The 98,114-nt window shown below is 63.9% G+C and carries 90 protein-coding genes, 3 tRNA genes and 1 riboswitch; of the genes, 47 read left to right on the top strand and 46 right to left on the bottom strand.

What is annotated here, in order from left to right; genetic code table 11:
* Positions 1 to 417 precede the first annotated feature (417 nt).
* From ASD07_RS08460 to ASD07_RS08545, 18 genes are all read right to left on the bottom strand, one after another.
* A complete protein-coding gene (locus tag ASD07_RS08460) occupies positions 418 to 915 on the bottom strand; it encodes a hypothetical protein (protein ID WP_055928007.1) in 498 nt (165 codons plus the stop codon).
* A 20-nt stretch (positions 916 to 935) separates the two neighbouring features.
* Positions 936 to 2,300 carry an integrase family protein gene (locus ASD07_RS08465; RefSeq protein WP_055928010.1) on the bottom strand — a complete coding sequence of 455 codons (1,365 nt, stop codon included), beginning with the start codon at positions 2,298 to 2,300 and terminating at the stop codon, positions 936 to 938.
* A gap of 315 nt (positions 2,301 to 2,615) precedes the next feature.
* Positions 2,616 to 3,107: a DoxX family protein gene (locus ASD07_RS08470; RefSeq protein ID WP_082507218.1), complete on the bottom strand. Its 492-nt coding sequence runs from the start codon at positions 3,105 to 3,107 to the stop codon at positions 2,616 to 2,618.
* A gap of 24 nt (positions 3,108 to 3,131) precedes the next feature.
* On the bottom strand, positions 3,132 to 3,698 hold the full coding sequence (locus tag ASD07_RS08475; protein WP_055928015.1) for an alpha/beta fold hydrolase: 567 nt from the start codon (positions 3,696 to 3,698) through the stop codon (positions 3,132 to 3,134).
* Positions 3,691 to 4,431, bottom strand: coding sequence for a putative DNA-binding domain-containing protein (locus tag ASD07_RS08480; RefSeq protein ID WP_055928018.1), 741 nt, complete (start codon positions 4,429 to 4,431; stop codon positions 3,691 to 3,693). Before ASD07_RS08480 ends, ASD07_RS08475 begins: the two co-directional genes overlap by 8 nt.
* Positions 4,428 to 5,246, bottom strand: a complete 819-nt coding sequence (locus tag ASD07_RS08485) for a DUF692 domain-containing protein (protein WP_055928021.1) — start codon at positions 5,244 to 5,246, stop codon at positions 4,428 to 4,430. Before ASD07_RS08485 ends, ASD07_RS08480 begins: the two co-directional genes overlap by 4 nt.
* 19 nt (positions 5,247 to 5,265) lie before the next feature.
* On the bottom strand, positions 5,266 to 5,535 hold the full coding sequence (locus ASD07_RS08490) for a hypothetical protein (RefSeq protein WP_055928024.1): 270 nt from the start codon (positions 5,533 to 5,535) through the stop codon (positions 5,266 to 5,268).
* 28 nt (positions 5,536 to 5,563) lie between these two features.
* Complete coding sequence (locus ASD07_RS08495; RefSeq protein ID WP_055928027.1) at positions 5,564 to 6,325, bottom strand: alpha/beta fold hydrolase; 762 nt, start codon at positions 6,323 to 6,325, stop codon at positions 5,564 to 5,566.
* On the bottom strand, positions 6,325 to 6,591 hold the full coding sequence (locus tag ASD07_RS08500; protein WP_055928030.1) for a DUF2282 domain-containing protein: 267 nt from the start codon (positions 6,589 to 6,591) through the stop codon (positions 6,325 to 6,327). The genes ASD07_RS08495 and ASD07_RS08500 overlap by 1 nt, the downstream gene beginning before the upstream one ends.
* A 131-nt stretch (positions 6,592 to 6,722) precedes the next feature.
* Positions 6,723 to 7,973: a DUF3472 domain-containing protein gene (locus ASD07_RS08505; RefSeq protein WP_082507219.1), complete on the bottom strand. Its 1,251-nt coding sequence runs from the start codon at positions 7,971 to 7,973 to the stop codon at positions 6,723 to 6,725.
* 85 nt (positions 7,974 to 8,058) lie between these two features.
* Positions 8,059 to 8,823 (bottom strand): hypothetical protein, encoded by a 765-nt coding sequence (locus tag ASD07_RS08510; protein WP_055928033.1) that lies wholly within the window; start codon positions 8,821 to 8,823, stop codon positions 8,059 to 8,061.
* Positions 8,820 to 9,011 (bottom strand): hypothetical protein, encoded by a 192-nt coding sequence (locus ASD07_RS08515; protein ID WP_055928036.1) that lies wholly within the window; start codon positions 9,009 to 9,011, stop codon positions 8,820 to 8,822. The genes ASD07_RS08510 and ASD07_RS08515 overlap by 4 nt, the downstream gene beginning before the upstream one ends.
* A gap of 108 nt (positions 9,012 to 9,119) precedes the next feature.
* Entirely contained in the window at positions 9,120 to 10,388 is a 1,269-nt protein-coding gene (locus ASD07_RS08520; RefSeq protein ID WP_055928038.1) for an FAD-dependent oxidoreductase, read from the bottom strand.
* A 12-nt stretch (positions 10,389 to 10,400) separates the two neighbouring features.
* A complete protein-coding gene (locus ASD07_RS08525) occupies positions 10,401 to 10,919 on the bottom strand; it encodes a thioesterase family protein (RefSeq protein ID WP_055928042.1) in 519 nt (172 codons plus the stop codon).
* Positions 10,916 to 11,689: an enoyl-CoA hydratase/isomerase family protein gene (locus tag ASD07_RS08530; RefSeq protein WP_055928045.1), complete on the bottom strand. Its 774-nt coding sequence runs from the start codon at positions 11,687 to 11,689 to the stop codon at positions 10,916 to 10,918. The genes ASD07_RS08525 and ASD07_RS08530 overlap by 4 nt, the downstream gene beginning before the upstream one ends.
* Positions 11,690 to 11,775: 86 nt before the next feature.
* Positions 11,776 to 12,705: a diiron oxygenase gene (locus ASD07_RS08535; protein WP_055928048.1), complete on the bottom strand. Its 930-nt coding sequence runs from the start codon at positions 12,703 to 12,705 to the stop codon at positions 11,776 to 11,778.
* 55 nt (positions 12,706 to 12,760) lie between these two features.
* Positions 12,761 to 14,449 carry a long-chain-fatty-acid--CoA ligase gene (locus tag ASD07_RS08540; protein WP_055928051.1) on the bottom strand — a complete coding sequence of 563 codons (1,689 nt, stop codon included), beginning with the start codon at positions 14,447 to 14,449 and terminating at the stop codon, positions 12,761 to 12,763.
* Complete coding sequence (locus ASD07_RS08545) at positions 14,446 to 14,946, bottom strand: helix-turn-helix domain-containing protein (RefSeq protein WP_055928053.1); 501 nt, start codon at positions 14,944 to 14,946, stop codon at positions 14,446 to 14,448. Before ASD07_RS08545 ends, ASD07_RS08540 begins: the two co-directional genes overlap by 4 nt.
* 182 nt (positions 14,947 to 15,128) lie before the next feature.
* On the opposite strand from ASD07_RS08545, the gene aqpZ reads away from it, so the two are divergent.
* Together aqpZ and ASD07_RS08555 are read left to right on the top strand one after the other, a co-directional pair.
* Positions 15,129 to 15,818 carry an aquaporin Z gene (aqpZ, locus tag ASD07_RS08550; protein WP_055928056.1) on the top strand — a complete coding sequence of 230 codons (690 nt, stop codon included), beginning with the start codon at positions 15,129 to 15,131 and terminating at the stop codon, positions 15,816 to 15,818.
* Positions 15,819 to 15,865: 47 nt separating this feature from the next.
* Positions 15,866 to 16,198 carry a cupin domain-containing protein gene (locus tag ASD07_RS08555; protein ID WP_055928059.1) on the top strand — a complete coding sequence of 111 codons (333 nt, stop codon included), beginning with the start codon at positions 15,866 to 15,868 and terminating at the stop codon, positions 16,196 to 16,198.
* On the opposite strand, the gene ASD07_RS08560 is transcribed toward ASD07_RS08555, so the two are convergent.
* From ASD07_RS08560 to ASD07_RS08580, 5 genes are all read right to left on the bottom strand, one after another.
* Positions 16,179 to 17,207 carry an NAD(P)H-dependent glycerol-3-phosphate dehydrogenase gene (locus tag ASD07_RS08560; RefSeq protein ID WP_055928063.1) on the bottom strand — a complete coding sequence of 343 codons (1,029 nt, stop codon included), beginning with the start codon at positions 17,205 to 17,207 and terminating at the stop codon, positions 16,179 to 16,181. The genes ASD07_RS08555 and ASD07_RS08560 overlap by 20 nt on opposite strands.
* A 5-nt stretch (positions 17,208 to 17,212) precedes the next feature.
* On the bottom strand, positions 17,213 to 17,659 hold the full coding sequence (locus ASD07_RS08565) for an SH3 domain-containing protein (protein ID WP_055928066.1): 447 nt from the start codon (positions 17,657 to 17,659) through the stop codon (positions 17,213 to 17,215).
* A gap of 85 nt (positions 17,660 to 17,744) precedes the next feature.
* Positions 17,745 to 18,236: a protein-export chaperone SecB gene (gene secB, locus ASD07_RS08570; protein ID WP_055928071.1), complete on the bottom strand. Its 492-nt coding sequence runs from the start codon at positions 18,234 to 18,236 to the stop codon at positions 17,745 to 17,747.
* 139 nt (positions 18,237 to 18,375) lie between these two features.
* Complete coding sequence (grxC, locus tag ASD07_RS08575; protein WP_028103160.1) at positions 18,376 to 18,636, bottom strand: glutaredoxin 3; 261 nt, start codon at positions 18,634 to 18,636, stop codon at positions 18,376 to 18,378.
* A 10-nt stretch (positions 18,637 to 18,646) separates the two neighbouring features.
* Complete coding sequence (locus tag ASD07_RS08580; protein ID WP_055928261.1) at positions 18,647 to 19,045, bottom strand: rhodanese-like domain-containing protein; 399 nt, start codon at positions 19,043 to 19,045, stop codon at positions 18,647 to 18,649.
* Between the two features lie 103 nt (positions 19,046 to 19,148).
* Here ASD07_RS08580 and gpmA point away from each other — a divergent pair, with 103 nt between their 5' ends.
* From gpmA to ASD07_RS08675, 19 genes are all read left to right on the top strand, one after another.
* Positions 19,149 to 19,895 (top strand): 2,3-diphosphoglycerate-dependent phosphoglycerate mutase, encoded by a 747-nt coding sequence (gene gpmA / locus ASD07_RS08585; protein ID WP_055928075.1) that lies wholly within the window; start codon positions 19,149 to 19,151, stop codon positions 19,893 to 19,895.
* An 11-nt stretch (positions 19,896 to 19,906) separates the two neighbouring features.
* Positions 19,907 to 21,370, top strand: a complete 1,464-nt coding sequence (locus tag ASD07_RS08590; protein WP_373922076.1) for a murein hydrolase activator EnvC — start codon at positions 19,907 to 19,909, stop codon at positions 21,368 to 21,370.
* A 16-nt stretch (positions 21,371 to 21,386) separates the two neighbouring features.
* Positions 21,387 to 22,796, top strand: coding sequence for a S41 family peptidase (locus ASD07_RS08595; RefSeq protein WP_055928079.1), 1,410 nt, complete (start codon positions 21,387 to 21,389; stop codon positions 22,794 to 22,796).
* Positions 22,797 to 23,549, top strand: coding sequence for a molybdopterin-synthase adenylyltransferase MoeB (locus tag ASD07_RS08600; protein ID WP_055928082.1), 753 nt, complete (start codon positions 22,797 to 22,799; stop codon positions 23,547 to 23,549).
* A 16-nt stretch (positions 23,550 to 23,565) separates the two neighbouring features.
* The gene (locus ASD07_RS08605; protein ID WP_055928086.1) at positions 23,566 to 25,692 is read left to right on the top strand and encodes an amidohydrolase family protein; all 2,127 of its coding nucleotides are present in this window, start codon (positions 23,566 to 23,568) and stop codon (positions 25,690 to 25,692) included.
* A gap of 37 nt (positions 25,693 to 25,729) precedes the next feature.
* The gene (gene gspG, locus ASD07_RS08610; RefSeq protein ID WP_055928089.1) at positions 25,730 to 26,164 is read left to right on the top strand and encodes a type II secretion system major pseudopilin GspG; all 435 of its coding nucleotides are present in this window, start codon (positions 25,730 to 25,732) and stop codon (positions 26,162 to 26,164) included.
* Complete coding sequence (locus tag ASD07_RS08615) at positions 26,136 to 26,642, top strand: GspH/FimT family pseudopilin (protein ID WP_055928099.1); 507 nt, start codon at positions 26,136 to 26,138, stop codon at positions 26,640 to 26,642. Before gspG ends, ASD07_RS08615 begins: the two co-directional genes overlap by 29 nt.
* Positions 26,643 to 26,645: 3 nt before the next feature.
* Entirely contained in the window at positions 26,646 to 27,008 is a 363-nt protein-coding gene (gene gspI / locus ASD07_RS08620; RefSeq protein ID WP_055928102.1) for a type II secretion system minor pseudopilin GspI, read from the top strand.
* On the top strand, positions 27,005 to 27,682 hold the full coding sequence (locus tag ASD07_RS08625; RefSeq protein ID WP_055928105.1) for a type II secretion system protein J: 678 nt from the start codon (positions 27,005 to 27,007) through the stop codon (positions 27,680 to 27,682). Before gspI ends, ASD07_RS08625 begins: the two co-directional genes overlap by 4 nt.
* The gene (gspK, locus tag ASD07_RS08630; RefSeq protein ID WP_055928108.1) at positions 27,679 to 28,659 is read left to right on the top strand and encodes a type II secretion system minor pseudopilin GspK; all 981 of its coding nucleotides are present in this window, start codon (positions 27,679 to 27,681) and stop codon (positions 28,657 to 28,659) included. The genes ASD07_RS08625 and gspK overlap by 4 nt, the downstream gene beginning before the upstream one ends.
* A 19-nt stretch (positions 28,660 to 28,678) precedes the next feature.
* Positions 28,679 to 29,911: a type II secretion system protein GspL gene (gspL, locus tag ASD07_RS08635; RefSeq protein ID WP_055928111.1), complete on the top strand. Its 1,233-nt coding sequence runs from the start codon at positions 28,679 to 28,681 to the stop codon at positions 29,909 to 29,911.
* The gene (gene gspM, locus ASD07_RS08640; protein ID WP_055928115.1) at positions 29,911 to 30,429 is read left to right on the top strand and encodes a type II secretion system protein GspM; all 519 of its coding nucleotides are present in this window, start codon (positions 29,911 to 29,913) and stop codon (positions 30,427 to 30,429) included. Before gspL ends, gspM begins: the two co-directional genes overlap by 1 nt.
* The gene (gene gspN / locus ASD07_RS08645) at positions 30,426 to 31,199 is read left to right on the top strand and encodes a type II secretion system protein N (RefSeq protein ID WP_055928118.1); all 774 of its coding nucleotides are present in this window, start codon (positions 30,426 to 30,428) and stop codon (positions 31,197 to 31,199) included. Before gspM ends, gspN begins: the two co-directional genes overlap by 4 nt.
* Positions 31,199 to 33,406 carry a type II secretion system secretin GspD gene (gene gspD / locus ASD07_RS08650; RefSeq protein WP_055928121.1) on the top strand — a complete coding sequence of 736 codons (2,208 nt, stop codon included), beginning with the start codon at positions 31,199 to 31,201 and terminating at the stop codon, positions 33,404 to 33,406. The genes gspN and gspD overlap by 1 nt, the downstream gene beginning before the upstream one ends.
* On the top strand, positions 33,403 to 34,827 hold the full coding sequence (gspE, locus tag ASD07_RS08655) for a type II secretion system ATPase GspE (RefSeq protein ID WP_055928124.1): 1,425 nt from the start codon (positions 33,403 to 33,405) through the stop codon (positions 34,825 to 34,827). Before gspD ends, gspE begins: the two co-directional genes overlap by 4 nt.
* A 3-nt stretch (positions 34,828 to 34,830) precedes the next feature.
* Positions 34,831 to 36,051, top strand: coding sequence for a type II secretion system inner membrane protein GspF (gspF, locus tag ASD07_RS08660; protein ID WP_055928126.1), 1,221 nt, complete (start codon positions 34,831 to 34,833; stop codon positions 36,049 to 36,051).
* Positions 36,052 to 36,066: 15 nt separating this feature from the next.
* Complete coding sequence (locus tag ASD07_RS08665; protein ID WP_055928129.1) at positions 36,067 to 36,642, top strand: type II secretion system protein N; 576 nt, start codon at positions 36,067 to 36,069, stop codon at positions 36,640 to 36,642.
* Complete coding sequence (locus ASD07_RS08670) at positions 36,639 to 38,888, top strand: patatin-like phospholipase family protein (RefSeq protein ID WP_055928132.1); 2,250 nt, start codon at positions 36,639 to 36,641, stop codon at positions 38,886 to 38,888. The genes ASD07_RS08665 and ASD07_RS08670 overlap by 4 nt, the downstream gene beginning before the upstream one ends.
* Positions 38,889 to 38,983: 95 nt before the next feature.
* On the top strand, positions 38,984 to 39,613 hold the full coding sequence (locus tag ASD07_RS08675; RefSeq protein ID WP_055928136.1) for a YceI family protein: 630 nt from the start codon (positions 38,984 to 38,986) through the stop codon (positions 39,611 to 39,613).
* Here ASD07_RS08675 and ASD07_RS08680 read toward each other — a convergent pair.
* The 10 genes from ASD07_RS08680 to ASD07_RS08725 form a co-directional block, all read right to left on the bottom strand.
* Positions 39,607 to 40,536: a winged helix-turn-helix domain-containing protein gene (locus tag ASD07_RS08680; RefSeq protein WP_055928139.1), complete on the bottom strand. Its 930-nt coding sequence runs from the start codon at positions 40,534 to 40,536 to the stop codon at positions 39,607 to 39,609. The two genes, ASD07_RS08675 and ASD07_RS08680, sit on opposite strands and share 7 nt — an antisense overlap.
* On the bottom strand, positions 40,526 to 40,729 hold the full coding sequence (locus ASD07_RS08685) for a hypothetical protein (protein ID WP_055928141.1): 204 nt from the start codon (positions 40,727 to 40,729) through the stop codon (positions 40,526 to 40,528). The genes ASD07_RS08680 and ASD07_RS08685 overlap by 11 nt, the downstream gene beginning before the upstream one ends.
* Positions 40,729 to 42,063 (bottom strand): ATP-dependent protease ATPase subunit HslU, encoded by a 1,335-nt coding sequence (gene hslU / locus ASD07_RS08690; RefSeq protein ID WP_055928143.1) that lies wholly within the window; start codon positions 42,061 to 42,063, stop codon positions 40,729 to 40,731. Before hslU ends, ASD07_RS08685 begins: the two co-directional genes overlap by 1 nt.
* Positions 42,060 to 42,602 (bottom strand): ATP-dependent protease subunit HslV, encoded by a 543-nt coding sequence (gene hslV / locus ASD07_RS08695; protein ID WP_055928147.1) that lies wholly within the window; start codon positions 42,600 to 42,602, stop codon positions 42,060 to 42,062. Before hslV ends, hslU begins: the two co-directional genes overlap by 4 nt.
* 63 nt (positions 42,603 to 42,665) lie before the next feature.
* Complete coding sequence (locus tag ASD07_RS08700) at positions 42,666 to 43,997, bottom strand: STAS domain-containing protein (RefSeq protein ID WP_055928149.1); 1,332 nt, start codon at positions 43,995 to 43,997, stop codon at positions 42,666 to 42,668.
* 104 nt (positions 43,998 to 44,101) lie between these two features.
* Complete coding sequence (gene dksA, locus ASD07_RS08705) at positions 44,102 to 44,545, bottom strand: RNA polymerase-binding protein DksA (protein ID WP_055928267.1); 444 nt, start codon at positions 44,543 to 44,545, stop codon at positions 44,102 to 44,104.
* 72 nt (positions 44,546 to 44,617) lie between these two features.
* Entirely contained in the window at positions 44,618 to 45,679 is a 1,062-nt protein-coding gene (locus tag ASD07_RS08710) for a GTP-binding protein (protein WP_055928152.1), read from the bottom strand.
* A gap of 92 nt (positions 45,680 to 45,771) precedes the next feature.
* Positions 45,772 to 46,716 (bottom strand): tyrosine recombinase XerC, encoded by a 945-nt coding sequence (xerC, locus tag ASD07_RS08715; RefSeq protein ID WP_055928155.1) that lies wholly within the window; start codon positions 46,714 to 46,716, stop codon positions 45,772 to 45,774.
* A 4-nt stretch (positions 46,717 to 46,720) separates the two neighbouring features.
* Complete coding sequence (locus ASD07_RS08720; protein WP_055928157.1) at positions 46,721 to 47,392, bottom strand: DUF484 family protein; 672 nt, start codon at positions 47,390 to 47,392, stop codon at positions 46,721 to 46,723.
* Between the two features lie 100 nt (positions 47,393 to 47,492).
* The gene (locus ASD07_RS08725; RefSeq protein WP_055928161.1) at positions 47,493 to 48,599 is read right to left on the bottom strand and encodes a porin; all 1,107 of its coding nucleotides are present in this window, start codon (positions 48,597 to 48,599) and stop codon (positions 47,493 to 47,495) included.
* Between the two features lie 298 nt (positions 48,600 to 48,897).
* On the opposite strand from ASD07_RS08725, the gene ASD07_RS08730 reads away from it, so the two are divergent.
* Positions 48,898 to 50,145 (top strand): SEL1-like repeat protein, encoded by a 1,248-nt coding sequence (locus ASD07_RS08730; protein ID WP_055928164.1) that lies wholly within the window; start codon positions 48,898 to 48,900, stop codon positions 50,143 to 50,145.
* A gap of 39 nt (positions 50,146 to 50,184) precedes the next feature.
* Here the strand turns inward: ASD07_RS08730 and dapF are convergent, their stop codons facing one another.
* From dapF to ASD07_RS08745, 3 genes are read right to left on the bottom strand one after another with little or no spacing between them, the layout of a single operon-like run.
* Complete coding sequence (gene dapF / locus ASD07_RS08735; RefSeq protein ID WP_055928167.1) at positions 50,185 to 51,048, bottom strand: diaminopimelate epimerase; 864 nt, start codon at positions 51,046 to 51,048, stop codon at positions 50,185 to 50,187.
* Positions 51,045 to 51,941, bottom strand: a complete 897-nt coding sequence (locus ASD07_RS08740) for a lipid A biosynthesis acyltransferase (protein WP_055928170.1) — start codon at positions 51,939 to 51,941, stop codon at positions 51,045 to 51,047. Before ASD07_RS08740 ends, dapF begins: the two co-directional genes overlap by 4 nt.
* Positions 51,938 to 52,798 carry a lysophospholipid acyltransferase family protein gene (locus ASD07_RS08745; protein ID WP_055928174.1) on the bottom strand — a complete coding sequence of 287 codons (861 nt, stop codon included), beginning with the start codon at positions 52,796 to 52,798 and terminating at the stop codon, positions 51,938 to 51,940. Before ASD07_RS08745 ends, ASD07_RS08740 begins: the two co-directional genes overlap by 4 nt.
* A 188-nt stretch (positions 52,799 to 52,986) precedes the next feature.
* On the opposite strand from ASD07_RS08745, the gene metK reads away from it, so the two are divergent.
* The 4 genes from metK (at position 52,987) to metF (ending at position 57,000) form a co-directional block, all read left to right on the top strand.
* Positions 52,987 to 54,150: a methionine adenosyltransferase gene (gene metK, locus ASD07_RS08750; protein ID WP_055928177.1), complete on the top strand. Its 1,164-nt coding sequence runs from the start codon at positions 52,987 to 52,989 to the stop codon at positions 54,148 to 54,150.
* A gap of 97 nt (positions 54,151 to 54,247) precedes the next feature.
* Positions 54,248 to 54,311, top strand: a riboswitch (S-adenosyl-L-homocysteine riboswitch).
* 31 nt (positions 54,312 to 54,342) lie between these two features.
* A complete protein-coding gene (ahcY, locus tag ASD07_RS08755; protein ID WP_055928180.1) occupies positions 54,343 to 55,758 on the top strand; it encodes an adenosylhomocysteinase in 1,416 nt (471 codons plus the stop codon).
* 62 nt (positions 55,759 to 55,820) lie between these two features.
* Positions 55,821 to 56,171: a phage holin family protein gene (locus tag ASD07_RS08760; RefSeq protein ID WP_055928182.1), complete on the top strand. Its 351-nt coding sequence runs from the start codon at positions 55,821 to 55,823 to the stop codon at positions 56,169 to 56,171.
* A complete protein-coding gene (gene metF, locus ASD07_RS08765) occupies positions 56,164 to 57,000 on the top strand; it encodes a methylenetetrahydrofolate reductase [NAD(P)H] (protein WP_055928269.1) in 837 nt (278 codons plus the stop codon). Before ASD07_RS08760 ends, metF begins: the two co-directional genes overlap by 8 nt.
* On the opposite strand, the gene ASD07_RS08770 is transcribed toward metF, so the two are convergent.
* Positions 56,987 to 57,571 carry a 5-formyltetrahydrofolate cyclo-ligase gene (locus ASD07_RS08770; RefSeq protein ID WP_082507221.1) on the bottom strand — a complete coding sequence of 195 codons (585 nt, stop codon included), beginning with the start codon at positions 57,569 to 57,571 and terminating at the stop codon, positions 56,987 to 56,989. The genes metF and ASD07_RS08770 overlap by 14 nt on opposite strands.
* A 63-nt stretch (positions 57,572 to 57,634) precedes the next feature.
* Between ASD07_RS08770 and ASD07_RS08775 the strand changes: the two genes are divergently transcribed.
* The 5 genes from ASD07_RS08775 to ASD07_RS08795 are packed head-to-tail and all read left to right on the top strand — an operon-like array spanning position 57,635 to position 62,910.
* Entirely contained in the window at positions 57,635 to 59,575 is a 1,941-nt protein-coding gene (locus tag ASD07_RS08775; RefSeq protein WP_229207101.1) for a lytic transglycosylase domain-containing protein, read from the top strand.
* A 27-nt stretch (positions 59,576 to 59,602) separates the two neighbouring features.
* A complete protein-coding gene (locus ASD07_RS08780; RefSeq protein WP_055928189.1) occupies positions 59,603 to 60,322 on the top strand; it encodes a glutathione S-transferase family protein in 720 nt (239 codons plus the stop codon).
* A 5-nt stretch (positions 60,323 to 60,327) separates the two neighbouring features.
* Positions 60,328 to 61,443: a CCA tRNA nucleotidyltransferase gene (locus tag ASD07_RS08785; RefSeq protein ID WP_055928274.1), complete on the top strand. Its 1,116-nt coding sequence runs from the start codon at positions 60,328 to 60,330 to the stop codon at positions 61,441 to 61,443.
* Positions 61,430 to 62,110: a GNAT family N-acetyltransferase gene (locus ASD07_RS08790; protein WP_055928192.1), complete on the top strand. Its 681-nt coding sequence runs from the start codon at positions 61,430 to 61,432 to the stop codon at positions 62,108 to 62,110. Before ASD07_RS08785 ends, ASD07_RS08790 begins: the two co-directional genes overlap by 14 nt.
* Before the next feature lie 11 nt (positions 62,111 to 62,121).
* Positions 62,122 to 62,910 carry an ABC transporter substrate-binding protein gene (locus tag ASD07_RS08795; protein WP_055928194.1) on the top strand — a complete coding sequence of 263 codons (789 nt, stop codon included), beginning with the start codon at positions 62,122 to 62,124 and terminating at the stop codon, positions 62,908 to 62,910.
* On the opposite strand, the gene ASD07_RS08800 is transcribed toward ASD07_RS08795, so the two are convergent.
* The 3 genes from ASD07_RS08800 to ASD07_RS08810 form a co-directional block, all read right to left on the bottom strand.
* Complete coding sequence (locus tag ASD07_RS08800; RefSeq protein WP_055928196.1) at positions 62,852 to 63,763, bottom strand: bile acid:sodium symporter family protein; 912 nt, start codon at positions 63,761 to 63,763, stop codon at positions 62,852 to 62,854. The two genes, ASD07_RS08795 and ASD07_RS08800, sit on opposite strands and share 59 nt — an antisense overlap.
* A gap of 78 nt (positions 63,764 to 63,841) precedes the next feature.
* The gene (locus ASD07_RS08805; protein ID WP_055928197.1) at positions 63,842 to 64,168 is read right to left on the bottom strand and encodes a hypothetical protein; all 327 of its coding nucleotides are present in this window, start codon (positions 64,166 to 64,168) and stop codon (positions 63,842 to 63,844) included.
* Between the two features lie 3 nt (positions 64,169 to 64,171).
* A complete protein-coding gene (locus ASD07_RS08810; RefSeq protein WP_055928200.1) occupies positions 64,172 to 64,693 on the bottom strand; it encodes an Lrp/AsnC family transcriptional regulator in 522 nt (173 codons plus the stop codon).
* Positions 64,694 to 64,820: 127 nt separating this feature from the next.
* Between ASD07_RS08810 and hppD the strand changes: the two genes are divergently transcribed.
* The 7 genes from hppD (at position 64,821) to ASD07_RS08845 (ending at position 82,764) form a co-directional block, all read left to right on the top strand.
* Positions 64,821 to 65,948, top strand: a complete 1,128-nt coding sequence (gene hppD, locus ASD07_RS08815; RefSeq protein WP_055928203.1) for a 4-hydroxyphenylpyruvate dioxygenase — start codon at positions 64,821 to 64,823, stop codon at positions 65,946 to 65,948.
* A 91-nt stretch (positions 65,949 to 66,039) separates the two neighbouring features.
* A complete protein-coding gene (locus tag ASD07_RS08820) occupies positions 66,040 to 69,588 on the top strand; it encodes an indolepyruvate ferredoxin oxidoreductase family protein (RefSeq protein WP_055928206.1) in 3,549 nt (1,182 codons plus the stop codon).
* 127 nt (positions 69,589 to 69,715) lie between these two features.
* Complete coding sequence (locus tag ASD07_RS08825) at positions 69,716 to 72,391, top strand: TonB-dependent siderophore receptor (RefSeq protein WP_082507222.1); 2,676 nt, start codon at positions 69,716 to 69,718, stop codon at positions 72,389 to 72,391.
* A 72-nt stretch (positions 72,392 to 72,463) separates the two neighbouring features.
* Complete coding sequence (locus tag ASD07_RS08830; RefSeq protein WP_055928212.1) at positions 72,464 to 76,231, top strand: M48 family metalloprotease; 3,768 nt, start codon at positions 72,464 to 72,466, stop codon at positions 76,229 to 76,231.
* A 49-nt stretch (positions 76,232 to 76,280) separates the two neighbouring features.
* Positions 76,281 to 78,035, top strand: coding sequence for a M14 family metallopeptidase (locus ASD07_RS08835; RefSeq protein WP_055928216.1), 1,755 nt, complete (start codon positions 76,281 to 76,283; stop codon positions 78,033 to 78,035).
* Positions 78,036 to 78,124: 89 nt separating this feature from the next.
* Positions 78,125 to 80,452 (top strand): GH92 family glycosyl hydrolase, encoded by a 2,328-nt coding sequence (locus ASD07_RS08840; RefSeq protein ID WP_055928219.1) that lies wholly within the window; start codon positions 78,125 to 78,127, stop codon positions 80,450 to 80,452.
* Positions 80,449 to 82,764: a GH92 family glycosyl hydrolase gene (locus ASD07_RS08845; protein ID WP_055928221.1), complete on the top strand. Its 2,316-nt coding sequence runs from the start codon at positions 80,449 to 80,451 to the stop codon at positions 82,762 to 82,764. The genes ASD07_RS08840 and ASD07_RS08845 overlap by 4 nt, the downstream gene beginning before the upstream one ends.
* Here ASD07_RS08845 and ASD07_RS08850 read toward each other — a convergent pair.
* From ASD07_RS08850 to ASD07_RS08865, 4 genes are read right to left on the bottom strand one after another with little or no spacing between them, the layout of a single operon-like run.
* On the bottom strand, positions 82,745 to 83,929 hold the full coding sequence (locus ASD07_RS08850; protein ID WP_055928224.1) for a hypothetical protein: 1,185 nt from the start codon (positions 83,927 to 83,929) through the stop codon (positions 82,745 to 82,747). The genes ASD07_RS08845 and ASD07_RS08850 overlap by 20 nt on opposite strands.
* 56 nt (positions 83,930 to 83,985) lie before the next feature.
* Positions 83,986 to 84,888 (bottom strand): tRNA 2-thiocytidine(32) synthetase TtcA, encoded by a 903-nt coding sequence (gene ttcA, locus ASD07_RS08855; RefSeq protein ID WP_055928226.1) that lies wholly within the window; start codon positions 84,886 to 84,888, stop codon positions 83,986 to 83,988.
* Entirely contained in the window at positions 84,885 to 85,283 is a 399-nt protein-coding gene (locus ASD07_RS08860; protein ID WP_055928229.1) for a dihydroneopterin aldolase, read from the bottom strand. Before ASD07_RS08860 ends, ttcA begins: the two co-directional genes overlap by 4 nt.
* Before the next feature lie 29 nt (positions 85,284 to 85,312).
* Positions 85,313 to 86,098 (bottom strand): SDR family oxidoreductase, encoded by a 786-nt coding sequence (locus ASD07_RS08865; RefSeq protein ID WP_055928232.1) that lies wholly within the window; start codon positions 86,096 to 86,098, stop codon positions 85,313 to 85,315.
* Between the two features lie 53 nt (positions 86,099 to 86,151).
* On the opposite strand from ASD07_RS08865, the gene ASD07_RS08870 reads away from it, so the two are divergent.
* Entirely contained in the window at positions 86,152 to 87,300 is a 1,149-nt protein-coding gene (locus ASD07_RS08870; RefSeq protein WP_055928235.1) for a class I SAM-dependent methyltransferase, read from the top strand.
* 12 nt (positions 87,301 to 87,312) lie between these two features.
* Positions 87,313 to 88,263, top strand: coding sequence for a J domain-containing protein (locus ASD07_RS08875; protein ID WP_055928237.1), 951 nt, complete (start codon positions 87,313 to 87,315; stop codon positions 88,261 to 88,263).
* On the opposite strand, the gene ASD07_RS08880 is transcribed toward ASD07_RS08875, so the two are convergent.
* On the bottom strand, positions 88,260 to 88,751 hold the full coding sequence (locus ASD07_RS08880; RefSeq protein WP_055928240.1) for a chemotaxis protein CheW: 492 nt from the start codon (positions 88,749 to 88,751) through the stop codon (positions 88,260 to 88,262). The genes ASD07_RS08875 and ASD07_RS08880 overlap by 4 nt on opposite strands.
* 144 nt (positions 88,752 to 88,895) lie before the next feature.
* On the opposite strand from ASD07_RS08880, the gene ASD07_RS08885 reads away from it, so the two are divergent.
* The 3 genes from ASD07_RS08885 to ASD07_RS08895 all read left to right on the top strand — a co-directional run bounded on the left by ASD07_RS08885 (position 88,896) and on the right by ASD07_RS08895 (position 93,824).
* Positions 88,896 to 90,476, top strand: a complete 1,581-nt coding sequence (locus ASD07_RS08885) for a DUF3369 domain-containing protein (RefSeq protein WP_055928243.1) — start codon at positions 88,896 to 88,898, stop codon at positions 90,474 to 90,476.
* 114 nt (positions 90,477 to 90,590) lie between these two features.
* Positions 90,591 to 92,243, top strand: a complete 1,653-nt coding sequence (locus tag ASD07_RS08890) for a tetratricopeptide repeat-containing response regulator (RefSeq protein WP_055928246.1) — start codon at positions 90,591 to 90,593, stop codon at positions 92,241 to 92,243.
* Positions 92,244 to 92,267: 24 nt separating this feature from the next.
* Complete coding sequence (locus ASD07_RS08895) at positions 92,268 to 93,824, top strand: HDOD domain-containing protein (RefSeq protein WP_055928250.1); 1,557 nt, start codon at positions 92,268 to 92,270, stop codon at positions 93,822 to 93,824.
* Between the two features lie 141 nt (positions 93,825 to 93,965).
* Here ASD07_RS08895 and ASD07_RS08900 read toward each other — a convergent pair whose 3' ends face one another.
* A complete protein-coding gene (locus ASD07_RS08900; RefSeq protein ID WP_055928253.1) occupies positions 93,966 to 97,223 on the bottom strand; it encodes an EAL domain-containing protein in 3,258 nt (1,085 codons plus the stop codon).
* A gap of 198 nt (positions 97,224 to 97,421) precedes the next feature.
* Here ASD07_RS08900 and ASD07_RS08905 point away from each other — a divergent pair.
* The 4 genes from ASD07_RS08905 to ASD07_RS08920 all read left to right on the top strand — a co-directional run.
* Positions 97,422 to 97,507 (top strand) — tRNA-Tyr (locus ASD07_RS08905).
* Positions 97,508 to 97,557: 50 nt separating this feature from the next.
* A tRNA-Gly gene (locus ASD07_RS08910) sits at positions 97,558 to 97,631 on the top strand.
* 22 nt (positions 97,632 to 97,653) lie between these two features.
* A tRNA-Thr gene (locus ASD07_RS08915) sits at positions 97,654 to 97,728 on the top strand.
* 69 nt (positions 97,729 to 97,797) lie between these two features.
* Positions 97,798 to 98,114: GTP-binding protein (locus ASD07_RS08920; protein WP_227811199.1), on the top strand; the 317-nt coding region annotated here is incomplete at its 3' end.

The raw sequence follows: 98,114 nt of genomic DNA on the forward strand, positions 1-98,114 counted from the left end.
AAATTCTCCGGCGTTTAAACTCCGCTTCCCAGCGGTGTTGGGAACATCATCGGTTAAAGCAGCGTGGCGCTCAAGACGGCGCTGCTTTGACGCTTACGTTTTCCGGTTCGAACGGCAGGTTATATTGGCGGGAGTCCATTACACGCCCCCGCACAGGATGCGCTTGAGGTCCTCAACGCGCCATGCCAAGCGGCCATGGATGCGAACGGGGCGAATAGGTCCGGCTTCGTAGCATGCCCACTTCAGCAGTGTTTGGGGGCGCCGGCCCAGGTGGTAGGCGGCTTCCTTAGTGCTTAGCACTGCGCGGTTCTCATTGGAGAGTGCGGTAAAACTGGTGTTCATCGTCTTCCTTTCTATGGATATAAGACGATGAAAGAGTATGTTTTTGGGCAGGTTAAAGCTTTATAGATTTGGTTTCTAATTTTTAGAATCAGAATTTAGAAACCACTCAAAGGCATTCCGTCGGGAGTACCATGCTGCCCGCGCGGTTTCATACGAGACGTTGTGATTTGAAGCTACCCTTGAGATTGTCGTGGTGACTTTCGCACCTTCTTCAGCTTTAAGAATTTTCGCAACGTCGCATGCGATTTGCATGGCTAGTTCCTCCGCGCGGGTCAGCACGTTTGTTTGTTCTGTCCAAGGAAGCGGAAACGCATCCACCCACGGCTTTCCATACAAGACGTTTGAAAATTCGCTGGCAATGAAATTCAGAACCCAGTCAGGTGGCTTTCGTTGGGCGAAGATGTCGCGGCAGAACATCCCTAAAATTCTTGCACAGAACTCTTCGCGTTCAATCTCAGTCAAACTGCCGCTGCGGAAGCGGTCGAAGTACCCTTCGAAATCAAATTCCAAATCGTCCAAGCGGTACGAGGGGCTACTGTCCTCGGATTGATTTTTTGCGTCTACGAACTTCATGAAAGGCGGAGTTCCTATGTTTATCCAATTGCGTGCAATCGCACTGGCTCTTCGTTCACGCACGGTTCAATGTCGGCCTGTTCGAGCATCCAAGTTTCAATCTTTGAGTGCCACATGCGGAGTAGGTCCAGGGGGCGGCGAATGTAATTCTGCTCCCGTACGCCTTGCGGAGCATGCCCTTGAATCTGCGCTGAAATCCCACTTGGGGTTTCGATCCATTCGCAGAGGCTAGCAAACGAACGGCGCAAGCCATGTAATGTTAGGTGGGGAAGCCCAGCAATCACTAGCGCCTCGTTATGGGCTATGCGCGGTTCGGCGATGCGGCCGGACTCGGATGCAGGGCTAGAAAAGACCCACTCATTCCGCCGGGGCAGGCTTGCAATGAGCCTCATCACGTACGGGGTCAGTGGGACCATTCGGAAGTCCTCAATCTTGTCTGCCAATTTCAGGCTCTTCCAGCGCATGTCCACGTCTTCCCATTTCAGCGAGGCCAGTTCTTCACGGCGAGCCCCTGTCAGAAGAAGGCATTGCAGATACGCGGCGATGACAGGATTTTTAATTTTCCTTACGGCCGCAAACCAGGATTCCAACTGTTCTCGCTGCAGGACATCGTTTCGCAGCTTCGGCTTGCCCAATACCTCACGTACCTTGCCGCTTTTTGCGGCATTTGTCGCGACGACACTGGAAAAGGTAGGGTGCTGTGCGCACCAGTTAAGGCACGCTTTAAGTAGGCGAATTGCCAATCGTGCGCTTGAGGGGCGAGCGATTGCTTCTTTCTTCGCCCATTCTTCGACACGTTCCATCGTCAAGTCACACATGCGTACGTCCGCTAGCGCAGCTAGAGGGCCAGCGACAGTAAGTTCCGAGCCGCGCTTCCGTTTGTTACCGCCAAGTTGCATGATTTTGCGGTGCGCGACGATATGATGGTTGGACCAAAGGGGAGTGCGGTCTTCCACGTATGCGTGCCATACCTTTGCCAAAGTGATGGATTCGCGTTGTTGTTTGGCCTGTTCCTCTCGTGCCAAATTCTCTCTGGCTTCTCGAACGGCGCGCTCTTCCGCGAGTAGGTCTTGTTTTACCTGGCGTGGGTCTTTGCCATCATCAATGAGCGTTTTCAGGCGACGCGCCTCTTGCCTGGCACCTTTTCCAACAGGGTTACCTTTGCCGTCGGTCGGCGCATCAATGGGCCAAGTATCAGGGTCTCCGATTGTGATGCGGATGGCTTCGCCGCGCAGCTTGGCTTGGAACATGTATGAGCGTGCGCCCTTCGCCGTCACGCGCAAGCCTAAGCCGGGGGCACCACTGTCCCACAGAAAGGACTGACTTTTGCCTGGCTCGCATTGGAAGTTTGCTACTCGGCCTGCTGTGAAATTCACTTTCGCCATTACTCTGTCGTCGTTAGATTTGCTCGTGTAACCACCATGTAACCCGTCGCGGAGTATAACGGGCAAGATTGGTCAATGCAAATCAATCAACGATAATTTCTAAGTCTTTGATTTGACTTGAGTTGTGAGTTTCAGGGAAGCAGAATCAATGAAGCGGATTTGCGACTTTCCATGATTTGTAATCATCAGGTGGCGGGTTCGAGTCCTGCAGCCGGCACCAGCATCCCAAAAGCCCAGCCTTCACCGGCTGGGCTTTTTCATTTGGGCCCTGTCTGCCGCACCACTGCGCCAGGAAGACTCTGGTGTCCTCCAGCGTCATGACAGTTGGCGCCTGCACAGATAGTCCAGCGAGTACTTGCCCGGGCCCTGGGCAATCAGGGGGAGCAGCAGGGCGGCCCAGCTCAGGTGGGTGGGCCAGGCTTGCGGGTAGACGAAGATTTCGATGACGGCGGTCATGACCAACAGGCCAAAGGCGGCGAAGCGGGTGAACAGGCCGGCGACCAGCAGCAGCGGCAGCGCGTGTTCGGCAAATGTCGCGAGCGGGGCGGCGATCTCGGGCGGGACCAGGGGCAACATGTACTCGTAGCGGAACAGGTCGACCGTCGAATCCTTGAGCGTGAACCAGCCTTCGACCTTGGTGCGGCCCGAGAGGAAGAAGATGGCGGCGACGCCAAGGCGTGCGACGAGCAACTGCACGGATACGGGCAGCAGGCGTGCCGCGAGGGCGTGGAGTGCTGCGATGCGGCCTGAGAACGTACCTGCGGTGGCACTTGCAACTCGTGGCGATTGGGCGAAGTTGGGGTTCATGGTGGTCTCCGTGTTTGTCTGGTGTCAGGTGCGCCATTTGGCTTGGCGCGCAAGCGTGATGGCTGCGTCGGCAATTTGTTGCGGGGTAGCGCCAGTGGCGAGGCCGATTGTCGCGCCAGCTGTGGGTGCAGCCCCGCCGTCTGCCAGCACGAGGCCGATGAAGCGGGTGCGGCGATGGCTTGCCGCGGCGCGTACCGCCTGGGCGCCTTGGCCGGTGCCGATAAAGACTGCTTCCGGAATATGCAGGCTGTCGATGAAGGCAAGCAGGTCTTGGCCGAGCGTGGCGGCATCCGATTCGCGCAGGTTGGGCAGCAGAACCTGGTAGCCTTGCGCGGCCAGCAGCGATGCCGTTTCGATGTGGCCTTCGGTGCTGTCGCCGCGACTACGGACAAGCACGATGGGACGGCCGTCGTCGGGACCGGCGGCGTGGTAGCTGAGCGCTGGCTGTGCGGCAGCGACGGCGCGCAGGACCTCGGTGGCGCTGCGGATTGGCAGGGCTGCGCCGGCGAGCGCCGGGGCGAAGGCGAGGCTGGCGGTGCCTGCCAGGCCGGCGAGGGCGGACAGCAGGAACAGGCGGCGGGTTTCATTCATGATCAACTCCGGTAATGAGTTCGCTACCAAGCCAGTCGGCCAGCATGGCGCCGGCACTGGCGATGCCCTGCTCTTCGCCGATGCGCTCTACCAGCAGGGCGCACAAGCCGACAAAGCTGCCGTCGCGCTGAAGCTGCGTCAAGGCGGCAAATTCAATTGCATCGAGTGCGCGCAGGCAGGAGACAAAGCCGCGCCGCCATACCAGCAACCCGCCGGGAGCGGGCAGCATTTCGCCTTCTGCCGTGCTGCTGCCGTCGCGCAGGGCGAACCACAGGTCGGCGGCGTTGGTGCTGGCGGTGCGCAGGTGCAGCGTTGGCGTGAGCTTCAGGTGCGCGTGGTCCCAGTCGACGGCCGACAGTGCACCGGCGGCGACGGGAGCTGCATCAGGGCCAATGAACGATTGGCCCAGCGCATGTTCGATCCAGGCCAGTTCGTGCAGGTCCGGGTTTTCGGGGAACAGGGCTTGCAGCGTATCGCAGAAATCGTCGGCGTAGGCGTCCAGTGTCCAGGCATGGGGCGGGCGGCGCTTGATGTGCGCTGCGGCGGCGTGCAGGAAGGCCTCTTCGCCGATGAAGGCGCGCAGTTGCGGGTAGCTCTCTTCAAGGCAGCCCACGAGTTGCGCGCGGTAGTTGTTCTGGTACACGGCGCGGCCTGGGCCGGCCGGCACGCCTATGCCAGGCGCGGATGCGGCCAGCATGGCGTGGAAGTCGCCCTGCAGATCGGCCAGGTTCATGCTGCCTCCCTGTGCGCGGCGAGGCGGCGCGCGGTATCGAGTTCTGCCAGCAGGTCGGCCAGCGGCGGAATATCGCCATCGCGTTCGATCATGGTGGCGACCGGGCCGCAGCGTGCAATCGCCTGCCGGTACAGCGCCCACACGGCGTCGTTGACGGCGCTGTCGTGGGTATCGATCAGCAGGCCGTCGCCCTGGCTGTGGCCGGCCAGGTGGATCTGGCAAACGCGGTTCATCGGCACGCCGCGCAGGAAATCGAGCGGATCGAAACCGTGGTTGCTGGCGCTGACAAAGACATTGTTCACGTCCAGCAGCAAGCCGCAGCCGGTGCGTTTGGCCATGGCGGCAATGAACTCCCATTCCGTCATGGTCGATTCGGCGTACGCCAGGTAGCTCGATGGATTTTCGACCAGCATGGTGCGCCCCAGCGCTTCCTGCGCCTGGTCGATGTTGTTGCAGATGATGTTGAGCGCCTCCTGCGTGTAAGGCAAAGGCAGCAGGTCGTGCGAGTTGAAGCGGCCGATGCGCGACCAGCTCAGGTGGTCGGAGACGAACATCGGCTCGATCTCCGCCACCAGGGCGCACAGGCGGGCCAGGTAGTCCGGCCGCAAACCGTCGGCGGAACCGAGCGACATCGACACACCATGCAGCACCACTGGATGCTTCTCCCTCACGCGGCGCAGGATGTCGCGCGGCTGGCCGCCGGCGACCATGAAGTTCTCCGAGATCACTTCGACGAAATCCACCTCGATGTCGCCGTCGAGGAAATCGCGGTAGTGTTCGCGGCGCAGGCCGAGGCCAAAGCGATGGGCGTGCATGGCGTGCCTCCGTCGGATGTTACTTGGCTTCGGTCAGGGAACCGCCCAGTGCCTTGCACTCGGTCGGGGTTTTCACCAGTACGCCGGTGCCCTTGCACTGGTTCAGGCCTTTGCAGTCGTTCTTGGCGGTGGCGCACAGGCTGGTGCCCTTGCAGGTGTTGATGCCGTAGCAGCGGCCCGGTTCTTCCTTCACTTTTTCAGCGGCGAACGATGGTGCAGACAGGGAAGCCAGTGCGATCAGGGCGGCGGCGCCGGCCAGGCCAGTGCGGGTTTTGGTAGCGATGCTCATGATGTATCTCCTTTGGTTGAGGTGGGACTTACAGGACGCTGAGGGCAGCGTCTTCGATGACTTTCGCGACCGCTTCCGGCTGCGAAACTTGTACTGCGTGGCTTGCTGCAATTTCAGTAACCTTGGCGCCGGCGCGCTGGTACATCCAGCGCTGCAGTTCCGGGTTCACCAGGCGGTCTTGCGTGGCGACGATGCCGAAGCTCGGCTTCTGGTGCCATGTGGCGAACCAGCTTGGTGTTCCCATCAGCACGTTGCTGACCGGGACCTGCGAGGCCGCCATGAAGTTGACGCGGTTCGGCGTCAGGTCGGCTGCCAGGTCGGCGTGGAAGCGCGCGGCGTCGTAGAACTGGAAGCCCGCGCGGTCCGGCTTCACGCCTTCGCCGGCGCCGGGCATCGACGACAGCAGCTGCTGCGCGGTTTCGCCGACTTCAGGCATCAGGGCAGCGACATACACCAGTGCTTTCACCTTCTCTCCGGTGGCTACGTTCGACATCACCGCGCCGCCGATCCCGTTGCCGACCACGATCACATTGCCGAACTGCTGGAAGATCGCCTTGCGGGCGATGGCAATGTCGTCGTCGAGCGAGGTGTGGGGCAACTGGGCGACGGTGACGTTGAAGCCCTTCAGGCGCAGCGTGTCGTGCACCACGCGCCAGCTGGATGCGTCAATGAATGCGCCGGGCACGATCACAATGTTCTTCGCGGCCGGCTGGGCGGCCGGGGCGGCGGCATGTGCCGCGCCAGCAAGGCCTGCGGCCAGCGCGATCGCGGATGCAATGGCGCGCTGCATCACTTGGCCTTCAGCGAGCCGAAGCCCTTAGGGGTTTTGATCGAGGTGCAGGTGCCTTTTTCGACCAGTACCCAGGCGTCGCCCTGGTAGTCGATCTTGGAGGTTGCGGCGCACGAGGTGCCCGGCCCTGCGGCGCAGTCGTTATGGCCGGCCTTCGACACGCCGTAGCACTTCTCCATTTCTTTCTTGGGTTCCGCGGCGTGTGCGGCGGAGGTGCACAGTGCGATTGCGAGGGTGGCTGCCAGTCCTGCGTAAGTGGTTTTCATAATCTTGGTCTCCTTGGTTAAGGTGTGACCAGATTAAGGGGGCAGTGTGTATCGCTTGTGTCGGTGGCGTGGGGTGTTTTCGCAAGTTGTGTATCTGGCATGGCGCCAGATACACTGGGATACAAAAATGTCTACGGCAGGGTGCCGATATCCACTGTTGGCGCCTGTCCCGTTGCCGGGCGGGTGAAGTTCTGGTTGATCGGCACGTTCGGGCTGAAGAAGCCGCCATTGCGCAAGTAGAACCTGCCGTTCTGCAAGCCACCCGCGTAATCCATGCGCTGGGCGTTGGCGGCGGTGGCGTCGCCGGTGAAATGTGCCGTCAGCACTTCGCTCCAGTTGCCGCCGGTGCTGCGCGCCCATTGCTGATTGAACTGGACGCTGCGGCCCAGGTAGCCCTGGCTGTCGAGGAAGTTCTCCAGGAAGGAGTAGACGCCCGCGTGGTAGGTCGTGGTGGCAGGGCGCTTCCAGGTGGCGATGAAGCGCCAGGCATTGGTTTCGGGGGCATGGAACCAGGCCGAGAAGTCGGTGCCGCCCGCGCCGTCCGGCAGGATACGGGTGATGAAGCGGTAGGTATTGCCGGCTACCCAGTTGTACAGCAGGTAGGACTGGCCGCCGGTGCCTTCGCCGCCGAACGTGTTGTCGACCACGTTCGGCCCCTTGCGCACCAGCGTGGTCCTGGCGCCGCTGTCGGCATCCCAGATCGAGAACAGCACGCGGCGCTCGGTCGGCGAATTCACCTGGATGCCGAAATACCCGCCGTCGAAACCGTTTGCCATGAAGTAGGAACCGATCTTGTCTTCACCGGCGGGTACCGTCATTTCGTTGTAGAAGTACTCGGTGTTGGCCGGTACCGTGTAGCCCATGTGGACGGATGGACCGCGGCGCGACCAGTAGTAGTTGGCGGCGTCATCGGCGTAGTTCAGCGCCGTGCCGGTATTGACGCGTAGCGCCGATACTTCGCCGAAGTAGGTGCCGGATTTGCTGATGCCCTGCAGGTCAACCCGCACATAGCCGGCGGCCGGTACGTTGATGGTACCGACGGCGTAAGTCTTGCTCCGGCCCTTGGTCAACGTGATGTCGAACGGCGTGCCGTTGGCGGTGACGCGGATTTTGCTGGTTTTGCTGCCGCCCAGGCTCGCATCGAGCGACAGCGTGGCATTGCCTGCGGCCGCCATGCGGAACCAGATGCTGGTGACGGCGTTGGCGCTGGTCCAGTTGGATAAGCCGCTACTGTTAATGACTTCCGTCGAACCGGAATCGGTGCGGGTGACAAAGCCATTGCCGGCCAGGGCGACGACGGCGTCGCCGCTTGCGGCCGGCTGGCCCGCCAGTGCCGTGATGGCGGAAAACGCAAGGATTAACAGCGAAATTCTTCGTTTCATCTTCGTATACTTTCAAATTATTTGCAATGCGAAAGGTAAACTACGATGTATCGAAAGTTAACGCAATATAATTCGCAGGCCTCACTTAAGCGCGCAGGGCGGCAATGGCTTGCTGCACGCGCACGCTATCGATGCGCCTGGCCAGCTTGCGGCCCTGCTCGCGCATGCGGTCGAAGGCTTCATCGAGTTCCGCCGCGCTGGGCTGCAGCGGCGCCAGTGAACGGGCCAGCTTGGGCAGGATGTCGCGCCGCAGGAAGCGCTCTCCCATCTGGCTCAATTGCCAGGCGACGGCGCCGAGGCTGAGGAAGAAGGCGATGATGAAGCCGGTGTCCATATTTTCCGGCGCCTGCTGGCGCAGGGACGCCAGCACCAGGGTGCAAAACGCGAATGCGCCGCCGATGGTCCACCATACTTCGCGGTCGAGGCGGGTGGTCGCTTCGAACGCGTCGAGTGCATCGGCCTGCAGGCGCAGGGCGGCATCGAGCTGGCGGCGGCGCTCCGACTCATCGAGCAGCAGCGGCGCTTCGCGCAGGCGCGCAGCAGCGGCCAGCGCAGCGGCGTGCCGGATCGACAAATGGGGATTGGTGGTTTGCTCCAGCTGCGCCAGCGGAAGCTGCTCGGCGCTCAGCTGGGTGTAGTGCCCGACTTCCATGGGCAGCGCCATGCCGCAATCGCAGCAAGTGTGCTGGTATCCGGCCAGCTCGCCTTTGGAAACGGTGACGTAGTACACATGCCAGGCCATGCCGATGCGTTGTACGGAAAACGCACGGCTTGCCCGGCATACGGGGCAAAAATCGGCGACGTAGCCGGCGTGGGTGTAGACCGCCTTCCTGCCCCAGACGAAAATCATGCGTGCTTGTGGTGGGTGCTTGCCTTCGCGGTCTTATGATGCGCGGAGGTTTTTTTCTTGGCCACGTGGTGCTTGGAGGTGGTCGACGCGGTTTTGTGATGGGTGGCGGAGGCCTTGGCGTGGGTGGTGCCTGCAAATGCAGGCACGGTCAGCGCGAGGGCCAGGCTGGCAACGATCAGGTGTTTCATGCGGTATCTCCGAGGGCGGCAATGGCGTGCCGGTTCGCGCAGCCATTATAGGCTCCGCCCTCGTCGTTTTTCCATAGGCACAAACCGTAAGGGATGCCCTTTGTGCGCTCAGCCGAAATGGCGGCGCATCAGGGCCCGTGCCTGGCGCGCGCTGTGTTCGACTGTCTCGAAGTTCAGGGCGCCGCCCGCGTAATAGACGCGGCCCTGGCCCTGCAGGGCGTCGATGCGTTCGAAATAGCCGGCGTCCAGGGCCGCGCCGTCGACATGGGGGAAGTAGTCCCACTCCTGCTGCATGACTACGCGCGCCAGCGTTCCGCCCTGGGCGGCAATGTCGCCTGCCAGCAGTTCGCGCAGCTCGCCGGTGCTGGCTGCGTCGCCGGCCAATTGCCAGCCCAGGTACATGGGCTGGGCAGGATTGCGGTTGGCCCAGGCATTCATATGGCCGATGCGTTCGGGGCGCTCGTTCTGGTGCAGGAACAGGAATTCCCCGCCTGGCAGCCCGCTGGCGGCAAAGGCGCTGACCAGGTAGCGGTTGCTGCGCAATTGCGCGAACATCGCTGTGGCTTCGCTGCCGGCCGGCAGGAAACTGCCCGCCGTGTGCAGCGGCGTCGCCACCACGACTGCATCGAAGCTGTGCTGGTCGCGGCCATTGACGGTGAGCTGCAGCGGGCGTCCCTGCTGGCTGTCGAGTGCCGTCACGGCGGCGCCGAGACGCACATCGAGTTCACGCGCCAGTGCTTCCCACAAGCCCTGGAAGCCCCGCGGGAAGACGTGGAACCTGCCCGGCGCGAGGCCGCCCTGGCCGTCGGGCCGGAACAGCCACGGGATCAGTTTCATGAAATACAGTGCCGGCACGGTTTCGTAATAGCCGTAGCCGAAGCCCACCAGTGCGCCGCGCGCCAGTTCGGCCACCGGCGTGAAGCCGTGGCTGGCGGCGAAGCGATCGAACGTTTCATGCAGTGCGCGCGGCATGCCGGCCAGGGTGTCGTAGCGCACCATGGCATAGCGCTCCAGCGCGGCGCCATAGTTGACGATGGCTTGCCGGATTTCATCCGCGCTGTAGCGGCCGGCCAGGAAGGACGCGGCATCGTGCCGTACGCCTTGCTCATCGAGGAAACGCTGCTCCACCGGGTACGGTGCGAGCGGCACGTCCAGGCGCTGCGCCAGTCCCAGTACCAGTTCGCATTCGGCGGAGGCGATGACGGCGCCCAGCTCCACCGGCCCGGCGGGCGTCTGCGCGGTGCACACCTTGCCGCCCACGCGCGTACCCTGTTCGAACACGGTGACTTTCTTGTAGCCCAGCTGGCGCAGGGTGTCGGCGGCGGTCAGCCCCGCCGGTCCGGCGCCGATGACGGCGATCGATTGTATGGCTTGCATTGGTTCTCCAGTTCAGGCCCGCATCAGGCGGTCGGCTTCGATCCAGGCCGTGACCGAGCGCGGGAACACCGGCGAAGCCGGATCCACGCCCAGTACTGCGCACATTTCATTGCTGCCCACCACGCCGAATGGGCCGACAATGCCGCCCTTGGTGTGGCCGACCGCCATCACCTCCCCGTCGCGCACGAATTCGAAGCGGATATAAGTCCAGCGCTCGTCCCAGCACAGGGCGCAGAAACGCAGGGTATAGCGGCGGAACGGCTTGAGCCCGCGGCGGAAGGCGATCATCGAGCCGCCCAGCATCGGGCGCCAGCCGCGCTTCAGGGCCGGCCGCATGAAGCCGGCGCGGGTCATATATTCGACCAGCGCCAGGTCGATGATGGTCATGTAGCGGCCATTGTTCATATGGCCGTTCAAGTCCAGGTCATTGGGCAGCACGGTGAGCTGCATCTCGATCATGTCGCCGACCTGGATGGCGGGCTTGAAGCAGGCCCGCAGCCAGACCAGCAAGAGGCGGAAATACAGGTTCATCGTGCAGCGGTGGCAGCGGGCTGGCGCATGCGGCTGGCGACGTGGCGCAGCGCCTGCTGGGTTTCCGGCTGCAGGAAGGCGTCGACGAATTCATCGACCGGCAGCGCATCGACGTCGGCAAACACGTCGCGCAGGTCGCGGCGGGCGATGGCGCGCGTGCTGACCAGGGCCTGCGGCGGCACCGACAGCAGCTCCTGCAGGCGCTCGCGCGTGCGCGCCACCACTTGCGCCGGTTCGGCCAGTTCGTCCACCAGGTTCACATCCAGCGCCTGCTGCGGCGACAGCATACGGCCGAACACCAGCAGCCGTTCCGCCTGCAGGGCGCCCACCACGCGGCGCAGCGCAACCTGGAAGCAGTCCGGCAGCGCCACGCCGACCCGTACTTCGTTCAGGCCGACCTGCCAGGGGCCTTGCGCCATCACGCGGTAGTCGCAGAACACGGCCAGCAGGGCGCCGGCCGCCATGCAGTGGCCGGTGATGGCGGCAAAGATCGGTTGGCGCGACAGGGCCATTTCGGACGCCAGCAGGAACACCTGCTGCCAGTATTCGCGCACCGCGTCACGGTCGCCGCCGACCAGCGCGGCCACGTCCACGCCGGAGGAAAATACGCCCGGCGCACCGGACAGGATGATGCCGCGCTGGCCGGCGCCGTCGGCCTGGGCCAGCGCATGGCGCAGGGATTTCAGCACGCCCACGTCGATCAGGTTGACCGGGGGCCGGGCGATGCGCAATTCCGTGATGCCGGAATCGTGGGGAATGATATCGATCATGCTTGCTCCAGATTCTTCGTGAAACGGCGACAGCCGTCCCTGGCGCGCGCTGCGCCATGGAAGCTGCCGTCCAGGGATGAAGGGGCTTACTGCTTGATGATGTTGTGCTTCAGGCACCACTCGCGCACGTCGCGGAAGCGGGCTTCATTCAGGCGCTGGTTGTTCGGCGAGTTGCGCACTTCGCGGATCTTGTCGGTGTCGCCCGGCTTGATCGGGAAGTCGAAGGATGCATGCAGGGCGATTTCCGGCATGTAGGTGTATTCGTCCAGCAGGAAGCCGTAGCCCTTCTGGAAGAACTCGCACATCTCGGCCATTTCTTCCTTCGGCGCAGCTTCGAAGTAGTTTTCGCAAATGGTCTTGGCGAAGGCGATGTGGCGCACTTCCTCCAGGTGGTGTTCCTTGAACATCTTGCGCGTCAGCGGGTCGATGCCGTCGGTCTGGGTCTGGAAGATCGAGTTCAGTTCCGCGAACCATTCGATCAGCAGGTTCCAGCAGATGCCGTACACCGGATGCTTGCCGGCCAGCTGGCGCTCGAACAGGGAGTAGTTGGGAATGTTCTCCGGATGGCTCCACAGGCGCAGGTTGGCCTTGTCCAGGTAGCGGCGGAACATCAGCGTGTGGACGATCTCCTCGCGCGAGAACACCATCAGGTATTCGCGCACGTCGTCGCTCAGCACGCCGTGGTATTGGTTGACGTAGCCGACATACAGCTCGGGCAGGGTCTGCTCCAGCCAGATGAAGTAGGACACGTCGCGGCCGGTCTCCAGCCATAGCACTTCGTTGCGCTGCGCTTCGGTCAGCGCGTCCCAGTAGGGCGTGCCGTAGATCCAGCTCGATTCGGCCACCTTGGGCGGCTTGGAAAAGTCGATACCGGTTTCCCAGTCGACCACCTGGTCGAGGAACAGCAGCTTGCGGTGCGAGGCGTTGATCAGGGTGCGCACGGTCTTCTGGCGCTTCTCATCGAGCACGATAGGGTTGGTTTTAGGTTGGCTTACTGCGGCAATACTGGCTTCCATACTTAACTCCTGTTATTGAGATGTTCGGGGGCAGTACAGGGAATGCAGCAAAAACTTACGCCGCGACCTTTTCGTCGCGCAGCTCACGGCGCAGGATCTTGCCCACATTGGTCTTGGGCAGGGCGTCGCGGAACTCGATGTATTTCGGTTTCTTATAGGCGGTCAACTGCTGTTTGCAGTAGTCCATCAGCTGCTCGCTGGTGAGCGATTGGTGTTTGCGCACCACGAACAGCTTGACGGCTTCGCCCGAACCGGCGTCGGGTACGCCGATGCAGGCGCATTCGAGCACCAGCGGGTGGGCAGCCACCACGCCTTCCACTTCATTGGGGTAAACGTTGAATCCGGAGACCAGGATCATGTCCTTCTTGCGGTCGACAATGCGGACATAACCCTGTTCATCCATGATGCCGATATCGCCCGACTTGAAGTAGCCGGACGGCGTCATGACCTTGGCGGTTTCGTCCGGCCGCTGCCAGTAGCCGGCCATCACCTGCGGGCCGCGGATGGCGATTTCGCCGGCCTGGCCGAAGGGCAGGGGATTGCCGTCGTCGTCGACGATCGCCACTTCGGTCGAGGGCACCGGCAGGCCGATGGTGCCGCTGAAGCCGTTCTGGTCGGGGCGGCACAGGGTCGCCGTCGGCGAGGTTTCCGACAGGCCGTAGCCCTCCAGGATCGGGCTGCCGGTCGCGGCCAGCCAGCGCTCGCTGACCACCTGCTGCACCGCCATGCCGCCGCCCAGCGTGATGCGCAGGCCGGAGAAGTCGACCTGCGCCAGGCCGGGCTGGTTGAGCAAGGCGTTGAACAGCGTGTTCACGCCGGGGAAGAAGTTGACGCGGTACTTGGCCAGCTCCTTGACGAAGCCGGCCATATCGCGCGGATTGGGCACCAGCAGGTTCATCGCGCCCCAGCGCGCGCCCATCAGCATGCAGGCGTTCAGCGCCAGGATGTGGTACAGCGGCAGCGCGCAGACCGTCACCACCTGCTGGTCTTTGGCTGCATTGAGCAGGGCCGGCCCGGCCCACGCATCGTTCTGCAGCATATTGGCAATCACGTTGCGGTGGCTCAGGGTGGCGCCTTTGGACAGGCCTGTGGTGCCGCCCGTGTATTGCAGGAAGGCGATGTCGTCGTGGCCAAGCTGCATCGGGCGCAGGCTCTGGCGGGCGCCCTGGCGCAAGGCTTCGCGGAATGGCACGGCGCCCGGCAGGCTGAAAGGCGGCACCATCTTCTTCACCGTGCGCACCACGAAGTTGACCAGCATGCCCTTGGCGAAACCCAGCAAATCGCCCATGCTGGCCACCACCACGTGCTTCACGCTGGTACGCGGCAGCACTTTTTCCAGCGTGGTGGCGAAGTTCTCGAGGATGAAGATGGCTTCGGCGCCGGAATCGGTCAGCTGGTGCTCCAGTTCGCGCGCGGTGTACAGCGGGTTGACGTTGACCACGGTGCAGCCGGCGCGCAGGATGGCCGCCACCGCGACCGGGTATTGCAGCACATTGGGCATCATCACCGCCACCCGGGCGCCTTTGGCCAGCCCGTGCTGCTGCAGCCAGGCGGCCAGGTGGCGCGAGTGCTCTTCCCACTCGCGGTAGCTCATGGCACTGTCCATGCAGGCATAGGCCTTGCGCGCGGCGAATTTGGCGAAGGATTCTTCCAGCAGGTGCGGCAGGGAGCGGTACTGGCCGGGATCGATGGTGGCCGGAATGCCATCGGGATAGGACTTGAGCCAGACTTTATCGGTATTCATTTTTTGCTTGTCTCCTCTCTCATGCGCATCAAAGCGTGCGTCTTGTCATCGGCGCCGGGGCCGGCCACCGTATCGATCTGCGCCGGCGCCAGGTCGCGCCCATCGGCAGCGCGGATGCCGACCCCGGCCACGGGCAGCCCGGTGGCACGTTCCACCAGCGTCATGCGCGGTCCGTCCGGATGCGGCACCCATTGCTCGCCCCACACCGTCATCGCGGCCAGGATGGGATACAGCGAATGGCCCTTGGGCGTCAGGCGGTAGTGGACGATGCGGGCATCCTCGCTGCATGGCTGGCGCAGCAGGATGCCGTTTTCCACCAGCTTGCCCAGGCGGCGGGCCAGGATATTGGTGCTGATGCCGAGGTGGCGCTGGAAGTCCTGGAAGCGGCTCATGCCGCAGAAGGCGTTGCGCAGGATGACAAAGGTCCACCATTCGCCGACCTGTTCCAGGGTCTGGGCGATGGGGCAATTCATCCCGGCAAACGAACCTTTGCTCATTGGCTTCCGTTTTGGTAGTAAATATATAACATTTACTCTATTGAAATCGCTTGCGTAAAACAAGCGAATTTTCTAGAACGGTCGCTCTATTTTTCTGCGATGCAACACATCACACCGTTGTCATTTGCTCCATTTATAGTTAGTCTGTTTGCACAATTACTAACTCTCAATGGAGCCTGACAATGCAAAAACTGGGTGCGGAATTCTTCGGTACTTTCTGGCTGGTCCTGGGCGGCTGCGGCAGCGCGGTGCTGGCGGCGGCATTCCCCGGCGTGGGGATCGGCTTGCATGGCGTATCGCTGGCCTTCGGCCTGACGGTGCTGACCATGGCCTTCGCCATCGGCCATATTTCAGGCTGCCATTTGAACCCGGCGGTGTCGGTCGGCTTGTGGCTGGGCGGCCGTTTCCCGGCCAAGGATTTGCCGGGCTATATCATGGCGCAGGTGCTGGGCGGCATCGCCGCCGGCGGCGTGCTGTACCTGATCGCCAGCGGCAAGGCCGGCTTTGACGTTGCGGCCGGCTTCGCTTCCAACGGCTACGGCGAGCATTCGCCGGGCGGCTACAGCCTGGTGGCGGCCCTGGTGACCGAAATCGTGATGACGGCCTTCTTCCTGCTGGTGATCCTGGGCGCTACCGACAAGCGCGCGCCGGCCGGCTTCGCCCCGATCGCCATCGGCCTGTGCCTGACCCTGATCCACCTGGTCTCAATCCCGGTCACCAATACCTCGGTCAATCCGGCGCGCAGCACCGGCGTGGCGCTGTACGTGGGCGGCTGGGCCGTAGCGCAGCTGTGGCTGTTCTGGGTGGCGCCGCTGATCGGCGCCGGCGTCGGGGCCGGCATCTACCGCTTTATCGGCGGCGAACAGAAATAAGCGCGGCGGCGCCTGCTGCTATCATTGGGATTCTCCAGGGAGGGTATATGGCGCTACCACATGCATCATCCGGGCAAGTGATCCGGATCAGCCGCGAGACCGGGGAAAGCCTGTCGCAATTTTCTTCCATTGCGCTGGCCAAGACGGAGCAGCTCGAATTGATCCGCATGACCGTGCCCGCCGGCCGGGCCTTGCCGGAACACGCGGTGCGCGGCCAGATCACGCTGCAATGCCTGGAAGGGGAAGTGTCGTTCGACGCCCACGGCCGCAGCACCATCCTGCGTGCGGGCGAGCTGCTGTGCCTGGAAGGCGGCGCGCCCCATGCATTGCAGGCGAACGCCGACTCCCTGTTGCTGCTGACTATTTTGCTGCCGGGTTAAAGCTTTCGTAGCGCGGGTCGCGCGCCAGCAGGCCCTGCACCAGGTCGGCCGGCTGCAGGCCGTCGAACAGCACGCTGGCGACGGCATTCGTGATCGGCATGTCGACCCCGAGCCGGCGCGCCAGTTCGCGCACCGCTTTGGCGCAAGGCACGCCTTCGGCCACATGGCCCAGTTCGTTGACCACGGTGTCCAGCGATTTGCCTTGCGCCAGGCCCAGGCCGACGCGGCGGTTGCGCGACAGGTCGCCGGTGCAGGTCAGGATCAGGTCGCCCATCCCGGTCAGGCCCATGAAAGTCTCGACCTGCCCGCCCAGCGCGCTGCCAAGGCGGGTGATCTCGGCCAGGCCGCGCGTGATCAGCGCGGCGCGCGCGTTCAGGCCCAGGCCCATGCCGTCGGCCACGCCGGTGGCAATGGCCAGCACGTTCTTCACCGCGCCGCCCACTTCGACGCCGACCATGTCTTCGCTGGAATAGACGCGCATGGTGCCGCCGTGTACCGCGCCCACCACCAGTTCGCACAGGGCGGCGTTGCTGGAGGCGATGGTCAGTGCGCAAGGCAGGCCCTTGGCCACCTCCTGCGCGAACGAAGGGCCGGACAGGGCGCCAGAGGGCACGCCTTCACCCAGTACTTCGCGCGCGATCTGGTGCGGCAGCATACCGGTGTCATATTCGAAGCCCTTGCACAGCCAGACGATATTCGGGATCTGCCTGTCCTTCAGCGCATGCAGCAGCGGGCGCAGGCCGGCCACCGGGCAGGCGGCGATCAGCAAACCGTCCTGGCCCACATGGGCCACGGCAGCGTCAAAGTCGGAAGCCACCTGCAGCGCAGGCGGGAAAGGGTAGCCTTTCAGGTAATGCGTATTGTCGCGGGCGGCATCCATTTCAGCCATCGCGGCGGCATTGCGGCCCCACAGCACCACGTCGTGGCGCGCGGCGACCGCGATCGCAACGGCGGTGCCCCAGGCGCCGGCGCCCAGCACGCTGATCTTGCGTTTATGTCCTTGCGGCATCTTGCTTAGTTACCCCAGATGTCATTGCTGCGCACGTAGCCCACCAGGCCATCGCGGTGCTTTACCTTGGTCCAGCCATTGGCCGCAGGTTCCGTCAGCTCCAGCAGCACGCCCTTGTCGGCGACGAACACCACCGGCGAGCTTTCGTCGGCCGCGCCGCGCACCTTGGTATTGGCAGTACGCACGATGACGTTGCGCAGTTTGCTGCTCAAGCCCTTGGCTTCAGTCCAGGCCAGGTCGCCGGCCATATCGCGTACCTTGACCCATTCGCCGTAAGTCAGCACGATTTCCAGCGGGGCGCCGGAAGGGATGATGAAGCGCCTGGCAGCCATGGTCGACGGGGCGCCGTACAGCACGGCAGGATTGGCGCCTACCGACCGGTAGTCGATAGCCTGGGCGCTGGCGCAGGCCAGCAGCGTTGCGGCGATGGCGACAATGCGGCGTAAATTCATCGATTAAGACCTTAAAAATGCGCAAAGGCCCACTGGGGCCTTTGCATGCGGGGGAACCGTGGTTCCCCATGATATCGCAGAAGTATTACTGTACGGTTGCCGAGCCTTCGACCGGGGTCGCACCAGCGTCAGCAGCTTGCTGCTGGGCGATGGCTGCCAGGCGCTGCTGGTAGAACACTTCGAAGTTGATTTCGGCCAGGTGGATCGGCGGGAAACCGGCGCGGGTGATCATGTCGGCGATGTTGGAACGCAGGTATGGGTACACAATGTTCGGGCAGCCGATGCCCAGCAGCGGGTCCAGCTGTTCGGCTGGAATATTGCGGGCTTCGAAGATACCGGCTTGCTTGCCTTCAACCAGGAAAGCGACCTTGTCCTTGATCTTGGCCGTCACGGTCACGGTCACGGTGGACTCGAAGATGCCTTCGGACAGCGGCTCAGCGCCAACGTCCAGTGCCACTTCGATCGAAGGGGCTTCCTGTTCCAGGAAGATAGCTGGGGAATTAGGCTGTTCCAGCGACATGTCTTTCAGGTAGACGCGTTGGATTTGGAACACGGGTTGCAGGTTTTCTTCAGACATGGAACGCTTTCGTATCAGTTATATAGTTAATGCTTGTCCAGGCCACGGGGGTAAGCCCAAGTCAAACGCGACGGCAATTGTAGCAAAACTAGTTTATTTTCCAACCTTTCGCCCGCTTGTCCGTTGTATTTGGGGGCGTTTAAGCTTTTAACAAGGGGTCCAGGCCACCGGCCTGGTCGAGGGCATACAGGTCGTCAAATCCGCCAACGTGGGTGTCGCCGATATAGATCTGCGGCACGGTGCGGCGGCCGGTCTTTTCCATCATGAGCTGGCGCTGGGCCGGGTCGAGGTCGACGCGGATCTTGTTGATGGCGGTGACACCCTTGCTTTCCAGTAAACGCTCGGCGCGCACGCAATATGGGCACACCAGGGTGCTGTACATGGTCACGTTGGCAGTCATGGCAACTCCTTTACTTTGTCAGCGGCAGGTTTTGCGACTTCCAGGCATCGATTCCGCCTTCCATCACGACCACGTCGGAGAAACCGGACTTTTCCAGCATGCGGGCAGCGCTGAAGGCGCTGATCCCTTTATCGCACACCACCACCAGGGTCTTGTCCTTGAACTTCTTCAGTTCGTCCATGCGGTTGCCCAGTTCGGCCAGGGGAATATGCTTGGAATCGATGATACGGCTTTCCGCCTTGTCCTTGGCGCGCACATCGAGGATGCCGGCTTTGCCGCGGTTGATCAGCATGGTGACTTCGGCTGGCGAGGCTTTTTTGCCGCGCTGGGTCAGGACTGGGAACAGCAGGGCGCCGCCGGACACGAGGGCGATGGCGATCAGAAAAATATTGTCGATGATGAATTTCACGGTAATCCAATGGTTGAACTTAATCTGCGCATTATAAAATAGATGCTTGTTCGTGGCTTCGGCGGCGATTTTCACCCATTTCCAACTCTATTGTTATAGCTCTATGTATAAAATCGTATTCATGCGTCACGGCGAGTCCACCTGGAACCTGGAAAATCGCTTCACCGGCTGGACCGATGTGGACCTGACCGAAAAAGGCGTCAACGAAGCCAAATCTGCCGGTAAAATCCTGAAAGATGCCGGCTTCTCCTTCGACCTGTGCTACACCTCCGTGCTCAAGCGCGCCATCCGCACCCTGTGGCTGACCCTGGACGGTATGGATGAAATGTACGTGCCGATCAAGCATGATTGGCGCCTGAACGAGCGTCATTATGGTGCTTTGCAAGGCCTGGACAAGGGCGAAACCGCCGCCAAGTTCGGCGATGCGCAGGTGCTGGTATGGCGCCGCAGCTACGATATCCCGCCGCCGGCACTGGAAGCGGGCGACGAGCGCGCCTCCTTCAACGACCCGCGCTATGCCGGCCTGCCGCAAGATTCCATTCCGCTGACCGAATGCCTGAAAGACACCGTGGCGCGCGTGATGCCGGCCTGGAACGATGACATCGCCCCGGCCATCAAGGCTGGCAAGCAAATCCTGATTTCGGCCCACGGCAACAGCCTGCGCGCCCTGATCAAGATGCTGGACGGCATCAGCGACGAGGAAATCGTCGGCCTCAACATCCCCAACGGCCAGCCGCTGGTGTACGAACTCGATGCCGACCTGAAGCCGATCAAGCACTACTACCTGGGCGACCCGGCAGCCATTGCTGCCGCGCAGGCAGCCGTGGCCAACCAGGGCAAGGCCAAGTAATCCCCGTGGCGCTGCATCCGACTCGCCGCGGCCGCGCCCGGAATTGGCGCGGCGTGGCGCTGGCCCTGCTGCTGGCGCTGGGCGCCGTGCATGGCGCCGACGCTGCCCGGGCCGCTCCCAAACCGACCGAACGCAGCAAGCAAAAAGTTGCTGCCGAGACGGAGCGGGCGGCCTTGTCGCGCAAGCTGGCCAACCTGAAGGCGGAAATCGGCAAGACCGAGAGCGCCAAGGAAGACGCGGCCGATACGCTGGCCGAGTCGGAGGAAGCCATTTCCGACGCCAATCGCACCCTGCGCGATTTGGCGGCGGAGCAATCCCAGATCAATAGCAAGGTGGCCGAGCTGGCTGCCGAGCAGCTGCGCCTGTCCGCCACCGTGGCGGCCCAGAAACAGCAACTGGCCAAGCTGCTGCGCGAGCAGTACGTGGCCGGCAATGAAGACCGCATCAAGCTGCTGCTGTCGGGCGACAATCCCAACCGTATCAACCGCGAACTGCAACTGATGGCCTATGTGTCGCAGTCGCAGGCCAAGCTGCTCGATTCGCTGCGCGCGAACCTGAAAAAGGTCGAGGAAAACCAGGCCGAAGCGCAAAACGCCAAGCAGGAACTGGACGAAATCGCCGAGGAAGAGAAGCAGCAGAAAGCCAAGCTGGAACAGGAAAAAGGCCGCCGCGCCGCCGCCCTGGCCAGCCTGTCGAAGAAGCTGCTGGCGCAGCGCAAGGAAGCCGGCCGCATGGAGCAGGATGCCCAGCGCCTGGATACGCTGGTCGACAAACTGAACAAGCTGATCGAAGAACAGGCGCGCATCGCCGCCGCCGAAAAAGCGCGCCAGGAAAAGCTGGCCGCGGAACGGGCCGCCAAGGCCAGGGCGGAAGCGGAAGCGCGCGCCCTGGCCCGTGCCAAGGCGCAGGCCGAGCGCGAACGCCTGGCGCAGGAAGCGAAAAAAGCCGGCAAGCCGGTGCCGAAGCCGCTGCCGGCGGAAGACGAGCCGAAGGTCGCCACCAAGCCGGAACCTTCCGAGCAGCGCGACGAGAAATCGCCGCGCCCATCCGAAGTGGCGTTGGCGCCGGTCGTGCCGGACGGCGTGTTCGCCCGCATGAAAGGCGATTTGCCGGCGCCGGTCTCCGGCAAGGTGGACAAGCGCTTCGGCAGCAAGAATGCCGAGGGCGTGGCCTGGAAAGGCATGGTGGTGAAGGCCGCCGCCGGCGCCGAAGTGCGCGCCGTGGCGGCGGGCCGCGTAGTGTACGCAACATCGCTGCGCGGCTACGGCAATTTCATTATCATCGACCACGGCGGCCAGTACTGGAGCGGCTACGGCTACAACGAGTCTGTGCTGAAACGCGCGGGCGACGTGGTGAAAGCGGGCGAGGTGATCGCCACCGTCGGAAATACCGGCGGCTATGAAGAATCGGGTTTATACTTTGAAATGCGCCACCAGGGCAAGCCGATAGATCCGGCCGGGTGGGTCAAGTTCTAGCGCCAGAAAGCAATCAATGGGCAACAAAACGAAGAGTCTGGGCCTGGTCGGCCTTGGTATGGTGGCTGGCATAGCCGTCTCGATGCAGTTTTCCGCCCTTGCGCAAAAGGCCGCCACGCCATTGCCGCTGGAAGAACTGCGCACCCTGTCCGAAGTTTTCAGCCTGATCAAGTCCGACTACGTCGAACAGGTCGACGACAAGAAGCTGCTGCAGGACGCCATCGCCGGCATGGTCTCTTCGCTCGATCCGCATTCCACCTACCTCGATAAGAGCGCATTCAAGGAAATGCGCGAATCCATCCACGGCAAGTTTGTCGGCATCGGCATCGAAGTCGGGGTGGAAGACGGCTACATCAAGGTGGTGGCGCCGATCGAGGATTCGCCGGCCTGGCGCGCCGGCATCAAGGCGGGCGACCTGATCACCCGCCTCGACAGCCAGCCGCTGAAAGGCCTGTCGCTGGACGAGGCGATCAAGAAAATGCGCGGCGAGCCGCGCACCAAGGTGGTGCTGACGGTGTCGCGCAAGGATGAAGAAAAGCCGCTCCTGATTCCCATCGTGCGCGAGGAAATCCGCGTGCAGAGCGTGAAGGTGAAGATGGTGGAGCCGGACTACGCCTGGCTGCGCATCTCGCAATTCCAGGAGCCGACGGTGGAAGACATGGCGAAGAAGCTCGGCGCCCTGTATGCCAGGAACCCGAACATCAAAGGCCTGGTGCTGGACCTGCGCAACGACCCGGGCGGCGTGGTGCAGGGCGCGGTCGGCGTATCGGCCGCCTTCCTGCCCAAGGATGCGCTGGTGGTGTCCACCGACGGCCAGCTGGCCGATTCCAGGCAGGCTTTCCATGCCACCTCGGAAAACTATTCCAGCCGCAGCGGCGGCGACCCGCTGGCCAAGCTGCCGGCCGCGCTGAAGTCGGTGCCGATGGTGGTGCTGGTCAACGGCGGCTCCGCTTCGGCCTCCGAAATCGTGGCCGGCGCGCTGCAGGATTACAAGCGCGCCATCGTCATGGGCAGCCAGACTTTCGGCAAGGGCTCGGTGCAGACGCTGCGCCAGATCACCGCCGATTCGGCCGTCAAGCTGACCACCGCACGCTACTTCACGCCGAACGGCCGCGGCATCCAGGCCAAGGGCATCGTGCCGGACGTGCTGGTGGATGAAACCGCGGAGGGCGATGCCATCAACAGCCTGCGCCTGCGCGAAGCCGATTTGCAGAAGCACCTGGTCAACAGCGAGGGCGAGGAAGACAAGCAAGGGCGCATCCGCCGCGACGAACTGGAGGAAGAGCAGCGCCTGCTGGCTGCCGCGAAAAAGCAGAAGCCTTTCGAATTCGGCGGCAAGGACGACTTCCAGCTGGAACAGGCGCTGCGCCATTTCAAGGGTTTGCCGGTAAAGACAGCTTCCAAGCCTGAGCTGGCAGCGAAGTAGATGAACGACCAGCAGCTGCTGCGATATTCGCGCCATATCCTGCTCGACGAAATCGGCATCGAGGGGCAGCAGGCGATCTTGCAGGGCAGGGCGCTGGTGATCGGCGCCGGCGGCCTTGGCTCGCCGGCAGCGCTCTACCTGGCCTCGGCCGGCATCGGCCAGCTGACCATCGTCGACCATGACTGCGTCGACCTGACCAACCTGCAGCGCCAGATCGCCCACACCACCGCGCGTGTCGGCCAGCCCAAGGCTGAATCGGCGCGCACCACGCTGAACGCCATCAACCCCGAGTGCCACGTGAACGCCCTGGTCGAACGGGCCGACGATGCGCGCCTGGCAGCGCTGGTGGCGCAGCACGACGTGGTGCTGGACTGCAGCGACAACTTCAAGACCCGCCACGCGGTCAACCGCGCCTGCGTGGCGCACCGCGTGCCGCTGGTGTCCGGCGCCGTGATCCGCTTCGACGGCCAGGTCAGCGTGTTCGATACCAGGGTGGCCGGCCCTTGCTACTCCTGCCTGTTCCCGCAAGACCAGCCGTTCGAGGATGTGGCCTGCTCCACCATGGGCGTGTTCGCGCCGCTGGTGGGTGTGGTCGGCGCCATGCAGGCGGCCGAAGCGCTCAAGCTGGTGATGGGAATCGGCGAATCGCTGTCCGGCCGCCTGTTGCTGCTGGATGGATTGCGCATGGAGTGGAACAGCATCAGCATCACCCGCAACGAGGCCTGCCCTGTGTGCGGGACACCACATCAATAAACTGGAGATCCCACAAATGAAGCGAGTTTCCGCCGTCCTGGCGCTGGCGATTGCGAGTGCGTTCAGCGCACAGGCAGCCGTTACGCAAACCACCCGCTACGTCATCATTTCCGAGAACAACGGCAAGCAGATGGGCGAGCAGGTGGTGGAAAACCACGACGACGGCCTGACCAAGGTTCGCTACATCTACAAGGACAACGGCCGCGGCCCTGAACTGACCGAGGAATTCCGCCTGGCGCCCGACGGCACCATGTCCTACTACCACTCCCAGGGCAATTCGACCTTCGGCGCCGTGGTGGACGAGACCTTCGAGCGCAAGGGCGACAAGGCGCAGTGGAAATCCACCACCGAGCAGGGCGCGCAGGAAGTGCGCGGCCCGGCCGTGTACGTGGCGCTGAACGGCAGCTTCGAAGTGGACTCGCGCGCGATTGCCGCACTGGCCAGGACGCGGTCGGCCAGCATCCCGCTGCTGCCTTCCGGCACCCTGAAGCAAACCGTGCTCGATGAAGTGCAGGTTGCAGGTCCCAAGGGCCAGTCGCAGCAGGTGCAGCTGGTGGCGCAGACCGGCCTTGGGCTGAGCCCGAAATTCCTGTGGATCACCAAGGGCGCCAATCCTTCCCTGTTTGCCGTGGTGGAGCCGGGCACCTATGTGTTCGCCATCGAGGGCTGGCAGGACAACGGCAAGGTGCTGGCCGAGCGCCAGAAAGTCGCCGAAGCGAAAATGCTGAACGACCTGGCCGCCAAGCTGCAGCATCCGCTGCAAGGCCTGACCGTGGTCAAGAACGCCCGCATCTTCGACAGCGGCAAAGCCACCGTCGGCGCGCCGTCCGACGTGTACGTGCTGCGCGGGCGCATCTCGGCCATTTTGCCGGCCGGCTCGCCGGTACGCGGCGCCGTCAATGAGATCGATGCCGGCGGCCGCATCATGCTGCCGGGCCTGTTCGACATGCATGGCCACATCACCCGCTGGGAAGGTGCGCTGCACGTTGCCGCCGGCGTGACCACGCTGCGCGACATGGGCAATGACAACGCCCAGCTGCAGATGATGATCGACGAAACCGACGACGGCGAGCTGCTGGGGCCGCAGATCGTGCCGGCCGGCTTCCTGGAGGGCGAAAGCTCGTATTCCTCCAACGGCGGCTTCGTGGTGAAAACGCTGGAGCAGTCCAGGCGCGCCATCGACTGGTATGCCGAACATGGCTACCCGCAGCTCAAGATCTACAACTCCTTCCCGAAAGAGATCCTGAAGGACACCGTGGCCTACGCCCATGCGCGCGGCATGCGCGTCTCCGGCCACGTGCCGGCCGGCCTGCGCGCCCAGCAGGCGCTCGATGCCGGCTACGACGAGCTGCAGCACATCAACCAGGTGATGCTGAACTTCCTGTTCAAGCCGGGCGTGGAAACGCGCAGCCTGGAGCGCTTCTACCTGCCGGCCGAAAAAGTCGCCGGCCTGGACTTCAACTCGAAGGAAGTGAAAGACTTTGTCGCCACGCTCAAGAAAAAGCAGATCGTGATCGACCCGACCCTGGCTACCTTCGCCTTCCTGAAACAGAAGGACGGCGACGTCAACGAGCCGTGGGCGGCGGTGGAAGACAATATGCCGCCCGACGTGGCGCGCGGCTTCCACGTCGGCACCATGAAGATCCCGGATGCGGCGACCCAGGCGCGCTACGAAAAGTCCTTCGCCAAGATGGTGCAGTTCGTCGGCATCCTGCATAAAGCCGGCGTGCCGATCGTGGCCGGCACCGACGACCTGGCAGGCTTCACCCTGCATTCCGAGCTGGCGCTGCTGGTGAAAGCCGGCCTGAGCCCGGCCGAAGCGATCCAGGTTGCCACCCGCAACGGCGCCCGCTACACCCGCACCAGCGCCGACCGCGGCAGCATCGAGACCGGCAAGCTGGCCGACCTGGTGCTGGTCGATGGCGACCCGACCAGGGATATCGAAGACTTGCGCAAGGTAGCTGCCGTCATCACGCGCGGCCAGGTGGTCTATCCTAAGGAGGTGGACGAGGCGCTGGGCATCAAGCCATTCGTCGCCCAGGTACCGGTGGTGAGGCCGCTGCCAGCCGTGCCGTCGAATATCGCCGGCTCGAACGACGGACTGTTGCGCCGCGCAGGCGCAATTGGCCGCAAGCACGATTGAATCACTTATACTGCCAGTTTAATTTTTAGTGAATCTTATGCAAATACCAAGCAAACGCCGCTCCGGCGGCTTCACGCTGATCGAAATCATGGTGGTGGTCGTGATCATGGGCGTGCTGGCGGCACTGGTGCTGCCTAAGGTGCTGGACCGCGTGGGGCAGTCCAAGACTGCCGCCGCCAAGGTCGAAATCTCCACCATCATGCAGGCGCTGAAGATGTACAAACTGGATAACCAGCGCTACCCGACCACGGAACAGGGCCTGCAAGCCCTGATAGCCAAGCCGACCGCCGGCCCTGCCGCCAACGGCTGGAAGGCGCCGTACCTGGAAAAAATGCCGAAGGACCCATGGGGCAACCAATACCAGTTCCTGTACCCGGGCGTAAAGGGTGAAGTCGATGTGTTCTCGTATGGCGCCGACGGCCAGCCAGGCGGCAGCGGCGACGATGCAGATATCGGTTCCTGGGAAATCTAAGCGCGCGGCAGCGCAATGTGCCGGGCGTTTTGCCGGGTTCACGCTGATCGAGCTGCTGGTGGTGCTGGTCATCATCGGCATCACGCTCGGCCTGACCGTGATGAATGTCGCGCCGTCCCAGGCGCAAGCCATGCAGAAGGAAGCGCAGCGCATCGCGCTCCTGATGCAATTGGCGCGCGATGAAGCCATCGTGCGCAACCGGCCGATCGCTTTCGAGGCGGGGCCGGACAGTTACCGTTTCCTGGTGCGTAATGACAAGACCTGGGAAACGCTGCCGCAGGACGACCTGCTGCGCGAACGTTCTTTCCAGTTCAGCCCTATCACGCTGTTGCTTGACCCGCCGACCAATGTGCCGGGCACCATGCGCATCGTGTTCGGCCGCGAACCGGTCGACCGGCCTTTCACGCTGACCATGAGCAGCGGCGATCTGCGCGCCAATATCCACGCCGACGGTGTCGGCCATTTCACGGTGGACTGACGAATGCGGCAACGAGGCTTTACCCTGCTGGAAGTGCTGGTGGCGCTGCTGATTGTCTGCACCGCGCTGGGCGCCGCCCTGCGCGCCATGGGCAGCCTGACGCAGAACAGCGACGGGCTGCGCACCAATATGATGGCCATCTGGTCGGCCGAGAACCGCATGGTGCAGGTACGCCTGGCCAAGGTCTGGCCGGCGCCGGGCAAGACCACGTTCGAATGCCCGCAAGCCGATTTCAAGTTCATTTGTGAAGAAGTCGTGTACTCCCTGCCGAACCCGCGCATGCGCCGCATCGAAGTGAGCGTCTACGAAGCCAGCGCGCCGGAACGGCGCATCACGTCGCTGAACCAACTGGTGCTGCAAGAATGAAGAACAGGCGCGGCTTTACCCTGATCGAACTGCTGGTGGCGATCACCGTGCTGGCCATTGTCGCCGTGCTGGGCTGGCGCGGGCTGGACGGCATCGTGCGCTCGCGCGAGCAGCTCACGCAGAACATGGAGCAGACGCGCGGCACCCAGCTCACGTTCGCCCAGATGCAAAGCGACCTGGAACAGTTTGCCGACAAGCCCCTGCTGCGCGAACGCCAGAACATGCTGGCCGAGAACAACCGCCTGGTCTTCGTGCGTACCGTGCTGGTGGAAAATGCGCCTTCGCAGCTGCAGGTGGTCAGCTACACCATCCGCGACGGCGTGCTCTCGCGCAGCGAGTCGCGGGGCGCGCGCGACCTGCAGCAGCTGGACGCGCTGTGGAAAGCCGCCCTGGAGCAATCCAGCACCCAGGCGACGGTTGGCTTGCAGGCCAGCGTGAGCAGTATGGAGTTCAGGCTGTGGGAAGGCGGCGGCTGGCGCCAGCCGAACAATGCCGCGACGGCGCCTGCCGATGGCATGAAATGCGCCGATCCCGACCCCGGCAAATGCAAGGATTTTGCGGCCAAAGCCGCTGCGGCCAACAAGGCCGAAGGCCCGACCGGGCTGGAAATCTCGCTGCAGATCCAGGGCCAGCCGGCGCCCCTGGTCAAGGTTTTCCTGTTGGGGGCCGTATGAAACGACGTTTCCGTGCGCGCCAACGCGGTGTCGCTGTTGTTACCGCGCTACTGCTGACCACACTGGCGGTCACCATTGTGGCCAACCTGTTCTGGCAGCAGCAGGTGCAGGTGCGCTCGATTGAAAACCAGCGCCTGCATTCCCAGGCGCGCTGGCTGCTGCGCTCGGTCCTTGATTTCGCAAGGCTTGTGCTGCGCCAGGACATGCTGAACAGCCGCAGCATGACGGTTGCCGACGGTCTTTGGGCGACGCCGGTGGCGCCCACCCGGCTTGACGACCTTATCAAGCGCGAACGGATTGAAGGCGAAAGTTTCGATGCCAGCTTTTCCGGACAGAATTACGACGCACAATCGCGCTACAATCTTGCGAATCTGGCCAGCACGACCGGCTCCGGCGGCATCAACAAGAAACAGGTGGCGGTGTTTGCGCGCCTGCTGCAAATCCTGCAGCTTGACCCGGCGCTGGCCAAGGTGGTCGCGACCCAGGTGGCGCGCAGCGAGGGCGCAGGCCTGCTGCAGCAGCCTCCCGGGACCCCGCCAGCGCCGGACGTCGAGACGGTAGCAGCGGGCAGCGGGCAGCCGATGAAGATGCTGCGGGCGGAAGATTTGTTGTCGGTGTCCGGCTTTGACCAGAAGGCCATCGACAAGCTGCGCGACCTGGTCATCGTCTTGCCGGCGGCGACGCCGATCAATGTCAACACGGCACCGGCGGAATTGCTGGCGGCCTTGATCAACGGTTCGGTGTCGGAAGGGCAGAACCTGGTGATAGCGCGCAAGCGCACCCCGTTCCTCAACGTCGGGACCTTCAAGGATAATGCGCGCAAGCCGCTGCTGCTGCAGGACAGCGATATAGACTGCCGCAGCGATTATTTCCTGGTGATGAGCCGGATAAAGCTGGATCGGGCGGAACTGGTGTCATGGTCGCTGATCCACCGCGACCAGAACGGCACCCAGGTGGTGTGGATACGGGAAATTTAAGGAATAGGGAAGGCCAGCTTTGACAACACTCTACATTCGGTATCCAGCCCGCGCTGCCGCCGCCGACAACGGCGTGCCGGCGAGCTGCCAGTTCGCGCTGGTGGGCGATGGCGGCAATGTGATGCAGCAGGGCGCCGGTGCGCTGGGCAACCTGGGCGAACTGGTGTCGGGCGCGCGCCGCGTGGTGCTGCTGCTGGCAGCCGCCGATGTTTCGCTGCTGAAAGTCAAAATGCCGCCGCTGTCGGGCGCCCGGCTGAAGGCCGCCCTGCCCAACCTGGTGGAAGAACAGGTGCTGGGCGACCCGGCCGACTGCGTGCTGGCCCTGGCGCCTGCCAGCGGCGACAGCGACGAGCGCGTGGTGGCGGTGGCCAACCGCGCCTGGCTGGAAGTGCTGGTCAAGGCGCTGGTGGCGCAAGGCGCGCACGGCGTATCGGCATTGCCGGTGCAATTGAGCCTGCCGCTGGCGCCGGGCAGCGTCTCCGCCGCCCTGGGCGTGGACGAGGCCGGCCTGGAACTGACCCTGCGCAGCGCGCCGAATGAAGGCCTGGGCCTGACCCTGCCCAATGCCGCCGAACCCGCGCTGCACACCCTGCGCGCACTGGCCGGCGAAGCCCCGCTCACGCTGTACGTGGCGCCGGCCCAGCGCGCCGAGTATGCCGCGGCGGCAGCCAATGTGCCGGGCATTACGATTGAAGAAGACAACTGGGTGCACCGTATCGCTGCTGCGAAAGCGGTGACGTTCGACCTGGCCGCCGGCCTGGGCGCCGTCAGCGGCGCCACCGCCCGCGCCTGGGCGCGCTGGAAGTGGCCGTACCGCATTGCCATCGCGGCGGTGCTGGTCAATATCGTCGGCATGAACTGGGAATGGATGCGCCTCAAGCGCGAAGCCGATGCCGTGAAACAGAACATGGTGCAGGTATTCCGCGCGGCCTACCCCAACCAGCCCGTCACTGGCGACCCGGTAGCGCAAATGCGCCGTAATATCGCCCTGGCGCGCGCCAGCAACGGCGCTGGTACTGCCGATGAATTCACCAATATGAGCGCCGTGCTGGGCGAAGCACTGGCCGTGCTGCCTAACCGCGAAGCGGTGGCAGGCATCGAATACAAGGAACGCAGCATGACGGTCAGGTTCAAGCCGAACAGCGTCGACGCCAACGCGCTGGCGCAAGTGCAGGCCGCGCTGGCGCAGCGCAAGATGAGCGCCACCGAAAGCGGCCCTGGCGTGTGGCTGGTGAAGGCGGGGGGCAAATAATGGCAAAACTGCATGACGCCATCAACGGCTACCGTGCTGCTGCCGCCGCCTGGTGGGGCGCGCGCACCGAGCAGGAGCAGCGCATGCTGGCCATCGGCGGCACCGTGGTCGGCCTCGGCCTGGTGTGGGGCGTGCTGGTCGACCCGGCGCTGTCCGGCCGTGCCAGGCTGCAGAAGGAGCTGCCGCAACTGAACCAGCAGGTGGCCGAACTGCAAGCGCTGGCCGGCGAGGCGAGCCAGCTGGCGGCCCAGCCGCCGGTGCAGCCGCAGCCCCTGAGCAAGGACGGTGTGGCGGCGCGGCTGCAAGCGGCCGGCCTGGCTACGCAAAACCTGGCGGTCACGGGCGATTACATTAAAGTGGAATTCAAGGGTGTGCCGTTTGCCGGCCTGGTGACCTGGCTCGATGCGATGCGCCGCGAGCAGCGCGTGGCAGTGCAGGAAGGCAGCGTGACGCAGCAAGGCCCGGCTGGCCAGGTGGACGCCAACCTGACCCTGCGCCAGGAGTCGTCCGCACAATGAAGCGCACAGTATTGTGGTTGCTGGCGATTGTGCTCAGCGCAGGCCTGACGGTGCTGGTTTTCCTGCCTGCCAGCTGGATGGGGCAAGTCGTGGAAAGCCAGAGCGGCGGCCGTTTGACCCTGGGCGATGCGCAGGGTACGCTGTGGCGCGGTTCCGCCTTCATCGGTGGCGCCGCCAGCAAGGATGGCGCGGTCACGCCGCTGTTGCCGGGACGATTCAGCTGGCGCCTGTCGCCGCTGGTCCTGTTCGGCAGCGTCGACCTGGAATTGCAGAACCCGGACGCCCTGACGCAGCCGGTGTCGCTGCGCGGCGGCTGGAACAGCTGGGACGTCAGCCCGGCGGCCCTGATGCTGCCGGCCGACGGCCTGGCGGGACTGGGTGCGCCGCTGAACACGCTGGCGCCAAGCGGCAGCATGAAGCTGTCCTGGACTTCGCTGCACCTGGCGCGGGAAGGGCAGGCGGTGGCGCTGAATGGCCGCACCACGCTGGAAATGCAGGACATGTCGTCACGCCTGACGCCGGTGAAGCCGCTGGGCAGCTACCAGCTGGCCTTCGACTGGAAAGGGCAGCAAGCCGCGCTGGCGCTGAATTCGCAGCGCGGCCCGCTGTTGTTGAGCGGTGCGGGAAAGTTCGAGCGTGGCCGATTGGAGTTTTCCGGCCAGGCGGAAGCGGCAACAGGATTTGAAGACCAGCTTGGCGGCCTGCTGAGCATGCTGGGCCAGCGTAAGCCAAATAGCGTTAAAAACGTCATTGCACTAGAGTTCCGATAATGAAAACACACACTGCAAGCCCAACCCCCTTCCCGGCACTGCGCCGACTGAGCGCTGCCGCGCTGCTGTGCTGTGCGCTGGCGCCTGCCGCCGCCCCGGTGCCGGCCTGGGCCCAGCCCAATGACGAAGCCGCGCTGAATTTTGTCGGCGCCGACATCGAATCGGTGATCAAGGCCGTCGGCCATTACACCAACATCACCTTCCTGATCGACCCGCGCGTCAAAGGCACGCTGACCCTGGTCTCGGAGAAATCCATCACCAAGTCGCAAGCCTTCCAGCTGCTGGCCTCCGCGCTGCGCCTGCAAGGCTACGCCATCGTCAGCGGCGACGGCTACGCCAAGGTGGTGCCGGAAGCGGAAGCCAAGCTGCAGGCCTCGCCGACCGTCATCGGCGGCCAGAAAAGCCCGCAGGGCGACCAGATCGTGACCCAGGTGTTCCACCTGAACCACGAAAACTCGGCCAACCTGGTGACCGTGCTGCGTCCCCTGATCACGCCGAACAACACCATCAACGCCAACCCGGGCAACAACACCCTGGTCATTACCGACTACTCGGACAACCTGAAGCGCCTGGCCAAGATCGTCGCCTCGCTCGACGCGCCGTCGTCGGCCGACCTGGACGTGGTGCCGGTGCGCTACGCCATCGCCAGCGACCTGGCCGCCATGATCAACAAGCTGATGGAACCGGGCGCCGGCGGCGATGCCGGCCGCGTCACCCTGGTGCCGGACCCGCGCACCAATTCGCTGGTGGTGCGCGCCCCGTCTGCGGCGCGCGCCAACCTGGCCAAGTCCCTGATCGCAAAGCTGGACCAGCCGACCGCGCAGGCGGGCAATGTGCACGTGGTCTACCTGAAGAATGCGGAAGCCACCAAGCTGGCGGAAACCCTGCGCTCGGTGGTGTCGGGCGACGGCGGCAGCAGCAGCAGCAGCCAGTCGGGCAGCGCCAGCCTGTCTTCGCAAACCGGCGGCACCGGCAACAACCCGGGCGGCCAGTACGGCATGGGCCAGTCCTCGCAAGCGGGCACCGGCCAGAACGGCCCGAGCAACCCGGCGCTGCAAAGCGGCAGCCGCAGCGGCGCGCAGTCGTCGGGCGCCGGCGGTGCGGCCGGCTATATCCAGGCCGATGCCACCACCAATACCCTGATCATCACCGCGCCGGAAGCCGTGTACCGCAACCTGCGCTCCGTGATCGACCAGCTGGACGTGCGCCGCGCGCAGGTCTACATCGAATCGATGATCGTCGAAGTCAACGCCGACAAGCTGTCCGAATTCGGCGTGCAGTGGGCGGGCCTGAGCGGCAACTCCAACAGCAGCTACCGCATCGGCGGCGGCACTTCCTTCGCGACCGACTCCGGCAACAACCTGATCAGCCTGAACAACCTGGCCAATGGCGGCACCGGCACCGCGGTGCCGACGCCGCCTGGCGCCGGCCTGACGCTGGGCGTGTTCAAACAGCTCGCCAACGGCAAGCTGGGACTGGGCGCGATTGCCCACGCGCTGGGCTCGGACGGCGACAGCAATATCCTGTCCACGCCGAACATGATCACGCTGGACAATGAAGTGGCCACCATCAAGGTCGGCCAGAACGTGCCGATCGTGACCGGCTCCTACAACACCTCGGCCGGCACCACCGGCAACCCGTTCACCACGGTGGACCGCAAGGACGTCGGCATTACCCTGAAGGTGCGGCCGCAGATTTCGGAAGGCGGCACCATCAAGCTGGCGATCTATAACGAGAGCTCGAGCATCGACACCAGCGTGACATCGAACAGTGGCCTGATCCTGAAGAACCGCGTGATCGAGACCAATATCCTGGCCGACGACGGCCAGGTGCTGATCCTCGGCGGCCTGATCCAGGACGACACCAGCGATGGCGTGGAAAAAGTGCCGGGCCTGGGCGATATCCCGATCATCGGCAACCTGTTCAAATACCAGAAGCGCAGCCGCAAGAAAACCAACCTGATGGTGTTCCTGCGCCCGGTGGTGGTGCGCAACCGCGAACAGCAGATGAGCCTGACCGCCGACCGCTACGACTTCATCCGCGCTTCGCAGGAAGCGTCCAAGCCTGCGTCGAGCATGGTGATGCAGGACCTGGGCCGTCCAGTCCTGCCGGAGCTGGTGAACGGTGAACCGAGCGGCGGCGGCCAGATGGTGCGTCCGGTGCCACCGGCGCCGCGCAGCACGCCTGAACAGAAGCAACAGCAATGAGCAACCTGCTGCCCTACGCCTTTGCGCGCGACTTCCTGGTGCTGGCCCAGCCCAGCGCCGAAGCCGAGCACGCGGTCGACGTGATGATGTCGGCCGCCACCCCGGCTTCCGCGATTGCGGAAGTGTCGCGCCGCTTCGGCCGCATCAACCTCAAGCACCTGTCGCGCGCCGACCTGGAAGCGGCGATTGCCACCGCCTACGCCAGTGCCAGCGGCGACGCTTCCCAGGTTGCGGAAGAATTCGACGCCGACCTGGACCTGACCAAGCTGCTGCAGGACGTGCCGGCCATTGAAGACCTGCTGGAATCGTCCGACGATGCGCCGGTGATCCGCATGATCAATGCACTGCTGACGCAAGCCCTGCGCGACGGCGCATCGGACATCCACATCGAACCGTTCGAGCAGACCTCGGTGGTGCGTTTCCGCGTCGACGGCGCGCTGCGCGACATCGTGCGCCCGCGCAAGGCGATCCACGGCTCGCTGATTTCGCGCATCAAGATCATGGCGCAGCTGGATATTGCAGAAAAGCGCCTGCCGCAGGACGGCCGCATCACGCTGCGCGTGGGCGGCAAGCCGGTCGACGTGCGCGTCTCCACGCTGCCGACCGGCCACGGCGAACGCGCCGTGCTGCGCCTGCTGGACAAGGAGGCGGGCCGGCTCGACCTGTCCCACCTCGGCATGAGCGAGAAAATGACGGGGCAGTTCAACAGCCTGATCAACCAGCCGCACGGCATCGTGCTGGTCACCGGGCCGACCGGCTCCGGCAAGACCACCACGCTGTACGCCGCGCTGTCGATGCTGAACAACACTTCCACCAACATCATGACGGTGGAAGACCCGGTCGAATACGACCTGCACGGCGTCGGCCAGACCCAGGTCAATGCGCGTATCGACATGACTTTCGCCAAGGCCCTGCGCGCCATCCTGCGCCAGGACCCGGACGTGATCATGATCGGCGAGATCCGCGACCTGGAAACGGCGCAGATCGCGGTGCAGGCCTCGCTGACCGGCCACCTGGTGCTGGCGACGCTGCACACCAACGATGCCGCCGCCGCCGTGACCCGTTTGCTGGACATGGGCATCGAACCGTTCCTGCTGTCGTCTTCCCTGCTCGGCGTGCTGGCCCAGCGCCTGGTGCGCAAGCTGTGCCCCAGCTGCAAGAGCTTCGACGGCGCGCAATGGAAGGCCGTCGGCTGCGAACATTGCGGCAACACCGGCTACCAGGGCCGCGTCGGCATCTACGAGCTGCTGCAGACCGACGAGCATATCCGCGCCCAGATCCACGACCGCACTTCGGAAGCGGAAATCCGCGCCACCGCGCAGCAGCAGGGCGGCATGATCACCATGCGCGAAGACGGCGAACGCTGGCTGCAGCAGGGCGTCACCACGCCGGCCGAATTGCTGCGCGTGACGAAGGACTAAGCGATGCCGGCCTTCCGTTATGAAGCCGTCGACGCGGCAGGCGCCAGCAAGAAGGGCGTAGTCAATGCCGACAGCGCCCGCTCCGCGCGCGCCGACCTGCGTTCGCAAGGCCTGGTGCCGATCAAGGTCGACGCCATTGCAGCGCAAGTCGATGCCAGCGGCGCCACCTCGCGCCGCGGTTTCGGCGAAAAGCTCAGCACCACCGAACTGGCGCTGTTCACGCGCCAGCTGGCCAGCCTGCTGGAAGCGGGCCTGCCGCTGGAGCAGGCCTTCACTGCCTTGCTGGAACAGGCCGAGCGCCCGTATGTGCGCGACCTGGTGGCCTCCATCCGCTCGGAAGTGATGGGCGGCTCTTCGCTGTCGGACGTGCTGTCGCGCCATCCGCGCGATTTCCAGGAAATCTACCGCGCGCTGGTGGCTTCCGGCGAACAGATCGGCCAGCTGTCGCGCGTGCTGTCGCGCCTTGCCGATTACATCGAACGGCGCAATGCGCTGGTGCAGAAGGTCAAGCTGGCCTTTACCTACCCGGCCATCGTGACCGTGGTGGCTTTCCTGATCGTGATCTTCCTGCTTACCTACGTGGTGCCGCAGATCGTGTCGGTGTTCGCCAACACCAAGCAAAAGCTGCCGCTGCTGACGGTGATCATGCTGGCGATCTCGGACTTCGTGCGCAGCTACGGCTTCGTGGTGCTGGGCCTGATGGTTGCGGGCGGCTTCGTGGTGCGGCGCATGCTGCAGAACCCGGAGATCAAGCGCCGCTGGCACACCTGGCTGCTGACCGCGCCGCTGTACGGCAAGTTCGAACGCAGCCTGAACACTTCGCGCTTCGCCAGCACGCTGGCGATCACCACCGGCTCCGGCGTGCCTATCCTGCGCGCGCTGGAAACCAGCCGCGACACGCTGTCCAACGTGGCCATGCGCGACCTGGTTGAACAGGCCAGCGACTCGGTGCGCGAAGGCGCCAGCCTGGCCCGTTCGCTGTCGGCGCAAAAACACTTCCCGCCGATGCTGATCCACATGATCCGCGCCGGCGAAATCACCGGCGAATTGCCCGCCATGCTGGATCGCGCCGCGAGCGCGCAGGAATCCGACCTGGAGCGCCGCACGCTGACCATCGCCGGCCTGCTGGAACCGATGCTGATCCTGGCCATGGGCGTGGTGGTGCTGCTGATCGTGCTGGCCGTGCTGATGCCGATCATCGAAATCAATCAGCTCGTGCGCTGAACCTGGAGAATTGAATTGAAACGTTTGCCTTTGATCTGCAGTGTGGCCGCCGTCGCAGTGCTGTCTGCCTCGCTGGCCTACTGGGGCATGCAGCTATTCAAGCCGAAGCAGCGCCCGATCGCCGCGGCGCCCGTGGCGCAGGTGCCGGAAGCGAATATGGACGCGGCGCGCGGACTGTTTGGCGGGAATACTGCGGTGGCTGTCGCCAGCAATTACCAGTTGCGCGGCGTGGTGGCCGATACCCGCGGTCGTGGCAGCGTGGCGATCATTTCGGCTGACGGACAGCCGGCCAAGGCTTTCCCGGTGGGTTCCGAGCTGTCGCCGGGCGTCAGCGTGAAGGAGGTGCAGCCGCGCCATGTGATCCTGATGGAAGGCGGGGTGCAGAAGCGCCTTGACCTGATGAGCGACCAGGGCGTGAGTTCGACTGGCGGCATCGTCCCGCCGATAGGCATGGGCGGGCCGCAGGAACCGCCGGTCGTTCCACTGCCGCAGCCGCCTGCGCCGATGGCGCCGCCGCCGGTGCAGATGGCGCCGGCGCAACCGCCGACCAGCTCGGCGCATCCCAGTGGCGGGGCGCCGCAGGCGCGATGAAGCGCTTAGTATTTCTCCTCGCACTATGCACGGGCTTCGCCTGCGCCGCCGAAAACCGGCCTGCGGCGGCTGCGCCAGCGGGTCAGAACCCTGGGCCTGACCCGGCTTCACCGGTTTCAAAGCGCCCCAAAGTCGCCCTGGTCCTCTCCGGCGGCGGCGCCAGGGGCTTCGCCCACGTCGGCGTCCTGCGCGCCCTGCAGCAGATGCACATCCCGGTCGACATCGTCGTCGGCACCTCGATGGGCAGCGTCATCGGCGGTGCCTGGGCCGCCGGCGCCTCGCTGAAAGACCTGGAAACCATGGCCGCCACCACCGACTGGGACAGCGTGGTAGCCGACCGCCCCGCGCGCGACGAGCTGCATTTCCGCCGCCGCGACGAAGACATCCAGATCCCCTCGCGCATCGAATTCGGCATCACCCGCCACGGCGTGCTGGGCCCGCCCGGCGCCGCCAGCAACGCCGCGCTGGAAATGGCCTTGCAACGCCTGCTGCCGCGCGGTACGCGCGACCTGCCCGTCAGCCAGCTGCCTTTGCCCTTCCGCTCGGTGGCTTCCGACCTGCTGAGCGGCGAGCTGGTGGTGCTCGACAACACACCGCTGTTCCAGACCATCCGCGCCTCGCTGGCCGTGCCGGGCGTCTTCGCTCCCGTGCGCATCAAGGACCACCTGGTGGTCGACGGCGGCCTGGTTCGCAACCTGCCGGTCGACATGGCGCGCGCCATGGGCGCGGAGATTGTCATCGCGGTCAACGTCGGCACCACGCTGGCGCCGGAAAAGGAGTTGGGCAGCGCGCTGGGCGTTGCCAACCAGATGCTGCAGATCCTGACCGAGCAGAATGTACAGCGCTCGCTCAGCGAATTGCGCAAGGATGACATCCTGATCGCGCCCCGGCTGGAGGGCATCACCTTCCTCGACTTCTCCACCTGGGACAAAGCCATGGCCGCCGGGGAAGCAGCCGCGCGCGAACTGGCGCCGCGCCTGGCCGCGCTGGCCTTGCCGGAACGCGACTACATCAGCCTGGAAAGCCTGCGCCTGGCCACTCCGGTCGATTCCGACCGGCCAGTGAAACTGGCAAAAGTGCAGGTCCAGGGCGCGCGCGAAGTGAATCCCGAAGTGCTGGAAAAGCAGTCCGGCCTGGAGCCGGGCAAGCCGACCACGCGTGAACAGGTGCGGCAAGCCGCGGTGGCGCTGTACGGCCGCGGCGACATGGCCCGCGTGGAGACCGATATCGACGACGTGGACGGCGAACGTACCGTCACCATCCGCACTACCGAAGCGGAATGGGCGCGCAGCCGCATGCGCGTCGGCCTCGAGCTGGCGAGCGACTTCCGCGACTCGAACAATTTCGCCATCAAGGTGATGCACGTGCTGTCCGCGCTGAACAGCTGGGGCGGCGAACTGCGCACCGAGGGGCGGCTGGGCAATGAGCGCGGCATCGGCGTCCAGTGGTGGCAGCCGCTGGGGCCGGGCTCGCAGTGGTTTCTCATGCCGGCGGCCCAGGTGGGCAGGATAGGCGGCGACATCTTCGAAAAGGAGCGCCGCATGGCGCGCGTCTCCTACAGCGCCCGTACGGCGTCGACGGCGTTGGGGCGGCAGTTCGGCAACTGGGGCGAGTTATCGGTCGGCGTGCAGCGCCAGGCCTATTCGGTGCGGCAGCTGATCCCGCAGGATGCGGGGCTGCCGGTGAACCGGGTCTACAACACCAAGACCTTCGCCCGCTTCCGCGTCGATACGCTGGACTCGCTGGCCTTCCCGACGCGCGGCACCTTGATCACCATCGGCCGCGAGCAGACCCCGGGCAGCGGCAAGAGCGTCGGCACGGCAGGCACCAACTGGGGCGCCGCGGCGCTGCAGGCATTTCGCATCGATGACTGGGCCGGACACGTTTCGGTGGAGTGGGCCAAGGCGCAGGCCGGCGCTTCGCCGGTCACGCTGGGCGGCTTCCTGCGCTTGTCGGGAACGCCGGCGGATTCGATCCAGGAGCCGACCATTTTGCTGGGGCGCGTCGTGCTGGCGCGCCGCGTCGCTGCGCTGCCGAGCGCGTTCGGCGGCAATATGCGGGCCGGATTCTCGCTGGAGACGGGCGGCGGTTTTGACCGGGGCACGTCGGCCAGCGGGCGCGCCCTGAAGCAGGCCGGCAGCGCCTTCCTGTCGGTGGAAACGCGTTTCGGCCCGCTGTTCCTGGGCGCCGGCGCCACGCGCGACGGCGAGCAGACGCTTTACCTGTTCCTCGGCCCGATCTGGTGATTTCAGCGTAATTCAGAACTTTTCAGGTCTTTTTCAGGACTTCAGCGGCACTAGCCGGTACAAAGTGGGCTCCAACCACTCGCAAGGAGCCTCATATGATCCGCTTGTTCCAGCGCGCCGCGACCTGCGCCGCACTGTTCCTCGCCACCGCCGCGCAAGCCGCACCGGTCACTTACACCATCGTCAGCAAGCTGTCGAAAGTCAGTTTCAGCCTGGAGCACCAGGGCTTCATCCCGGTATCGGGCACGCTGAAAATTGCACCGGGCAGTTTCGTCTTCGATCATGAGGACTGGTCGAAGTCCTCGGTGATGGTGAGCATGCCGACCCGTATGCTGGATATGGGCGACGGTCTCTGGAATAATCAGATACGCGAGGACGAATCCTGGATGGCCTTGTTCAAGCAGCCGGAAATCCGTTTTCGCGGCACCCGCATCGAACGCAAGGACGGCATGAACGGCTTGCTGCATGGCGAGCTGACCGTAGCCGGGGTAACGCGGCCGGTGGTGCTGCAAATGAAGGTCAACAAAGTCGGCATGAACCGGGTCAGCGAAAGGCCATCGGTTGGCATTAGCGCCAGCAGCATGATCAAGCGCTCAGAGTTCGGCCTGGACGCCTACATGGACCTGGTCGGCGACGAGATTGCGGTGCAGATCCAGCTGGAAGCGGCGCAGGGGCCGGACATGGACGCTGCCAAGCAGGCCCGGATGAACAGCGGCGCTCACTGAATCCTGGCGGCGGCTGCGCGGCTGACGGCGCTGGCGACTTCTTCCTGGATGGCGAGCTTGTCGCCGGGTGTGCGGTCGTAGCTCTCGGTCCAGACCACAAAGCCGTCCGCCGCGCGCGTGAGGCGGGCCGCGATGCGCAAGGTAGCGCCGGAGCGCCGTATGCTGCCGTCCAGCACGTAGGCCACCTTGAGTGCGCGTGCCACGTCGGCTGCGGTGCTGCGTTTGTCCTTATAGAAGTAGGAGGCGCCGGGCGGGGCGACCGACAGGCCGGCTTGCTTGCTGAGTTTGACGATCAGTTCTTCGCTGATGCCGTCGGCAAACGGCTCTTCGTTCATGTCGTCCGTCAGGTCGAGGAAAGGCAGCACGGCCACCGAGCGCGCGCCGCTGCGCGCCGTGGGCAGTGCGGCCAAGCCGCCTGCCAGCACAGCCGCGATGCCGGCAATGACTGCGATGCGTCGTCGCCGCCCCGGCCGGGAAGCCGGCGGCGGCAGGCTAGCTGCTGCCTCCTGCGGCAGTGGCGCAACCAATGGCGCCAGCGCAGTGATCGGCTCGGGTTCGGGCTGCGGCGGTGGCGTCGCCGCCGGGGGGCACGTCGCGTCTTGTGTGACTTGCGCCACCAGGCGATAACCGCGGCGCGGCACAGTGGCGATATAACTGGGATTGCGGGCATCGTCGCCCAGCTGGCGGCGCAGCAGCGTGATGGCCTGGTACAAGGAGTCGGGCGAAACGATCACGCCCGGCCATGCATGGGTAAGCAGTTCATCGGCGGACAGCACCTGGCCGGCGTGGTCGGCCAGATAGGTCAGCAGCAGCAGGGCACGCTCCTCAAGGCGCACACTGGCGGCACCTGCGCGCGCCAGTTCGCCGCTCACCCGGTTGACGCTCCAGTCGCCGACGCGCAGCGTGGCCGGGCTATTCGTCATCGGAGCCGGCGAGTTTCTTGCCGATCAGCTTCCTGGCAGACTGGCGCTCGGCGGTGGTGCGGTTCTTGTCGTGCGGCCCCGCTGCGCGTGCCTTGGCCAGCGCCGCAATCGGGTTGCGCGGCTTGCCGAAATTCTGCGAGGGCTCGATCCGCATCCGCATCTTCTGCCGGGTTGCCAGCTGCTTGTTAGCCATTACAGTACATAGCGCGACAAATCTTCGTTGACGGCCAGCGCATCGAGCCGCTGGTTGACATAGGCCGCATCGATGGCGAGGGTCTGGTCGCCGGTTTCGGTCGCCGTGTAGGAGATCTCTTCCAGCAGCTTTTCCATCACCGTGTACAGGCGGCGCGCGCCGATATTCTCGGTGCGCTCGTTGACCTGGAAGGCAATCTCCGCCAGGCGGTGGATGCCATCCGGCGCGAATTCCAGCTGCACGCCCTCGGTCGCCAGCAAGGCCTGGTACTGTTTGGTCAGGCAGGCGTCGGTACTGGTCAGGATACGCTCGAAATCCGCAATCGACAACGACTCCAGCTCGACGCGGATCGGGAAGCGGCCCTGCAGCTCCGGGATCAGGTCCGACGGCTTGGCCAGGTGGAAGGCGCCGGATGCGATGAACAGGATGTGGTCGGTGCGCACCATGCCGTACTTGGTGTTGACGGTGGTGCCTTCCACCAGCGGCAGCAGGTCGCGCTGCACGCCGGCGCGCGAGACGTCGGCGCCGCCCGCTTCCGAGCGCGAGGCGATCTTGTCCACTTCGTCCAGGAACACGATGCCGTTCTGCTCCACGTTGGTGAGGGCGATCTTTTTCATCTCGTCTTCGTTGACCAGCTTGGCCGCTTCCTCGTCCAGCAGGATTTTCATGGCTTCCTTGATCTTGATCTTGCGCGCCTTCTTGCGGCCGCCGCCCATGCCGGAGAACATGGACTTGATCTGCTCCGTCATTTCTTCCATGCCCGGCGGCGCCATGATTTCCATGGTCGGGCTTTGTTCGGCCAGCTCGATCTCGATTTCCTTGTCATCCAGTTCGCCCTGGCGCAGGCGCTTGCGGAAGGTCTGGCGGGTGGCGTCGTCGCTGCGCGGTTCGGCCGACGCGTTGGCGAAGCCGAAATCGCGCGGCGGCGGCAGCAGGATGTCGAGGATGCGGTCTTCAGCCGCGTCTTCGGCGCGCGCGCGCACCTTGGCCATCTCCGACTGGCGCGTCTGTTTCACGCCGATGTCGATCAGGTCGCGGATGATGGTGTCGACGTCGCGGCCCACATAGCCGACTTCGGTGAACTTGGTGGCCTCGACCTTGATGAAGGGCGCGTCGGCCAGCTTGGCCAGGCGGCGCGCGATCTCGGTCTTGCCGACGCCGGTGGGGCCGATCATCAGGATGTTTTTTGGCGTGATTTCGTGGCGCAGCGGTTCTTCCACCTGCTGCCGGCGCCAGCGGTTGCGCAGCGCGATGGCGACCGCCTTCTTGGCCTTGCCCTGGCCGACCACATGTTTGTCGAGTTCGCCGACGATTTCTTGAGGGGTCATGTTCATGCTGGGTCCAGGGTCTCGATGATGTGGTTCAGGTTGGTGTAGATGCACAGCTCGCCGGCGATGGTGAGCGACTTCTTCACCACTTCGGTCGGGGACAGGTCGGTGTTTTCGATCAGGGCCTTGGCGGCCGACTGGGCATAGCTGCCGCCGGAGCCGATGGCGCCGACGCCGCCTTCCGGTTCCAGCACGTCGCCGTTACCGGTGATCACCAGGGTGGATTCCTTGTCGGCCACCAGCAGCATCGCTTCCAGGCGGCGCAGCACGCGGTCGGTGCGCCAGTCCTTCGCCATTTCCACCGAAGCGCGCAACAGGTGGCCCTGGTGTTTCTCCAGCTTGGCTTCAAAGCGGTCGAGCAGGGTGAAGGCGTCGGCGGTACCGCCGGCAAAGCCGCACAGGACTTTGTTCTGGTACAGCTTGCGTACCTTGCGGGCGGTGCCCTTCATGACGATGTTGCCAAGCGTGACCTGGCCATCGCCGCCGATCGCGACATCGTTGCCGCGACGCACGCACAGGATGGTGGTGCCGTGAAATTGTTCCATGTTAATGCCTTTGGTTTGGGATTAACGCGGTATTTTGGGGCCGAAGCCCCAAAATTCAACAGCTCAGTACTTGTGGGGGAAGAGCCGCGCTATATCAGCATAGCCCAGCAGGCGCATCAATGCTGCGACCAGGTGGTTCAGGTCGCGGAACTCGATACGGTGGTTGGCGGCTGCCAGTTCGGCCACCTTGTTCTGCAGGGCGCTGGCGGCGCCGAACTCCATGCGTGCCAGGCGGCCGCAGTCGAACACCACCACCTGGTTTTCGCTGGCATAGGCATCGATGGCGGTCAGCAGTTTGCTGATGTCGCCTTCGATCACTGCCGGCAGCATGAAGCGGTCGGAAGCGGCCGCGGTTGCCTGGCGCGGGGCATTGGCAACCTTCTTTGGCGCGACGAAGGGCGGCGGCGACACTTCAAACGTGACGCAGTAGTCCATCGACGCTTCTTCGAACTCCTTCTCCTGGTTCAGCAGGCGCAGCAGTTCGAGGTAGAGCAGCCACGGCGCTTCGCCGCCATCGCGGTTGCCGATGGTCAGGATGTCGCGCACCTGTTCTGCCAGCTCGGCAGCGCCGACCACGATCAGATCACGGTCGCTGGCCTGGACCTTCTTCAGGGCCGCCAGCAGCAGGGCACAGCCGTCCGGGTCGACACCGTTGACGCGCGAGAAGTCCAGCCGCAGCGGCTGCTTCTGGTCCATGCTGTCGAGCCGTTCCAGCTGCGGTGCCACCGAGGCGTTCAGCACGCCGGCCAGGCCCAGGGTCGGGGTCACGCCGGAGTAGCCGCGCATCACCTCCGGCGTCTTGCTGTCGGCGCTGGCAGGCGATATCCAGGACGGCGGCGAGGTTTCATACTGGCTGGCGTAGTCGATCGAGACGTTCTCGAACGATTCCTGGCGGCCCAGTACCTGGTAGAGGTCGAACAGCATCCACCACACGGTGCGGTCCTGCGCCGAGTCCGGCAGGCTGCCCAGCAGCATTTGCTCGGCCACTTCGGCCTGGCCGTTGGAATACAGGATGGCGATCTCTTCCACGATCGGCGCGCTCTCGGCGGCCGCCGCTTCGAGCGGCATATCCTCGTCACCCAGCAGTTCGGTGGTGTATTGGTCCAGCAGGGGCAAGGTCGCGCCGTCGTTGGCTGCGGCAGTGGCTGGCTGCAGCGGACGCGGCTTGCGGGCCCAGGCTGGTTCCGGTTCATTAAAGATGTCAGCCGCCATCGCCGCCTCGATGGCGTCGATTTTCATGGCGGTGGCACGTGCGATTTCGCGTTGCAGGTCCGACTGTTGCGCGCGTTGACGCTCCAGTTCGCTGTTCGCGGCCAGGCGTGCAGCGTCCGCATCGTCATTTTCGACGGCGCTTTCGTCAACCTTGCCTTTTTTAAAAATGGAGAACAGTCCCATAGGATCACTAGTGTAGCCCAATGGAAAATTATAAGGGCGTACCGTACGTGTAAAGAAAAGAAAAAAGCACGCCTTAGCGTGCCTTTTTCTCGATTTGTGACCGATCAGTCGCCGTAAAGCTTCTGTTTCAGCTCGCGGCGCTGCTGCGCTTCCAGCGACAGGGTAGCCGTGGGACGTGCGATCAGGCGGGGAATGCCAATCGGTTCGCCGGTTTCCTCGCAATAACCGTAGTCGTTATTGTCGATGGCTGCGATCGATTGCTGTACTTTCTTCAGCAGTTTGCGTTCGCGGTCACGGGTACGCAGTTCCAGTGCGTGCTCTTCTTCGATGGTGGCGCGGTCGGCGGGATCCGGCACCAGCACGGTTTCGCGCAGGTGTTCGGTGGTTTCGCCAGCGTTTTTCAGCAATTCTTTTTCAAGGTTTTGCAGCTTATTCTTGAAAAACGCCATCTGTGCCGGGTTCATATAGTCCTTTTCGCCCATCTTCAGAATTTCTTCTTCAGTGAGCAGGACGTCCGCGGCGGGGGTCGATTTATTTGCTTTTGTCATGACTTCGCTTACCTTCGATACGACGGAGTTTTCAAATTTCTGCTTGGGTGGCGTCAAAAAAAACGCCTTAGTTTATACCAAACATTGTTCAAGGCCAGTAATAAAGATGTCTTTTGGGAGATTTTTGCCAATAAACACCATTTTGCTTGCCCGTGTCTCGTTTTCGCCCCATTTGGCCCCCAGGTCGCTGCCCATCATCTGGTGCACGCCCTGGAACACTACTTTCCTTTCTGCGCCCTGCATCAACAATACGCCTTTGTAACGCAACATGCGAGGACCGTACACATCAACGAGACCGCCCAGGAATTCGTCCAGTTTGGCCGGGTCGAACGGGCGTTCGCTTTTGAAGACGAAGGCCGCGATATCGTCGCTGTGATGGGCGTGGTGGTGGTCGTGGCTGTGGTCGTGGCCGCAGTGCTCGTCGTGCACGTGGCCGTGTTCGTGGTCGTGATCGCCATGCTCGTGGCCGTGCTCGTCCTGTGCCAGGAAGTCGGGATCGATTTCCAGTTTTTCGTTCAGGTTGAAGCCGCGCAGGTCCAGTACTTCGGTCAGCGGCGCCTTGCCGAAATCGGAGCGGCTGATCGGCGCACGCGGGTTGATGCGCTTCAAGCGGGCGCTCAGCGCCTCGACAGCGGCGGCATCGACCAGGTCGGTCTTGGACAGCAGGATCTTGTCGGCAAAGCCGACCTGGCGTTGCGCCTCTTCGTGCTCGTCCAGTTGCTGCATGGCGTGGCGCGCATCGACCACCGTGACCACGGCGTCGAGCAGGTAGTTAGCGCCCACTTCTTCGTCCATGAAGAAAGTCTGGGCCACTGGGCCGGGATTTGCCAGGCCGGTGGTCTCAATCACCACGCGGTCGAAGGCAATTTCGCCGGCAGCGCGGCGCCTGGCCAAATCGCTCAGGCCGACAATCAGGTCGCCGCGCACGGTGCAGCAGATGCAGCCGTTATTCATCTCCACGATTTGCTCGCGCGCTTCCTGCACCAGGATTTCGTTGTCGATATTCTCCTGGCCGAATTCGTTTTCGATCACGGCGATCTTCATGCCATGCTCTTCGCGCAAGATGCGGTTCAGCAGCGTGGTTTTGCCGGCGCCAAGAAAGCCGGTCAGGATGGTGGTTGGGATCAGTGCCATAGTGGTACCAGAAGCATTTGGAATCGGTCGATTATGCCGGAATTCTGGAAATGCTGGCAAATGGGCAAACTTGAGCAGGATCAAGTTCCCGGCTATTTAATTTTAGCCCGTGGATGGGCCTTGTCATAGACCAGCGCCAGGTGCTGGAAATCAAGGGCGGTGTAGACCTGGGTCGACGTAATGCTGGCGTGCCCCAGCATCTCCTGCACCGCGCGCAGGTCGCCCGAAGACTGCAGCACGTGCGAGGCAAACGAGTGGCGCAGCATGTGCGGGTGCACGGCGACCGGCGCCCCGGCCTGGATGCCGTGCGCCTTCAGCCGCAGCTGCACCACGCGCGGCGAGACCCGCCTGGCGCGCTCGTTGAGGAAGAGGGCGCTGCTGCCGTCAGACGGCGCCGGACGTACCGCCAGCCAGGCATGCAGCGCATCGAGGGCGGCGCTGCCGACCGGCACGCGGCGCATCTTGCTGCCCTTGCCGGTCACCACCACTTCCGCATTATCCAGTTCCAGCCAGCCCAGCGAGGCCGGCTGGCCGTCGCCGGCCTTGCGGAACTCGCGGTCCAGGCTGGCCAGTTCGGAGACCCGCAGGCCGCTCGAATACAGCAGCTCGAACATGGCGCGGTTGCACAGGCGGGCCGGCTCGCCATCGCCGGCGCTGGGCGTGGCCGGTGCCACCAGCTGCACCGCATCGTCGACCGACAGGGCCTTGGGCAGGGTCTTGGCGCGCTTGGGCGCGCGCACGCCTTCCACCGGGTTCGAGGAAAGCGTGCTGTGCCGGCCAAGCCAGGCAAAGAAGCCGCGCCAGCCGGACAGCTTGCGGGCAATGCTGCGCGCATCCAGGCCGCGGCCATGCAGCTGGGCCGCGTAGCGGCGGATATCGAAGTGGGTCAGGCTGTCCCAGGCTTTGCCCTCGGACAGGGCGGCCAGCTCGCGCAGGTCGCGGCCATAGGCGGCGACCGTATGCGCTGACAGCTTGCGCTGGGTAGCCAGGTGGGCCAGGTAGGCGTCGGCCTGTTCCAGCTTGGCGGCGCCTATCATGGCATCACGCGAGCAGCGGAGCCAGTGCTACGCTGGCGGTTTCGCCGATGTGGACCAGGAAGTCGGTCGCCATCAGGGAAGTGAAGCGCTCCGGGTCGGGCGAGCCCATGATCAGCAGGCCGAAGGCGGGGCCTTTGCCGCCCGGCTTGCGCAGCGGCAGGATCACGGTGGACTTGACCTGCTGCGCGTCGTCCAGCCAGCGCACGGCTTCGAAATCGTTATTGCTGCCGCAGTAGGGCGCCATCAGGCTGTTGGCAAACAGGCGGGCATCTTCCGAGACATCGCTGGCGAACCACTCGCCGGCAAATTCGCCGGCCACATTGAACAGGCGCAGCGTGGCGGCCGGAACGTTGAAGCTTTCGACCAGGCCTTGCGCCACGGCGTGCGGCACGTCGCCGTCGGCGCGCACTTGCAGGATGGCCTGGTTCCAGCTGTGGAAGCGGTTGGCGATGGCGGCGTTGGCTTCGGCATGGCGGGTCAGGTCGGCCATGCGCAATTCCAGCGCCTTATATTTGTCGCGCATGACTTCCATCTGGCGTTCCTGCAGCGAAACCGCGCGCCCGGTCAGCGGGCTGGACAGCCTGACGTCGCCAAGGAGGTTGGCGTGTTCTTCGAAGAAGTGGGGATGGTCGGCCAGGTACTGCGCGACGATTGCGGAATCCAGGGAGTCGGTCATTGTTGATGTCACATCAAATGTTGCAGGCGTGGACATTTTAACCGAAGGGGCGAAGGCTTGGGGCGGGTCAGGCCCGTGGCCCGACCCTGGTTTACCGCTTTTAGAAGTTGTGGTGGATCCCCAGCGCGTAATGGTTCTGGCTGGTGTCCACGATCGCAGTCGATACCAGCGGCAGCTTCTTCTGCGACAGGTCCAGGTACAGGTAAGTACGCGGCGACAGGTTGTATTCATAGCCGACCGAGAACTGCCTGGTCTTCAGCTGGCCATCGGGATCCTTCTGGCCATAGCCGATCAGGAATTTGCCCGGACCCACGTTGTAGTTGGCGCCCAGCATCCAGGACGTGATGCCGTCGTTGCTCGCCAGGATGTGGCCCAGGTCCTGCTTGCCGTAGCTGGCCATCAGCTTCAGTTCCGGGATCGGACGGTAGTAGGCGCCGATCGAATGCCATTTGACCTCGGTCGCATTGCGTTCGGTACCGGCATAGATCGCCCACTGCGGTGCCGTGCCCGGCGCCATATACGTCGCGCTGACCGAGTACGGGTAGGCGCCTGCCAGCGAGCCGACCGGATATTGCGGCGCGGCAGGGGTGCCGCGGCCCACGATGGCAGTCGGCAGGCCATTGTTTTCCTTGCTGGCGATGTTCACGTTCAGCTGGAAGCCATTCCACACCGGCGTGTTGTACCAGATCGCGTTGGAGAAACGGTTGCCGGAGTTGCCGGCCGTGCCCAGTGGATCGGAGCCGCTGCCCGACTGCGAGCTGCGGTAGCCGGACACCATGATGTCGGTCTGGAAGCCGGCCTGGTTCGGCATGCCGGACCAGGGCTCGAACTGGGTGCTGGTTTCCTGCAGCGAGGTCAGGGCGCGGCCGGCGCGGATGGTACCGAAGCCGCCTTGCAGGCCGACGCGGCTCTGGCCCTGGAACAGTGGGCGCGAGGCGTTGTTGGGGCCGAGTTCGCCGGAACCGGTATCGGACTCGAAGCGGATCTCCAGGTGGAACAGGGCCTTCAGGCCGCTGCCCAGGTCTTCCACGCCGCGAAAGCCCAGTTTGTTGTTGTCGCGCTTGGCTTCCTGGATGGCGCTGTTCGCCGTATGGGTGGTGCGGGTAATGCCGGCATCCAGCGTGCCATAAATGGTGACGGAGGATTGTGCAAAGGCGGCACTGCTGAAGGCGCCCATCAAGGCCAGGGCCAATAACGATTTCTTCATGTGTTCTTCCTTTTTATGAGTCAAACCGGGTATAGGGATGGCTATACGATAAGTGCAGATAGCGCCGCATCCCGGCTGATTGGTCATTTACCTGCACGAAAAAGGGTCAAAACCGGCCGCCGGTGTTGTATTTTTGAAACGCTTGCCAGCCTGTTCATTTAGTGAAAGACCTGTAAGGAAGCCGAAAGCTAGGGCTGTCACATTTGTCACATATCAAAAAGTCCGGGAGTCATGCGCCACCACCGGGTGGTGCGGCTACACTGGACATGCAGCTTATTCCTTGGAACCGGATACATCGATGGCAAATCGAGACGAGCTGGTGATTATCAGGGGAGCGCGGTCAGGAGACGCCGCAGCCCAGCTAGCGCTAGGCAAGCTCTACCTATTTGGCGGGGCCAGCCTGCCACAAAACATGCCGACGGCCTTGCATTGGCTATGCCGCGCTGCGACCCAGGGTGTGGCGGAAGCCTGGCAACTGATCGGCGCCAATATTCCATTTGAAGTGGCGCAGCCTGCGCGGGCCCAGGCACTGGAGTGGTTCGTGCGCGCCGCGCAGGACGGCATTCCGGCGGCGGTACGGGTGCTGGCGCAGCTACGGCGCGTCGATCCAGCGCCGGCGGCGGCGGGACAGTCACGCCAGGCCGCTTTGCCGGCGGCAGCGCAGCGCGCGCTGCCGAACCCTGAGGTGCCGGCCAGTGCGCCGGAAGCCTGGCGGGCACTGGAGGCGGAGCAGGATGCCGACCAGCAGGAGCTGCTGCGCCTGCGCGCCCTGGCAGCCCAGGGCGGCGACCGCGATGCCCAGCTGGCGCTGGGCCTGCACCTGGCGCGCATGAACAGCGAAGGCGACCGGGTGGAATCGAGTAGCGGCACGGTCAACTTCAAGCGTGCCTTGCGCTGGCTGGCGCAGGCGGGCGAGCAAGGCCTGGCCGACGCCTGGTTTGCCATGTCGCGCATCTATATCCGCCCCGAATTCTCCCAGCGCAGTGCGAGCGAAGCGCAAGCCTGCCTGGAGCGCGCGGCGGACATGGGGCATAGCGGGGCGCAGCTTGAATGCGGCATCCACGCCTGGCGCGCACGCCGCGGCGCCGAGGACAATGACGTGCGGGCGGTGTTCTGGCTGCAGAAGGCGGCGGCCCAGGGCAGTGCCGAAGCGCCGCAGGCGCTGGAGCGGATTGCACCGGCACCGCCGCCGACGAGCTGGGCCGATCCCTTGCTGCCCTTGCTGACGCGTGAAATCCTCAGCAGCCAGCCCTTGCTGGCGGCGCGCATCGAGCTGGCGGCATTGTTCCGCCTGACGCGCGCCGAGGCTTTGCTATTGGATGTGAAGTCAGCCGACCAGGGGCATTGCCTGGTGGTCGATATCCGCGCCAGCTATGGCCGCAGCAAGCGCCGCCTGGTGCTGGTGCGCACCGCGGCGGAGCGGCAGAAGCTGGACCGCATCGTGCGCCTGTTCGAGCAGGTCGATACGGATATGGAGGGGAATTACCGGCAGCGCCTGTACCGGCTTAAGAGCTGGCTGGGGGCTGACATGATGGCGGCTGCCTGAAAAGCGGCAGAGCGGGGGCCGGCCCCCGCTCCGCCGGTTCTAGATCGTGATCTCGCCCTCAAAGACTGTCACCGCCGGCCCGGTCAGGTAGACCGGCTGCCCTTCACCTGCCCAGGCAATCGACAGCTGCCCGCCGCGCGCATCGACGCGCACCGGCGAATCCAGCAAGCCGCGGCGGATGCCCGCCACCACTGCCGCGCAGGCGCCCGTGCCGCAAGCCAGCGTTTCGCCGGCGCCGCGCTCAAACACGCGCAGTTTCACGTGCTGCCGGTCCACCATCTGCATGAAGCCGGCATTGACCCGCTTCGGGAAGCGCGGATGGTGCTCGATCAGCGGCCCCACCAGCTCTACCGGAGCGCTATCCACGTCGGCCACCACCTGCACCGCGTGTGGGTTGCCCATCGACACCACCGACACCTGCACCGACTCGCGCTGGCCACCCAGTTCCAGCACCAGCGGCCACAGGGTTTCACGGCCTTCCGGCTGCCCCTGCAGGCCCTCCGCATCGAATGGCACCTGCGCCGGATCCAGGACCGGCGCGCCCATGTCGACAGTAATGCTGCCGTCGTCCTCCAGGCGCGGCGAAATAATGCCGGCCAGGGTTTCCACCGTGATCTTGCGTGCCGAAGTCAGGCCCTTTTCGACCACGAACTTGACGAAGGCGCGCGAGCCGTTGCCGCACTGTTCCACTTCACCGCCATCGTTGTTGAAGATGCGGTAACGGAAATCGCAGCCCGGCACGCTCGACTTTTCCACCACCAGCATCTGGTCCGCACCCACGCCGAAACGGCGGTCGGCCAGTGCCTGCCACTGGGCCGGGCTGAAATCGATCTGCTGGTTAATGGCGTCAATGACCACGAAATCATTGCCGGCGCCGTGCATCTTGGTGAATTTGAGTTTCATCGTTTCTTCGAATAGAAGGAAGGCTGGCCTTGCGGGCGGGTCTTGAAGCGTTTGTGGGTCCAGAAGTATTCGGCAGGCGCTTCTCTGACGCGTTCTTCAATAAATTCATTCATGCGGCGCGTTGCCTCGACCATATCGGGCCCCGGGTAATTCTCCCACACCGGATAGAACTTCACACGGTAGCCTTGGTAATTGGGCAGGAAGGTGGCGATCACCGGCATCACCTGGCCGCCGGTAGCGGCGGCGATGCGCGCGGTAGCAGTCAGGGTGGCGGCCGGTACGCCGAAGAAGGGCACGAATTCGGCATCCTTGTCGCCGAAGTCCATGTCCGGCAGCATAAAGTAGGGCAGCTTTTCTTTCAACGCGCGCAGGATGGGCTTGATGCCATCCTGGCGCGTGAACAGCCTGACCGGCTTGAAACGCGCGCGGCCGGCGCGCAGCACTTCATCGAAAACCTTGTTCTTTTGCGCGACGTACATCGACGATGCCGACGCTTCCATGGCGATCGAAGCGCCGCCCACGTCCAGGCAGACAAAATGCGGGCACAACAGGATGGTCGGCTTTCCCGTCATCTCGGCAACCGGCACCTGGCCGGGCGCCATGCCGGCGCTGGTCTCGACCCTGATCAGCCTGCGCAGCCGTTGTTCCGATGCCCACCACAGGATCGAGCGCTCCAGCACGCTGCGCGAGTAAGCCTGGAAGTGCTGGCGCGCGATGCGGCGGCGCTGCCCTTCCGTCAATTCCGGCATGGTCAGGCGCAGGTTGGTCAGCGCGATCTCGCGGCGCGGGCCCATCACGATAAACAGCAGGTTGCCGACCGCCTTGCCGAGCCGGCCCAGCAGCGGCAGCGGCAGCCAGTGCAGCAGCCACATCATCCCAAGCAGGAGCCTCATGCCGATGCCTCCTGCGCTGCGGCGCCCGGGCCGGCCACGCCGGCCGGCACCTTGTAGCGGTTGTAGCTCCAGTAGTACTGGGCCGGGCAGCGCGCGATCAGCTTTTCCATTTCGGCGTTGATGGCGCGCGCCTGGGCTGCGGCATCGCCTTCCAGCGAGCCCTCGAACGGAACGAAGCGCACCACATAGCCTTTGCCGCCGGGCAGGCGCTCGGCGTAGACGATCAGGATCACCGCATCGCCCAGCTGCGCCATCTTGGCCGGCAGCGTCATGGTGTAGGCAGTGCGGCCGAAGAAGTCGGCCCATACGCCTTCGCCTTCCTGCGGCACCTGGTCGGGCAGCAGGCCGATCGGCTGGCCTTTTTTGAGGAACTTGGCCAGCATGCGCACGCCGCTCATATTGGCTGGCGCCAACAACAGGTTCTTGCGGGCACGGGCGCCTTCGATCAGCGGCTTCATCGCTTCCTTGCGCGGCGGGCGGTACATCACCATCAGCTCGGTGCGGTGGGCGATTTCCTGCGCAGTGATCTCAAAGCAGCCCAGGTGCGGGGTCAGGAACACAATCCCCTTGCCGGCATCCAGGTACTGCTGCACCAGGTCCCAGTTTTCCACGGTGGCGCGGCCGCTCACGCGCTGCGGGTCGGCGCACCAGATGAAAGGCAGTTCGGCAATGGCCTTGCCGGCCTCGCCGACGGCGCTGCCGAGGTGGCCGGAAAAACCGGCCTGGGCCAGGTTGGCGCGCATGCGCCGCCGGTAAGAAGGGGAAAGCAGGTAGACCAGCCAGCCCAGACCTACGCCCAGGGCGTGCAGTACCGGCAAGGGAAAGATCGAGAAGAAGCGGAATATTCTTAACAGCATTTCTTAATTTACAAGAGCATTTTTACGTTGCTCTGCACAAAAATTTTTTAAGAAGCGTAAAATACCACGTTGCAGTAGCCGCTGAGTTAACAGACAACTTGCGAGGCGGGATACAAACTTCGCTAAAGCGTCGCAAGCTTTATTGGTTTTGCGACAATGTTATTTTGAACCAAAGCTAGGAGCTTGCGATGTCCAACGATTTTCTGTTTACCTCCGAATCCGTTTCGGAAGGCCACCCGGACAAGGTAGCCGACCAGATTTCCGACGCGATTCTGGATGCCATCCTGACCCAGGACCCGCGCGCCCGCGTTGCCGCGGAAACGCTGTGCAATACCGGCCTGGTGGTGCTGGCAGGTGAAATCACCACCCACGCCAACGTGGATTATATTCAAGTAGCCCGCGATACCATCAAGCGTATCGGCTACGACAACACCGAATACGGTATCGACTACAAGGGCTGCGCCGTGCTGGTTGCTTACGACAAGCAATCGCCGGATATCGCCCAGGGCGTCGACGAAGGTGCGGGTATCGACCTGGACCAGGGCGCCGGCGACCAGGGCCTGATGTTCGGCTACGCCTGCGACGAAACCCCGGAACTGATGCCGGCGCCGATCTACTACTCGCACCGCCTGGTCGAGCGCCAGTCGCAGCTGCGCAAGGACGGCCGCCTGCCATGGCTGCGTCCAGACGCGAAATCGCAGGTAACCCTGCGCTACGTCGGCGGCCGCCCGGTAGCGGTGGACACCGTCGTACTGTCGACCCAGCACGCGCCGGAAATGAGCCACTCGCAAATCCAGGAAGCCGTGATCGAAGAGATCATCAAGCCGGTGCTGCCGACCGAGTGGATCAAGGACACCAAGTTCCTGGTCAACCCGACCGGCCGTTTCGTCATCGGCGGCCCGCAGGGCGACTGCGGCCTGACCGGCCGCAAGATCATCGTCGACACCTACGGCGGCGCAGCCCCGCACGGCGGCGGCGCGTTCTCCGGCAAGGATCCATCGAAAGTCGACCGTTCCGCTGCCTACGCAGCCCGCTACGTGGCCAAGAACGTGGTGGCTGCCGGCCTGGCCCGCCAGTGCCAGGTGCAGGTATCGTACGCGATCGGCGTGGCACGCCCGATCAACATCACCGTGTACACCGAAGGCACCGGCGTGATCTCCGACGAAAAGATCGCACAGCTGGTGCAGGAACACTTCGACCTGCGCCCGAAAGGCATCGTGCAGATGCTGGACCTGCTGCGCCCGATCTACACCAAGACCGCCGCCTACGGCCACTTCGGCCGCGAAGAGCCGGAGTTCAGCTGGGAGCGTACCGACAAGGCCGCGATCCTGCGCGCCGCTGCCGGCTTGTAATTGAAAAGTCGGGGTCAGCTCCGGCAATCGGACATTTTGCTGCGCAAAATGTCCGATTGCCGGAGCTGACCCCGACTTCTTTGATACAATCCCCATTCTCCGAGGAGCGCTGCGACCAGCAAGCCTGGCCAGGCTCGGAACATCAACACCGCGCTCACGTTACTTTTTTCAACACACTGAAAGGAGGGCGTGATGAACGCCGTACTCAAAGATTCCCAAGACTACATCATCGCTGACATCGGCCTGGCCGCATGGGGCGAAAAAGAAATCAAGATCGCCGAAACGGAAATGCCTGGCCTGATGGCAATCCGTGAAGAATTCGCCGCTGCGCAGCCGCTGAAAGGCGCCCGCATCACCGGCTCGCTGCACATGACCATCCAGACCGCAGTGCTGATCCGCACCCTGGAAGCATTGGGCGCGCAAGTGCGCTGGGCCTCCTGCAACATCTACTCGACCCAGGACCACGCCGCAGCCGCTATCGCAGCCGTCGGCACCCCGGTGTTCGCGGTCAAAGGCGAAACCCTGGCCGACTACTGGGACTACACCCACCGCATCTTCGAATGGCCAGGTGAAGGCGTGTACTCCAACATGATCCTGGACGACGGCGGCGATGCAACCCTGCTGCTGCACCTGGGCGCCCGCGCTGAAAAAGACATCTCCGTGCTGAACAACCCGGGCTCGGAAGAGGAAATCTGCCTGTTCAACTCCATCAAGGCCCACCTGGCCAAGGATGCGACCTGGTACTCCAAACGCCTGCCGGCAATCCTGGGCGTGACCGAAGAAACCACCACCGGCGTGCACCGCCTGTACCAGATGCACAAGGAAGGCAAGCTGGCTTTCCCTGCCATCAACGTGAACGACTCCGTCACCAAGTCCAAGTTCGACAACCTGTACGGCTGCCGCGAGTCCCTGGTGGACGGCATCAAGCGCGCGACCGACGTGATGGTGGCCGGTAAGGTCGCCGTGATTGCCGGCTACGGCGACGTGGGCAAGGGTTCCGCGCAAGCCATGCGCGCCCTGTCGGCGCAAGTGTGGGTGACCGAGATCGACCCGATCTGCGCCCTGCAGGCTGCAATGGAAGGCTACCGCGTGGTGACCATGGATTACGCCGCTGAACACGGCGACATCTTCGTGACCTGCACCGGCAACTACCACATCCTGACCGAAGCGCACATGCTGAAGATGAAGGACCAGGCCATCGTCTGCAACATCGGCCACTTCGACAACGAGATCGATGTCGCTTCCCTCAAGAAGTACCAGTGGGAGAACATCAAGCCGCAGGTGGACCACGTGATCTTCCCTGACGGTAAGCGCATCATCCTGCTGGCCGAAGGCCGCCTGGTGAACCTGGGCTGCGGCACCGGCCACCCTTCGTATGTGATGTCGTCCTCGTTCGCCAACCAGACCATCGCCCAGATCGAACTGTTCGCCAACACCAAGGCTTACCCGGTCGGCGTGTACACCCTGCCCAAGCACCTGGACGAGAAAGTCGCGCGCCTGCAGCTGAAAAAGCTGAATGCGCAGCTGACCACCCTGACCGACGAGCAGGCAGCGTACATCAATGTGAAGGTGGAAGGCCCGTACAAGCCTGAACACTACCGTTACTAAGCAGTCCCTTGCCCTGCCGCCCGCGCGGGCGGCAGGGCCCAAGTTTGCCAAGGTTACTCATTATGCGTTTGGTCCTCACCTGGATAATCAATGCCGCCGCCCTGTTCGCGGTGCCTTACCTCATGCATTCCGTCAGTGTCACAAGCATTGGCGCCGCTTTGGTTGCTGCCCTCCTGCTTGGCCTGGTCAACACCCTGGTGCGCCCCGTATTGCTGCTGCTGACATTGCCGGTGACGGTGCTGTCGCTTGGCCTGTTCATCTTCATCATCAACGGCTTCATGTTCTGGCTGGTGGCGAAAATGGTGGACGGCTTCCACGTGGACAGCTTCTGGTCAGCCATAGGCGGCGCTCTGCTGTACAGCGTGATTTCCTGGGCCTTGTCTACCCTCCTGTTGAAAGACAATGATGGCTAACCATAATTTCAGTATCGAGTTCTTCCCGCCGAAAACGGCGGAAGGGACGGAAAAGCTGCGCCTCGTGCGCGCCAAACTGTCCGAGCTGCATCCCAAGTATTTTTCCGTGACCTTCGGCGCCGGCGGTTCGACCCAGCAGGGCACCCTGGACACGGTGCTCGAGATCATGGCGGCCGGCGAAGAGGCCGCGCCGCACCTGTCTTGCATCGGCGGCACGCGCGAATCGATCCGCACCATCCTGCAGCAGTACAAAGCGCACGGCATCAAGCGCCTGGTGGCGCTGCGCGGCGACCTGCCTTCCGGTTACGGCATGTCGGGCGAGTTCCGCTACGCCAATGAGCTGGTCGAATTCGTGCGCGCTGAAACGGGCGACTGGTTCCATATCGAAGTGGCGGCCTATCCGGAGGTGCACCCGCAGGCACGCTCGCCGCAGGACGATATGCAGGCCTTCGTGCGCAAGGTCAATGCCGGCGCCGATGCCGCCATCACCCAGTACTTCTACAACGCCGACGCCTACTTCCATTTCGTCGACGCGGCGCAGAAGGCGGGCGTGAATGTGCCTGTCGTGGCCGGCATCATGCCGATCACGAATTACACGCAATTGATGCGCTTCTCGGATATGTGCGGTGCCGAGATTCCGCGCTGGGTGCGCTTGAAACTGGCATCGTTCGGCGACGATTCGGCCTCGATCAAGGCGTTTGGCCTGGACGTGGTATCGGACCTGTGCGAACGCCTGCTGGCCGGCGGCGCGCCGGGCCTGCATTTCTATTCGATGAACCAGGCCGTCGCCACGACGGCCCTGTGGAGCCGCCTGGTCAGTCCTCAGTGAGGATGCGGTCGAGCGCCACATCGTGGCCATCGCTGCCGAAATCGGCAGCGAGGCAGCGATAGGCCACCCCCACGGTGGCCGGGCGCGGTTCGCGCGCCAGTGTGCGGTCATAGAAGCCGCCGCCATATCCCAGGCGGTAGCCCTGCGCGTTATAGCCCAGGCAGGGTATCAGTAAAGCCGGCGGGTATTCCTGCACCAGGCGCAGCGTGGCCGGCACGGCCACTCCCATCGCATCCTTCACCATCGGCTCGCCGATAGTCCATTTCGCGAACGCCAGCGGCGCATCCTTTTCCAGCACCACCGGCAGCAGCAGTTCCACGCCCAGTTGCGCCAGTTCCACGTAACAGGCATGCAAGTCTGGCTCATCGCGCAGCGGCCAGTACACCCCTAGTGCACCGATGCCGGATTCGCGCCACCACTGGACCACTTTCGCACCAATTTCCTTGTCCCACTGCGCCCGCGTTTCCGCTGCCAGCGTGCGGCGCGCCGCCAGCATCATCTGGCGCAGTTCCGCCTTGCCGGATGCTGGCTGGCCGTCGCCGTTGCATGGTATCCTAGTTGGGCTGGTCATATCGTGAATTACCTTGAGAGTCGTACATTGATTTCCACCTCGAAACGGATAGCCGGCGCACTGATGGTTGCAGCATGCGCCGCCGCGCCGCTGGCCTTGGCGCAGGATAACGCAAGCGACAGCCGCAAGGAAGATGATGCCTTCCTCCTGCTGCGCGATTCGGTACGGCGCGACGACGCCGCCAAGGCCGAGTTTTACGCCTCCCGCCTGGCCGACTACTCGATTCCTTCCTACGTCGAATACTACCGCCTGAAAGCCCGCTTCAAGGAAGCCACCGATCCCGAAGTGCGCGCCTTCCTGGGCAAATACCAGGGCAGCGCCATCGCCGACCGCATGCGCAACGACTGGCTGCTGGAGCTGGGCCGCAAGCGCGAGTGGGCTACCTTCGACGAACAGTTTCCGCAGTTCGTGCTGCAGGACGATACCCAGGTCAAGTGCTACAACCTGTTGTCGCGTCTTTCCAAGGGCCAGAACGTCGCCGCCGATGCGCGCGCGCTGCTGGTCTATCCGCCGTACTACGGCGATGGCTGCGGCGCCCTGATCGCAGCGCTGGCGCAAACCGGCCAGTTCACCGAAGAGGACTTGTGGACGCAGGTGCGCCTGGCCGGCGAAACCAACTCCACCGGCCCGGCCAAGCGCATCGTGATGCTGCTGAATGGCTCGGACAAGAAAATGGCCCAGGCGGTGGACTTGCCGACGCTGGCGCTGGCCAAAGGCGCCGGCAGCACGCGCGCCGACCACGAGACCTTCCTGGTGGCGGTGGGCCGCGGCGCCCGCACCAGCATGAACCTGGCCCGGATGGCGCTGGAAAAGAATTCGCCGCAGCTGACGCCGCAGGAACGTGCCATCGGCTGGGCCAACCTGGCCCTGGTCTCGTCCTACTCATTCTCGCCTGACACGGCGGGCTACTGGGCCAGGTCGGCCGGTGCGCCACTGTCCAGCGACCAGGTGCAGTGGAAGACCCGCATCGCCCTGCGTGAGCGCGACTGGAAAACGGTGCGGGCCACCATCGCCGCCATGCCGCCGTCATTGCGCAAGGACCCGGCCTGGATCTACTGGAACGCGCGGGCCATCGCCGCCGAAGCGGGCAGCAACACGCCGGAAGTGCTGGCGGCCTACCGCAGCATTGCCGACCAGTCCAGCTATTACGGCATCCTGGCCGGCGAAGAACTGGGCCAGCTGGTCACCATTCCCGCCCCCGGCGCGGCGCCGACGCCAGCAGAAATGGCAGCGATCTCCACCAATCCTGGGCTGCAGCGCGCGCTGAAGTTTTTCGAAATGCGCCTGCGCTTTGAAGGCACGCGCGAATGGAACTGGGAAACGCGCAGCCTGAACGAGCGCCAGCTGATCGCCGCCGCCGAATTCGCGCGCGAGAAGCACGTGCTGGACCGCATGGTGTACACCTCCGAGAAAACGCGGGTGCAGGCCGACTACACGCACCGCTACCCGGTGCCGCATGACGACATCATGCAGCCGACCACCAATACCCTGGGCCTGGACCGCGCCTGGGTGTATGGCCTGATCCGCCAGGAATCGCGCTTCGTGATGGATGCGCAGTCCTCGGCCGGCGCCTCGGGCCTGATGCAGGTGATGCCTTCCACCGGCCGCTGGGTGGCGCGCAAGATCGGCCTGACCGACTTCGTGCAGGGCATGCTGACCGACGTCAAGACCAACATCCTGCTGGGCGCGAACTACATGAACATGGTGCTGGGCAGCATGGACGGCTCGCAGGTGCTGGCCACCGCCGCCTACAACGCCGGCCCTGGCCGCCTGCGTTCCTGGCGCACGCAGTTGACCAAGCCGATGGACAGCACCATCTTCATCGAATCGATTCCGTTCGTGGAAACGCGCGGCTACGTGAAAAACGTGATGGTCAACGCCACTTATTATGCCGCGCTGTTTGAAGGCCGGCCGCAATCGCTGAAGGCGCGCCTGGGCGGCACCGTCTCGCCAAAGGGCTACAGCGAACAGGAACAACAGGAAGCCGCCTACGGCGGCCGTTAATTTGCCCACTGGGAGATCAGAGGAAACATGCACACCACAGAACTCGACCCGAAACTTGCCGAAACCCTGGCCGCAGCGCGTGAACCGGGACTGACCCTGATTATCGGCAACAAGAACTATTCCTCGTGGTCGATGCGCCCGTGGGTTGCGATGAAAGCCTTCAACATCCCGTTCACCGAAGTGCGCGTGCTGCTCGACCAGCCCGACACCTCGAACAACATCGCCAAGTACAGCGCAAGTGGCCGGGTACCGGTGCTGCTGGCCGGCGACATGGCGATCTGGGACAGCCTGGCCATCTGCGAATACCTGGCCGAGCAATTCCCCGACAAGCCTTTGTGGCCGCGCGACGTGGCAGCGCGTGCGCTGGCGCGCTCGGTCTGCGCCGAGATGCACAGCTCTTTCGGCAGCCTGCGCACCACGATGTCGATGAACATCAAGGGCAGCTACCCGGGCAAGGGCCGCACGCCGGCGACCCAGGCCGATATCGGCCGCATCAGCGAAATGTGGGAAGAGTGCCTGAGCCGCTTCGGCCACAACGAATACCTGTTCGGCGAGTTCTCGATAGCCGACGCCTTCTTCGCGCCGGTGGTGTGCCGCTTCAAGACCTACGGCGTGGTGCTGCCGCCGGCGTTGTCGGCCTACTGCGAGCGCATGCGCAGCCATCCGGCGGTCGACGCCTGGATTGCAGGCGCGCTCGCTGAAACCGAAGCCGCGCCACTGCACGACGCGGAGATGCCGGACGATTGATGGTGATGAAGACTTACGTGGTCGGCGGCGCGGTGCGCGATGAATTGCTTGGTTTGCCCGTCAAGGACCATGACCATGTGGTGGTAGGCGCCACGCCGGAAGAAATGGTAAAGGCCGGCTTCCGGCCGGTCGGCAAGGATTTCCCGGTATTCCTGCACCCGCAAACGCAGGAAGAATATGCGCTGGCGCGCACCGAGCGCAAAACGGCGCCCGGCTACAAGGGTTTCGTGTTCCACACTTCCAGCGACGTGACGCTGGAAGAAGACCTGGTGCGGCGCGACCTGACCATCAACGCCATTGCGCGCGGCGACGACGGCGTGCTGGTCGATCCCTACAACGGCCGGCAGGACATCAAGGACCGCATTTTCCGCCACGTGTCGGACGCATTCGCAGAAGACCCGGTGCGCATCCTGCGCCTGGCGCGTTTCGCCTCGCGCTATCCGGATTTCCGCGTAGCGCCGAAAACCAATGCGCTGATGCAGCGCATGGTGGAGGAGGGCGAGGTCGATGCGCTGGTGCCCGAACGGGTATGGCAGGAAATCGCACGCGGCCTGATGGAGCAGAAGCCTTCGCGCATGCTGGAAGCGCTGCGCGACTGCGGCGCACTGTCGCACATCATCCCCGAGATCGGCGACGGCTTCGCCGTGGCGCCGGTGGTCGACCGCGCCGCCGAGGCGGATGTCGAGTTGCCAGTGCGCTTTGCCGCGCTGACGCTTGCGCTCGAAGTGCCGCAGGTCGAGCAGGCCGGCAAGCGCCTGAAAGTGCCGACCGAATGCCGCGACCTGGCAGTCATGGCCGCGCGCGAGCGCGGCAGCGTGGAAAACGCGCAGGAGCTGGACCCCGCCGCCCTGGTCAGCCTGTTCGAGCGCTGCGACGGTTTCCGCAAACCGGCGCGTTTCGCGCAGATGGTGGCCGCTGTGGAATGCGCCGGCCGCGCCCCGCCTGCCCGGCGCGAACTGCTGGCCAAGGCACTCGACGCAGCGCGCGCGGTCAACGCCGGCGAGATCGCCCAGCGCTCGGCGGCTGCGCCGCAGGAGATTCCCGGGCTGGTGCGCGCGGCCCGCGTGCAAGCGGTGAGCGAGACGTTCGGCGCCCAGGAGTGGCTCGATGACCAGCCTTAACTTTTTCCGCAATCCCCTGCGCGGCCTGTTCGGCGGCAAGGACCGGCCGACGGTGCCGGTCAAGGAGTTGCGCGAGCGCGACCGCCGCCGCATGCTCAAGCATTTCCTGGCGCTGGAGCGCCACGACCGGCTGCTGCGTTTCGGCACGCCGGTCAACGACGAACAGATCATGCGCTACGTGGGCAGCATCGATTTCGACCGCGACCTGATATTCGGGGTGTACAACCGCGTTTTCCAGCTGGTGGCGGTAGGCCACCTGGCCTTCGCCGACCGCGATGCCGACAAGCACAAGGCCACCGAGAAGGACCAGGTGGCGGAGTTTGGGGTGTCGGTCTCGAAGTCGGCGCGCGGCCTTGGCATCGGCTCCAGGCTGTTCGAACGCGCCAACATCGCCTGCCGCAACAACGATGTCGACACCCTGTACATGCATTGCCTGTCGTCCAACGCGACGATGATCCATATCGCCAAAAAGGCCGGCATGGAAATCCACCGCGACTACGGCGAGGCCGATGCCTATCTCAAGCTCGGCCCGGCCGACCCGGCCAGCGTGCTGCAGGAAGCGATGGAAGAACAGCTCGCGTCATTCGATTACGCTTTGAAAGCCAACGTCCGCGCTGCCGCAAAACTGTTCGACAAGATCCCTGGGGTAAAATCGGACGAAAAGTAGAGGAGGCTTCCATGCCGTTCGCCCTGCGCAGCATTGCTTTAGCCGTTACCATGGCCGCACCGCTGGCGCAGGCGTCGGGTGCGCCCTTGAAGTTCTGCTTCGAAGACATCCCGCAGGCGCCCTGGACCATGCCGGATGGCACGGGACTGAATATCGAACTGCTGAAGCGCGCAGCCAGGATCACCGGCGACCAGATCAACTTTGTTCCCCGCCCATGGAAGCGCTGTGAAGAAGAGACCCGCACCGGCGTGATCGACGCCATGGTCGGCCCTTCCGACAACCCGCGCCGGCGCACCTACAGCCGGCCGCCGACCAAGGCCGATGGCTCGCAGGACCCGGAACGCGCCATGTACCGCGACCATGTCGACCTGTACCTGCGCGTGGACAGCGGAGCGAGCTGGGATGGCAAGACCCTGGTCAACCCGCGCAAGCTGGTGGTGGCGCAGCGCGGCTACTACATCGTGGATATGCTGCAGGCGCGCGGCCAGACGGTGATCGACACGCCCAAGACGGCGGAAGAGGGCTTGCGGCTGCTGGCCGCCGGCAGCGCCGATGTCGCCGTGCTGATGGGCCGCGATGCGGAAAACCTGCTGAAGGAAGACCCGCGCTACCAGGGCCGCGTGGTGCTGGCCAAGCAGCCCTTCGCCAGTTTCGACTTCCACCTGATGGTAGGGCGCAAGGTCTACGACAAGGAGCCCAAGCGCTTCGAAGCACTCTGGAGCGCCATCGCCAAGGTGCGCGCTACTGCGGACTACCAGCGCCTGGAGCAGTCGCTGGTGCGCCAGCATGAACACGACTGACCGCGGCCCGCATGAAATAGGCGAAAGCCAGCCCGCTCACATACATCAGCACACCGTACAGCGCTCCGGGCAAGGCGAAAGCATCCTGTTTCAGCACGCTGCTGCCGATCACCATGGCCAGGGTGCCGTTCTGGATGGCAGTCTCGATGCCAAGCGTGACCGATTGCTGGCGCGACAAGCGGGCCAGCCAGGCGGCCCCGAAGCCGCAGGCCAGCATGGTCACGTTCAGCGCCATCGCGAACGGCGCGAGGGTATGGAAGTTGTCGCGCAAGAGCACCCAGTTCTTCGCCACCGCTGCCATCACGATCAGGACGAACAGCACGGCAGCGATTTTGGTGCAGCTGCCTTCGATGCGCAGGCCCAGGGCAGGCTTCATATGGCGCAGCGACATGCCAATGGCAACTGGCAGGCCGAGCATCAGCACCATCTGCTTCATCATCGCGCCGACCGGCGCCTCCACCTTCTGGCCGCTGCCGGCAAAGTATTCCAGTGCGAAGGATACGATCAGCGGCAGCGTGAAGATGGTCAGCACGCTGGCCACGGCGGTAAAGCTCAGGGCCAGCGCCACGTCGCCGCGTGCGATGTAGGTGAGCAGGTTGGAGGTAGTGCCGGTAGGGCAGGCCGCCAGGATCATGAAGCCCACTGCGAAGGCGCCGCCGATACCCGTCGCCTGCAGCATGCCGAAGCAGGCCAGCGGCAGCAGCACGAAATGGCACAGGACACCGACCAGCAGCGCGCGCGGCTGCTTCACGATGCGGCCAAAGTCGGCGGGCGCCAGGCCCAGGCCAAGGGAAAACATGATGAACGCGAGTGCTGCGGGCAGCAGCACGGTTGAGACGATGTCTCCTTGCATGGCGGGGTCTCCTTTGCGCTCGCATGTGGCGAGCTTGTCATTGTCTTAATATTGACACGACCCGGGCAACGCCGGCAACTACCGCGCAAGCAAGGCGAAAGCGAGCAAGGCGATGATGCCCGCGCCCAGGACGGCCAGCACGTTCACGCTCCACTTGACCAGGCCATGCTGCGGCCTCCTTAGCCAGATGGCGCCTGCCACAGCGCCGGCGATGGCTGCCAGGACCTGGCCAGCTGCGATCACCAGCAGCATGGCTGCACCGAAGGCGGCGCCGGCATAGCCTGACGGCGCCGGACCGAATGCGAGGCTGATCGCCAGCAGCAGTAGCGGCAGGGCCAGCATGGCGGCAGCCAGACCGCCTTTGGCCGCGGCGAACCACAGGGGGGCTTTAACTTCGGTCTGCATCGGTCAGATCAGCGGCAAGGCGGTGGTGTCCTTGATGCGCTGCAGGGCGAAGGAAGACTTCACATCCAGCACGGCCGGATGGCGCAGCAGGGTCGCCATCATGAAGCGCGAGAAGTGGTCCATGTCTTCCACGTGCACGCGCAGCAGGTAGTCCATTTCGCCGGTCATGGCGTAGCAGGCCACCACTTCCGGCCATTGTTCGACCGCCACCGCGAAATCGGCGCGCGGCGAGGTGCCGGTGGGATTCACGCCGAGGGCGCGGGCGTTGCTGTGGGCGGCGGCGTCGCTGTGCTTTTCCAGGCGCACATTGACGTAGGCCAGCAGGCCCAGGCCGATCTTGTCCGGGTCCAGCAGCGCCACGTACTGGCGGATCACGCCTTCCTCTTCCAGGCGCTTGATGCGGCGCAGGCAGGGGGAAGGGGAAAGGTTGACTTGCTCTGCGACATCCTGGTTCGACAGCCGGCCATCCGTTTGCAAGATGGACAATATCTTGCGATCCGTTTTATCCAGCGCAATCTTGGTCATAAATTCCTCTTTCGCTCGGTGTTTTCGCAATATTATTGCTCAATCCAATCAATGTTGGGAAATGTTTGCAATTAAATGTCGCTTGCAGGGGACTATACTGTGCGCAATTCTAATAGGGAGACGCACCATGAAATTCACCCCCTGGGAAAACCCCATGAACACCGACGGCTTCGAGTTCGTCGAGTTCGCGGCACCCGATCCCAAAGCCCTGGGCAAGCTGTTCGAAAACATGGGCTTCACCGCGATCGCCCGCCACCGCCACAAGGACGTGACCCTGTACCGCCAGGGCGATATCAACTTCATCATCAATGCCGAGCAGGATTCGTTTGCCCAGCGCTTCGCCCGCCAGCACGGTCCGTCCGTGTGCGCCATCGCGATCCGCGTGGACGATGCGGCCTTCGCGTACAAGCGCGCGCTGGAATTGGGCGCGTGGGGTTTTGACAACAAAACCGGCCCGATGGAGCTGAATATCCCCGCCATCAAGGGCGTCGGCGACTCCCTGCTGTATCTGGTCGACCGCTGGCGCGGCAAGAATGCCGCGGATGGCAAGCCGACCGGCGCCATTGGCGACATCTCGATTTACGACGCGGACTTCGTGGCCATCCCGGGCGCCGAAGCCAACCCGGTCGGCAATGGCCTGACCTATATCGACCACCTGACCCACAACGTGCACCGTGGCCGCATGAAGGAGTGGGCTGACTTCTACGAGCGCCTGTTCAACTTCCGCGAAGTGCGCTACTTCGATATCGAAGGCAAGCTGACCGGCCTGAAGTCGAAGGCCATGACTTCGCCTTGCGGCAAGATCCGCATCCCGATCAATGAATCGTCGGACGACAAGTCGCAGATCGCCGAGTACCTGAATGAGTACCACGGCGAAGGCATCCAGCACATCGCGCTGGGCACCGACGGCATCTACGATTCGGTGCAGGGCCTGCGCAACCAGGGCATCGTGTTCCAGGACACGATCGAGACCTACTACGAGCTGGTCAACCGCCGCCTGCCCAACCATGGCGAGAACGTGGAAGAACTGCGCCGCCTGCGCATCCTGATCGACGGCCACTCGAACGAGTCCGAGCGCGAACTGCTGCTGCAGATCTTCACCCAGAACGTGATCGGTCCGATCTTCTTCGAGATCATCCAGCGCAAAGGCGACCAGGGCTTCGGCGAAGGCAACTTCCGCGCGTTGTTTGAATCGATTGAGCTGGACCAGATCCGCCGCGGCGTGCTGGATGACCCGGGCCAGACGGCTGCATAAAACCGGTTCACCGGTTTAGAGAATTCCGGCAGCCCCGCACTTAAGACGGGGCGCCGTTCTAATCTTTTAGAAGTTTTTGGAGACACACCTGATGAACGCACCCGTCAAGAGCGGCGAGCTATCGCCCGCGCACGACATCACCCTCGACGACAAGTGGACCCTGGAGCGCGGCCGCGCCTTCATGACCGGCACCCAAGCCCTGATCCGCCTGCCGATGCTGCAACGTGAACGCGACCTGAAAGCCGGCCTGAATACCGCCGGCTACATCACCGGCTATCGCGGTTCGCCGGTCACCTCGGTCGACCAGACCGCGATGAAGGCCAAGAAGCACCTCGACGCGCACCACGTCAAATTCCACCCGGGCATGAACGAAGACCTGGCGGCGACCGCCGTCTGGGGCACCCAGCAGACCAACCTGTTCGAAGACGCCAAGTACGACGGCGTGTTCTCCATGTGGTACGGCAAGGGCCCGGGCGTCGACCGCTGCGGCGACGTGTTCAAGCACGCCAACAACGCCGGCTCGTCCAGGCACGGCGGCGTGCTGGTGCTGGCAGGCGACGACCATGCTGCGAAATCGTCTTCCACCGCGCACCAGTCGGACCACATCCTGAACGCCTGCGGCATCCCGGTGCTGTATCCGGCGTCGGTGCAGGAATACATCGACTACGGCCTGCATGCCTGGGCGATGAGCCGCTACACCGGCCTGTGGGTGTCGATGAAGTGCGTGACCGACATCATCGAGTCGGGCGCCGTGGTCGATTTCGACCCGGACCGCGTCCAGATCCAGATGCCGGAAGACTTCGAGCTGCCAGCAGGCGGCCTGAATATCCGCTGGCCGGACACCGTGCTGGACATGGAAGTGCGCATGAACAGCTACAAGTGGTACGCCGCGCTGGCCTATTGCCGCGCCAATAAGCTGAACAAGATTATCTGGGATGCGCCGAAGCCGAAGATCGGCATCATCACCGCCGGCAAATCCTACCTCGACACCCGCCAGGCGCTGGCCGACTTGGGCATCGACGAACAAGCCGCTGCCGACATCGGCATCCGCCTGTACAAGATCGGCATGACCTGGCCGCTGGAAGCGGACGGCGTGCACGAATTCGCCAAGGGCCTGGACGAGATCCTGGTGGTGGAAGAAAAGCGCCAGATCCTGGAATATGCGCTGAAGGAGGAACTGTACAACCTGCCGGACGGCGAACGTCCGCGCGTGGTCGGCAAGTTCGACGACACCGGCGAGTGGAGCAACAAGGGCAAGACCGGCCACGGCGACTGGCTGCTGCCTGCGACCTATGAGCTGAACCCGGCCCAGATCGCACGCGCCATCGCATCGCGCATCGAGCACTATTGCAAGGACCATCCGGTAGCGGCGCGCGTGAAAGAGCGTATCGCCTTCCTGGAAGCCAAGGAAGCAGCCCTGAAAAACCTGCCGGCCAAGGCCAATCCTGAGACCGACCGCATTCCTTACTTCTGCTCCGGCTGCCCGCACAACTCCTCGACCAAGGTGCCCGAAGGTTCGCGCGCCATGGCGGGTATCGGCTGCCACTACATGGTGCTGTGGATGGACCGCGAAACGTCCACCTTCACCCACATGGGCGCGGAAGGCGTGACCTGGGTCGGCCAGGCGCCGTTCACCAACGAGAAGCACGTGTTCACCAACCTGGGCGACGGCACCTATTTCCACTCGGGCATCCTGGCGATCCGCGCTGCCGTGGCGGCGAAGGTGAACATCACCTACAAGATCCTGTACAACGACGCGGTGGCAATGACCGGCGGCCAGAACGTGGACGGCCCGCTGGACCCGGGCATGATTTCGCGCCAGATCGCGGCGGAAGGCGTGACCCCGATCATCGTGGTCACCGACGAACCTGAGAAATATCCGGACGATTACAACTGGGCGCCGGGCGTCACCGTGCGCCACCGCTCCGAGCTGATGGACGTGCAGAAGGAACTGCGCGACAAGCCGGGCGTGTCGGCCATGATCTACGACCAGACCTGCGCCTCCGAAAAGCGTCGCCGCCGGAAAAAAGGCGAATTCCCCGACCCGGCCAAGCGCGCCGTGATCAATGAAGCCGTGTGCGAAGGCTGCGGCGACTGCTCCGTGCAGTCCAACTGCCTGTCCGTGGAGCCGCTGGAAACTGAACTGGGCCGCAAGCGCCAGATCAACCAGTCCAGCTGCAACAAGGACTTCTCCTGCGTCAACGGCTTCTGCCCGTCCTTCGTGACGGTGGAAGGCGGCGGCCTGAAAAAGCCGAAGAAAGCAGCTGCAGCGGGCGGCGGCGAAGTACCGGCCCTGCCATCGCCGGTACTGCCTTCGACCGCCAACCCATACGGCATCCTGATCACCGGCATCGGCGGCACCGGCGTGGTGACCGTCGGCCAGATCCTGGCTGTTGCGGCTCACGTGGAAGGCAAGGGCGCCATCGTACTGGACATGTCCGGCCTGGCCCAGAAGGGCGGCCCGGTGATGTCGCACGTGCGCCTGGCCGACAAGCAGGGCGACCTGCACTCGACCCGCGTCGGCACCGGCAGCGCCAACCTGGTGATCGGCTGCGACCAGATCGTGACCGCGTCGAAAGACGCGCTGTCGCGCATGGGCGAAGGCCGCACTTACGCTGCCATCAATTCGACCGGCGCCACCACCGCGGCCTTCGTGAAGAACCCCGACTGGCAGTTCCCGGGCACTTCTTCGCAGGCCGAGATCAAGCGCGCCTGCGGCGAAGCCAATGTGGACTTCGTCGACGCCGGCAAGATCGCGACCGCGCTGATGGGCGACTCGATTGCCACCAATATGTTCATGCTGGGCTACTCCTTCCAGAAAGGCCATGTGCCGCTGTCGGAAGAAGCGCTGATGAAGGCGATTGAACTGAATGGCGTGCAGGTTGGCTTCAACAAGTCGGCCTTCAACTGGGGCCGCTACTGCGCGCACGACAGCGCCGCCGTGGCCAAGCTGGCCACCCCGGCAAGCGTGATCGAATTCAAGCGCACCCAGACGCTGGAAGAGATCATCGCCAAGCGCGTCGAACTGCTGACTGCCTACCAGGACGCCGCATACGCCAGGCAGTACAGCGATTTCGTGGCCCAGGTGCAGGCAGCAGAAGGCGCGCTGGGTTCGAAGAAACTGACCGAAGCCGTGGCCCGCTACTTCTACAAGCTGATGGCCTACAAGGACGAGTACGAAGTGGCGCGCCTGCACAGTGACGCGGCCTTCCGCGCCAAGATTGAAGGCATGTTCGAAGGCGACTATAAGGTGAAGTTCCACCTGGCGCCGCCGCTGTTTGCGAAGAAGGACAAGGAAGGCCACCTGGTCAAGCAGGAATTCGGCCCATGGATGCTGAAGGCCTTCGGCGTGCTGGCCAAGTTCAAGGGCCTGCGCGGCTCCGCCTTCGACGTCTTCGGCTACACCGCAGAGCGCAAGATGGAACGCGCCCTGATCGGCGAATACCGCGACACCGTGTCCGCTCTCCTGGGCAAGCTGACTGCCGATAACCTGGCAACCGCCGTGGCGATTGCGCGCATCCCTGAAGACATCCGCGGCTACGGCCACGTCAAGGAACGCCACCTGAAGGCGGCCAAGCAGAAGGAAGCAGCGCTGCTGGCGGAATTCAGCAGACCGGCGGTTGCAACGCACGCAGCCTGATACCACGCGGTTTCATGAAAGGCCGGGGCCCGTCCCCGGCTTTTTTCATAAGCATCTGCAAAATCATTCGTTCAGTAATAAAGACCGGCTTGCTAAGGTGGCGCCTCTTCCCAAGAGGACTACTTCAATGCAGACAAGATTCAAATTGAAACCGTTGGCGGCTGGCGCTTTCGTTTTGCTGGCCGGCGCCGCACAGGCCCAGGAGGCGGCATCGCCGGCCGCCGTCGTGATCACCGGCTCGCGTATCCCGCGCGCCAGCCTGGAAGGACCGTCGGCAGTGACGGTCCTCACCGGCGACGACATCACCAGGCAAGGCTTCAAAAACGTTTTCGACGCGCTGACCAACCAGTCGCAGAACAGCGGCTTCGTACAAGGCGCGGATTACGGCAATACGTTCACCCCATCGGCCAACGCCATCAGCCTGCGCGGCCTGGGGCCGAACCACACGCTGGTGCTGCTGAACGGCCGCCGCATGGCCGACTTCCCGATCGCCTATGAAGGCACGGTCAATTTCACCAACCTGGCCAATATCCCGTCGAGCGTGGTGGAGCGCATCGAGATCCTGAGCGGCGGCGCATCGGCGGTCTATGGCTCGGACGCGATTGCGGGCGTGGTCAATATCATCCTGAAGAAGCAGGCCAACGGCTACGACATCAATCTCAAGGCCGGCACCACCACGCGCGGCGGCGGCAGCAACAAGCGCCTGCAATTCAGCGGCGGCCAAAGCTTCGACAAGCTGAACACCCTGTTCAGCGTGGAGCTGCTGGAACGCGATCCGCTGTGGAGCGCAGAGCGCGACTTCATGGCCAGCAAGAGCGGCGTGGCGCCGACTTCGGTACTGGCACGCAAGAACGTCAGCAGCGGTAAATACGTCGACCTGGGCAACACCTGCTCCGACCTCGGCGACCTGTTCGGCGGCAGCACCGTCAAGTACACGGCCAAGGCAGGCAGCTATTGCGCCAGCCCGAAAGTCGGCCCGACTTACTGGACCATCCAGACCAAAAACAGCAGCCAGAACCTGTTCGGCAGCGCCAACTACGAGCTGTCCGAGTCCACCACGCTGTTTGCGGAGGCCCTGTACGGCAACAACCGCAGCACCAACAACACGCGCGGCCCGTCGTGGACTTCGCGTTCGGCCACCGACAGCTATTTCTGGAACCAGAACACCAGCCGCTACGAGGCATGGAGCCGCTTCATTTCGCCCGAAGAGATGGGCGGCGTGGAGCGCTACAACCGCCGCTGGGACGACCAGGCAGCGTCGCTGTCGCTCGGCGTGCGCGGCCTTGTCCCCGGCACTTCGTGGAACTACGAAGCCGGCTATGCCGCCTCGCAGTACAAGAGCCAGAACCACACCCAGCGTGCCTTGGCCAATATCGACAGCTTCTTTCTCGGCCAACAATTGGGCGTGAATGCCAGCGGCATCGCCATCTTCGCACCTGATCCTGCGCGCCTGACCACGCGCCTGACGCCCGGCGAATTCCATTCCATCACCGGCGAATCGGTCAGCGACGACAAATCGTGGACCAATACCCTTAGCCTGACCGCCAACGGCGAAGCGTTCAAGCTGCCAGCCGGCCCGGTCAAGGTGGCCACGGTGGCGGAACTGGGCAAGCAGGGCTTCTCCAATATTCCGGATGCACGCATCAACCAGGGCTACTTCAACACGCTGGCGCCGTCCGACGTCACCTCCGGCACCCGCAAGCGTTACGCCCTCGGCGCCGAGGCCAGCGTCCCGCTGCTGAAGACGCTGGCCGGCACGCTGGCCGGGCGTTACGACCGCTATAGCTTCGCCGGCCGCGACGACGGCAAGTTCACTTACAACGGCGGGCTGGAATGGCGCCCGGCCACGCAGCTCCTGCTGCGCGGGAATGTGGCGACCAGCTTCCGGGCGCCGGACATGAACTACATCTACAAGGCGCGCGGCACCGGCTATTACTCGTCCACCACCGATTACTACCGCTGCGCCAAAGCGGGCCAGCCGGTGGCCGATTGCGACTTCGCCAATTACTCGCCGGGCGCCGACTATGTACAGACCGGCAGCACGGACCTGCGCTCCGAAAAGGGCCGCTCCGCCGGTCTGGGCGTTGTATGGTCGCCAAGCGCCGACTTCGACGTCACGCTGGATTACTGGAAGATCCGCATCGACGACCTGGTGACCAACCTGAGCGCCGACAAGCTGCTGCGCGATGAATCCGATTGCCGCATCAAGGGCGACCTCACATTGCCGACCTGCGCCGATGCGATCCGCCGCATCGTCCGTTATGCCGACAATGCGCTGAACAAGCCGGGCGAGATCAGGCAGATCCTGGTCAACCCGATCAACGCGGCATCGACCAGGGTGAGCGGCATCGACCTGTCGGCCAAGTACCTCCTGCGCACCAGCGCTTACGGCAACTTCAGCACCAGGGTGAATTACTCGAAGACGCTGAAACAGGAGTCGCGCCAGTTCGCCGGCGACCCGCTGAACAACGACAAGGACGACCTGGGCAATAACGACTGGCGCGACAAGTTGAACGCCAGCCTGACCTGGAATGCGGGCGACTGGTCGAACACGCTGTTCCTGCAACGCTACGGCAAAGTGCCTGACGCCGCCGGCAAGGCCTGGCTGACGCCAACCATCCTGGTCAACGCCAGCTCTGTGGTCAAGGTGAACCAGCGCACCACGGTATCGCTGGCCGTGAACAACCTGCTCAACCGCGTCAAGCGGGACGCAAGCGGCGGTTGGCCGTATTACCCCGTCGGCAATTACAGCCCGGCAGGCCGCCAGCTGTGGCTTGAGTTGAATTATCATTTCGGCACTTAACCTGTTGTAAATTTGATTGGAATATTTACAATCAATTAGTTACTCCATAGAATCATTGGATGCAATAATTCTATGGAGTGCATCATCCAAACCGCGATCCCGTCGCAGCCGGCCGTGCTGGCCGAACTGACCCGTCCCACAGCCGCATACCAGCGCAGCGCGCGCCTTGCCGTGGCAGGCTTGCTGGCCTTTGTACTGTTGTATTTCGGCCTGGCAGGCTGGTTCCTGTTCAGTGCCTGGCGCCTGGTGCACGCCAGCCAGCACGGCGGCAATGGTTTCGCCAGCTGGTGCGCCGCCATCGTGGCGGTACTGCTGGCGATCGTCATGTTGAAGGCGGTCTTCGCCGTACGCCACGCGATGTCGCCCGGCGTGGTGGAAGTCAAACGCGAAGAGCAGCCGCGCTTGTTCGATTACCTGATGGAGCTGGCCGATGCGGCCGGCGCACCGCGCCCGCACCGGGTCTTCCTCTCCAACCGCGTGAATGCCGCAGTGTTCTATGACCTGTCGCTGCTCAACCTGATTTTCCCTTCGAAGAAAAACCTGGAAATCGGCCTGCCGCTGGTGAACGCGATGCCGCTGGGCGAACTGCGCGCCGTGCTGGCGCACGAATTCGGCCACTTCGCGCAACGCTCGATGGCGGTAGGCCGCTGGGCCTACGTGGCGCAGCAGGTGGTGCAGGAAATGGTAGCGCGCCGCGACAAGCTGGACGACTTCATCGAAGGCTTTGGCCGCATTGATATCCGCCTGCGCCTGGTGGCCTGGGTGTTGCAGGTCATCGTCTGGTCACTGCGCTCGCTGGTGGAGCAGGTCTTCCGCCTGGTGGTATTGATGCAAAGGGCCCTGTCGCGCGAAATGGAGATGCAGGCCGACCTGGTGGCGGTGTCGCTGACCGGCAGCGATGCCCTGGTCCACGCGCTGCACCGCCTGGGCGCGGCGGACGACGCCTGGGAGCGCAGCGTCGGTTTCGTCTTCAGCGAACACGGCGCCGGCCGCGCCACCGTCGATGCCTATGCCGTACAAAGTCATGTTACGGCGCGCATGGCCGGAATCCTGGACGACCCGTACTACGGCAAGGTGCCGCCGCTGCCGTCGCATCAGCCGGAGCAGCACCGCGTGTTCAAGGCGGAGCTGGGCCAGCCGCCGCGTATGTGGCAAACCCACCCGCAAAACCACGAGCGCGAAGAGAATGCCAAACGGCGCTACCTGGCGGCTGCGGTCGACCAGTCCAGCGCATGGTCGCTGTTCGACGATGCGGCGGGGCTGCGCCAGCGCATGACCGCCCATCTGCTGGAAGGCCAGGAAGGCGAAGCGGCCCCGGTCGAACTGGAAGATAGCCTGAAACGCCTGGCGAAGGAATATCGCCGCGAGCATTTCCAGAGCCGCTATTGCGGCGTGTACTTCGGCCGTTCGCTGACGCGCCACGCCACGCAAGCCGGGGAACTGCGCGCTGCGCGTAATGCCCAGCCTGCGGCCGTGGCCAGTGCCCTGTATCCGGTCTCGCTCAAGGAAGATGTGCGCCAGTTGCGTCAGCTGCAGGAAGAGCGCGCGCAATTGTCGGCCGTGATCAACGGCCACGCCAAGGTGCAGGGAAATCGCGTGCAGCTGGGCGGCGAAGAATACCGTGTCAACCAATTGCCGGCGGCGCTGCAGCGCACCGATGAACGCATCGGCCAACTGGAAGAAAAGCTGCGCCGCCATGATGCAACGGTGCGTGCCTGGCACTATGCGGCGGCGGTCAAACTGGGTGAAGGCTGGCCGGCCTACCTGGACAGCCTGCTCGACGTACTGCATTACGCCGAACACAGCGCCGCCGACCTGCACGATGCCTGGGGCCTGGTGTTGAACACCCGCGCGGTGGTGACGGCCGTAGCGCGCCAGAGCGAAAGCAATATCCGCCGGCTGATCGCCGATTGCAGCGGCCTTTACCTGGTGCTCGATGAGATTTATCGCGGCAATGGCGCCGTTCAGCTCGACCCGCAGTTGATGGAGCGGCTGGAAATGACGGAGAGCTGGCAAACCGCGCTGCAGAAATTCACGCTGTCGCCGGTCTCGCGCGACAACATCAACGACTGGCTGCATGCGGTCGCCAACTGGACCTCCCACACCAGCAACTGGCTGGGCGCGCTGCGCTCGGCGGTGCTGGAACAGATGCTGGTCAGCGAAACGCTGCTGGCCAGCCATGCGCGCAGCGGCGCCCCGATTGCCGCGGCACCGCAACCGTGCCAGGTTCCAATAAGCTACGGCGTGCTGCTGGCCGGCGGCGAGCGGAAATTGCAAACGTCGCTGGACTGGTGGTCGCGCTTCCAGCGCGCCGATGGCTGGTTTGCCGGCGGTGCGCGCCTGGCGGTTGCTGGCGGCGTCGTGGTCAGTGTGCTGGGCATGGGCATGGCGCTGGGCACTTCGACCGTCATGGTCTACAACGGCCTGGGCACGCCGGTACGTGTCACGATCGACGGCAATTCGAGGCTGGTCGACCCGGGCCAGCACGTCACGATCGATGCCAGCGCGGACGCGCAGCATAACGTCGAAGCCCGCCTGCTGGATGGCCGGCTGTTGGAAAGCTTGCGTCCCCGCGATGGCGCGGAGCAGTCGGTGTACAACGTAGCCGGGGGCTCCGTGATGGCAACCGGCATCGTCCATTACGGCGGTGCTGGCGACGAAAAGAACATCGTACTTGGCGCACCGCGCTGGTTCGACACCGACGCCGACGTGCTGTTCGAAGAGCCGCCGAAATCGGTCAGCAGCAAGAGCAAGAAATGGCGCAAGGTGCTTGTCGCGGCATCGGGCATGGAGCCGGAGTCGTTGTCGGGTCTGGTGAAGGACGAGGCGCAGCGCAAGGCCATGGTATCGGCCCACGCGCGCTGGGACAGCATCAAGGCGCCGTCGACCTATACCTGGCTGACCATGGCACACGAAGGCGGCGCCGGCGATGTGCTGGTGCAGCGCCTGAAGGACGACCCGGAAAATGTCCAGCTGCGGCGCGCCGAACAGGACATTGCCAACGAATCGCCGGAGACCTGCTCTGCAGCACGCGAGCGTGCCAAGGAGCGCCCGCAAGACGGCGACCGGCTCTACCTGGCGCTGCGCTGCGGCCAGGCTGCCACCCGGGAAGAGATCGCGGCGGCACGGGCGCGCTTCCCCGGCAATGCCTGGCTGGCTTACCTGCACGTGCGCACCTTGCTCGATCACGGCGTCTGGAACGAAGCGCTGGAGCCTCTGCGCCAGGTGCAAGGCAAGCTGCCATACGAGAACGCGGAACTGGAAATGCAGCTGGAACGCTTGCAGCGCCTGCTGGAGGGGCAGGTCAGGACTCGCCTCTTGCCCGCGGACTCGCGCGTCGCCGCCATGGCGCAGACCGAGCGCGATACGAATGACCCGTATGGCGCCCTGTCGCGCGGCGAACTGGGCAAGGCGCTGCAGGCGACCAAGGACGAACCGGGCCGGGCGGCGCGCATGCGCCGGCTGGTCGGGGCATCGGACGGCGCCAGCGCGGCCCAGGTGCAGGCGGCGCTGGACGAGCCGATGGCAAACGGCATCGACCAGGCGACCTTGCTGGTCGGTGCGGCGCTGGCGCTGCGCCATGGCCGCGACACCGAGCCGTACTGGGTCCAGGCGAAGTCGATGCGCGAATATGCGCCGCGCCTGCGTCGCTTCATCGAGGCAGCGAATGCCGGCAAATTCCAGGAGGCCGAAATGGTGCTGGGTGCAATGCCGATGGAGGCGCGTGCCCTGGCCTACGCAGCGGGCGTGGTAGTGGCAGGCGACGGTGCCCCGGCCCATTGGCGCAAGACTGCGCGCCTGGTGCTGTTCGCGCCTGAGCGCCCATACCTGCGAAGCTGAAGCGCTCTATAATGCTCCGGCGTTTTCCAACAACCGCCGGAGCACTGAGATGATTCGTCCTGCCGTACTGCTTGCCCTGTCTGCTGCCTTTCCACTGGCGCATGCCGCGCCCGACCTCGCCACTGTCGCGGAACGCTCCGGCTACCATGCCACCGGCCGCTACGACGAAGTGCAGCGCCTGTGCGCCGATTACCAGAAGGCTTACCCGAAAGCCGTGCGCTGCTTCTCCTTCGGCGAAACGCCTGAGGGACGTCCGATGCTGGCGCTGTCCGTCTCCCGTACCGGTGCACTGACTGCCGCCGCAGCCAGGCAGCGCAAGCTGCCGGTGCTGCTGGTGCAGGGCGGCATCCACGCCGGCGAGATCGATGGCAAGGATGCCGGCTTCTGGGCCCTGCGCGAGGCGCTGGACGGCAAGGCTGCTGCCGGCGCCCTGGACAAGCAGGTGCTACTGTTCGTCCCCGTCTTCAATGTCGATGGCCATGAGCGCTTCGGCAAGAACAACCGCCCCAACCAGCGCGGCCCGGTCGAAATGGGCTGGCGCGTCACGGCGCAGAACTACAACCTCAATCGCGACTACGTAAAAGCCGATGCGCCTGAAATGCAGGCCATGCTCAAGCTGGTCAACGAGTGGGATCCGCTGGCCTACATCGACCTGCACGTGACCGACGGCGCCAAGTTCCAGCCGGACGTCTCGATCCAGGTCGAGCCGGTGCACGGCGGCGATGCGGCGCTGCTGCCGCTTGGTAAAGAACTGCGCGACAACGTCATGGCCGACCTGCGCAAGCAGGGTTCCGACCCGCGCCATTTCTATATCTCCTTCGACCAGACCGACCAGCCGGATTCCGGCTTCGTCGACAGCATGGCTACGCCGCGCTTCTCGACCGGCTATTTCCCGCTGCGTAACCGTTTCGCCATGCTGGTGGAAACCCACTCGTGGCGCGACTATCCGCACCGCGTGAGGGTCACCCGCAACACCATCGTCTCGCTGATGGAGCAGTTTGCGCAGCATGGCGCGGCCTGGGCCAAGGCTGCGGCGGACGCCGATGTGCGCGCCGCCAAACTGGCCGACATGCCGCTCAGTTACAAAACCACCGAGCGCACCGGGATGATCGACTTCCCGGGCTACGAATACAGCCGCACCCCGTCCGACGTATCCGGCGGCATCTGGACCAGATACGACGAGTCCAAACCGCAGAAGTGGACGGTGCCGTTGCGCGACGAAGTGGTGCCGGACGTGGTGGCCAAGGCGCCTGCCGGCGGCTACCTGGTGCCGGCCGCGCAAGTTTCCCTGGTCGAACCTAAGCTGAAGGCGCACGGCATCAGCTACAAGCGCCTGGAGCAGGCGCCGGGCAAGGTGGCGGTGGAAGTCTTCCGCGCCGATGAAGCCAGGCTGACCGCAACTTCCTTTGAAGGCCACCAGCTGGCGAGCTGGAAAGGCGGCTGGAAGGCCGAACAGCGCGAAGTAGGCAAAGGCGCCCTGTTCGTGCCGATCTCCCAGCCGAAATCGCGCCTGGTGATGACCATGCTGGAGCCGGCAAGCGCCGATTCGCTGGCGGCCTGGGGCTTCTTCAACAACTACCTCGAGCGCAAGGAGTATATGGAGGAGTATGTCGCCGAAGAGGCGGCGCGTGAAATGCTGGCGTCCGACCCGGCACTCGCAGCTGCCTTCAAGGCCAGGCTGGAAAGCGATCCGGCCTTCGCCAACAGTCCGCGTGCCCGCCTGGACTTCTTCGCCCGCCGCCATGCGACCTGGGACGAGCGCCATAACCTGTACCCGGTCTACCGCACGGGCCTTGTTTACTAAACTTTCTGAAACTTCGCCGTTTCCGTCACTTTCGATTGCGAGGAAATATCGGGTAAAGGTATAACAGCACCATCGTAAAAGGAGACACCATGGGTATCCGACCTTTCGTGGCGCTGTTTACCGCAACGCTGCTTGCCGCTGCTGCGCAAGCGGCGCCCGCAGGCAGTCCGGCGGCCGCCGTCAATGTGTTTATCGGCACGGGCGGTGACGGCCACACCTTCCCCGGCGCTACGCGGCCCTTCGGCATGGTGCAGCTAAGCCCGGACACCCAGGTGCGGCATTTCCGCCAAAGTTACCCTTGGGCGGCCGGTTACCGCTACGAGGATACCTCCATCCTCGGCTTCTCGCACACCCATTTCTCCGGCAGCGGCCACTCCGACCTGGGTGACATCCTGCTGATGCCTTACAGCGGCGAGACCAAGCTGGAGCCTGGCTACCCGGAACGTCCCTTCAGCGGCTACCGTTCCCGCTTCCGCCACGAAGACGAACGGGCGGAGCCTGGCTACTATTCGGTGCGCCTGCAGGACCATGATGTCGATGTCGAACTGACGGCCGGCGAGCGGGTTGGCCTGCACCGCTACCGCTATGCCAAGGGCGCTGCTGCCAAAGTCATCCTCGACCTGCGGCAGAGCATCTACGATTACGCCGGCAAGAACCTGTGGTCATCGCTGCGGCTGCGCGACAGTACTACCATTACCGGCATGCGCATCACGCGCGGCTGGGCGCCCGGCCGCCAGGTTTTCTTCGCCATGAAGTTCTCGCGCCCAATCGGCGGCCACACCCTGGCCAACCGCGAGGAGGGCGTTGAGTACAAGGGCTTCGCCGGGCCGGGCAAGACCGCGGCCGGCAAAGTACAGGTGGACGGCAAGGCGCTGGTGGCGGCCCTCGACTTCGGCACTCCGGAAGACGGCACCCTGTTGGTGAAGGTCGCGCTGTCCGGCGTCAGCGAAGATGGCGCGCTGGCCAACCTGGATGAAATGCCGGGCTGGGACTTCGACGCTGAACGCCAGCGTGCCGGCACGGCCTGGAACGATGCCTTGTCCGCGGTTGCCATCGAAGCGCCGCCCGATATGCGCAGCATGGTCTACACGAGCCTGTACCACGCCATGCTGGCGCCAAGCCTGTTCATGGACCGCGACGGCAAGTATCGCGGACCGGATAACCAGGTGCACCAGGCCAAAGGCTTTCGCTACCACTCGACGTTTTCTTTGTGGGACACCTACCGCGCCCTGCACCCGCTGCTAACCTTGGTGCAGCCGGAACAGCGCAACGCCGATTTCGTGAATTCGCTGGTGGCCTCGCGCCAGCATAGCCCGCACGGCATCCTGCCGGTGTGGGCCTTCCATGGCCAGGAAACCTGGTGCATGATCGGCTACCACGCGGTGCCTGTGATCGCCGACGCCTACATGAAAGGCATCAAGGGCATCAATGCCGAGGAAGCCCTGGCCGCCATGGTCGCCAGCGCCGACTACGGCCCTTACGGCGGCATTGAACATTACAGGAAGCTGGGCTATGTGCCGATCGACCTGGAGCCGGAAGCCGCCTCCAAGACCGTGGAATACGCCTTTGACGACTGGACCATCGCGCGCATGGCCGAAAAGATGGGCAGGAAGGACGTGGCCGCGCGCTTCTACCAGCGTGCGCAAAACTACCGCAATGTGTTCGACACCGGGACCGGCTTTGTCCGCGCCCGCAAATCGACCGGTGAATTCCGCGAGCCATTCAATCCGGTGCAGTCCAACTTCGGCAGCGACTACACCGAAGGCAGCGCCTGGCAGTATTCCTGGTATATGCCGCACGATAACGCTGGCCTGGTCGGCATGCTGGGCGGCGACGCCGCGCTGCAGGCAAAGATCGACCAGGTGTTCGACGCCAAAGTCGATGACAATGTCTACGCCCACATGGAAGACATCTCCGGCCTGATCGGCCACTACGCGCACGGCAACGAGCCTTCGCACCACGTGGCCTACCTGTACAACTACGCCGGCGCACCATGGAAGACGCAGGCACGCCTGGCGCAGATCGTTGCCAGCCAGTACCACGACAAGCCGGACGGCCTGGCAGGCAATGACGACCTGGGGCAGATGTCGGCCTGGCTGGCATTCACGGCGCTCGGTTTCTATCCGGTGGCGCCGGGCAGCAATGAGTATGTGATCGGGCGTCCCTTTGTCGACAAGGCCACGCTGAACCTGCCGAACGGCAAGCGCTTCGCGATCCGCGCGGAGGGCTTGAGCGACGCAAACGCCTACGTCGGCAGCGTCCTCCTGAACGGCAAGCCGCTGGTACGCACCTTCCTGCGGCATGAAGACATCATGGCTGGCGGCGAGCTGGTGTTCCGTATGCGGGCCGCGCCAAACAAGGAATGGGGCCGCGCAACCAGCGCCCGTCCTTACAGCCAAACGGGGTACAAGCAATGAAGCGCATCGTCCTGGCCATGGCCTTTGCAACCGCTGCGCCATTGGCATCGGCACAATTCGTGGGCAAGATCAGCGAGCCGGTCGAATGGGTCAACCCCCTGATGGGCACCTCCAGCAAGCCTGAAATGTCGAACGGGAATACCTATCCCGCCATCGCAGTCCCGTGGGGCATGAACCTGTGGACGCCGCAAACCGGCAAGATGGGCAACGGATGGACCTACCAGTACGAAGCCGACAAGCTGCGCGGCCTGAAGCAGACGCACCAGCCGTCGCCATGGATGAACGACTACGGCCAGTTCTCGGTCATGCCGGTGACCGGTGCCAAGCGCTTCATGGAAGACGACCGCGCCAGCGTGTTCTCGCATAAGGCTGAGACGTCCAAGCCCTACTACTACAGCGTCTACCTGGCCGACGCCAACGTCACCGCCGAGGTGACGCCCACCGAGCGCGCCGCCCAGTTCCGCTTCACCTTCCCGCAATCGGACAAGAGCTATGTGGTGGTGGACGCCTTCGACAAAGGCTCCTACGTCAAAATCATCCCGGAACGGCGCAAGGTCATCGGCTACAGCACGCGTTACGCGCGCGGCCCGCTGCCCGCCAACTTCCGCCTGTATTTCGTGATGGTGTTCGACAAGCCGTTCGCCTCCACGGACGTATGGCGCGGCAAGGAGCTGGTGGAAGGCGCGCTCGAAATGGAAAGCCAGCATAGCGGCGCAATCGTCGGCTTCAAGACCAAACGAGGCGAGCAGGTGCACATGAAGGTCGCTTCGTCCTTCATCAGCCCAGAGCAGGCCGAACTGAGCCTGCAGCGCGAACTCGCGAACGACGATTTCGACACCACGCGCGCCCGTGCCAAGGCGGCATGGAACCGCGTGTTGTCGAAGGTGGAAGTGGAGGGTGGCAGCATCGACCAGATGCGTACCTTCTATTCAAGCCTGTACCGCATGGTGCAGTTCCCGAACAAGATGTATGAAATCGATGCCGCCGGCCAGCCGGTGCACTGGAGCCCTTACAACGGCAAGGTTTTGCCCGGCTACCTGTTCGCCGGCACCGGCTTCTGGGACACCTTCCGCGCCCTCTACCCCTTCCTGAACCTGGTCTACCCATCGATCAACCGTGAAATGCAGGCCGGCCTGGCCAATGCCTACCGCGAAGGCGGCTGGCTGCCCGAGTGGTCGAGCCCCGGCTACGCCGACATCATGGTCGGCAACAACTCCGCTTCGGTGGTGGCCGATGCCTGGATCAAGGGCAGCCGCAGCCCCGACATCGAAACCCTGTGGCAAGCGCTCAAGCACGGCGCCGCCAACGAAGGGCCGGTCAGCGCTGTGGGCCGCGCCGGCGTCAAGTACTACAATGAGCTTGGCTACGTGCCCTACGACGTAAAGATCAACGAGAACGCCGCGCGCACGCTGGAATACGCCTACGACGACTTCGCGATCTACCAGCTGGGCAAGGCGCTCGGCAAGCCGGAATCGGAAGTCGGCATCTATGCCCGGCGCGCCATGAACTACAAGAAGCTGTTCGATCCGGAAACGGGCCTGATGCGCGGCCGTAACCAGGATGGCAGCTTCCAGACTCCGTTCAACCCCGTCAAATGGGGCGATGCTTTCACCGAAGGGAACAGCTGGCACTACACATGGTCGGTGTTCCACGATATCGACGGCCTGCTGAACCTGATGGGCGGCCGTGCCGCCTTCGTCAACCAGCTGGACACCGTGATGAGCATGCCGCCTGTGTTCGACGAAAGCTATTACGGCTCGGTGATCCACGAGATCCGCGAGATGCAGGTCGCGAACATGGGCCAGTACGCACACGGCAACCAGCCGATCCAGCACATGCTCTACCTGTACAACTATGCCGGCGCGCCGTGGAAATCGCAGTACTGGATTCGCGAGACGCTGAACCGCATGTACAAGCCAACGCCGGACGGCTACTGCGGCGATGAAGACAACGGACAGACCTCGGCCTGGTACGTATTCTCCGCGCTGGGCTTCTATCCGGTGACACCGGCGGTCGGCCAGTACGTGGTGGGGGCACCGCTGTTCCAGCACGCCACGGTGCACCTGGAAAACGGCAAGCAGGTTCGCATCAATGCGCCAGCCAATGGGGCCGGCATGCGCTACATCCGTGCCGCAAAGCTGAATGGACGCGCGCTGCAGCGCAACTGGCTGGGCCACGACGAGCTGCTGCGCGGCGCCACTTTCGATGTCGAGATGTCGGCGCAGCCGAACCAGCTGCGCGGCATTGCGCCGGCCGACGCGCCGTACTCGTTCTCGCGCGCCGAAGCGGCGGCTACTTCGCCGGAACGATAGTGTCGATCATCTGCCGGGAATAGGCGGCGCCCGTCGTTTCGGTCGCCTCCATCATGGAGCGCCAAAGCGGGACGATGCCGACGCCCAGCTTGTCGAAGCGCACCAGGCCGCAGGCATAAATGCCGTCAAAGGTATCGACGGCGCCGCCAAGCTTCTCGCAGGTCGCCGCCTGCTTCGCGCGGTAGGCCAGCGCCGTTTCTTCGCTCCACGCACCCGTCTGGAGCAAGGCATCCAGGGCCATGGCCTCGGCACCGCCTTCGTGGATCCACTGAGCCTGCTCGTCGCCTATGCCGCCGCGGGAAATGGCCAATTGCCAGATGTGCGCCATCTCGTGTGCTACGGTTTTGCTCGCGTATTCGCGCAGCTTCGGATGGTCGAGCTGCACCTGTTTGCCTTCCAGCCGGTAAGAAACCTGCCCCGCGCCCTGGATGGCGCCCCCTTTCATCGAGAAGCCCGGCGATTCGAGGTTGCCAACCGAGACCATGATCAGCAGCTCGTCCTTTAACTGGCGCTGATAGGCCTTCTCGTAGTACCCGGACGTTTTTGCGCCGACATCAAGTATGGTTTCGCGCAGCCACTGCGGGGTGCCTGGATCGAACAAGACTTTCGCGGCACCGGCAAGAACAGCCTGCGCCGGTCCAAAGTAGGCATAGCCGCGCCGCCCGCCCGGCGCCAGCCGGTTGGGCGGCGGCGCAATCACGTTTTCCTGCGCCAGGCCGGACAACGTGAAATCGGTGCGCATGGAAAGCGTCTTCTTGCCTTGTTCGACCTCGCCTTGCAGGTGGCCGAGGTAGACCGCCGTCCCGCCGTCACCGAAACGGGCGAAGGAGACATATTCCTTGGGCGACCAGCCGTCGAAAGTCCTGATCTGCACGCTGGCTGCCTTGAACGGCTTGCCCTTCGACGCCATGACATCGAAGTCCGGTCCCGATGCCATGCCCATGCCGGGCGTGAGCACCTTCCACTCCCGCTTGCGGAACTCGCCGATGGAATACAGCTTGAGCGCGGTAACAGGCTGCGCGAACCGGTAATCCACGCGCCACAGGTCTTTCGCCACATGGCGCACATTGACCGCCACGGCAAGCCCGGGCTGCGCGTCCGCCTGCCCGAGCGGAGCAAAACACAACATCAGGAAAGCGGCGCACAGGCCGAGGAAACGCTGCATCGGGAGGTCCCTTCAGTGGAAAAAGAAGGGACCTATTCTACCCGGAGAAGTTGCTTTTATTGCAAATTAACGAGAGGGATTGTTGTCGCAGCAGGCGTGGAGCAGGGCTCCTCGTCGAAGGCGATGTCGCCCAGCGGGTTGGCGATGCCGTCGGTCTTCAGGTCCTTGAAGCCGAACAGGTCGCGGTCCATCAGGTGCGATGGCACCACGGTGGACAGGGCGGAGAAGGTGTTCTCCACGCGGCCCGGGTTCTTCTGCTCCCAGTCGCGCAGCATGGCCTTGATCTGCTTGCGCTGCAGGTTTTCCTGCGAGCCGCACAGGTCGCAAGGGATGATCGGGAAGTTCTTCACGGCGGCATAGCGCTCGGTGTCTTCTTCCTTCACATAGGCCAGCGGACGGATCACCATATGCTTGCCGTCGTCGGATACCAGTTTGGCCGGCATGCCCTTGATCTTCCCGCCGAAGAACATATTCAGGAAGAAGGTCTCGAGGATGTCGTCGCGGTGGTGGCCCAAGGCGATCTTGTTGCAGCCCAGTTCATCGGCCACGCGGTACAGGATGCCGCGCCGCAACCGGGAACACAGGGAGCAGGTGGTTTTGCCTTCCGGGATCAGGCGCTTGACGATCGAGTAGGTGTCCTGGTTCTCGATGTGGAACGGGATGCCCAGTTTTTCCAGGTAAGCCGGCAGGATGTGGGCCGGGAAGTTCGGCTGCTTCTGGTCCAGGTTGACCGCCACGATCTCGAAGTTGATCGGCGCGCGCTCGCGCATCGTCATCAGGATATCGAGCAGGGCGTAAGAGTCCTTGCCGCCGGACAGGCACACCATCACCTTGTCGCCGTCTTCAATCATGTTGAAGTCGCCGATGGCCTGGCCGACCAGGCGGCACAGGCGCTTGTGCAGCTTGTTGTTCTCGTAGGCGATCTTGTCTTCCGCCTTGCTGTCCACTACCGCGTTCATGCTGCGTCCTTGATCTTGAATACTTCCACGCCGACGCCTTCGCAGTCCGGGTATACGTCAGGCTTCATGGTCGATACGCGGGCAGCGCGCACGCTGGGGTGGGCCAGCATTGCCTGTACCACGTCGTCCACCAGGGTTTCCTGCAGGTGCACGTGGCCTGCGGCCATGCGGCGTGCGATGGTCTCGCGCATGAAGTCGTAGTCGACCACTTCGTGCAGTTCGTCGGCCTTCGGGGTCGACACGGCCAGCGGGATGTACAGGTCAACGTTGATCAGTACGCGCTGCTCGCCTTTCTTTTCGAAATCGTGCACGCCGATGTTGATCAGCACTTCATAGTTGCGCAGGAACAGCCGGCGGCAGTCTTGCAGTTGCGGGTGAATCAGGGCGGACAGCATGGTGCTTAAACCTTAAAAATGACAATTCTTTATTTGGCCAGGAACATCACATCGCGCGGCGACGGCAGCAGGTGCTGGCCGCCATCGACCAGCAGGGTAGTGCCGGTCACCGCACGCGCGCCTGCCGCATAAACCACGGCGGCGGCAATGTCCTCGGGAGTACTGGAGCGGCCCAGCGGCGTCTGGGTATGCGCCTTGGCGAAGCCTTCCTCGCTCTGGTCTCCCGACACCATGGTGATGCCGGGCGCCACGCCCACCACCCGGACCTTCGGCGCCAGCGACTGGGCCAGCATGGTGCTGGCCGCCTGCAGCGCCGCCTTGGACAGGGTGTAGGACAGGAAATCAGGGTTGAGATTATAAAGCTTCTGGTCCAGCAGGTTCACAACCACGGACTGGCCGCCTTCCGGCGTGGCGTCATGCAGTGCGCGCGCCAGCTGGATCGGCGCCGCCACGTTGGCATGCATATGCGCGTCGAGCCGGGCCTGGCTGAAATTCAGGTCGCTGTCGTAATCGAACAGGGAAGCGTTGTTGACCACGCAATCGACCCGCTCCAGCGCCTTCAGCGCCGCCGGCAGCAGGCCGCGCACGGCTTCTTCATCGGACAGGTCGCATTGCAGCGTGATGGCGCGCCGGCCCAGGGCGGCAACGGCTTGCGCCACTTCACGCGCTTCGTCGTGCGAATGGCGGTAATGGACGGCGATATCCCAGCCGGCGCGCGCCAGGCCGAGCGCGATTTCGCGCCCCAGGCGGCGCCCGGCGCCGGTCACCAGGGCCACGCGGGCAGGCTGTTCGGGTGTCGGAATGGTTGTAGTCATAGTCAAATTGCGCAAAATGGCGCCGGGCAGCGCTGAACCGCTACAATGCCGGCATGTCTTTACCAGCACCTTCTCCCGACGCGCTGGCCGCGTCCCAAGCTTTGCAGCGCCTGATTGCCGACGACATCGCGCGGCAGGGTGGCGCCATTCCGTTCGCCCGTTTCATGGAGCTGGCGTTGTATGCCCCCGGCCTTGGCTACTACAGCGGCGGCGCCGCCAAGCTGGGCAAGGATGGCGATTTTACAACTGCGCCCGAGCTGAGCGCCCTGTTCGGGCAGTCGCTGGCGCATGTTGCAGCCGCTATTATGGACCAAAGCGCACCGCACATCCTTGAATTCGGCGCTGGAACGGGCAAGCTGGCCAAGGATATCCTGACCGAGGCGGCGCATGCCGGCATCGCGGTGGAGAGCTATTCCATCGTTGAGTTGTCGGGCGAACTGCGCGCTCGCCAGCAGCAGCTGCTGCGCGAATTCCCGCAGGTGCGCTGGCTCGACGCGCTGCCCGCATCGTTTCAAGGTGCGGCGTTCGGCAACGAGGTGCTGGATGCGATGCCGGTCGACGTGGTCACCCTGACCGAACGGGGCTGGCAGTCGCTGCACGTCGCCGCCACCGACGCGGGCTTCGCCTGGCGGCCAAGCGATGCCGACGCCGGATTGCAGGCGCAAATCGAACGCCAGATCCCGGACGCCGAACAGCTGCCGGTCGGTTACGTCACCGAGGTGCATGGCGCAGGATGCGGCTTCATGTCCACGCTGGCCGCCATGCTGGCAAAGGGCAAAGGCGCCGCCTTCCTGTTCGACTATGGCTTCCCGGCCCGTGAGTTCTACCTGGGCGACCGCGCCACCGGCACCCTGATGTGCCACTACCGCCACCACGCCCACGCGGAACCGTTCTACCTGCCCGGCCTGCAGGACATCACCGCCCACGTCGATTTCACCGCCATGGCGCTGGCGGCGCAGGATGCCGGGGCCGAAGTCATGGCCTATAACAGCCAGGCCGGCTTCCTGCTCGGCGCCGGGATTGGCGAACTGATCCAGCGCTACGACCCGGCCGATGCCCTGAATTACCTGCCGCACGCCAACGCACTGCAGAAATTGCTTTCTCCAGCCGAAATGGGAGAATTGTTCAAGGTGCTGGTGATTGGCCATGGCGTTGAGCTGCCTGGGCAATTGCTGCGCAGCGACCGCAGCCACCGTTTGTAATATGATTGAGAGATGGGAAAGATACATACTCACTATGACAACCTGAAGGTAGCGCGCGGCGCGCCACAGGAAGTCATACGTGCTGCTTACAAAGCGCTGAGCCAGAAATATCATCCTGACAAGAATCCAGGGGATGAAAAGGCGGCCCGCATCATGGCGATCGTCAATACCGCCTATGGCACGCTGTCCGATCCGCAGCGGCGCAAGGAGCACGACGAGTGGATCACCCAGGAAGAGTGGGAAATCGAGTGGCTGGAGAGCACCAGGCACGAACCGGCGCATGAGCCGGGCTGGTCCGGCGAGCTCGACCTGCCGCGCCGGCGCCGGGTGCTGAAGTCCTGGCGCTTCTGGGGCACGGTGAGCGGCGCCGCTGCGGCGGGCTGGCTGGGCGGGGTGCTGACGGTGACCGAGCCGCGCGCCATGTCCAGCGTCCTGGCCGGCGCCTGGGGCGGCAAGCCGCCAGCCGAACTGACGGCGACTGCCGCCGCCACCCCGAAAATCCATCCGCCGCGGGTGGAAAAAGTGACGCCCGACGATGGCTGGGCAGTTGCCAAGCCGTATTCGCCGGAGCCCGCGGTTTCTGCCGCCGCCGCCCCGCCTATCAAGGTGCTGGCCCTGTCGCAGGTGGTGCTGCCTGGCGCCGCCATCGACTGTGAGGCCGAGGTTGCCCCGGCAGTCGCACCGAACGGCGAACCGTGGCCGGTGCAATCGGGTTACGTGGAAGGCTTCCCGGTCGGGAACAAGGGCGAGGACATGCAGCTCACGCTGGACAACAGCTCCAACGCGTCGCCGGTGTTCATCAAGGTGTATGACCTGGAGCGCCGCTCGAATGTGCGCTACGCCTACGTGCAGCCGCACGACAAGCTGGTGGTCGACCAGCTATCGAACGGCAAATACGAAATCCGCTACCAGAACCTGAACCTCGGCGCAGGCCAGAACGGCTGCGCGCACAAGAACGGTTAAGCGGTGCCGGCGGCCAGCGTTTCGCTCAGGCCCATTTCCGGGCTCGCCATCAGGCGGTAAATATCCACCAGGATCAGCATGCGCTCGTCGATGGTGCCGAGGCCGATCATGTATTCGGAGCTGAAGGCGGTGCCCAGGTCCGGCGCCGGCTTGATCTGCTCGGGCGCCAGGGTGGTGACGTCCGACACTGAATCGACCACCATGCCGACCACGCGGCCATTGATGTTCAGGATGATCACCACCGTGAACTGGTCGTACACCGGCTCGCCCAGTTTGAATTTGATGCGCATGTCCACCACCGGAATGATGATGCCGCGCAGGTTGATCACGCCCTTGATGAATTCGGGCGCATTGGCGATGCGGGTTACCGCTTCATAACCGCGGATCTCCTGCACTTTCAGGATATCGATGCCGTACTCTTCGGCACCCAGCTTGAATGCCAGGAATTCCTTGCCTTGGCTAGCGTCTTCTTGCGCAGTAACTTGCATGGTTTTTTCCTTTAGCAAAATCTGTGTTGTCAAAGCGTATCAGGTTGCAAAGCGATTTACGAGGGGGCAATTTTTAATTGCTAGCTAAGTCAAATCTGATTATGCTGGATGTAAAGATTAGCGCATTTTGATCAAGGAGACTTCATGGCGGACCCTCAAGCCGTCGATGACAACTGGCTGCTCGAAGAAGACGAAGAAGAGAAGCAGCCGGCATCGACAGGATCCCCAGAACAGCGGCTGTGGCGCGTGCTGATTGTGGACGACGACCAGGACGTGCATGCGGTTACCCGCCTGGCGCTGCGCAATGTCAGTTTCAAAGGGCGTGAGCTGGAGTTGTTTTCGGCCTACAGCGGCCGCGAGGCATTTGAGATCCTGCGCGATACGCCGGATATTGCCTTGGTGCTGCTCGATGTCGTGATGGAAACCGACGATGCCGGCCTGCTGCTGGCGCGCCGCATCCGCGAAGAGCTGCACAATTCCATCGTGCGCGTGGTGTTGCGCACCGGCCAGCCGGGCCAGGCGCCCGAACAGCGCGTCATCATCGAATACGACATCAACGACTACAAGGCCAAGACCGAACTCACGACGCAGAAGCTGTTTACCACCGTGATCTCGGCGCTGCGTGCGTATGAAAGCCTGAACATGCTGGAGCGCTCGCGCATCGGCCTGGGCAAGATCCTGGCCGGCGCGACCAACCTGTACCAGATCCATTCGCTGCGTGAATTCGCGTCCGGCGTGCTGAACCAGGTCTCGGCCATCCTCGATGTCGGGGCGGACGGCGTGCTGTGCCTGATGCAGGTCGACACCGGCGAGACCACCGTGGTAGCAGCCACCGGCGGCTATGCGCCGCTGGCGGAAAACGAGCAGATGCCGGACAACCATCCGTTGTGGCCGACCATCAGGAAAGCCTTCAAGGAAAAGAAGAGCCAGTTCGAACATCCGGCCAATGTGCTGTTCATCCACACGCAGGAAAGCCGCGACGTGCTGATCTCGGTCACGCCGCCCTGGCCGCTGGCCCAGATCCAGCGCGACCTGCTGGAAGTGTTCTGCGAGCGCATTGCCGCCGCGTTTGACAACCTGTACATGTTCGGCCAGCTGCGCAAGGCGCAGGAAGCCACCGTGGTGGCGCTGGCCGACCTGGCGGAATTCCGCGACGGCTGCACCGGCGGCCATGTGCGGCGCGTGCAGCAGCTGTCCTCGGCGATTGCTGCGCGCATGCGCGAGCGCGGCATGTACGACGACGAACTGACGCCGCAGCTGGTCGACATGATCGGCCTCGCCTCCATCCTGCATGACGTGGGCAAGGTCGCGACGCCGGACCATATCCTGCTGAAGCCGGGCCCCCATACCGACGACGAGCGTGCGCTGATGCAAACCCATGCTGCCGTCGGGCGCAGCGTGCTGGAACGCGCGGCCAATATGGTGGACGGTGTCAGCTACCTGACGTATGGGGCGGAAATTGCCGGCGGTCACCATGAGCACTGGGACGGCGGCGGCTATCCGAACCAGCTCAAGGGCAAGCAGATTCCCTTGTCGGCGCGGATCGTGGCGGTGGTGGATGTCTTCGATTCCTTGCTGCATGAGCGCCCCTACAAGGAGCCGTGGCCGTATCCGGAAGTGATGACCTATATCCGCGACCGTACCGGCACCCAGTTCGATCCCGAAGTGATCGCCGCGCTGAATGACGTGGTCGAACGTAACCCCGGCCTGGGCCAGGGCAGTTGAGCCAACCCTACTGTGGCGGCCACGCCGCGCTGCCACGTTCAATCTCTCCAAAATTCACGGCGTGCAGCGTGCAAGCGCTAAAATGAGGACAGCCCTTGTCCTACGCCGACAGCCATGAATGAACTGAAGGGCCTGACAGCGCTGGTCATCGAGCCCAATCCCAGCATGCGCGCCAGCCTGCACAATATGCTGAGCTTGTGCGGCCTGGTGCGCATTGACGATGCCGCCAGCTCCAACCAGGCCATCCGCGCGCTGGAAACCCGGATCTATGACCTGGTCCTGTGCGAGTACGCCCTGGAAGGCGGCCAGGATGGCCAGCAAATGCTGGAAGACCTGCGCCATCACCGCCTGATCAACGCCGCCACCATGTTCTTCATGGTCACCGGCGAGGGCCAGTTCAGCAAGGTGGTCAGCGCCGCCGAGCTGATGCCCAACGATTACATCCTCAAGCCTTTCGCTGCCGATGCCATGCTGGAACGCATCTGGCGTGCCCTCGACCGTCGCAATGCGCTGCTGCCGGTGTACCAGCTGGTGGACATGGGCGACTTGCGTGCGGCAATTGAAGCGTGCGAGGAGGGCGAGGCCGCGCAGCCGCGCTTTGCCATGGAGTTCCGCCGCCTGCGTGCGGAGATGCACATCCAGGTCGGCGAGCCGGAACTGGCCGAACCGCTGTATGCCGAACTATGGGATAGCCGCCAGGTGCCATGGGCCCGGTTGGGCCAGGCCAAGACCCTGTACCTGCGCGGCCGCTTCGACGAAGCGCGCGACCTGCTGCAAGACCTGCTGGGCAGGAACACCCGCTTCCTCGATGCCTATGACTGGCTGGCGCGCACCCATGAAGCGAATGGCGATCCGGCTGCAGCGCAAGCCGTGCTGGCCAATGCGGTAGAACTGTCGCCGCACGCGGTGCGCCGCTTGCGGCGGCTGGGCGAAGTGGCGCTGGTGGCGGGCGACGTCGAAGGCGCCGAACGCGCCTTCAAGCAGGTGGTGAGCAAGACCCGCTATTCCGAATTCCGCACGCCGGAAGACCATGCCAAGCTGGCGCAAACCCTGGTCAAGAGAGGCGACCCGGTGCAGGCGGCCGCAGTGATCCGCGACCTGGACAAATCGTTGTCCGGCACCCCGAACACCGATGTCTGCAGCGCCATTGCTTCGGCTGCGCTGCATGAATTCACCGGCAACGTGGAACGCATGAACGCCTCGCTGGACTATGCGGTCAGCGGCGTGCGTACCGCAAGCGGCCTGTCGAACGAGATGAAGATGGAGCTGGCGCGCACCTGCCTGGAAGTGGGCAAGGAGGAGCAGGCGACGGAAGTGATGCGCGACGTGATGCGCAATTCCGCCACGCCGGGCGCCATGGAGCGTGCCATGCGCATGATGGAGAAAAGCGGCCACGCCGAACTGGGACAGCGCCTGGCCGACGAAAGCCGCAACGAAGTGGGCGAGATGGTGGCAGCCGGTGCGGCGCTGGCGAAGCAGGGCGATTTCCGCGGCGCGGTCGACCTCATGCTGGAAGCCGTCGCCAAGGTGCCGGACAACGCCCAGGTAGCGTTCAACGCGGCGGTGGCGATCCTGAAATGCCTGGAAAACGAGGGCTGGGACGATGCCTTCGGGCGCCACGTGCTGGCGCTGGTGGCCACGGTGCGCCGCCTCGATCCTGCCAACGACAAGCTGAATGCACTGGCCGGCCTGCACCAGGACATATTGAAGAAATACAACATCCGCCCGGCCGCGCGGCGCGAAGCAGGGGTGCGCGTCGCGATCTGATAGCCGCTGGCGCTACAATGGGCTATGAGCTCCAATCCACCAGAAGAACGCCCGGTCCGCGCCTACCTGCTGAAAAAGTTGTGCAGCGATGATGAGGGTTTGTTTGCGCTCGGCGTGTCGATCGCACGCGTGGTGCAGATGGCCGATTCGGACGACCAGGGCACGCAAAGTCTGGCCTATCACGTGCTGTCCGACGTGGCGCTGACGCAGAAGATCCTGCGCCTGGCCAATACGCCGCAATACCGCCAGGCCTCGGGCGCGCCGGTAACCACAATTTCCCATGCGATTTCGCTGCTTGGTTTCGATAATGTGAAAACCACGGCGCTGGCCATGCTGCTGGTCGATACCATGGCCAACAGCAGGCATGCGCAAAGTGTGCGGGTGGAGCTGGAGGCGGCGCTGTGCGCCAGCCTGGTTGGGCGCGAACTGGCGCGCTACAGTCCTTACCAGAAGGCGGAGGAAGCGGCGATCGGGGCGCTGTTCAAGAACCTGGGGCCGCTGCTGATCGCCTCGCGCGAACACGACCGCTTCCGCGAGATCAATGCGCTGGTCGTGGCAGGCGAACACTCGCAGGCGCGGGCTTCGCAGATGATCCTGGGCAGCACCTACGACACGCTGACGGCGACCGTGCTGCGCGAATGGAAAATCCCCGACGTCATCATCCGCTCGCTGACGCCCTTGTACGGCAGCACCATGCGGGCGCCGGCCGACCGCACCGAGTGGATACGGCAGGTGGTGCACTTCAGCATGGATGCGGCGCGCGCGCTGACGCGCCTGGGCGGCGTGGCCAGCGACGACGTACGCCTGCTGCACCAGCGTTTCGGCAACGCGCTGGGGCTGGAACGCGAGCAGGTGACCACGGTGCTGACGCGCGCGCGCAGCAGCATGGATGCTTTGTTGAACAGCATGCAGCTGGATGGCGCTTCCAGCGGTTCTGCCGGCGAGCCGGGCGACCCGTATGCGGAACCCGGCGAAGTTCCGGGCGCGGCGGGGACCTTGCCGAGCGTGCTGGCGCTGGCCAGCATGGATTCCGGCGCGAAGGAGGGCGCCTACCCGAGCGGCAAACCGTATGACGCCCGCGAGCAGTTGCTGGCCGGCGTGCAGGAACTGACCGAGATGCGGGTGGAGGGCAAGGCGCGGGTGAATGAGCTGGTGCAGGCGGTACTGGAGACTTTGTACCGCAGCATGGGGTTCCGCTTTGCGACAGTTTGCCTGAAGGATGCGAAGACGGGGCAGTTCCGGGCGCGCATTGCGCTGGGCGACAAGCGGGCCTTGCGGCAGGAGGGCTTCGTGTTCCCCTTGCAGGGCAAGGATCTGTTCCACCTGGCGCTGGATAATGATGCCGATTTGATGATCGCGGATGCCAGTGTGGCCAAGATTCGCGATTTGCTGCCGAAGTGGCACCTGGATTTGCTGCCGGATGCGCGCAGCTTTATCGTGCTGCCATTGGTGGTGCAGGGTGTGCAGCTTGGCTTGTTCTATGCCGATCGTGCCCAGCCTGCGCCGGAAGGGGTGCCGCCGGACGAGACGTCGCTGATTCGGGCGCTGAAGGCGCAGGTGCTGGCGGCTTTGTCCCCCTGAAACCGGTAAGCCGCCGCGGGTTTTCGGTTGTACACCGTTGATCTTCTCAAAACGTCAGAGGACTCGAACCCACCTGCGGCCTCGAAACCGTTGGGGGTCTGACCCTGCGGGTCAGACCCCGGTTTACCGGTTCAGGCCGGTTCAGGCCGGTTCAGGTAAGCGTCCAGCCAGCGCCTCGAACTCGGCCACCGGCATCGGCCGCGCAAACAGATATCCCTGCGCCTCATTGCAGTACTTGCTGCGCAAGAATTCCAGCTGCGCCTCCGTCTCCACGCCCTCCGCCACCACGCCCAGCCCCAGCGCATGCGCCAGCCCGATGGTCGCAGCCACAATCACCGCATCATTCGGGTCGCTCTCGATATCCTTCACAAACCCGCGGTCAATCTTGATCCGGTCGATCTCGAACAGCTTCAGGTAGCTGAGCGACGAATAGCCCGTCCCAAAATCGTCGATCGCCACCTTGATCCCGCGCGCCCGCAGCTCGCGCAGCAAGTCGCGGCTGCGTTCCGGATCCTGCATCGCCGCCGACTCGGTGATCTCCAGTTCGAGCAACGCAGGATCAATCCCGCTCTCGCGCAGCAGCTGGTCCAGCAGCGGCAGCAGGGCGTCGCCGTGGCATTGGCGCGCCGACAGGTTGACGGCCAGGCGCAGCGACCCCTGCCAGCGGCGCAGCAAGCCCACGGTCTGCTGCAGCACCCAGTCCCCCAGCGGCAGGATCAGCCCCGATTCTTCCGCAATCGGGATAAAGCGGTCCGGCCCCACCATGCCCAGTTCCGGATGATGCCAGCGCAGCAGCACCTCGGCGCCGATCACGCGGCGCGTGGCCAGTTCCACCTGCGGCTGAAGGTAAAGCTCGAACTCCTTGCGTTCCAGCGCCTGCCACAAGCGGTTCTCCATCATCAAGCGGTCATGGGTGGCGGCATTCATGGCCGCTTCGAAAAACTGGAAGTTGCCGCGGCCCTGGCTCTTGGCCGCATACATCGCCGTATCCGCATGGCGCAGCAGGGCGGCGCTGTCATGGCCGTCGGGCGGGAACATGGCGACGCCGACACTGGTGCCGCTATGGATCGTCTTGCCTGCCAGGTGGAACGGCTCGGCCAGTGCCGCCACGATACGCACCGCGACCTGGCTGGCTTCCGCCGGCGTCACGTTGCCGCCGGTGACCACGATGAATTCATCGCCGCCCAGGCGGGCGATGGTGTCGACTTCGCGCAGCAGCTCGCGCAGGCGGTCGGCGACCGCCACCAGCAACTGGTCGCCGGTGGCGTGGCCGTGCGTGTCGTTGATCTTCTTGAAGTGATCGAGGTCGAGGAACATCACGGCAGCCGTGCCGTTGGCGCGGCGCGTCTGCGCCAGCAGCTGGTCGAGGCGCAGGTTGAGCGAGAGGCGGTTATCCAGCCCGGTCAGCGGATCGTGGTGAGCCAGCTTGTAGATCCGTTCCTGGGCGCGCTGCTGCTCGGTCAGGTCGTGCACGATGGCGACGAATACATTGCCGTCGGGGAGTTCCACCTCGCTGACCGAAATCGCGGTCGGGAAAATGCTGCCATCGTGGCGGCGGCCGCTGGATTCGTGCTCGTGGGTGGCGCCGCTGGCGATATTGCGCAGCAAGCGTGGCGCACTATCGCTTTCCGCTTCCGGCAGCAGGACCGCCAGCGGCATGCCGGCCAGCGCTTCGGCGGGATAACCGAACAGGCGGCAAGCCGCGGCATTGGCCGAGACCAGCAGGCCATCGGCGCCGATGGTCAGGATGGCGTCGGCCGCCTTGTCGAGGATGGCTTGCAGGCGCGCTTCGCGCTCGCGCAGGCGGATCGTGCTTTCCTTTACCTGCTGCTGGATCTGGGCGCGTTCGCCGCTGGTCAGCAGCATCAGGGCGCCCAGCAGCCCTGTCAGCATCAGGCCCGCACTCAGTACCAGCCAGCTTTGCCAGCCGTGCTGGTGCACCATGTAGGCAGCCGAGGGCGCCAGCACCAGTTCGTAGTCGCGGCCGCCAAGGCTGAGCTTGCGCCAATAGTCGTCTTCGTTCGGCGCGCGCGACATCAGGTCGACCAGCGTGGTCGGTCCCGGCTCGCTGCGGTCGACCAGGCGGGCCTGGATATGCGGGAAATCGGCGGCGGCCAGCGCGCCGTTGACGTAGGTGTCGATCTGCATCGCCAGCAGCAGCATGCCGGCCGCCGCTTGCCCATCGCCCGGATCAACCGCTTGCAGCAGCACCACGCCGCTGCCTTCGCCCGGCATCGACAGCATGACCGGTGCGCTGGCAACCGGCTTGCCGCTGCGCAGCGCTTCACGCACGGCTTGCGCGCGGACCGGTTCGGCCAGCCAGTCCAGTCCCTGGTAATGGCGGCGCGCCGCAGGCTCGATGAACAAGGTCACCATATGCTCGCCAGGCGGCACCTCGGCATGGCGGTGCACGGAATGGCTGTGTGAGTGGCCGGGTTCAGTGGACGGGGCGATGATGCGGAAGTCCGCGCCGATGGTGTCGCGCGCCCAGGTTTCAAAAGCCGGGCGATCGGCCTCGGATACCGGCCGCAGCCAGGCCATCGACAGCAGCTCGGGCCGCTGGTCGAGGTAGCCATGCGCAATCTTGTCGAAGCCTTGCGCCGACATCACGCGCCCATAGCGGTTGATGGCGCGCGCCATGGCGAATACATACCGCTCGTGCTCGCTGAAACGGGACTGCAGCAAGTCGCCCACCTGTTGCGCCTTGAGGCGGAAGCCTTCCAGGTGCTGCCGGGTTTCCCAGCGCGCCACCAGCACGTACAGCATCACGCACAGGGTGACCAGGAAGAGCTGGGGTACGCCCACCAGCAAGCGACGGCGCTGCCACAGCGCGCGCGGCTGGCCGAACAGTACCCAGCACAGCGGCGCGGCCAGCATGACGCCGATGGCATCGCCAATCCACCAGGTCAGCCAGCTGGTCGGCAAATCGCGCGGCGCAATGGCGCCGGCGGCAGCTGCGGCGCCATTGGACAGCGTGCTGCTCACCAGCGTCACGCAAACTGCCAGCAGCAGGAAGCGCAGCACATCGCGCCCGGCACCGATTTCTGGCCGGATCGCGCGGCGGAAATACAGCATGCCGAGCCACGCCTGCAGCGCCGAACCAAAGGCGGCAGCGAGTGCAGCCAGTCCTTGCGGCAAAGGCGGCAGGGTCAGCGGATTGGGCGCACCCGGCAGGGGCAGGAAATTGATCAGCAGGGCGCCGATGGCGACGCCGGGCAGCAGGCGCGGCCCAAAGGTAACGATGCTGGCCAGGGCGATCCCGGCCGGCAGGAAGAGGGGACTGGCATAACCGGGCGCCAGGGACAAGTAGAGGCAGAAGCGCCCGATGACCGCGTAGGCCGCCAGCAGCAGCAGGTTGGCGGCCAGCGTGCGCGGCCAGCCGGGGGAGGGATTCTTCACAGAATGGGCGCTCCGGTGCACGGAATAAGTTGACCGATTTTAAAGCAAAAGGTGCAACGCAAAAACAACACTTGCAAATTTGCAGGAGTAGCCATTACAATCTCGCCCCGAAGCGCACGTCATGCAGCGTTTGCGAAATAAGCAAATAACGATGTTGACAGTGTTGGAAAGTTGCTTCATACTCTGCGGTTCCTTCGCGGAGGGGTGGCCGAGTGGTTAAAGGCAGCAGACTGTAAATCTGCCCTCTTATGAGTACACTGGTTCGAATCCAGTCCCCTCCACCAAAGCTTGCAGGTAGCTAAGTGAAGTAGTAGTCGAAAGTAGTCGGAACCTCGCGGGTGTAGCTCAATGGTAGAGCTGAAGCCTTCCAAGCTTATGACGAGGGTTCGATTCCCTTCACCCGCTCCATGCAGCACAGTAGTAAAAATAAGCCCTTGTAGCTCAGTGGTAGAGCACTCCCTTGGTAAGGGAGAGGCCACGTGTTCAATCCACGTCAAGGGCACCAGAATTCTGCAGTATCCATCTGATTAGTCGGGCGCGTGCCCAGCAACTCAACATTTGTTAGGAGTCTAAAATGGCAAAAGAAAAGTTCGAGCGGACTAAGCCGCACGTGAACGTTGGCACCATCGGTCACGTTGACCATGGCAAGACCACCCTGACCGCTGCTATCGCAACCGTCCTGTCGAAGAAATTCGGCGGCGAAGCCAAAGCTTACGACCAGATCGACGCTGCTCCAGAAGAAAAAGCACGCGGCATTACCATCAACACCGCCCACGTCGAGTACGAGACTGCCAACCGTCACTACGCTCACGTTGACTGCCCAGGCCACGCCGACTACATCAAGAACATGATTACCGGTGCTGCGCAGATGGACGGCGCGATCCTGGTTTG

This window comes from Duganella sp. Root336D2 (assembly GCF_001425005.1).
Classification (GTDB): Bacteria; Pseudomonadota; Gammaproteobacteria; order Burkholderiales; family Burkholderiaceae_D; genus Rugamonas.

What these genes read in the sequence shown, in the direction of transcription:
- ASD07_RS08700 (WP_055928149.1), bottom strand. Translation starts at nt 43,997, where the DNA reads ATGGGACTGTTCTCCATTTTTAAAAAAGGCAAGGTTGACGAAAGCGCC.
- ASD07_RS08895 (WP_055928250.1), top strand. Translation starts at nt 92,268, where the DNA reads ATGAGCTCCAATCCACCAGAAGAACGCCCGGTCCGCGCCTACCTGCTG.
- ASD07_RS08880 (WP_055928240.1), bottom strand. Translation starts at nt 88,751, where the DNA reads ATGCAAGTTACTGCGCAAGAAGACGCTAGCCAAGGCAAGGAATTCCTG.
- gspK (WP_055928108.1), top strand. Translation starts at nt 27,679, where the DNA reads ATGAAACGACGTTTCCGTGCGCGCCAACGCGGTGTCGCTGTTGTTACC.
- ASD07_RS08475 (WP_055928015.1), bottom strand. Translation starts at nt 3,698, where the DNA reads ATGAATGAAACCCGCCGCCTGTTCCTGCTGTCCGCCCTCGCCGGCCTG.
- ASD07_RS08845 (WP_055928221.1), top strand. Translation starts at nt 80,449, where the DNA reads ATGAAGCGCATCGTCCTGGCCATGGCCTTTGCAACCGCTGCGCCATTG.
- ASD07_RS08870 (WP_055928235.1), top strand. Translation starts at nt 86,152, where the DNA reads ATGTCTTTACCAGCACCTTCTCCCGACGCGCTGGCCGCGTCCCAAGCT.
- dapF (WP_055928167.1), bottom strand. Translation starts at nt 51,048, where the DNA reads ATGAAACTCAAATTCACCAAGATGCACGGCGCCGGCAATGATTTCGTG.
- ASD07_RS08545 (WP_055928053.1), bottom strand. Translation starts at nt 14,946, where the DNA reads ATGAGCAAAGGTTCGTTTGCCGGGATGAATTGCCCCATCGCCCAGACC.
- hppD (WP_055928203.1), top strand. Translation starts at nt 64,821, where the DNA reads ATGAAATTCACCCCCTGGGAAAACCCCATGAACACCGACGGCTTCGAG.
- ASD07_RS08465 (WP_055928010.1), bottom strand. Translation starts at nt 2,300, where the DNA reads ATGGCGAAAGTGAATTTCACAGCAGGCCGAGTAGCAAACTTCCAATGC.
- ASD07_RS08675 (WP_055928136.1), top strand. Translation starts at nt 38,984, where the DNA reads ATGATCCGCTTGTTCCAGCGCGCCGCGACCTGCGCCGCACTGTTCCTC.
- ASD07_RS08595 (WP_055928079.1), top strand. Translation starts at nt 21,387, where the DNA reads ATGGGCAACAAAACGAAGAGTCTGGGCCTGGTCGGCCTTGGTATGGTG.
- ASD07_RS08835 (WP_055928216.1), top strand. Translation starts at nt 76,281, where the DNA reads ATGATTCGTCCTGCCGTACTGCTTGCCCTGTCTGCTGCCTTTCCACTG.
- ASD07_RS08510 (WP_055928033.1), bottom strand. Translation starts at nt 8,823, where the DNA reads ATGATTTTCGTCTGGGGCAGGAAGGCGGTCTACACCCACGCCGGCTAC.
- ASD07_RS08840 (WP_055928219.1), top strand. Translation starts at nt 78,125, where the DNA reads ATGGGTATCCGACCTTTCGTGGCGCTGTTTACCGCAACGCTGCTTGCC.
- ASD07_RS08470 (WP_082507218.1), bottom strand. Translation starts at nt 3,107, where the DNA reads ATGAACCCCAACTTCGCCCAATCGCCACGAGTTGCAAGTGCCACCGCA.
- ASD07_RS08500 (WP_055928030.1), bottom strand. Translation starts at nt 6,591, where the DNA reads ATGAAAACCACTTACGCAGGACTGGCAGCCACCCTCGCAATCGCACTG.
- ASD07_RS08670 (WP_055928132.1), top strand. Translation starts at nt 36,639, where the DNA reads ATGAAGCGCTTAGTATTTCTCCTCGCACTATGCACGGGCTTCGCCTGC.
- ASD07_RS08490 (WP_055928024.1), bottom strand. Translation starts at nt 5,535, where the DNA reads ATGAGCATCGCTACCAAAACCCGCACTGGCCTGGCCGGCGCCGCCGCC.
- ASD07_RS08770 (WP_082507221.1), bottom strand. Translation starts at nt 57,571, where the DNA reads ATGACCAGCCCAACTAGGATACCATGCAACGGCGACGGCCAGCCAGCA.
- ASD07_RS08540 (WP_055928051.1), bottom strand. Translation starts at nt 14,449, where the DNA reads ATGAATACCGATAAAGTCTGGCTCAAGTCCTATCCCGATGGCATTCCG.
- ASD07_RS08890 (WP_055928246.1), top strand. Translation starts at nt 90,591, where the DNA reads ATGAATGAACTGAAGGGCCTGACAGCGCTGGTCATCGAGCCCAATCCC.
- ASD07_RS08740 (WP_055928170.1), bottom strand. Translation starts at nt 51,941, where the DNA reads ATGAGGCTCCTGCTTGGGATGATGTGGCTGCTGCACTGGCTGCCGCTG.
- gspI (WP_055928102.1), top strand. Translation starts at nt 26,646, where the DNA reads ATGCGGCAACGAGGCTTTACCCTGCTGGAAGTGCTGGTGGCGCTGCTG.
- ASD07_RS08600 (WP_055928082.1), top strand. Translation starts at nt 22,797, where the DNA reads ATGAACGACCAGCAGCTGCTGCGATATTCGCGCCATATCCTGCTCGAC.
- ASD07_RS08790 (WP_055928192.1), top strand. Translation starts at nt 61,430, where the DNA reads ATGACCAGCCTTAACTTTTTCCGCAATCCCCTGCGCGGCCTGTTCGGC.
- ASD07_RS08800 (WP_055928196.1), bottom strand. Translation starts at nt 63,763, where the DNA reads ATGCAAGGAGACATCGTCTCAACCGTGCTGCTGCCCGCAGCACTCGCG.
- ASD07_RS08825 (WP_082507222.1), top strand. Translation starts at nt 69,716, where the DNA reads ATGCAGACAAGATTCAAATTGAAACCGTTGGCGGCTGGCGCTTTCGTT.
- ASD07_RS08725 (WP_055928161.1), bottom strand. Translation starts at nt 48,599, where the DNA reads ATGAAGAAATCGTTATTGGCCCTGGCCTTGATGGGCGCCTTCAGCAGT.
- gspF (WP_055928126.1), top strand. Translation starts at nt 34,831, where the DNA reads ATGCCGGCCTTCCGTTATGAAGCCGTCGACGCGGCAGGCGCCAGCAAG.
- gspN (WP_055928118.1), top strand. Translation starts at nt 30,426, where the DNA reads ATGAAGCGCACAGTATTGTGGTTGCTGGCGATTGTGCTCAGCGCAGGC.
- metF (WP_055928269.1), top strand. Translation starts at nt 56,164, where the DNA reads ATGGCTAACCATAATTTCAGTATCGAGTTCTTCCCGCCGAAAACGGCG.
- ASD07_RS08605 (WP_055928086.1), top strand. Translation starts at nt 23,566, where the DNA reads ATGAAGCGAGTTTCCGCCGTCCTGGCGCTGGCGATTGCGAGTGCGTTC.
- ahcY (WP_055928180.1), top strand. Translation starts at nt 54,343, where the DNA reads ATGAACGCCGTACTCAAAGATTCCCAAGACTACATCATCGCTGACATC.
- dksA (WP_055928267.1), bottom strand. Translation starts at nt 44,545, where the DNA reads ATGACAAAAGCAAATAAATCGACCCCCGCCGCGGACGTCCTGCTCACT.
- ASD07_RS08685 (WP_055928141.1), bottom strand. Translation starts at nt 40,729, where the DNA reads ATGGCTAACAAGCAGCTGGCAACCCGGCAGAAGATGCGGATGCGGATC.
- ASD07_RS08720 (WP_055928157.1), bottom strand. Translation starts at nt 47,392, where the DNA reads ATGACCGACTCCCTGGATTCCGCAATCGTCGCGCAGTACCTGGCCGAC.
- xerC (WP_055928155.1), bottom strand. Translation starts at nt 46,716, where the DNA reads ATGATAGGCGCCGCCAAGCTGGAACAGGCCGACGCCTACCTGGCCCAC.
- ASD07_RS08560 (WP_055928063.1), bottom strand. Translation starts at nt 17,207, where the DNA reads ATGCCGCAAGGACATAAACGCAAGATCAGCGTGCTGGGCGCCGGCGCC.
- ASD07_RS08865 (WP_055928232.1), bottom strand. Translation starts at nt 86,098, where the DNA reads ATGACTACAACCATTCCGACACCCGAACAGCCTGCCCGCGTGGCCCTG.
- ASD07_RS08805 (WP_055928197.1), bottom strand. Translation starts at nt 64,168, where the DNA reads ATGCAGACCGAAGTTAAAGCCCCCCTGTGGTTCGCCGCGGCCAAAGGC.
- ASD07_RS08535 (WP_055928048.1), bottom strand. Translation starts at nt 12,705, where the DNA reads ATGGAAGCCAGTATTGCCGCAGTAAGCCAACCTAAAACCAACCCTATC.
- gspD (WP_055928121.1), top strand. Translation starts at nt 31,199, where the DNA reads ATGAAAACACACACTGCAAGCCCAACCCCCTTCCCGGCACTGCGCCGA.
- ASD07_RS08745 (WP_055928174.1), bottom strand. Translation starts at nt 52,798, where the DNA reads ATGCTGTTAAGAATATTCCGCTTCTTCTCGATCTTTCCCTTGCCGGTA.
- ASD07_RS08485 (WP_055928021.1), bottom strand. Translation starts at nt 5,246, where the DNA reads ATGCACGCCCATCGCTTTGGCCTCGGCCTGCGCCGCGAACACTACCGC.
- secB (WP_055928071.1), bottom strand. Translation starts at nt 18,236, where the DNA reads ATGTCTGAAGAAAACCTGCAACCCGTGTTCCAAATCCAACGCGTCTAC.
- ASD07_RS08525 (WP_055928042.1), bottom strand. Translation starts at nt 10,919, where the DNA reads ATGAACCTGTATTTCCGCCTCTTGCTGGTCTGGCTGCGGGCCTGCTTC.
- ASD07_RS08780 (WP_055928189.1), top strand. Translation starts at nt 59,603, where the DNA reads ATGCACACCACAGAACTCGACCCGAAACTTGCCGAAACCCTGGCCGCA.
- ASD07_RS08530 (WP_055928045.1), bottom strand. Translation starts at nt 11,689, where the DNA reads ATGATCGATATCATTCCCCACGATTCCGGCATCACGGAATTGCGCATC.
- hslV (WP_055928147.1), bottom strand. Translation starts at nt 42,602, where the DNA reads ATGGAACAATTTCACGGCACCACCATCCTGTGCGTGCGTCGCGGCAAC.
- gspG (WP_055928089.1), top strand. Translation starts at nt 25,730, where the DNA reads ATGCAAATACCAAGCAAACGCCGCTCCGGCGGCTTCACGCTGATCGAA.
- ASD07_RS08505 (WP_082507219.1), bottom strand. Translation starts at nt 7,973, where the DNA reads ATGAAACGAAGAATTTCGCTGTTAATCCTTGCGTTTTCCGCCATCACG.
- ASD07_RS08555 (WP_055928059.1), top strand. Translation starts at nt 15,866, where the DNA reads ATGGCGCTACCACATGCATCATCCGGGCAAGTGATCCGGATCAGCCGC.
- ASD07_RS08565 (WP_055928066.1), bottom strand. Translation starts at nt 17,659, where the DNA reads ATGAATTTACGCCGCATTGTCGCCATCGCCGCAACGCTGCTGGCCTGC.
- gspE (WP_055928124.1), top strand. Translation starts at nt 33,403, where the DNA reads ATGAGCAACCTGCTGCCCTACGCCTTTGCGCGCGACTTCCTGGTGCTG.
- ASD07_RS08850 (WP_055928224.1), bottom strand. Translation starts at nt 83,929, where the DNA reads ATGCAGCGTTTCCTCGGCCTGTGCGCCGCTTTCCTGATGTTGTGTTTT.
- ASD07_RS08810 (WP_055928200.1), bottom strand. Translation starts at nt 64,693, where the DNA reads ATGACCAAGATTGCGCTGGATAAAACGGATCGCAAGATATTGTCCATC.
- ASD07_RS08760 (WP_055928182.1), top strand. Translation starts at nt 55,821, where the DNA reads ATGCGTTTGGTCCTCACCTGGATAATCAATGCCGCCGCCCTGTTCGCG.
- gspM (WP_055928115.1), top strand. Translation starts at nt 29,911, where the DNA reads ATGGCAAAACTGCATGACGCCATCAACGGCTACCGTGCTGCTGCCGCC.
- ASD07_RS08820 (WP_055928206.1), top strand. Translation starts at nt 66,040, where the DNA reads ATGAACGCACCCGTCAAGAGCGGCGAGCTATCGCCCGCGCACGACATC.
- aqpZ (WP_055928056.1), top strand. Translation starts at nt 15,129, where the DNA reads ATGCAAAAACTGGGTGCGGAATTCTTCGGTACTTTCTGGCTGGTCCTG.
- ASD07_RS08520 (WP_055928038.1), bottom strand. Translation starts at nt 10,388, where the DNA reads ATGCAAGCCATACAATCGATCGCCGTCATCGGCGCCGGACCGGCGGGG.
- ASD07_RS08795 (WP_055928194.1), top strand. Translation starts at nt 62,122, where the DNA reads ATGCCGTTCGCCCTGCGCAGCATTGCTTTAGCCGTTACCATGGCCGCA.
- ASD07_RS08785 (WP_055928274.1), top strand. Translation starts at nt 60,328, where the DNA reads ATGAAGACTTACGTGGTCGGCGGCGCGGTGCGCGATGAATTGCTTGGT.
- ASD07_RS08625 (WP_055928105.1), top strand. Translation starts at nt 27,005, where the DNA reads ATGAAGAACAGGCGCGGCTTTACCCTGATCGAACTGCTGGTGGCGATC.
- ttcA (WP_055928226.1), bottom strand. Translation starts at nt 84,888, where the DNA reads ATGAACGCGGTAGTGGACAGCAAGGCGGAAGACAAGATCGCCTACGAG.
- ASD07_RS08775 (WP_229207101.1), top strand. Translation starts at nt 57,635, where the DNA reads ATGGTTGCAGCATGCGCCGCCGCGCCGCTGGCCTTGGCGCAGGATAAC.
- ASD07_RS08830 (WP_055928212.1), top strand. Translation starts at nt 72,464, where the DNA reads ATGGAGTGCATCATCCAAACCGCGATCCCGTCGCAGCCGGCCGTGCTG.
- ASD07_RS08885 (WP_055928243.1), top strand. Translation starts at nt 88,896, where the DNA reads ATGGCGGACCCTCAAGCCGTCGATGACAACTGGCTGCTCGAAGAAGAC.
- ASD07_RS08860 (WP_055928229.1), bottom strand. Translation starts at nt 85,283, where the DNA reads ATGCTGTCCGCCCTGATTCACCCGCAACTGCAAGACTGCCGCCGGCTG.
- grxC (WP_028103160.1), bottom strand. Translation starts at nt 18,636, where the DNA reads ATGACTGCCAACGTGACCATGTACAGCACCCTGGTGTGCCCATATTGC.
- ASD07_RS08495 (WP_055928027.1), bottom strand. Translation starts at nt 6,325, where the DNA reads ATGCAGCGCGCCATTGCATCCGCGATCGCGCTGGCCGCAGGCCTTGCT.
- ASD07_RS08680 (WP_055928139.1), bottom strand. Translation starts at nt 40,536, where the DNA reads ATGACGAATAGCCCGGCCACGCTGCGCGTCGGCGACTGGAGCGTCAAC.
- ASD07_RS08875 (WP_055928237.1), top strand. Translation starts at nt 87,313, where the DNA reads ATGGGAAAGATACATACTCACTATGACAACCTGAAGGTAGCGCGCGGC.
- ASD07_RS08460 (WP_055928007.1), bottom strand. Translation starts at nt 915, where the DNA reads ATGAAGTTCGTAGACGCAAAAAATCAATCCGAGGACAGTAGCCCCTCG.
- ASD07_RS08710 (WP_055928152.1), bottom strand. Translation starts at nt 45,679, where the DNA reads ATGGCACTGATCCCAACCACCATCCTGACCGGCTTTCTTGGCGCCGGC.
- ASD07_RS08480 (WP_055928018.1), bottom strand. Translation starts at nt 4,431, where the DNA reads ATGAACCTGGCCGATCTGCAGGGCGACTTCCACGCCATGCTGGCCGCA.
- metK (WP_055928177.1), top strand. Translation starts at nt 52,987, where the DNA reads ATGTCCAACGATTTTCTGTTTACCTCCGAATCCGTTTCGGAAGGCCAC.
- ASD07_RS08515 (WP_055928036.1), bottom strand. Translation starts at nt 9,011, where the DNA reads ATGAAACACCTGATCGTTGCCAGCCTGGCCCTCGCGCTGACCGTGCCT.
- gpmA (WP_055928075.1), top strand. Translation starts at nt 19,149, where the DNA reads ATGTATAAAATCGTATTCATGCGTCACGGCGAGTCCACCTGGAACCTG.
- ASD07_RS08730 (WP_055928164.1), top strand. Translation starts at nt 48,898, where the DNA reads ATGGCAAATCGAGACGAGCTGGTGATTATCAGGGGAGCGCGGTCAGGA.
- ASD07_RS08615 (WP_055928099.1), top strand. Translation starts at nt 26,136, where the DNA reads ATGCAGATATCGGTTCCTGGGAAATCTAAGCGCGCGGCAGCGCAATGT.
- hslU (WP_055928143.1), bottom strand. Translation starts at nt 42,063, where the DNA reads ATGAACATGACCCCTCAAGAAATCGTCGGCGAACTCGACAAACATGTG.